96 protein-coding genes, 11 tRNA genes, 1 rRNA gene and 1 pseudogene (2 of these 109 running past the window's edge) are annotated in these 115,343 nt (G+C 50.0%); 90 read left to right on the forward strand and 19 right to left on the reverse strand.

Annotated features, from left to right (window positions below):
• From MHH48_RS08490 to yajC, 20 genes are all read left to right on the forward strand, one after another.
• Positions 1–1,891: ribosomal RNA gene (locus tag MHH48_RS08490) — 23S ribosomal RNA — on the forward strand; it begins 1,036 nt to the left of the window's first position.
• A 155-nt stretch (positions 1,892–2,046) separates the two neighbouring features.
• Positions 2,047–2,122 (forward strand) — tRNA-Asn (locus tag MHH48_RS08495).
• A 5-nt stretch (positions 2,123–2,127) separates the two neighbouring features.
• Positions 2,128–2,219 (forward strand) — tRNA-Ser (locus MHH48_RS08500).
• A 17-nt stretch (positions 2,220–2,236) separates the two neighbouring features.
• Positions 2,237–2,311: transfer RNA gene (locus tag MHH48_RS08505), tRNA-Glu, on the forward strand.
• Between the two features lie 135 nt (positions 2,312–2,446).
• A tRNA-Val gene (locus MHH48_RS08510) sits at positions 2,447–2,522 on the forward strand.
• Between the two features lie 87 nt (positions 2,523–2,609).
• Positions 2,610–2,686: transfer RNA gene (locus MHH48_RS08515), tRNA-Met, on the forward strand.
• A 31-nt stretch (positions 2,687–2,717) separates the two neighbouring features.
• Positions 2,718–2,794 (forward strand) — tRNA-Asp (locus MHH48_RS08520).
• Positions 2,795–2,926: 132 nt separating this feature from the next.
• Positions 2,927–3,002, forward strand: a tRNA-Lys gene (locus MHH48_RS08525).
• A gap of 41 nt (positions 3,003–3,043) precedes the next feature.
• Positions 3,044–3,118 (forward strand) — tRNA-Gly (locus tag MHH48_RS08530).
• A 4-nt stretch (positions 3,119–3,122) separates the two neighbouring features.
• Positions 3,123–3,199 (forward strand) — tRNA-Arg (locus MHH48_RS08535).
• A gap of 42 nt (positions 3,200–3,241) precedes the next feature.
• Positions 3,242–3,321: transfer RNA gene (locus MHH48_RS08540), tRNA-Leu, on the forward strand.
• Between the two features lie 8 nt (positions 3,322–3,329).
• A tRNA-Pro gene (locus MHH48_RS08545) sits at positions 3,330–3,403 on the forward strand.
• Positions 3,404–3,550: 147 nt separating this feature from the next.
• Complete coding sequence (locus MHH48_RS08550; protein WP_076320425.1) at positions 3,551–4,264, forward strand: BofC C-terminal domain-containing protein; 714 nt, start codon at positions 3,551–3,553, stop codon at positions 4,262–4,264.
• 214 nt (positions 4,265–4,478) lie between these two features.
• Positions 4,479–4,982 (forward strand): crossover junction endodeoxyribonuclease RuvC, encoded by a 504-nt coding sequence (gene ruvC / locus MHH48_RS08555; protein ID WP_076320426.1) that lies wholly within the window; start codon positions 4,479–4,481, stop codon positions 4,980–4,982.
• Complete coding sequence (gene ruvA, locus MHH48_RS08560; protein WP_076320427.1) at positions 4,979–5,596, forward strand: Holliday junction branch migration protein RuvA; 618 nt, start codon at positions 4,979–4,981, stop codon at positions 5,594–5,596. Before ruvC ends, ruvA begins: the two co-directional genes overlap by 4 nt.
• Before the next feature lie 34 nt (positions 5,597–5,630).
• The gene (gene ruvB, locus MHH48_RS08565; protein WP_076320428.1) at positions 5,631–6,638 is read left to right on the forward strand and encodes a Holliday junction branch migration DNA helicase RuvB; all 1,008 of its coding nucleotides are present in this window, start codon (positions 5,631–5,633) and stop codon (positions 6,636–6,638) included.
• 57 nt (positions 6,639–6,695) lie between these two features.
• On the forward strand, positions 6,696–8,786 hold the full coding sequence (locus MHH48_RS08570; RefSeq protein ID WP_076320429.1) for a SpoIID/LytB domain-containing protein: 2,091 nt from the start codon (positions 6,696–6,698) through the stop codon (positions 8,784–8,786).
• Positions 8,787–8,791: 5 nt separating this feature from the next.
• On the forward strand, positions 8,792–9,823 hold the full coding sequence (gene queA / locus MHH48_RS08575; protein WP_076320430.1) for a tRNA preQ1(34) S-adenosylmethionine ribosyltransferase-isomerase QueA: 1,032 nt from the start codon (positions 8,792–8,794) through the stop codon (positions 9,821–9,823).
• Positions 9,824–9,843: 20 nt separating this feature from the next.
• Positions 9,844–10,983: a tRNA guanosine(34) transglycosylase Tgt gene (gene tgt / locus MHH48_RS08580; RefSeq protein ID WP_076320431.1), complete on the forward strand. Its 1,140-nt coding sequence runs from the start codon at positions 9,844–9,846 to the stop codon at positions 10,981–10,983.
• A 47-nt stretch (positions 10,984–11,030) separates the two neighbouring features.
• Positions 11,031–11,333 (forward strand): preprotein translocase subunit YajC, encoded by a 303-nt coding sequence (yajC, locus tag MHH48_RS08585; protein ID WP_076320432.1) that lies wholly within the window; start codon positions 11,031–11,033, stop codon positions 11,331–11,333.
• A 119-nt stretch (positions 11,334–11,452) separates the two neighbouring features.
• Here the strand turns inward: yajC and MHH48_RS08590 are convergent, their stop codons facing one another.
• Positions 11,453–11,842 carry a TIGR04086 family membrane protein gene (locus tag MHH48_RS08590; RefSeq protein WP_076320433.1) on the reverse strand — a complete coding sequence of 130 codons (390 nt, stop codon included), beginning with the start codon at positions 11,840–11,842 and terminating at the stop codon, positions 11,453–11,455.
• A gap of 192 nt (positions 11,843–12,034) precedes the next feature.
• Between MHH48_RS08590 and MHH48_RS08595 the strand changes: the two genes are divergently transcribed.
• Positions 12,035–12,817: a DUF421 domain-containing protein gene (locus MHH48_RS08595; protein ID WP_076320434.1), complete on the forward strand. Its 783-nt coding sequence runs from the start codon at positions 12,035–12,037 to the stop codon at positions 12,815–12,817.
• Here the strand turns inward: MHH48_RS08595 and spoVB are convergent.
• The gene (gene spoVB, locus MHH48_RS08600; RefSeq protein ID WP_076320435.1) at positions 12,814–14,415 is read right to left on the reverse strand and encodes a stage V sporulation protein B; all 1,602 of its coding nucleotides are present in this window, start codon (positions 14,413–14,415) and stop codon (positions 12,814–12,816) included. The two genes, MHH48_RS08595 and spoVB, sit on opposite strands and share 4 nt — an antisense overlap.
• Positions 14,416–14,603: 188 nt before the next feature.
• Between spoVB and MHH48_RS08605 the strand changes: the two genes are divergently transcribed.
• The 6 genes from MHH48_RS08605 to MHH48_RS08630 all read left to right on the forward strand — a co-directional run bounded on the left by MHH48_RS08605 (position 14,604) and on the right by MHH48_RS08630 (position 21,258).
• Positions 14,604–14,861, forward strand: a complete 258-nt coding sequence (locus MHH48_RS08605; protein ID WP_076320436.1) for a post-transcriptional regulator — start codon at positions 14,604–14,606, stop codon at positions 14,859–14,861.
• A 131-nt stretch (positions 14,862–14,992) separates the two neighbouring features.
• Complete coding sequence (secD, locus tag MHH48_RS08610; protein WP_076320437.1) at positions 14,993–16,243, forward strand: protein translocase subunit SecD; 1,251 nt, start codon at positions 14,993–14,995, stop codon at positions 16,241–16,243.
• A complete protein-coding gene (secF, locus tag MHH48_RS08615) occupies positions 16,233–17,150 on the forward strand; it encodes a protein translocase subunit SecF (protein ID WP_076320438.1) in 918 nt (305 codons plus the stop codon). The genes secD and secF overlap by 11 nt, the downstream gene beginning before the upstream one ends.
• A gap of 139 nt (positions 17,151–17,289) precedes the next feature.
• The gene (locus MHH48_RS08620) at positions 17,290–18,255 is read left to right on the forward strand and encodes a cation diffusion facilitator family transporter (RefSeq protein ID WP_076320439.1); all 966 of its coding nucleotides are present in this window, start codon (positions 17,290–17,292) and stop codon (positions 18,253–18,255) included.
• A 61-nt stretch (positions 18,256–18,316) separates the two neighbouring features.
• Entirely contained in the window at positions 18,317–20,716 is a 2,400-nt protein-coding gene (gene recJ, locus MHH48_RS08625; RefSeq protein WP_076320440.1) for a single-stranded-DNA-specific exonuclease RecJ, read from the forward strand.
• 26 nt (positions 20,717–20,742) lie between these two features.
• Positions 20,743–21,258, forward strand: coding sequence for an adenine phosphoribosyltransferase (locus MHH48_RS08630; RefSeq protein WP_076320441.1), 516 nt, complete (start codon positions 20,743–20,745; stop codon positions 21,256–21,258).
• Positions 21,259–21,351: 93 nt separating this feature from the next.
• Here MHH48_RS08630 and uraA read toward each other — a convergent pair whose 3' ends face one another.
• Positions 21,352–22,650, reverse strand: a complete 1,299-nt coding sequence (gene uraA, locus MHH48_RS08635) for a uracil permease (protein WP_076320442.1) — start codon at positions 22,648–22,650, stop codon at positions 21,352–21,354.
• A 301-nt stretch (positions 22,651–22,951) separates the two neighbouring features.
• Here uraA and MHH48_RS08640 point away from each other — a divergent pair, with 301 nt between their 5' ends.
• The 9 genes from MHH48_RS08640 (at position 22,952) to MHH48_RS08680 (ending at position 34,536) form a co-directional block, all read left to right on the forward strand.
• Positions 22,952–25,129, forward strand: a complete 2,178-nt coding sequence (locus MHH48_RS08640; protein WP_076320443.1) for a bifunctional (p)ppGpp synthetase/guanosine-3',5'-bis(diphosphate) 3'-pyrophosphohydrolase — start codon at positions 22,952–22,954, stop codon at positions 25,127–25,129.
• 351 nt (positions 25,130–25,480) lie between these two features.
• Positions 25,481–25,924 (forward strand): D-aminoacyl-tRNA deacylase, encoded by a 444-nt coding sequence (gene dtd, locus MHH48_RS08645; protein ID WP_076320444.1) that lies wholly within the window; start codon positions 25,481–25,483, stop codon positions 25,922–25,924.
• Between the two features lie 103 nt (positions 25,925–26,027).
• Positions 26,028–26,195 (forward strand): hypothetical protein, encoded by a 168-nt coding sequence (locus MHH48_RS08650; RefSeq protein ID WP_179090560.1) that lies wholly within the window; start codon positions 26,028–26,030, stop codon positions 26,193–26,195.
• A gap of 229 nt (positions 26,196–26,424) precedes the next feature.
• Positions 26,425–26,931 (forward strand): type 1 glutamine amidotransferase domain-containing protein, encoded by a 507-nt coding sequence (locus tag MHH48_RS08655; RefSeq protein ID WP_076320445.1) that lies wholly within the window; start codon positions 26,425–26,427, stop codon positions 26,929–26,931.
• Between the two features lie 83 nt (positions 26,932–27,014).
• On the forward strand, positions 27,015–27,470 hold the full coding sequence (locus MHH48_RS08660; protein WP_076320446.1) for a hypothetical protein: 456 nt from the start codon (positions 27,015–27,017) through the stop codon (positions 27,468–27,470).
• A gap of 720 nt (positions 27,471–28,190) precedes the next feature.
• Entirely contained in the window at positions 28,191–29,444 is a 1,254-nt protein-coding gene (gene hisS / locus MHH48_RS08665; protein WP_076320447.1) for a histidine--tRNA ligase, read from the forward strand.
• Between the two features lie 46 nt (positions 29,445–29,490).
• Positions 29,491–31,266 (forward strand): aspartate--tRNA ligase, encoded by a 1,776-nt coding sequence (gene aspS / locus MHH48_RS08670; RefSeq protein WP_076320448.1) that lies wholly within the window; start codon positions 29,491–29,493, stop codon positions 31,264–31,266.
• Between the two features lie 35 nt (positions 31,267–31,301).
• A complete protein-coding gene (locus MHH48_RS08675) occupies positions 31,302–32,057 on the forward strand; it encodes a tRNA threonylcarbamoyladenosine dehydratase (protein ID WP_076320449.1) in 756 nt (251 codons plus the stop codon).
• A gap of 301 nt (positions 32,058–32,358) precedes the next feature.
• Positions 32,359–34,536 carry a UvrD-helicase domain-containing protein gene (locus tag MHH48_RS08680; protein ID WP_076320450.1) on the forward strand — a complete coding sequence of 726 codons (2,178 nt, stop codon included), beginning with the start codon at positions 32,359–32,361 and terminating at the stop codon, positions 34,534–34,536.
• Between the two features lie 108 nt (positions 34,537–34,644).
• Here MHH48_RS08680 and MHH48_RS08685 read toward each other — a convergent pair whose 3' ends face one another.
• Together MHH48_RS08685 and MHH48_RS08690 are read right to left on the reverse strand one after the other, a co-directional pair.
• Entirely contained in the window at positions 34,645–34,773 is a 129-nt protein-coding gene (locus MHH48_RS08685) for a hypothetical protein (protein ID WP_256720363.1), read from the reverse strand.
• A 1-nt stretch (position 34,774) separates the two neighbouring features.
• Complete coding sequence (locus tag MHH48_RS08690; RefSeq protein WP_076320451.1) at positions 34,775–35,080, reverse strand: hypothetical protein; 306 nt, start codon at positions 35,078–35,080, stop codon at positions 34,775–34,777.
• Between the two features lie 241 nt (positions 35,081–35,321).
• On the opposite strand from MHH48_RS08690, the gene MHH48_RS08695 reads away from it, so the two are divergent.
• The 4 genes from MHH48_RS08695 to nrdG all read left to right on the forward strand — a co-directional run bounded on the left by MHH48_RS08695 (position 35,322) and on the right by nrdG (position 40,186).
• The gene (locus MHH48_RS08695) at positions 35,322–36,629 is read left to right on the forward strand and encodes a replication-associated recombination protein A (RefSeq protein ID WP_076320452.1); all 1,308 of its coding nucleotides are present in this window, start codon (positions 35,322–35,324) and stop codon (positions 36,627–36,629) included.
• A gap of 57 nt (positions 36,630–36,686) precedes the next feature.
• On the forward strand, positions 36,687–37,226 hold the full coding sequence (locus MHH48_RS08700) for a PCYCGC domain-containing protein (RefSeq protein WP_144023394.1): 540 nt from the start codon (positions 36,687–36,689) through the stop codon (positions 37,224–37,226).
• Between the two features lie 231 nt (positions 37,227–37,457).
• Complete coding sequence (locus tag MHH48_RS08705) at positions 37,458–39,686, forward strand: anaerobic ribonucleoside triphosphate reductase (RefSeq protein ID WP_076321279.1); 2,229 nt, start codon at positions 37,458–37,460, stop codon at positions 39,684–39,686.
• A complete protein-coding gene (gene nrdG / locus MHH48_RS08710; RefSeq protein WP_076320453.1) occupies positions 39,683–40,186 on the forward strand; it encodes an anaerobic ribonucleoside-triphosphate reductase activating protein in 504 nt (167 codons plus the stop codon). The genes MHH48_RS08705 and nrdG overlap by 4 nt, the downstream gene beginning before the upstream one ends.
• 73 nt (positions 40,187–40,259) lie before the next feature.
• Here nrdG and mnmA read toward each other — a convergent pair whose 3' ends face one another.
• On the reverse strand, positions 40,260–41,369 hold the full coding sequence (mnmA, locus tag MHH48_RS08715; RefSeq protein ID WP_144023395.1) for a tRNA 2-thiouridine(34) synthase MnmA: 1,110 nt from the start codon (positions 41,367–41,369) through the stop codon (positions 40,260–40,262).
• A 300-nt stretch (positions 41,370–41,669) separates the two neighbouring features.
• Between mnmA and MHH48_RS08720 the strand changes: the two genes are divergently transcribed.
• From MHH48_RS08720 to MHH48_RS08790, 15 genes are all read left to right on the forward strand, one after another.
• Positions 41,670–42,089 carry an Rrf2 family transcriptional regulator gene (locus MHH48_RS08720; RefSeq protein WP_009592789.1) on the forward strand — a complete coding sequence of 140 codons (420 nt, stop codon included), beginning with the start codon at positions 41,670–41,672 and terminating at the stop codon, positions 42,087–42,089.
• A 13-nt stretch (positions 42,090–42,102) separates the two neighbouring features.
• Positions 42,103–43,248 carry a cysteine desulfurase family protein gene (locus MHH48_RS08725; protein WP_076320454.1) on the forward strand — a complete coding sequence of 382 codons (1,146 nt, stop codon included), beginning with the start codon at positions 42,103–42,105 and terminating at the stop codon, positions 43,246–43,248.
• 141 nt (positions 43,249–43,389) lie between these two features.
• Positions 43,390–43,911 carry a PRC-barrel domain-containing protein gene (locus MHH48_RS08730; RefSeq protein WP_076320455.1) on the forward strand — a complete coding sequence of 174 codons (522 nt, stop codon included), beginning with the start codon at positions 43,390–43,392 and terminating at the stop codon, positions 43,909–43,911.
• An 11-nt stretch (positions 43,912–43,922) separates the two neighbouring features.
• Positions 43,923–44,132 (forward strand): hypothetical protein, encoded by a 210-nt coding sequence (locus MHH48_RS08735; RefSeq protein WP_071222775.1) that lies wholly within the window; start codon positions 43,923–43,925, stop codon positions 44,130–44,132.
• Between the two features lie 157 nt (positions 44,133–44,289).
• Positions 44,290–45,357, forward strand: coding sequence for an AI-2E family transporter (locus MHH48_RS08740; RefSeq protein WP_076320456.1), 1,068 nt, complete (start codon positions 44,290–44,292; stop codon positions 45,355–45,357).
• A 419-nt stretch (positions 45,358–45,776) separates the two neighbouring features.
• A complete protein-coding gene (gene alaS, locus MHH48_RS08745) occupies positions 45,777–48,404 on the forward strand; it encodes an alanine--tRNA ligase (protein WP_076320457.1) in 2,628 nt (875 codons plus the stop codon).
• 217 nt (positions 48,405–48,621) lie between these two features.
• Positions 48,622–48,882 carry an IreB family regulatory phosphoprotein gene (locus tag MHH48_RS08750; protein WP_006208869.1) on the forward strand — a complete coding sequence of 87 codons (261 nt, stop codon included), beginning with the start codon at positions 48,622–48,624 and terminating at the stop codon, positions 48,880–48,882.
• A 12-nt stretch (positions 48,883–48,894) separates the two neighbouring features.
• A complete protein-coding gene (gene ruvX / locus MHH48_RS08755; RefSeq protein ID WP_076320458.1) occupies positions 48,895–49,308 on the forward strand; it encodes a Holliday junction resolvase RuvX in 414 nt (137 codons plus the stop codon).
• 17 nt (positions 49,309–49,325) lie between these two features.
• A complete protein-coding gene (locus MHH48_RS08760; protein WP_076320459.1) occupies positions 49,326–49,628 on the forward strand; it encodes a DUF1292 domain-containing protein in 303 nt (100 codons plus the stop codon).
• A complete protein-coding gene (locus tag MHH48_RS08765; RefSeq protein ID WP_179090578.1) occupies positions 49,628–49,939 on the forward strand; it encodes a DUF1292 domain-containing protein in 312 nt (103 codons plus the stop codon). Before MHH48_RS08760 ends, MHH48_RS08765 begins: the two co-directional genes overlap by 1 nt.
• Positions 49,940–50,033: 94 nt before the next feature.
• The gene (gene mltG / locus MHH48_RS08770) at positions 50,034–51,077 is read left to right on the forward strand and encodes an endolytic transglycosylase MltG (protein ID WP_076320461.1); all 1,044 of its coding nucleotides are present in this window, start codon (positions 50,034–50,036) and stop codon (positions 51,075–51,077) included.
• Between the two features lie 112 nt (positions 51,078–51,189).
• A complete protein-coding gene (locus MHH48_RS08775; protein ID WP_076320462.1) occupies positions 51,190–52,122 on the forward strand; it encodes a peptidase U32 family protein in 933 nt (310 codons plus the stop codon).
• Between the two features lie 12 nt (positions 52,123–52,134).
• Positions 52,135–53,481: a U32 family peptidase gene (locus MHH48_RS08780; RefSeq protein ID WP_076320463.1), complete on the forward strand. Its 1,347-nt coding sequence runs from the start codon at positions 52,135–52,137 to the stop codon at positions 53,479–53,481.
• A 213-nt stretch (positions 53,482–53,694) separates the two neighbouring features.
• Positions 53,695–55,869 carry a methyl-accepting chemotaxis protein gene (locus MHH48_RS08785; RefSeq protein WP_076320464.1) on the forward strand — a complete coding sequence of 725 codons (2,175 nt, stop codon included), beginning with the start codon at positions 53,695–53,697 and terminating at the stop codon, positions 55,867–55,869.
• Between the two features lie 468 nt (positions 55,870–56,337).
• Positions 56,338–58,128 carry a penicillin-binding protein 2 gene (locus tag MHH48_RS08790; RefSeq protein WP_076320465.1) on the forward strand — a complete coding sequence of 597 codons (1,791 nt, stop codon included), beginning with the start codon at positions 56,338–56,340 and terminating at the stop codon, positions 58,126–58,128.
• Here the strand turns inward: MHH48_RS08790 and MHH48_RS08795 are convergent.
• A complete protein-coding gene (locus tag MHH48_RS08795; protein ID WP_076320466.1) occupies positions 58,077–59,240 on the reverse strand; it encodes an AI-2E family transporter in 1,164 nt (387 codons plus the stop codon). The genes MHH48_RS08790 and MHH48_RS08795 overlap by 52 nt on opposite strands.
• A gap of 142 nt (positions 59,241–59,382) precedes the next feature.
• Here MHH48_RS08795 and MHH48_RS08800 point away from each other — a divergent pair, with 142 nt between their 5' ends.
• On the forward strand, positions 59,383–60,759 hold the full coding sequence (locus MHH48_RS08800; RefSeq protein WP_076320467.1) for a polysaccharide deacetylase family protein: 1,377 nt from the start codon (positions 59,383–59,385) through the stop codon (positions 60,757–60,759).
• 129 nt (positions 60,760–60,888) lie between these two features.
• Here the strand turns inward: MHH48_RS08800 and ilvD are convergent, their stop codons facing one another.
• Positions 60,889–62,577 (reverse strand): dihydroxy-acid dehydratase, encoded by a 1,689-nt coding sequence (gene ilvD / locus MHH48_RS08805; protein ID WP_076320468.1) that lies wholly within the window; start codon positions 62,575–62,577, stop codon positions 60,889–60,891.
• 238 nt (positions 62,578–62,815) lie between these two features.
• A pseudogene (locus tag MHH48_RS08810) lies at positions 62,816–63,055 on the reverse strand (general stress protein); the annotation flags it as partial.
• Positions 63,056–63,265: 210 nt separating this feature from the next.
• On the opposite strand from MHH48_RS08810, the gene MHH48_RS08815 reads away from it, so the two are divergent.
• From MHH48_RS08815 to mgrA, 3 genes are all read left to right on the forward strand, one after another.
• Positions 63,266–64,033: an HAD family hydrolase gene (locus tag MHH48_RS08815; RefSeq protein WP_076320469.1), complete on the forward strand. Its 768-nt coding sequence runs from the start codon at positions 63,266–63,268 to the stop codon at positions 64,031–64,033.
• A 37-nt stretch (positions 64,034–64,070) separates the two neighbouring features.
• Positions 64,071–64,823, forward strand: coding sequence for an NAD-dependent protein deacylase (locus MHH48_RS08820; protein ID WP_076320470.1), 753 nt, complete (start codon positions 64,071–64,073; stop codon positions 64,821–64,823).
• Positions 64,824–64,946: 123 nt separating this feature from the next.
• On the forward strand, positions 64,947–65,963 hold the full coding sequence (gene mgrA, locus MHH48_RS08825; protein WP_076320471.1) for an L-glyceraldehyde 3-phosphate reductase: 1,017 nt from the start codon (positions 64,947–64,949) through the stop codon (positions 65,961–65,963).
• A gap of 137 nt (positions 65,964–66,100) precedes the next feature.
• Here mgrA and MHH48_RS08830 read toward each other — a convergent pair whose 3' ends face one another.
• Entirely contained in the window at positions 66,101–66,964 is an 864-nt protein-coding gene (locus MHH48_RS08830) for an AraC family transcriptional regulator (RefSeq protein ID WP_076320472.1), read from the reverse strand.
• Positions 66,965–67,153: 189 nt separating this feature from the next.
• Here MHH48_RS08830 and MHH48_RS08835 point away from each other — a divergent pair, with 189 nt between their 5' ends.
• From MHH48_RS08835 to MHH48_RS08890, 12 genes are all read left to right on the forward strand, one after another.
• Positions 67,154–68,332 carry a galactokinase gene (locus MHH48_RS08835; protein WP_076321281.1) on the forward strand — a complete coding sequence of 393 codons (1,179 nt, stop codon included), beginning with the start codon at positions 67,154–67,156 and terminating at the stop codon, positions 68,330–68,332.
• 1 nt (position 68,333) lies between these two features.
• Positions 68,334–69,323, forward strand: a complete 990-nt coding sequence (galE, locus tag MHH48_RS08840; protein ID WP_076320473.1) for a UDP-glucose 4-epimerase GalE — start codon at positions 68,334–68,336, stop codon at positions 69,321–69,323.
• A gap of 19 nt (positions 69,324–69,342) precedes the next feature.
• The gene (locus MHH48_RS08845) at positions 69,343–70,932 is read left to right on the forward strand and encodes a UDP-glucose--hexose-1-phosphate uridylyltransferase (protein ID WP_076320474.1); all 1,590 of its coding nucleotides are present in this window, start codon (positions 69,343–69,345) and stop codon (positions 70,930–70,932) included.
• A gap of 177 nt (positions 70,933–71,109) precedes the next feature.
• Positions 71,110–72,273: an iron-containing alcohol dehydrogenase gene (locus MHH48_RS08850; RefSeq protein ID WP_076320475.1), complete on the forward strand. Its 1,164-nt coding sequence runs from the start codon at positions 71,110–71,112 to the stop codon at positions 72,271–72,273.
• A 201-nt stretch (positions 72,274–72,474) separates the two neighbouring features.
• A complete protein-coding gene (locus MHH48_RS08855) occupies positions 72,475–73,008 on the forward strand; it encodes a protease (protein ID WP_076320476.1) in 534 nt (177 codons plus the stop codon).
• A 4-nt stretch (positions 73,009–73,012) separates the two neighbouring features.
• The gene (locus tag MHH48_RS08860) at positions 73,013–74,545 is read left to right on the forward strand and encodes a flotillin family protein (protein WP_076320477.1); all 1,533 of its coding nucleotides are present in this window, start codon (positions 73,013–73,015) and stop codon (positions 74,543–74,545) included.
• Positions 74,546–74,692: 147 nt separating this feature from the next.
• A complete protein-coding gene (locus tag MHH48_RS08865) occupies positions 74,693–75,550 on the forward strand; it encodes a PRD domain-containing protein (protein ID WP_076320478.1) in 858 nt (285 codons plus the stop codon).
• A gap of 281 nt (positions 75,551–75,831) precedes the next feature.
• On the forward strand, positions 75,832–77,913 hold the full coding sequence (gene ptsG / locus MHH48_RS08870; protein WP_076320479.1) for a glucose-specific PTS transporter subunit IIBC: 2,082 nt from the start codon (positions 75,832–75,834) through the stop codon (positions 77,911–77,913).
• A gap of 59 nt (positions 77,914–77,972) precedes the next feature.
• A complete protein-coding gene (locus MHH48_RS08875; RefSeq protein WP_009591829.1) occupies positions 77,973–78,248 on the forward strand; it encodes an HPr family phosphocarrier protein in 276 nt (91 codons plus the stop codon).
• Entirely contained in the window at positions 78,241–79,962 is a 1,722-nt protein-coding gene (gene ptsP, locus MHH48_RS08880) for a phosphoenolpyruvate--protein phosphotransferase (RefSeq protein WP_076320480.1), read from the forward strand. The genes MHH48_RS08875 and ptsP overlap by 8 nt, the downstream gene beginning before the upstream one ends.
• Positions 79,963–80,291: 329 nt before the next feature.
• Complete coding sequence (pulA, locus tag MHH48_RS08885; protein ID WP_256720369.1) at positions 80,292–82,652, forward strand: type I pullulanase; 2,361 nt, start codon at positions 80,292–80,294, stop codon at positions 82,650–82,652.
• A gap of 194 nt (positions 82,653–82,846) precedes the next feature.
• Positions 82,847–83,476 (forward strand): 50S ribosomal protein L25, encoded by a 630-nt coding sequence (locus MHH48_RS08890; protein WP_076320481.1) that lies wholly within the window; start codon positions 82,847–82,849, stop codon positions 83,474–83,476.
• Between the two features lie 84 nt (positions 83,477–83,560).
• Here MHH48_RS08890 and MHH48_RS08895 read toward each other — a convergent pair whose 3' ends face one another.
• The 4 genes from MHH48_RS08895 to kduI all read right to left on the reverse strand — a co-directional run bounded on the left by MHH48_RS08895 (position 83,561) and on the right by kduI (position 87,155).
• Positions 83,561–84,445, reverse strand: coding sequence for a transporter substrate-binding domain-containing protein (locus tag MHH48_RS08895; protein WP_076320482.1), 885 nt, complete (start codon positions 84,443–84,445; stop codon positions 83,561–83,563).
• Between the two features lie 256 nt (positions 84,446–84,701).
• Entirely contained in the window at positions 84,702–85,454 is a 753-nt protein-coding gene (kduD, locus tag MHH48_RS08900) for a 2-dehydro-3-deoxy-D-gluconate 5-dehydrogenase KduD (RefSeq protein WP_076320483.1), read from the reverse strand.
• A 77-nt stretch (positions 85,455–85,531) separates the two neighbouring features.
• Complete coding sequence (locus tag MHH48_RS08905; protein WP_076320484.1) at positions 85,532–86,281, reverse strand: DeoR/GlpR family DNA-binding transcription regulator; 750 nt, start codon at positions 86,279–86,281, stop codon at positions 85,532–85,534.
• A 40-nt stretch (positions 86,282–86,321) separates the two neighbouring features.
• Positions 86,322–87,155 (reverse strand): 5-dehydro-4-deoxy-D-glucuronate isomerase, encoded by an 834-nt coding sequence (kduI, locus tag MHH48_RS08910; protein WP_076320485.1) that lies wholly within the window; start codon positions 87,153–87,155, stop codon positions 86,322–86,324.
• Positions 87,156–87,429: 274 nt separating this feature from the next.
• On the opposite strand from kduI, the gene MHH48_RS08915 reads away from it, so the two are divergent.
• The 14 genes from MHH48_RS08915 to MHH48_RS08980 all read left to right on the forward strand — a co-directional run bounded on the left by MHH48_RS08915 (position 87,430) and on the right by MHH48_RS08980 (position 105,408).
• Positions 87,430–88,257 carry a glycerophosphodiester phosphodiesterase family protein gene (locus MHH48_RS08915; RefSeq protein ID WP_076320486.1) on the forward strand — a complete coding sequence of 276 codons (828 nt, stop codon included), beginning with the start codon at positions 87,430–87,432 and terminating at the stop codon, positions 88,255–88,257.
• Between the two features lie 191 nt (positions 88,258–88,448).
• Complete coding sequence (locus MHH48_RS08920; RefSeq protein ID WP_076320487.1) at positions 88,449–89,189, forward strand: hypothetical protein; 741 nt, start codon at positions 88,449–88,451, stop codon at positions 89,187–89,189.
• A 226-nt stretch (positions 89,190–89,415) separates the two neighbouring features.
• On the forward strand, positions 89,416–89,826 hold the full coding sequence (locus MHH48_RS08925) for a BlaI/MecI/CopY family transcriptional regulator (protein WP_076320488.1): 411 nt from the start codon (positions 89,416–89,418) through the stop codon (positions 89,824–89,826).
• Positions 89,826–91,688, forward strand: coding sequence for a M56 family metallopeptidase (locus MHH48_RS08930; protein WP_076320489.1), 1,863 nt, complete (start codon positions 89,826–89,828; stop codon positions 91,686–91,688). The genes MHH48_RS08925 and MHH48_RS08930 overlap by 1 nt, the downstream gene beginning before the upstream one ends.
• 330 nt (positions 91,689–92,018) lie before the next feature.
• Positions 92,019–93,506 (forward strand): L-arabinose isomerase, encoded by a 1,488-nt coding sequence (araA, locus tag MHH48_RS08935; RefSeq protein WP_076320490.1) that lies wholly within the window; start codon positions 92,019–92,021, stop codon positions 93,504–93,506.
• A 101-nt stretch (positions 93,507–93,607) separates the two neighbouring features.
• A complete protein-coding gene (locus MHH48_RS08940) occupies positions 93,608–94,696 on the forward strand; it encodes a GntR family transcriptional regulator (RefSeq protein ID WP_076320491.1) in 1,089 nt (362 codons plus the stop codon).
• Positions 94,697–94,791: 95 nt separating this feature from the next.
• A complete protein-coding gene (gene araD, locus MHH48_RS08945; protein ID WP_076320492.1) occupies positions 94,792–95,481 on the forward strand; it encodes an L-ribulose-5-phosphate 4-epimerase in 690 nt (229 codons plus the stop codon).
• A gap of 45 nt (positions 95,482–95,526) precedes the next feature.
• Positions 95,527–97,197 carry a ribulokinase gene (locus MHH48_RS08950; RefSeq protein WP_076320493.1) on the forward strand — a complete coding sequence of 557 codons (1,671 nt, stop codon included), beginning with the start codon at positions 95,527–95,529 and terminating at the stop codon, positions 97,195–97,197.
• A gap of 60 nt (positions 97,198–97,257) precedes the next feature.
• On the forward strand, positions 97,258–98,448 hold the full coding sequence (locus MHH48_RS08955) for a sn-glycerol-1-phosphate dehydrogenase (RefSeq protein WP_076320494.1): 1,191 nt from the start codon (positions 97,258–97,260) through the stop codon (positions 98,446–98,448).
• A gap of 390 nt (positions 98,449–98,838) precedes the next feature.
• Positions 98,839–100,197 carry an FAD-dependent oxidoreductase gene (locus tag MHH48_RS08960; protein ID WP_076320495.1) on the forward strand — a complete coding sequence of 453 codons (1,359 nt, stop codon included), beginning with the start codon at positions 98,839–98,841 and terminating at the stop codon, positions 100,195–100,197.
• 46 nt (positions 100,198–100,243) lie between these two features.
• Positions 100,244–101,536 (forward strand): citrate transporter, encoded by a 1,293-nt coding sequence (locus MHH48_RS08965; RefSeq protein WP_256720371.1) that lies wholly within the window; start codon positions 100,244–100,246, stop codon positions 101,534–101,536.
• A gap of 61 nt (positions 101,537–101,597) precedes the next feature.
• On the forward strand, positions 101,598–103,745 hold the full coding sequence (locus tag MHH48_RS08970; protein ID WP_076320496.1) for a hydantoinase/oxoprolinase family protein: 2,148 nt from the start codon (positions 101,598–101,600) through the stop codon (positions 103,743–103,745).
• Between the two features lie 12 nt (positions 103,746–103,757).
• Complete coding sequence (locus MHH48_RS08975) at positions 103,758–104,453, forward strand: hypothetical protein (protein ID WP_083659533.1); 696 nt, start codon at positions 103,758–103,760, stop codon at positions 104,451–104,453.
• 94 nt (positions 104,454–104,547) lie between these two features.
• Positions 104,548–105,408 (forward strand): MurR/RpiR family transcriptional regulator, encoded by an 861-nt coding sequence (locus tag MHH48_RS08980; protein ID WP_076320497.1) that lies wholly within the window; start codon positions 104,548–104,550, stop codon positions 105,406–105,408.
• A gap of 282 nt (positions 105,409–105,690) precedes the next feature.
• Here the strand turns inward: MHH48_RS08980 and MHH48_RS08985 are convergent, their stop codons facing one another.
• Complete coding sequence (locus tag MHH48_RS08985) at positions 105,691–106,608, reverse strand: winged helix-turn-helix transcriptional regulator (RefSeq protein ID WP_076320498.1); 918 nt, start codon at positions 106,606–106,608, stop codon at positions 105,691–105,693.
• A 435-nt stretch (positions 106,609–107,043) separates the two neighbouring features.
• On the opposite strand from MHH48_RS08985, the gene MHH48_RS08990 reads away from it, so the two are divergent.
• The 5 genes from MHH48_RS08990 to MHH48_RS09010 all read left to right on the forward strand — a co-directional run bounded on the left by MHH48_RS08990 (position 107,044) and on the right by MHH48_RS09010 (position 112,152).
• A complete protein-coding gene (locus MHH48_RS08990; RefSeq protein ID WP_076321285.1) occupies positions 107,044–108,531 on the forward strand; it encodes an alpha-N-arabinofuranosidase in 1,488 nt (495 codons plus the stop codon).
• 161 nt (positions 108,532–108,692) lie between these two features.
• The gene (locus MHH48_RS08995) at positions 108,693–110,021 is read left to right on the forward strand and encodes an extracellular solute-binding protein (RefSeq protein WP_076320499.1); all 1,329 of its coding nucleotides are present in this window, start codon (positions 108,693–108,695) and stop codon (positions 110,019–110,021) included.
• Positions 110,022–110,099: 78 nt separating this feature from the next.
• Complete coding sequence (locus MHH48_RS09000) at positions 110,100–110,993, forward strand: sugar ABC transporter permease (RefSeq protein ID WP_076320500.1); 894 nt, start codon at positions 110,100–110,102, stop codon at positions 110,991–110,993.
• A 2-nt stretch (positions 110,994–110,995) separates the two neighbouring features.
• Entirely contained in the window at positions 110,996–111,829 is an 834-nt protein-coding gene (locus MHH48_RS09005; RefSeq protein WP_076320501.1) for a carbohydrate ABC transporter permease, read from the forward strand.
• Positions 111,830–111,936: 107 nt separating this feature from the next.
• Positions 111,937–112,152, forward strand: a complete 216-nt coding sequence (locus MHH48_RS09010) for a DUF2905 domain-containing protein (protein WP_076320502.1) — start codon at positions 111,937–111,939, stop codon at positions 112,150–112,152.
• Between the two features lie 179 nt (positions 112,153–112,331).
• Here MHH48_RS09010 and MHH48_RS09015 read toward each other — a convergent pair whose 3' ends face one another.
• From MHH48_RS09015 to MHH48_RS09030, 4 genes are all read right to left on the reverse strand, one after another.
• Positions 112,332–113,201: a YitT family protein gene (locus tag MHH48_RS09015; RefSeq protein ID WP_076320503.1), complete on the reverse strand. Its 870-nt coding sequence runs from the start codon at positions 113,199–113,201 to the stop codon at positions 112,332–112,334.
• A gap of 18 nt (positions 113,202–113,219) precedes the next feature.
• The gene (locus MHH48_RS09020; protein WP_076320504.1) at positions 113,220–114,464 is read right to left on the reverse strand and encodes a cation:proton antiporter; all 1,245 of its coding nucleotides are present in this window, start codon (positions 114,462–114,464) and stop codon (positions 113,220–113,222) included.
• 3 nt (positions 114,465–114,467) lie between these two features.
• Positions 114,468–114,959, reverse strand: coding sequence for a cation:proton antiporter regulatory subunit (locus MHH48_RS09025; RefSeq protein WP_076320505.1), 492 nt, complete (start codon positions 114,957–114,959; stop codon positions 114,468–114,470).
• 234 nt (positions 114,960–115,193) lie between these two features.
• Positions 115,194–115,343 carry the 3' portion of a hypothetical protein gene (locus tag MHH48_RS09030; RefSeq protein WP_076320506.1) on the reverse strand. It continues 195 nt past the right edge of the window, so 150 of the gene's 345 nt are visible here — the last part of the coding sequence; its start codon lies beyond the right edge, outside the window; the stop codon is at positions 115,194–115,196.

Below are 115,343 nucleotides of genomic sequence, written 5' to 3' on the forward strand. Positions count from 1 at the left end.
GACCATCAGCTAAGGTCCCCAAGTGTGTGTTAAGTGGGAAAGGATGTGGAGTTGCACAGACAACCAGGATGTTGGCTTAGAAGCAGCCACCATTTAAAGAGTGCGTAATAGCTCACTGGTCGAGTGACTCTGCGCCGAAAATGTAACGGGGCTAAACACACCACCGAAGCTATGGCTTGATGCTTTGCATCAGGGGTAGGGGAGCGTTGTATGTAGGTTGAAGGTGTACCGTAAGGAGCGCTGGACAGCATACAAGTGAGAATGCCGGTATGAGTAACGAAAAGATCAGTGAGAATCTGATCCGCCGAAAGCCCAAGGTTTCCTGAGGAAGGCTCGTCCGCTCAGGGTAAGTCGGGACCTAAGGTGAGGCCGAAAGGCGTAATCGAAGGACAACAGGTTGAAATTCCTGTACCACCGTAAACCGTTATGAACGATGGGGTGACGCAGGAGGGTAGTGACGCGGACTGATGGATGTCCGTCCAAGCAGTGAGGCTGATGTGTAGGCAAATCCGCACATCGATAAGGCTGGGCTGTGATGGGGAGTGAAAATTATAGTAGCGAAGGTCATGATCTCACACTGCCAAGAAAAGCCTCTAGTCAGGTGAAGGTGCCCGTACCGCAAACCGACACAGGTAGGCGAGAAGAGAATTCTAAGGCGCGCGGAAGAACTCTCGTTAAGGAACTCGGCAAAATGACCCCGTAACTTCGGGAGAAGGGGTGCCTCGGTAGGGTGAATAGCCCGAGGGGGCCGCAGTGAAAAGGCCCAAGCGACTGTTTAGCAAAAACACAGGTCTGTGCGAAGCCGTAAGGCGAAGTATACGGGCTGACGCCTGCCCGGTGCTGGAAGGTTAAGGGGAGCGGTTAGGAGCAATCCGAAGCTGTGAACCGAAGCCCCAGTAAACGGCGGCCGTAACTATAACGGTCCTAAGGTAGCGAAATTCCTTGTCAGGTAAATTCTGACCCGCACGAATGGCGTAACGACTTGGGCGCTGTCTCAACGAGAGATCCGGTGAAATTTTAATACCTGTGAAGATGCAGGTTACCCGCGACAAGACGGAAAGACCCCATGGAGCTTTACTGCAGCTTGATATTGGATTTGGGTACGATCTGTACAGGATAGGTGGGAGCCTTTGAAGCATGAGCGCCAGCTTGTGTGGAGGCGACGTTGGGATACCACCCTGATCGTATCTAGGTTCTAACCTGGTACCGTAATCCGGTACGGGGACAGTGTCAGGCGGGCAGTTTGACTGGGGCGGTCGCCTCCTAAAGAGTAACGGAGGCGCCCCAAGGTTCCCTCAGAATGGTTGGAAATCATTCGAAGAGTGCAAAGGCATAAGGGAGCTTGACTGCGAGACCTACAAGTCGAGCAGGGACGAAAGTCGGGCTTAGTGATCCGGTGGTACCGCATGGAAGGGCCATCGCTCAACGGATAAAAGCTACCCTGGGGATAACAGGCTTATCTCCCCCAAGAGTCCACATCGACGGGGAGGTTTGGCACCTCGATGTCGGCTCATCGCATCCTGGGGCTGAAGTAGGTCCCAAGGGTTGGGCTGTTCGCCCATTAAAGCGGTACGCGAGCTGGGTTCAGAACGTCGTGAGACAGTTCGGTCCCTATCTGTCGTGGGCGTAGGAAATTTGAGAGGAGCTGTCCTTAGTACGAGAGGACCGGGATGGACGTACCGCTGGTGCACCAGTTGTTCCGCCAGGAGCATGGCTGGGTAGCTACGTACGGAAGGGATAAGCGCTGAAAGCATCTAAGCGTGAAGCCCCCCTCAAGATGAGATTTCCCAATTCGTAAGACCCCTTGAAGACCACGAGGTAGATAGGTTGGAGGTGGAAGTGCAGCAATGCATGGAGCTGACCAATACTAATCGGTCGAGGGCTTATCCAAAAAACACCCCAAAAAGTGAAGCGAAGCTTTGAAGCAACGCCGAATACTTTCCGGGGACCCCGATATTGCATGGGGGAAATGCTACGGATTCTAAAACACGCAAATTCGTTTCGTATCTAGTTTTCAGGTGATCAATCACTTGAATTAAATATTGTTCCCTGATAGCTCAGTTGGTAGAGCACTCGACTGTTAATCGAGTTGTCACAGGTTCGAGTCCTGTTCGGGGAGCCACTTATGGAGAGGTGTCCGAGTTGGCCGAAGGAGCACGATTGGAAATCGTGTAGGCGCCAAAAGCGTCTCGAGGGTTCGAATCCCTCTCTCTCCGCCAGCAAGGACTGCATATATGGCCCGTTGGTCAAGGGGTTAAGACACCTCCCTTTCACGGAGGTAACAGGGGTTCGAATCCCCTACGGGTCACCACTATCTTTATTGCATCAGGGGATGAGAATCCCGTCGGTTCGTCGGAGGGTAACTTCGTAGGCATAGACTTCGCAGTCTCGAACGAAGTGAGAGTATCCCCTACGGGTCACCCTTATCTTTAACAACATTCCAGACGGAGGCTTAGCTCAGCTGGGAGAGCATCTGCCTTACAAGCAGAGGGTCGGGGGTTCGATCCCCTCAGCCTCCACCATGATTTATCCCCAAAAAGTGAAGCACATGCTTCGCAAGTAATTCTGATTACTTTTCGGGGACCCCATACAAGCAACCCTTTTAATGACGCGGGGTGGAGCAGTTCGGTAGCTCGTCGGGCTCATAACCCGAAGGTCGTAGGTTCAAATCCTGCCCCCGCAACCAATTTTATATCGCGATAGCGATAATGCCTCATGGAACTGTGGTGTAGAGGCCTAACATGCCTGCCTGTCACGCAGGAGATCGCGGGTTCGAATCCCGTCAGTTCCGCCATTCTTATAAGCTTCAGGGATGAGAATCCATCATGGGTTCGTCGAAGCATCATCTTCGTTAGCATAGACTTCGCAGTCTCGAACGAAGAGAGAGTATCCCGTCAGTTCCGCCATTCTTTACTCTTAGTAATAAGAGCCATTAGCTCAGTTGGTAGAGCACCTGACTTTTAATCAGGGTGTCGAAGGTTCGAGTCCTTCATGGCTCACCATCTTTACCAAGAGAGCTTGAGACGGAATACATATTTACATTGCGGACGTGGCTCAGCGGTAGAGCATCGCCTTGCCAAGGCGAGGGTCGCGGGTTCGATTCCCGTCGTCCGCTCCATTTTGCGCCCTTAGCTCAGCTGGATAGAGCGTTTGACTACGAATCAAAAGGCCGGGAGTTCGAATCTCTCAGGGCGTGCCATTTTTTAAACTAAATTGCTTACTCTATATGAAATTTCATTGTGCCGGTGTGGCGGAATTGGCAGACGCGCGCGACTCAAAATCGTGAGGGAAACCGTGGGGGTTCGAGTCCCTTCACCGGCATTAATTAACGGGATGTAGCTCAGCTTGGTAGAGCACCTGGTTTGGGACCAGGGGGTCGCATGTTCAAATCGTGTCATCCCGATTCGAATCGAAAGACTGCTTTCAGTGTAACTGAAAGCAGTCTTTCTTTGTTATGGATTGAAAATGATGCTAATGGCAAAAGCGGAACTGAATAATTTGGCAGCTTCCCGGTCACAATATGAAAAACATTGAATAGAAGGGGATAACCTTGAGTGTTTTTCATTTCTTTAAGAAGCTGTTCAGAAAACGGTGGAGACGCTGGAGACGCGCGATTTGGCCCTGTGCAATCCTATTGATCGCAGGTATCATGATATGGACCGGCCAGAATATAAAGGATCAGATGCATAAGCTGCTCACTGCTGCATCCGACGAAACGCCACTGGCCGTAGAAACGATGCATTACTTGCAGATCGCGGATGATAAGTTGGAAGAACGCCGGCAGGATCAGAGGGAATTTATGCAGAAGCTGAATACCTCGAAGGGAAAGAAGCATGTTCATGTTCGCATCACTTATGTATGTGGCATCGAAGAGCAGGATATGGGTAAGCTTACGGCGGACGGTATTTATGAACTGATGAATAAAAATCCTTTATGGCAGGGACGCTTGGATAACAAAGGAGTAGTTTGGCTGGAGCACACCGTATCCGACCTCTCCCCCACCTGTAAGAGGCAAGCTTATATGAGTATCGATTCCAAAGGAAACTTAACGTTGTTTGATGGCCCACCGGAAGAAGAGAAAGTGATGCGGACCTTCTTTCAGCTGGATGTCGGTTCGATGGAGTCTTCTTTGCCCAAAGATGTGATCAAGCAGCTTGAAGAAGGTATTCGAATCCAAGATATGGAAGAGTATAACAGTGTTCTGTCAACCTTTAGCGATTATGCACGGGATATGGCTGAGAATGTCATGAACCCGACCCCTTAAAATTGTCCCTGCTTTGTCGCTTGGTGACTGAAAATGCTGCTGCCCGGAAATTTTCCGGGCAGTTTTTTTGCGTTGGAGGGGGATGTCAGCGGTCTCAATATAGTGGATACGTAACGGTTGCTTAAAGGATCAAAGTTTTTCCTCAACAGAGGTCGATCTTTTGTTATAATGAGAGAACGATACATATGTTCGCTTCATCAGAGGAGAGATTGGTTTGCGCATTTTAGGGATCGACCCCGGGATTGCGATTGTAGGTTTCGGGTTTGTAGATAAGGTTGGAAGTAAAGTTACACCGGTACAGTATGGCTGTATCCAGACGGAAGCCCATACACCGGATGAAGAGAGGCTGCAACACGTGTACGAAGGCATGCAGCAGCTTATTGATAAATATGAGCCTGAGGCCGTTGCTTTCGAGAAATTGTTTTTTAACCGCAACGTAACCACGGCGATGTCCGTATCCCAGGCCAGAGGAGTTCTTATCCTGGCTGCGGTCCAGCGCGGGCTCCCGATTGCAGAATATACGCCGATGCAGGTGAAGCAGGCGATCGTCGGCTATGGCAAGGCCGAGAAGAAACAGGTACAGGAGATGGTCAGGATGTTCCTGAAGTTGCAGAGCATTCCCAAACCTGACGATGTGGCGGATGCATTGGCTGTAGCGATCTGTCACGCGCATTCCTATACACTGAATTCCAAGTTAAATGAGGTATTGCGAAAATGATCGATTTTTTACGGGGACAGGTAGTCCACTTAGAGAGTGAATATATTGTATTGGATGTTCATGGGGTAGGATATCGGGTGTTCTGTCCGAATCCGTATGTTTTTGCCAAAACCGAAGGAACCATCACGGTGTTTACCCATCATCATGTCCGTGAGGATGCCATCCTGCTGTTTGGATTTCCGACACGGGAGGAACAGAAGCTGTTCCGTAAACTGATCGAAGTCTCGGGTATCGGTCCGCGTGTGGCGCTCGGCATATTGGGCGGGGGATCACCGGATCATGTGGTTTCCGCCATCTACCAGGAGAATGTATCCTTCTTAATCAAGCTTCCGGGAATCGGTAAGAAAACAGCGCAGCGCATGATTCTGGACCTGAAGGACAAGCTTGAGGGATTCGGAAATGCGAGCATGATGACAGGTCTTTTTGCCATTCAGGAGCCTGAGCCGGAAGCTGACGGCTCGGCGTGGTCTGAGGCACGTGAAGGATTGAAGGCTCTTGGTTATACGGATAGCGAGCTGGACAAGGTCTGGCTCAAGATCAAGGATTCCGGCGCAAGCGGCGAATCCGTCGATGTGCTCATGAAGCGGGCACTGCAGCAGCTATTCGCTGGTTAGATAGAGAATCGCTGCAGGAGAGGAGTTTATATAGATGGACGATCGAATTATTTCCGCCAATCTAATGATGGACGAACAGGCTGTCGAGCTTAGCCTGCGTCCACGCTATTTGGCTGAATATATAGGACAGAATCAAGTTAAGGAAAATCTCAAGGTATATATCGAAGCGGCAAAAATGCGTAACGAAGCGCTTGACCACGTGTTGTTGTACGGTCCTCCGGGACTCGGCAAAACGACACTGGCGAATATTATCGCCAATGAGCTTGGCGTTAATCTCCGTACGACTTCCGGTCCGGCAATCGAGCGACCGGGGGATCTGGCTGCACTTCTCACTAATCTGCAGGAAGGAGATGTCCTGTTTATTGATGAGATCCATCGGCTGCACCGGACGGTAGAGGAAGTGATGTATCCGGCGATGGAGGATTTTGCGCTGGATATTATGATCGGGAAAGGGCCAAGCGCACGCTCGGTACGTCTGGATTTGCCACCGTTTACCTTAATTGGCGCCACTACCCGGGCTGGATTGCTCTCTGCGCCGCTTAGGGACCGTTTTGGCGTGGTAAGCCGTCTGGAATTCTATACGGTGGACGAGCTGAGTTACATTGTGTCACGCAATGCGGATCTTTTGGAGATCGAGATATTAGGAGAGGCAGCAGAAGAGATTGCCCTGAGGTCGCGCGGGACGCCCCGAATTGCCAACCGTCTCTTGAAAAGGGTGCGTGATTATGCCCAGGTTCGAGGAGATGGCATGATAACGCCAAGCATTGCTCAGGAAGCGCTGAAAATGCTGCAGATCGATCCGATGGGACTGGACTTTATTGATCATAAAATGTTGAACGCCATGATCAAAAGCTTCCGTGGGGGACCTGTAGGTCTGGATACCATCGCGGCAACCATTGGAGAAGAAAGCCAAACCATTGAAGATGTTTATGAACCGTATCTCCTGCAGATCGGTTTCTTGCAGCGTACACCCCGGGGACGGGTTGTAACGCCCACAGCTTATCAACATTTAGGTATTCCCTTCCCTGAAGATCGTCGTTAGATTATAGAATCATTACACTCATACCAAATCCTAATAGCTACAGGAGGAAAGACTTAAATGGATAGGAACTGGACGAAATCATTATTCGGTTGGACCACCAAGGGACTCTTGTCACTGGCTGTTGCCGGAACCTTATGGAGCGCGCCTGCAGTACATGCGGCCGCTCCTTCAATAGATACGATTCGAGTTGCGATGTTTTTGGATCTGGGAAGTCAGTATAAATCAACAACCAATGCCGTTACGCTGAAATCCGCTGAGGCTCTGACGACATCGCTGCTTGTATCCGGTGCTCAGCAGACTTTGATGAGCATTCCAGCAAACCAGCAGGTCCGAATGAGTGTGGATACATACCGCGTCAAGGTGCTCGAGACCACGGATTGGAAAACGGCTTCGGAAGCGGCAAAAAAACTGGAGGCGACGAATGACAAACCGACGCTGTTTGCAGACGGCAATGTATACAAACTATATGCCGGTATGTATGGGACAGAGAAAGCGGCCGTGGACGCGGCAACGCGAACTGCGAAGACGGTAGCTGCATATCTGAATGGTCAAACGCCTTCTGTTAAAGGCGGACTGCATTTGTCTGCGGGATCGTACGGATCGGAGGCTGAGGCGGAGTCTGTACGTAAGACGTATGCAAATGCCGGCATGGATGCCTTCAATGTTGTGGTACCTAACGGAGGTGCATCCGCTTATGAGGTTTGGGTAGGCGAGGCAGCCAACACAGCCGATCTGGCTGCAGTCAGACAGGAAGCTGCTCCAATATCCGGCGCCCTCGTTGAAATGAATGCCGCAACCACGGGTCTGATGATGAGACGAGATGTAAGCCTGAACCTGGCGACTCCTCAAGAGACACAGCATTATATGTTGTCAGGTGGTCAGTCGGTTCTGCGGGTAGAAGGAAGCTCAGGTGCCGGAACGAATGTGAAGGAGCGATCGGATCGCTCCTATCGAGGCGCTTTGGAGATCGGACAAAAGAACGGTCAATTGTATCTCGTCAATGAACTGCCGTTCCAGCAGTACCTGTATTCCGTCGTTGGAGCCGAGGTGCCATCTACTTGGGGTGTTGAAGCGCTGAAAGCACAGGCTGTAGCGGCACGCAGTTATGCGCTCTTCCAAGGAAATAAGTTCGAAGTAGCCCATGTCGTGGACACAACGCTAAGCCAGGCCTATTATGGGACCGCCTATGAGTATCCAAGCATTATTCAGGCAGTGGATGCAACTGACGGCGAAGTTGTCATGAAAGATGGCAAAATAGTGGAAACCGTGTTCTCCTCCAATAGCGGAGGAATGACGGCGGACTCCACCGAGGTGTGGGGTAACCGTAACGATCTGTTTGCCGCGGTGGAAAGCACTGGAGATTCCTCATCCCAAGCAGCGCTTAAATCTTGGTATCATGTACTTCTTCCGAGTGGCGCTACAGGCTATGTACGTGAGGACAATGTGAAGGAAACCGGCAACAAAACATCGGCAGGGCTCCTCTATATGACCGTTACCGCCAAGGATACGAATGTACGCCCATTGCCATTGATCCAATCGAACGTTGAGCCTGTAGGCAAGATGAATCCAGGAGAAACGGCTGTCGTCCTTGAGAAAGTGGCGGAATCCAACAGCTATGACTGGGTTCGCGGTCCGTATACTTCGGATCAACTACTGTCCTCTCTAAAAGGAAAAACCACTAACAGCCTGCCTGCTTCTATTACTTCGCTGGATGTAACGGAGCGAGGCCCTTCTGGACGTGCCCTTACGGTGAAAGCCAACGGTCAAGTGCTGGACGTAAAATATCCGGATATGTTCCGCTCGGCTTTTAACGGACTGCCAAGCACATTGTTTGATATTGAATCGACCGGAAGTTATACTGTATTGAGCGCGAATGGTGCGGTATCAACGGTTTCAAGCGGCCAAACGATATCCGTTATCTCAGGGAGCGGTAACGGAAATGTCAAAGGTTCCGGTACCGTTGTGATGAATGGAACGGGGAAAGCACGTGTGATTGAAAGCTCTTCCGGCTTTAAATTTACCGGTAAAGGCTTAGGCCACGGACTGGGCATGTCCCAATGGGGTGCCAAAGGAATGGCAGATGAAGGGTATGATTACAAGCAGATACTCCAACACTATTACCGCAACACGACTATTACGAAGGACTGAACGACATGAATGTGGATTTGTATGATTTTGAATTACCCGAACACTTAATTGCGCAGACGCCACTGCTTGATCGAAGCTCTTCCAGGCTTCTCACGCTGGACAAAGAGAACGGATATATAAGCCATCAAACGTTTGCGGACATTATAGACAGCCTGAATCCGGGGGATACACTCGTATTAAACGATACCAAGGTCATACCGGCCCGATTGTTCGGTGCAAAGGAAGACACCGGTGCCAAAGCAGAGGTCCTTCTGCTGAAGAATATGGGGCAAGACCGGTGGGAAGCACTTGTGAAACCGGGCAAGAAGCTGAAAAAAGGGAACGTAATTTCCTTTGGGGACGGTAAATTAAAAGCGATCATTGAGGAAGAAGGCGAGATGGGTGCTCGCATCCTATCCTTTTCGTATAAAGGGATTTTCCAAGAAATCCTGGATGAACTGGGGCAAATGCCGCTTCCGCCATATATTAAGGAGAAGCTGGATGACCGCGATCGGTATCAGACCGTATATGCAAAGCATGAAGGATCTGCAGCCGCTCCCACGGCGGGCCTGCACTTCACGGAAGCTCTCCTGGAACAGATTCAGGCCAAGGGAGTAGACATCGCCTTCATTACCCTGCACGTGGGGCTGGGGACATTTCGTCCGATGTCCGTGGAACAGGTTGAGGATCATGTCATGCATGAAGAGTACTATTCCCTTTCCCAGGAAACCGCTGAGCTGCTGAATGAAACGAAGCGGCGCGGCGGTAGGGTTATCGCTGTAGGGACTACCTCTTGCAGAACGCTGGAGACGGTTGGATCGGCGCTGGAAGGCGAGCCGCTGCGTGAGAGCAGCGGCTGGACAAGCATTTTCATATATCCCGGATATGCTTTTACCGTTGTGGACGCGCTGATTACGAATTTCCATCTGCCGAAATCCACGCTGGTGATGTTGGTCAGTGCGCTGGCCGGACGCGAACACATTATGAAGGCGTACAAGGAAGCTGTTGAGAAGGAATATCGATTCTTCAGCTTTGGCGACGCGATGTTTATCTATTAATTCGGAGGTTGGTTAATACAATGGTAGCAGCTGTTACTTATGAACATATTAAAACGTGTAAACAATCGGGCGCGAGGCTCGGCAGAGTGCACACCCCGCACGGCGTGATCGATACGCCGACATTCATGCCTGTGGGAACATTGGCAACGGTAAAAACCATGAGTCCGGAAGAACTAAAAGCTATGGATGCCCACATTATATTGAGCAACACCTATCATCTCTTTTTGCGTCCTGGACACGATATTGTGAAGGAAGCGGGCGGACTGCACAAATTCATGAACTGGGACCGTCCGATCCTGACCGATAGCGGAGGCTTCCAGGTATTCAGCTTAGCAGAAATGAGAAAAATATCGGAAGAAGGCGTACATTTCCATTCCCACTTGAACGGAGATAAACTGTTTATCTCCCCAGAAGTCGCGATGGAGATTCAGAACGCCCTTGGATCTGATATTATGATGGCTTTTGATGAATGCCCGCCTTATCCTGCGGAGTATGAATACGTTAAACAATCCACCGAGCGGACCTCTCGCTGGGCTGAACGCTGCCTTAAGAGCCATGCCAGACCGGAAGACCAAGCCCTATTCGGCATCGTTCAGGGAGGCATGCATGAGGATCTGCGCCGTCAGAGCGCCCGTGATTTGACTTCCATGGATTTCCCGGGTTATGCTATTGGTGGACTTAGTGTGGGAGAATCGAAGCAGCTTATGTATGAAGTACTGGATTACACGGTGCCCTTGCTGCCGAACAATAAGCCTCGCTATTTGATGGGAGTCGGATCACCCGATGCGTTGATTGAGGGCTCGATTCGTGGTGTGGATATGTTCGATTGCGTGCTTCCGACGCGGATCGCTCGCAACGGGACAACGATGACAAGTCAAGGCCGTCTTGTCGTTCGAAATGCTCAATATGCCAGGGATTACGGACCGCTGGATCCGGAATGTGACTGCTACACTTGCCGTAACTACTCGCGTGCTTATTTGCGTCATCTGATCAAGAGTGATGAAACGTTTGGATTAAGATTGACGACGTATCATAACCTGCATTTCCTGCTCAATTTGATGCGTAACGTGCGTCAGAGTATTATGGAAGACCGTCTGCTTGATTTCCGCGATGAGTTTTTTGATAAGTACGGCCTACATGATAATGAAAAAGGGTTCTAAAGCAAGTTCATGGCCATCATGATAAGTTTGTGAAAGGGGGGAAAGATATGTTTGATTTAGCAGCTGGTGCAGGTCAAGGCGGAGGCGGTATTTTAGGGTTGATTCTGCCTTTCGTTTTGATGTTTGTCATCTTTTATTTTCTGCTTATTCGTCCACAGCAGAAAAAACAGAAGACCAGAAACGCAATGCTTAGCGCCTTGTCAAAAGGCGATAAAGTGGTAACCATTGGAGGCCTTCACGGTACAATTGTGGAGATTACCGACGATATTGTGGTCTTGAAAGTGAACGATGTAACGAAGTTGACGTTCGATCGTAACTCTATCAGCCATAGTGTGAATGCGGATGCATAATTACGTTTCACCTACATATGGAATGTAATCGTTATAACAAAGGCCGATTCCTTTTAGGAGTCGGCCTTTGTTTTTTAGCATGGTAGTGAGATGCTCGCCAGGAGCATTAGTTTGAATCTTTATTTTTTTAAGTTGACCCCGAACATTCCCCCGATGGCGCCGGCGGCAAATACCGTGGCAATCAGCGTCAAATCTCCGAGAGATAAAGAACTATCCAAAGCAAGAAAGCCAATGACGAGCAGCGTAATGCCATATATCAGCCCTGTCAGGCATCCGTAATACCAACCTTTGTTTCCTGCGCGCTTGCCGCTCACACAACCTCCGATAAAGGCTGCGATGGCATGTACGAGAAACGTGTAGAACGATAAATCATCTTCGGCTAGTCCGCTGCCCCATAGAAGCAGGGATAAAGCAAACGCGCCAAGAAACATCCAGAAAAAAGAATACAAAAGTCCTGAAAGAATCGGATTGGAGATCCTGAAAGTGAAAACTCGCCGGATCGGTTCCATGAATCATCCCCCTTAACTAATCTTGATCATTAAATTGTATGGCCAAGCCTGTACATATAGTACAAACCGAGCATTTTGCATTCGGTTTTGCATGATTTCCATTAATTAATCCGTTGTAATCGAATGGGAAAAGCTATAGCAGGCCAGAATAGCTGTACATGAGAATGTTCGACAAGCTAGGAGGGATTGTTTATGTCTCATATGACTATTCTGATTCTGCGGACCATTCTGATGTATGTGGTCATCTTTGTCACCATGAGAATCATGGGCAAACGGGAAATCGGAAAACTGTCTATCTTCGATTTGGTCATATCTGTTATGATTGCAGAGATTGCCGTTTTTGTTCTGGAAGATGTCCAAAAGCCGATTTGGGAGGGACTTGCTCCTATCGCCGTTTTGGTTGCCATTCAGGTAGGTCTTGCTTACATCGGACTGAAAAATCGAAATATACGGCTGTTTGCTGACGGAAAGCCAAGCGTATTGGTGTCCCGGGGCAGGCTGCACCGTAAGGAGATGGCAAAGCTCCGCTATAATCTGGATGATCTGATGCAGCAGCTAAGGGGCAAAGATATTGACAGTCTGGCGGATGTTGAATTTGCGATACTTGAAACTTCCGGTCAGCTCACCGTGATTCCAAAGGATACGGGGGACAGCTCAAACGGCAGTTCGAATAACTCTTCAAGTTCATCCAACACTTCAGGGGCCACCAATTTTTCATCTACTTCATCCCAATCTGAAAAAGAAAACCCTACAGTCGTAGATATTCCTTACGATAAAATTACGTATGAAGGCCTGCCCATCCCGCTTATATTGGATGGAAAGGTGCAGGACGAGAACCTTGAATTAATCGATAAAACGCGGTTCTGGCTTAAGAACGAGATACAGAATTATGGTGCTAAGGATTTTAAGGATATTTTTCTATGCTCTATTGACCATAAAGGCCGGATTTACATTGACCGTAAAGACAGGATCTAACGACGGCTGAATTTGTTGAACCAGGTGCCGACGACAGGCACACGATCCAAATCTCGCGGTGTTACCAGCTTGGTCATAAAAATCATGATGAAATAGACCAGAATACCAACTGTAATGGAAGCCCAAAATTGCAGCCATGGCGCGGTCGAAAACGGAAGATGTTTGTACCCATAGAGAACGCAGGCACCCATAATGATCATAACCGCCCCGATTTTAACATAATCCAGCAGACGGAATCGAAAGCCGATCAGTTTCGATAGGCTGAAACCGTGGAGTAATGTAACTGCAATACTGTTTACGATAATGGCAATGACGGCCCCTATTATGCCGAAGGCGGGATTGGATGCCAAAAACACGATGAGGCTCATTTTGATGATCGCCCCGAATAACGTGTTGAGTAATGCCCGGCCCGGACGGTCCAGAGCTTGCAAGGCAGCTTGAAGCGGGGACTGCACATACAGGAACAAGGCAAACGGCGCCATGATTTTGAGCATATCGCTAATCTCCGCGTTGTCGTATAGGAGCAAGCATAATGGCTCAGCCAGGACAAACATAATGATGGCAAACGGAGCTCCGGAGACAAGGGCTAGCCGAAGGGATTGGTTCATTCGTTTGTGGATGGTCGTCCGGTCATTGCGGGCGGCTGCCTCCGAGAGTGAAGGCACCAGAGAGATGGCCAGAGAAACCGTCAGAGCACCGGGCAACAACAGGAGCGGGATGATCATCCCTTGCAGTGCTCCATACTGAGCGGTTGCTACGGATGTCGCTATACCTGCCATGGCCAGGCTGCGATTGGTCAGGATTGTCTCCAGGAGGTAGGAGAATGAACCTACCATCTTGCCCCCCGTCACAGGCAATGCAATACCAAATAAACGTTTCAGGATACCTTTATTCGAGGGAGAGTCTTCTTTTGCAGTTTTTTCGGATATTACTTTTTGCGGTTTAGGTAAAAGTTTATTCCTAGGTCGTCCCTCCCCCGGATATTGCAGCAGCAGGGCTATCATCCCAATCAGTTCCCCCACGGCTGTTCCGAGCATGGCACCCGCAGCCCCATAAGCGATGCCTTTGGGCATCAAGAGATGCGCAAACCAGAGCATGCAAATAATTCGGACAATTGTCTCGATCACGGAGGAACTTGCGGAGGGAATCATGTTCTGTTTGCCCTGGAAATATCCACGGTAGACCGACGAAACGGCAATGATGATCAACATGGGTGTCATGCTGATAAAGGTTTGGTATACACGCTCGTCCGGCAAAAGCACGCCGGTTACCCAAGGGGCAAGGAGCAGACTAAGTCCCGTAAAGAAGGCGCCTGCTGTAAGCGTCAGCATCAGGCTGACATGCAGGATTTGCTTGGAAGCATCACGCTTTCCGGCACCTTCCGCTTCGGCAACCATTTTGGCAATGGCTAGCGGAATTCCACCGGTAATGATCGTCACGAGCACGATAAAGAAGGGATAACCCAGTTGGTAAATTCCGACACCCTCGGGTCCAATGATCCGGGGGAGGGCGATCCGGGGGATAAAACCGAGTAGGCGGTTTAATATGCCGGCTGCAAGTAAAATCAGCGTTCCTTTAATAAATGATTGCTTGTTCACTGTCCATCCCACTCCCTGGTTAAGACTGAATACGGTGACACGACATGGCTATTCTTATGGATATGCCCTACCTGTCCCATCTGATGACTTTACTTTTTTTTCAGGACATGGTAGGAATAGAAGGAAAGCAATGTATCCTGTCGAATGTAACTTAGGGACAACAGGGAGTCAGTGAGGAGGCCATATGCATGGAACTCGAGCAAATGAGCGAGGAAGAATTGATGAGCACCATTGAGATGGTATGCTTGAGCAAGGTTGAGGAAATGCATTTGATTGGGTACGAATATGTGACTAGCGACGATATTTGGAACTGTGTCAGCAGTAAATATGAAAAGGAAGGCATCCCCTCCCTCCACAAACTGGTCAATGACATTCTGTCCTTGAAGGCGACAGCTTTAATGAACTATATGACAATATCAGCATATAAGGGATCTTCTTTCGATTAATCGAAGAGGTCCCTTTTGCCTTGCGGATATAAGGGTTCATTCATAAACCCGACAAATTTTGATAAATTGACTGGGTTTTATGACATCGCTATAATAGGAATATTGAGTAAAAAGGGGGAACAAAGGACGGCATGAAGAGAATAATCAGTTTCGTCGGAACCGTACTCGTGATCACTGTTTTAATGGCCGTTACAACTCCAGGCTTGCTGAAAGACGTCCGTCTAGGTCTGGATCTTAAGGGTGGATTCGAAATCCTTTATGAAGCAGAGCCTTTGATGGAAGGGCAGCAAGTCACAAAAGAAGCACTGCAGGAAACCGCAAAGAGCTTGCAAAAGCGTGCGGATGCAATGGGGACATCTGAGCCTGAGGTTACGCCGGAAGGGGCGAACCGGATTCGCTTGAAGGTGGCAGGCGTAACGGATGAGGCTGAAGTTCGAAAAACGATGAAAGAACCTGCGAACCTCACATTCCGAAGCAATGACGGCTGTAAAGAAGGCGAGGAGTTCTGTAAGATTGAGCTCCGGGGCGACGATTTCGTCGAGAACGGCGCATCGGTTGCCTATGACCAGCTTAATCAGCCTATGATAGATATTAAAGTGAAGGACAAAGGGAAGTTTGCTGAAATTACAGGACGTCTTCTCGGTCAAGAGCTGGCTATCTTCATGGACGATCAATTGCTATCAGCTCCGACGGTACGTGCCGCATTAACGGATGGTACCGCACAAATTACGGGGAGCTATTCGCTGGATGAAGCGAAGCAGATCCGGGATACGATTAATCTCGGTGCCCTGCCGCTGAAGCTGGTTGAGAAGTACTCTCAGAGCGTAGGAGCTACGCTCGGTATGCAATCTCTTACGAAAACGGTAGAAGCAGGTCTTATCGCATCCGTTGCGATTCTGCTGTTCATGATTATCAGGTATCGCGTACCGGGTTTGCTGGCAAGCTTTGCACTTATTTTGCATACATGGCTTCTGATTCTTATTTTTGTATGGGCTGACTTTACGCTGACGCTTCCAGGTATTGCAGCATTTATATTAGGTATAGGTATGGCGGTTGATGCCAATATCATCACCTATGAACGCATTCGGGAAGAGATCAGAACGGGCAAGAGTGTTCCATCAGCTGTTAAAGCAGGCGGTAAGTCATCCCTGCGAGCCATCATGGACTCCAACTTGACGACGATACTCGTTGCCGCTGTCATGTTCGGATTTGGTACCGGCGCGGTTAAAGGTTTTGCGCTTGTATTGATTCTGGAGATTATCTTGAGTATTGCCACGAACGTTTATTTCTCCCGTTTCTTGCTCAATCTACTTGTGAATATTGGTTGGGCCCGCAAACCGAGCCATTATGGCGTAAAGGAGCGTGACATTCGTGAGCTTTAAGAACTTTGATTTCGTAGGCAAAAGCAGATTTTTCTATATTCTATCCATTGCAATTACGATTCTGGGCTTGGTATTTCTCTTGACTCGTGGTCTTAACTATGGAGTTGATTTCCAATCTGGCTCGAACGTAGATATCTCTCTCTCCAAGCCGCTGACTACGGAGCAGATTAATACCGTATTAAAAGAGGCTGGCATCGGTGAAGATGCGAGCATTACTCCTGGTAATGACCGCGTGAATATTCGATTCAGCGAGGTGCTGACCGAGGACCAGGATCTGAAGATGCGTTCCGGCATTGAGAAGCTGGATAAAACGGCCACCTTCGAGATCAACACGGTTGACCCAGAGATGGCAAAAGAGCTGGGCCGAAACGCAATTTATGCGGTATTGATTTCCTGTATCGGGATTATCATCTATGTCAGCATCCGTTTTGAATGGCGGTTTGCGATTGCAGCGATTATAGCGTTACTTCATGATGCATTTGTTGTTATTAGTATTTTCTCCATCCTCGGTCTCGAGGTGGATCTGACATTCATTATTGCCGTTCTGACGATTATCGGTTATTCGATTAACGATACGATCGTCATCTTCGACCGGATCAGGGAGAACCTGAGGTTTGCCAAGATTAAAAGATTCTCGGATCTTAAAGATCTGGTTAACAAAAGTTTGACCCAGACGATCGGACGTTCGATCTATACAGCATTGTCTGTTTTCATCGCTGCACTCTTCATGCTCCTGCTTGGCGGTGAATCGATTCAGATGTTCTCTCTGGCAATTTGTATCGGTTTGGCATTCGGCGCGTACTCTTCGATCTTTATCGCAAGTCCGTTGTGGCTCGTCCTTAAGGGGCGCAATGTCAGCAATAAACCAAATTCGCCTAAGCCAAGCAAGGATAAGATTGAAATCTAATTCAGCCGCTGTTGGCGTAGCAGTCTAGATAGCAGAGGGTCCTATACAAGTGGAAAGCCGCGTCGCAGGCGACGCGGCTTTCTAAAGTTAACAGCGATAATAAATATAGGATCGATAGTGACATTGAGGGGGGCCTCAAGTGAGCAATGAACGTTTGAATCATACGGAGACTGTCCTTTGGACAGGCATTGTAACGGATTTTGCATTAGCCTTGTGTAAAGGGATCGTCGGATATTTTTCCGGCAGTAAGGCTCTAATCGGAGATGCTCTGCATTCTGCGGCAAATGCCGTGACTTTAATGGTGGATCGTTTACCGAGCCTGGGTATATTCGGCAATAAAAGCTCCATTCGGGACAAACGGAAGGTTTCGGACACGACGGAGCCCGTGATTTCGATTCTATTTGCCGTTTTATTGATCATGGGCGGTATTCAAATTGCGGTATCCGCGATTCAAACCATGGCATCAGGCGACCTGGAGCCGCCAACCAAATCGGCACTGCTTGCTGTTTTCATATCACTCGCGGTGAATGAAGCGGTGTTTCAGTACCAATGTCGGCAGATAAAAAGAAACAAGGATCCCCGGTATGAGGTGCTGTCCGCTGATCATCGATTTGCCTTGTACTCTTCGCTAACGGTATTAATCGGCGTGTCACTAGCTATGGGGGGCTCTTATTTTGAATGGACACCCCTGCTCTATATGGATTCGGTTGCGGCTCTGATTGTGGCTTGTCTCGTGATCCGCAAAGGGTATATACTAATCGTTCATTCCGTTTATGGAACGCTCGTGGAAGAGAAGCGGCATGAGCACGAAGCCGATTTCATGGATACGATTCAGCGAGTGCATGGCGTGATCACGATCGAGGAACTGAAGGTTCAGGAATACGGGCAGATCCGTCATGTGAACATTGAAGTGAAAATTACCGTGAATCCGCGGACGTCCGTATTGGAGGCTCAAGAGATTGCCGAGCGAATCCGGAAACTGTTAACCCATCGCTTTATTCAGGTTACGGATGCCAAGGTTCACGTGGTACCCTATGAACCGGGTTATCCATATAAATCGAACTATGACTTAATGGACAACGATATGCCGACACTGCCGCAGTAGCGTCTGGAGCTAACAGGTGTAAGTCAACAGGAAAAAGGCAGGAAAAGGAAGGTGAGTCCCTGTGCTGTATTCCAAATATGAATGGAGAATACGCTCGGCAGAGTCATCGATCACCGATAGGCTGGCCCAGGATTTGTCGCTGCCACCCATGGTGGCTTCACTCATGGCGTCACGAGGGATACAATCAGCCGAGGATGGACGGAGATTTCTATATGGAACGTTTGAGCTGACGCATGACCCTTATCTCATGCAGGGGATGCAAGAGGCCGTCCCGCGTATTCGTAAAGCTTTGGAGGATCGGGAACATATTCTGATCTATGGCGATTATGATGCAGACGGTGTTTCCAGCACGTCATTGATGATTCATCTGATGCGCTACTTGGGTGCATCTTATGATATTTATATACCACACCGATCCAATGAAGGTTATGGTTTACATAATCACGCGCTGGATTGGGCCCATCAGCAAGGGGTCAGTCTAGTCATTACCGTAGATACTGGAATTAGTGCAGTCGAGCAAATTGCATATGCCAATAGCCTTGGCATCGACGTAATTGTCACGGACCATCATGAGCCGCCTGAAGTACTGCCAGAAGCTTATGCACTGATCAACCCGAAACTCCCTACATGCCCGTATCCCTTTAAGGGGTTGGCAGGCGTAGGCGTAGCTTACAAGCTGGCACAGGCTCTCGTTGGAGAACCACCGGAGGAATGGCTTCAGATTGTTTCCATCGGGACCATTGCGGACTTGATGCCGCTTACGGGGGAGAATCGGGTGCTTGTGAAGCACGGAATCGAATCAATGCGGAATACGAGGTATGAAGGCATTCGATGCTTGCTGGAGGTATCGGGGATCCATGTGGAGCAGGTGACTGCCGTAAATGTGGCATTCTCCATGGCACCACGGATTAACGCCAGTGGCCGTCTGGATCATGCAGGCCGTGCCGTTACGCTTCTTACAACAGAACACCGTGATGAAGCGGAACGGCTTGCCTGGGAACTGGATGGGCTGAACAAGGATCGGCAGCAAGTGGTCGAAAACATCGTCCAGGAAGCGCTTGGCATGGTTCAAAACCGCTGGAGAGGACAGGAGGTTCCTCCTGTCATCGTATTGGCGGGTGAAGGCTGGAATGTTGGCGTGGTTGGTATCGTGGCATCCAAAATATTGGAGCGATTCTACAGGCCAGTCGTTATCCTCGGGATTGATCCCGAGACGGGGAACTGTAAAGGCTCCGCCCGTTCAATTCCGGGTTTTGATATTTATGCGGCTCTGCACTCCTGCAAGGACGTCATGGACCATTTTGGCGGCCATCCGTCTGCAGCGGGCATGAGCCTCCATCGGGATCGATTGGAGGAATTTGAACAGGGACTACATCGATATGCTGAGGAAGCACTCGAAGAAGAGCATCTGATCGCAATTTGTGAAGCGGACCTGGAGGCCAGCTTGTCGGAGGTATCGGTGCCCGTTATTGAACAGATTGAACAGTTAAGTCCGTTTGGCATGGCGAATGCCGTGCCGAAGATCGTTTTCCGGGATGTTGTCATAAAGGAAGTTCGTAAAATCGGCAAAGAAGGAAAACATCTGAAGCTTCGCTTGCAGCAGAAGCGTGAGGTTATGGATGCGATCTCATTCGGATGGGGGCATCTGGCCGATATATTGCCGGTAGGCACGGCTGTGGATGTGCTTGGTGAGCTTTCCGTGAATGAATGGAACGGGAGTCGTAAAGTACAGCTCATGATTCAGGATATCTGCGCTCCTTATCAACAGGTGTTTGACTACCGCGGGATCAAAGAGCCGTTACAGGAAATTCAGAGGTGGAGAGCGGAGCTGGAGCCGCATCTGCGTTGCTCTGCAGTTCGGTCGGCCGTGGTGTACGCAAAAGATTCACATCCGGAAATAAAAAGTCAATTGTATGATATGTGCCTTTGGGTATATGATAGGAATGCTGGCATCATGCCGGATAATGATATTGCTGAAAACAGTCAAGAAGATATTTCCGTTTTGTTCGTACTGGATGTACCGGAAACGGCTGAACAACTGGATGCATTTATGTCAGCCTTCCATTCCGTTCCCAATATATTCATGCTGCATCCGACCCGGAACCTGCACGAACGTCTGCAAATTCCGGACCGCGAACAGTTTAAAAAGCTGTACGTTTCACTTGCTGGGATGACGTCCTCTCCCATGTCGGAGAATGAGGTTGTAGCACGTCTGCAGAAGCAGACTTCCTTATCTACACGCATGCTGCTCAAAGTACTGGATGTGTTTGAGGAACTGGCGTTCATCCAGCGTGTCCAGGGACAGATTGCCTTTATACCGAAGCCGGAGAAAAAACCGCTGGACGCTTCCCGTCACTTCCGTGAGCTAAGCGATTTGGCGGATATGGAGCAGCATTTGCTGCATGCCGGTACCGAACAGTTAACCCAATGGATGATGTCCCGCACAAAAGGCGTATCTTAACCGCAACTATACAGGAGGAGATTATTTTGGATTTTAAAGATTATATTCGTGTTGTTCCCGATTTTCCGCAGGCGGGGATCAGCTTCAAAGATATTACTACACTGCTGAAGAATGGTGAGGTGTATCGCAAAGCCATCGAAGAATTGAAGATCTTGGTATCCGATCTTAAAATTGATGTGATAGCTGGTCCCGAAGCTCGTGGATTTGTCGTGGGTGCTCCGCTGGCTTATGCTCTTGGAGTTGGATTCGCGCCCATTCGCAAAAGCGGAAAGCTTCCCTATGAAACGATTGAAGTGGGATACGACCTCGAATATGGAAAAGATCGCTTGGCGATGCATACCGATGCGATCGAGAAGGGTCAAAATGTATTGATTGCGGATGATCTTCTTGCAACAGGCGGTACGATTGCGACTTCGGTTAACCTCATCCGTCAATTGGGCGGAAACGTCGTTGGAGCTGCATTCATGATCGAGCTGGCGGATCTCAATGGCCGTTCGAAGCTGGATGGAATCGAAGTATTTACATTGATGCAATACGAGTAATCGACAACAATCTTCCTGATTTTCCCGGGAAATAATGGACGCCCTGAGCAACCAGCTCAGGGCGTTTTTCGATTGGGGATAGGGGTGTTAGTTTCAATCCGGCGTTTTCTCTACGAGCGGCTCATCATTTTTTTCATTGGAGAGGCCGGTAATCTCGAAGACTTTGAAGAGGAGAGCCATGAGGACACCTACAATGGTAGCCAGGGCCATACCCTTCAACTCGACGGTACCAAACTTCAAGGTTACGCCGCTAATCCCTGTTACCAGGACCAACGTAGCCAGGATCATGTTGCTTGCCTTGGAGAAATCGACCTTTTGCTCAACAAAGATCCGAAGTCCGGAAGCTGCGATAACCCCGAACAGCAACAGTGATACGCCGCCCATTACAGGGGTAGGAATGTTGGCTACAACAGCGGAGAACGTGCCGGAGAAGGAAAGCACAATCGCAATAACGGCTGCTCCGGCAATTACGAATATCGAGTATACCTTTGTGAGTGCCATGACACCAATATTTTCACCGTAGGTGGTATTTGGTGTGGAGCCAACAAATCCTGACAGAATGGTGGATATACCGTTAGCCAGAAGAGAGCGATGCAGGCCAGGGTCTTTGGAAAGGTCTCTGCCCACGATATTACTTGTTACCAGCAAATGCCCGATGTGCTCCACGATAACAACGAGGGCAACCGGAATGATGGTCCAGATCGCCCCGTTATCGAATACCGGGGTTGTCAGCTCCGGAGCCGACAGGAACCTCGCGTTCGCGATTTTCTCTGTGTCTACCACGCCTAGAGCGAAGGACAGAGCATAACCGACAACAATCCCGATCAGAATGTGAATGATTTTGGAGAAGCCGCGGAACAGGATGGCCCCGAATACGGTGACACCAAGAGTCACGAGCGAAATCGTAATGATTTTCGGATCAATGGACTGTCCCTCTTCTGGTAAAAAACCAGCCATACCTGCTGCAACCGGTACAAGCTCAAGCCCGATCATTGCAATGATGGCACCCATGACCGCTGGAGGGAATACAAAGTCGATCCATTTGGTACCCGCATATTTAACGATGAGAGCTACCACGCAGAAGATAACTCCTGTAACGATAAAGGCTCCTAAGGCTTTGCCATAGTTGGCATCCGGATCTTTGGCGAGCACGATCAGAACCGGAGAGATAAACGCAAAGCTGGAACCCAGGTAAGCCGGGATCTTTCCTTTACAAAAGAAAATGTATAGCAGTGTACCAATACCGTTCATCAGCAGGATCATGCCGGGATCCACACCGAATAGGTTCGGTACAAGCACCGTACTTCCGAACATGGCAAACAAATGCTGCAGGCTCAGAAGGAAACCTGGACCAAACGGAAGTTTCTCATCAACTTGAATTTCTCGTTGCAAACCATTTCACTCCTCTTAGGACTTTAAATATAGGACCGTTCGCGTACGATCTTTAATAGATTAAATACAATCGTTCGTTTTTTCAACAATAATTTTTACAGTTCGTCAAAATATCCAATTGGTGTCAAGTTTTGATGTCTCCGAGCCGGAAACGGGCATACTATAAGTGTTTGAACGCTCGACATGTTGACGTATAACGTCACAAGCGTCATAATGATAGGAAAACAATCACGAGGGAACCTGCACGTTTTGACAAGGGCGGGTTCCATTTTATATAGAAAGGGAAGAGAAGGACTCCAAAATGGGCATAGAGCGATTACTCGAAAAGGCCAGCGCCTATATAAAAGAACCCGATCTTCTCCGCATCCAGGAAGCTTATGAATTTGCGGAGCAAGCCCACCACGGACAAGTGCGGAAATCGGGAGAACCTTATATTCTTCATCCGCTTGCGGTTGCAGACATCGTGGTGAATATGCAGATGGACACGTTGTCTATTATTGCTGCGTTGCTTCATGATGTCGTTGAGGATACAACCGTATCGCTCGAGCAGATCCGCGAGCGCTTCGGAGATACCTGCGCACTGCTGGTGGATGGATTAACGAAACTGGAACGTATTCAATTCCGATCCAAAGAAGAACAGCAGAACGAAAATTATCGTAAAATGTTTATCGCAATGGCCCGGGACATCCGGGTGATCGTTATTAAGCTGGCGGACCGGCTTCATAATATGCGCACGCTCAAGTATCAGTCCGAGGAAAGCCAGCGCCGTATTTCCTATGAAACGCTAGAGATCTTTTGCCCGATCGCCCATCGTCTAGGTATTTCCGCGATCAAGTGGGAGATGGAGGATATCGCTCTTCGTTACTTGAACCCGCAGCAGTATTACCGCATTGCGAATTTGATGCACAAGAAGCGGGCTGAACGAGAGCAGTATATCGATAATGTCATAGTCTGTATCCGTGAGAAGCTTGACGAGATGAGTATACAAGCCGACTTATCCGGCAGGCCGAAGCATATCTACAGTGTGTTTAAGAAAATGACGGTGAAGAACAAACAATTCAACGAAATTTATGATCTTCTTGCAATTCGCATTATTGTGGACAATATTAAAGATTGTTATGCTACGCTTGGCATCATACACACCTTGTGGAAGCCGATGCCTGGCCGTTTTAAAGATTATATCGCCATGCCCAAAACGAACATGTATCAATCCCTTCATACGACGGTGGTCGGACCGAATGGGGAACCGACAGAGGTTCAGATCCGGACTTGGGAGATGCATCGTACGGCGGAGTACGGTATCGCGGCTCACTGGTCCTATAAAGAAGGTTCCGCAGGCAACGGAGGCAGCTTTGATAACAAGATGACGTTCTTCCGTGAAATATTGGAGCTGCAGCATGAGACGAAGGATGCCTCGGAGTTTGTGGAATCTCTGAAGATGGACTTTTTTTCCGATTTGGTATTTGTGTTTACGCCAAAAGGCGAAGTAATCGAACTTCCTTCAGGCTCCGTCCCTCTCGATTTTGCCTACCGAATTCATACGGAAGTAGGAAACCGGACCATTGGTGCCAAGGTCAACGGCAGAATTGTTCCGCTGGATCATCAGCTCAAGACCGGTGATATCGTGGAAATTTTAACATCGAAACATTCGTACGGTCCTAGCCAGGACTGGTTGAAGATTGCCCAATCCTCCCATGCCCGGAGTAAGATCAAGCAGTGGTTCAAGAAAGAGAAACGGGAAGAGAATGTGGAGAAGGGGCGCGATATGCTGGAGCGCGAGATCAAGCGCCTCGGTCTTGAGGTGTCCGAGTGGACGACCGATGATAAATTAATGGAGGCAGCCAAGAAATTCGCCTTTAATGATATCGAGGATATGTTATCCGCGGTTGGCTTTGGCGGGATCACTGCCGCCCAGATCTGTACCAAAGTGACCGAGAAGCTCCGTAAGGAGCAGGAAGAAGCGAATCAGCTTGAATTGACCTCCGAGATGAAGGAAATCAAGCCGGCGGAGAAACGAAGCCGTCCGACGAACGGCGTACGCGTTAAGGGGATCGATAACCTGCTTGTGCGTTTCGCGAGATGCTGCAATCCCGTGCCCGGCGACGATATTGTCGGTTACGTTACCCGCGGTCGCGGCGTATCGGTCCACCGTTCGGATTGTGCCAATCTGTCGACCATGGATGAAGGCGAGGAGGCCGCACGCGTAATCGAGGTGGAATGGGAAACGGCCGTTGAGGCCAATTACAGCGTCGATATCGAAGTGACAGGCCATGATCGTAACGGGCTGTTAAACGAAGTTCTTCAGGCGGTATCAGAGAGCAAGACGAATATTTCCGCAGTGACCGGCCGATCTGACAAGAACAAAATGGCGATGATTCACATGACGATTTTGATCCGCAATACGGATCACCTCCATTCCGTTGTGGAACGAATCAAGCGGGTGAAGGATGTATATACCGTTCATCGAATCATGCAGTGATGGCACGGCTCCCGTGGTTAACGGACTCTTGGGCTTCATGGACATGGACAGTCTCGGATGATTATACGAATGCGGTCTGTTATCCTGCGGGAGACAGGCCGTTTTATTTTAAGATATCAGAGTATAGACTTCGGAGGATCTGCTGCCTGATATCGCAAGAAAAACTACCGATAAACGCGGTCTGTCTTCTTAGAGAGTACATCGATAGACATTTTTCTTAAGATATCAGAGTATAAACTTCGGAGGATCTGTTGCCTGATATCGCAAGAAAAACTACCGATAAACGCGGTCTGTCTTCTTAGAGAGTACATCGATAGACATTTTTCTTATGGAAAAGAAGGAGCTAAACCTATGAGAGTGGTTATTCAAAGATGTAAGCATGCGCAAGTTACGGTTGACAATGAAATCGTAGGCAAGATTGAAGCGGGATTGATGGTGCTGGTAGGGGTGACGCACGAGGATGAAGAGAAGGATGCCAAATACCTTGCCGAGAAGGTTGCGGGGCTGCGAATTTTTGAGGATGAGGATGGAAAAATGAATTTTAGCGTCCAGGACGTGGGCGGAGCCATTCTATCGGTTTCCCAGTTTACGCTTTATGGCGACACCCGCAAGGGAAAACGTCCGAACTTTATGGCCGCCGCCAAACCGGATGAAGCGAATGCACTCTACGAATCGTTTAACCGCGAGCTCTTAGCGAAGGGGTTGCAGGTTGAGACCGGGGTATTCGGAGCTATGATGGACGTGTCGCTAACCAATTGGGGACCGGTAACCCTGATCATTGACAGCAGATCATAAACGGTTAAAAAAGACGGGCAGCATGCATCATATTGGAGAGATGGGGCATCCTGAGTGGACAAAGGCTTGTTAGTATTCACACAAAAAAGGAGCCGTGTTCGCTATGCGCCAACCTCCCAAATTTTCGATATGGAGCAGTTTGCCTACGATGGTCGGGTCCGGAGACATTAGGGAAGCAGCGAGCACAGAACGCATGGTTACAGCTTCTGAAGATCCTGTACGACTCATCAGCGTAAAAGGACATATCCGGAAGCAGCTGCCGAGATCGTAGAACTAAATAGGATAGCGTATTGAGTCACTTCTGGTGACTACATAGCAGAGCCTGAGAACATTTCAGGCTCTTTTTTAATTCACTCATAAGTTGGGAGTCCTAAGATTCTCTGTTATGACTTTGTAACTGAATGGTGTAGATCATGGGGCTTCCGTTCATTCCGCTGTTATAAAAAAGGCATTCCAGGGTAATAACAAATCGAGGACAATCATGAAAGGAGATATGCCAGATGAGTAAAGTTGCATTTCTACTAGCTGACCAATTCGAAGATTCCGAGATGAAAACTCCTTATGATGCCGTGAAGGAAGCGGGGCATCAAGCTGATATTATTGGATTGAAACAAGGACAAGAGGTAAAGGGTAAACAGGGCAAGGCATCGTATACTACGGATAAAGCCATTGCCGACGTCAATATAAACGATTATGATGCGGTGGTTATTCCAGGCGGCTCTTCTCCGGAAAATTTGCGTCTGGATTCCCATATATTGCAGTTTGTTGCATCAGCGGACAAGGCAGGCAAACCGATTGCCTCAATATGCCACGGGCCGCAAATTCTGGCAAGTGCCGACCTGCTGAAGGGACGTACGATCACTTCCTATCCTCCGCTTCAGGATGGCATGGTAAACGCAGGCGCAAACTTTAAGGATGAGGAAGTCTTCGTGGATCGCAATTTCATTACTTCCCGGACGCCGAAAGACGAGCCAGCCTTCGTGCGTGAGCTGTTAAAGGCATTGTAAGAAGAGACAAGCAGCATGCTGTATGGTTTGTCCATGTTATACCGGTTTTTCAAACAAGTGGGTTGAAAAAAGGAGGAATGGACATGTCTAGACAAATTCAAGCTTATTTCAGAACAGAAGACGACGCTGAAGGCGCAAGGACGAGGCTGTTAACGTACAACACAGAGCAGTTGGAGGTGGGACAGCTTCAGGATCCGGTTCGAGGTGGAGGCAATATCCTCGTGCCGCTGGTGCCATGGGGTAATTCCGGCACGGGTGGAGCAACTGCAGGGGCTACAACGATGGGAGCTCCAGGCGGAGTCGTCGGGGCTCCGGGGGTCATCGTGGGCTCACGGGATGCCGATGACAGCCGCGATATAGCGCAAGATCGGCCGCACGGCGATGACACGCTGGGCGATGCATGGCGCGAAGCGGACGTGACGGACCGGGACTATGATGATCTGAGATATACGCTGTCCGTTAAGGTAAGGGACGAGGATTACGATCAGATCGTACATGATTTGCGGGCGAATAACGCTTATGTGGAGCGATTTGATTAATTGACGGAAAATGCCTGACAGGCGTTTGGATTCCCTAAGAAGTTGGAGATTATCATTCGTATAGGGCATATTCATTAGTGCACAAAAAGGGCTGTTCCGCAGATGGAGCAGCCTTTTGCGGTTCATTTATTAAAAGCGCTTTCTTGCTTGTAACATAACTGTAATGTTTGTTCAATGTTCCTTTAATATTCCCTGTTTATAATAACAGCATGACCCCCTTTTTTATATAATATATGTTTTGGACCTACAACGTGGTTTGTAGGTTTTTTTCTTTTTTCGGGCAATTTCTACAAAGTTTCTTGACTTTAGTGTGGTAGTTCATTAGAATCTAAAAATATAATGTTTTGGGTATACTATATTTATGAATAATGGATTTCATGACGGGAACAAGTACTCCATCCCCACAAGACCAGAGAAGAATCCCTTGGCTGTAAGGATTCGCTTGATGAGTGGACGAATGACCTCCCCGAGAACAGACGGCGAAGCAAGCACCGGTTGACCGGTGGGATAGACAGTAGCCGAACTGCGCGACCGGGCGTTAAACGGATGAAGCGGATGATTGAATGCACTGATTTATGGTGTGTCGACGCCGGAATGTGGGTGGTACCACGGGTGATTATATGAACATCTCTCGTCCCTGTTGTCTTAAGACAGCGGGGCGGGAGATTTTTTAGTTTTCACGACTTTTTGCGAAATGACTCCTTAGGAAGAGGGATGAAGATGGCAAACGAGAAATTCGAGAAACCGACAGGCACGCAGGACATCCTGCCAGGTGCCGTCGAGAAATGGCAGTTTATCGAGGAGAAGGCACGGGATTTGTGCCGGAGATACAACTACCGCGAAATTCGCACACCGATCTTTGAACAGACCGAGTTGTTCAAACGCGGGGTGGGCGAAACCACCGACATCGTAGAAAAGGAAATGTATACGTTCAGGGATAAAGGCGATCGCAGCATGACCCTCCGTCCAGAAGGAACGGCAGGCGTCGTCCGGGCTTACGTGCAAAACAAGCTGTATGGAGAGCCTGACGTCACGAAGCTGTACTACATGGGCCCCATGTTCCGCTACGAGCGTCCACAGGCGGGACGCTACCGCCAGTTCCACCAGTTCGGCGTAGAGGTGTTCGGGACTGCAGATCCGGCTATTGATGCTGAGGTGATTGCGCTGGGTTACAGCTTCTACAAGGAGCTTGGGCTGAACGGCGTAAAAGCGGAGATTAACTCCGTAGGGACGCCAGAGGTACGGGCGGCTTACCGAAGTACATTACTTGCTTTCCTGGAACCGATGAAAGAGAGCCTATGCTCGGATTGCCAGTCACGCATGGAACGCAACCCGCTGCGCGTGCTGGATTGCAAGAAGGACCAAGGGAAGTTCGGTGATGCACCTTCGATTCTGGACAGCCTGGATGAGGAATGCAGCACGCATTTTGAGAAAGTAAAAGGGTACCTGGACGCCATGGGCATCGAGTATGAGATCAATCCAAGACTTGTTCGGGGATTGGACTATTATACGCATACCGCATTTGAATTCAAGGCCCAGGGCATCGGCGCAATTGATACCGTAGGCGGCGGAGGACGGTTCAACGGACTGGTCGATCAGATCGGCGGACCGGATCAGCCGGGCATCGGGTTCGGGATTGGTCTTGAGCGAATCCTATTGATCCTGGAGCATCAAGGTGTTAATCTGTCAGCCGCCAAGCCGCTGGATGTCTATCTGGTGGCGCTGGGTGAAGCCGCCGAGCAGGAAGTGGCAAAATTGATCTACGAACTGCGGAGCAATGGCGTAGCAGCCGAACGTGATTACCTCGGCCGGAAAATGAAAGCCCAGATGAAATCCGCCGACCGTCTGCAAGCTCGTTATACCGCCATTTTGGGTGAAGACGAACTGGCGCGCGGAGAAATTGCCCTGAAGTCGATGGAAACCGGCGAACAGCGTACAGTTAAATTGGATCGTCTGGTACAAGAATTGGTTTAATCGTCGCATGAAGCGACTTAATAATATTAAAGGGGAATGATAAACGATGAAAAGGACGCATCAATGCGGTCACCTGACAACCGCGAACATTGGAGAAACTGTAACACTGAACGGCTGGGTACAGACCCGCCGCGACTTGGGCGGCGTGCTGTTCATCGATCTTCGCGATCGCAGCGGCATCATGCAAATCGTATTTAACCCGGATTTCTCCGGCGAAGCTTTGGCTGTTGCCGATAAGGTCCGCAGCGAATTCGTCGTGGCCGTATCCGGTAAAGTCGTAAAGCGTGATCCTGAAACGTTCAACGCGAACCTGCCTACTGGAGAAATCGAAGTCCAAGTGACAAGCATTGAAGTGCTGAATGCAGCCAAAACACCTCCGTTCTTTATCGAAGACGGCGTGGAAGTGGATGAGCAGCTTCGCTTGAAATATCGATATCTGGACCTGCGTCGTCCAGAGATGCAAAAAACGCTGATGCTGCGCTCCAAAGCGTCTAAAGTATTCCGCGACTTCCTCGACGACGAGGGCTTTGTGGATGTGGAAACGCCGATTCTGACCAAGAGCTCGCCGGAAGGCGCCCGTGACTATCTCGTACCGAGCCGTGTGCACGCAGGTGAATTCTTTGCACTTCCACAATCTCCGCAAATTTACAAGCAGCTCCTCATGGTGAGCGGGCTTGAACGCTACTACCAAATTGCACGCTGTTTCCGTGACGAAGACTTGCGGGCTGACCGTCAGCCTGAGTTTACCCAGGTCGACATCGAGACGTCCTTCATGGAACGCGACGACCTGCTGAACATGATGGAGCAGCTAATGGTGAAGTTGTTCAAGGAAACCATCGGCGTTGAACTTGCAACGCCATTCCAGCGTATCAGTTATGCCGATGCGATGGGCAAATACGGCTCCGATAAACCGGATCTTCGCTTCGGTTTGGAATTGATCGAAATGAACGATATCGTTGCTAACAGCGGGGTCAAAGTATTCTCTTCCGTTATTGAAAAAGGCGGCGAAGTGAAGTGTTTGAACGCTAAAGGTTGCGGGACTTGGACACGTAAGGAAATTGACGATCTGGGGCCATATGCAGCCCGTTACGGAGCGAAGGGGCTTGCTTGGATTCAAGTGAAAGAAGGCGAGTTCAAAGGACCTATCGTGAAATTCTTCAGCGAGCAGGAAATTGAAGCGGTAAGAGAACGTACGGGAGCCGAAGATGGCGACTTGCTGCTGTTCTCCGCAGACAATAAAAAAGTGGTTGCCGATGTCCTGGGCGCACTCCGCTTGAAAATCGGACGCCAGCTTGGCCTGATCAACGACAACGAGTACAAGTTTGCTTGGGTGCTGGACTTCCCGCTGTTCAGCTATGATGAAGAGGCGAAGCGCTATGTGGCCGAGCATCATCCGTTCACCCGTCCAAAAGACGAAGATCTGGAATTGATGGATACGGATCCGCTTGCCGTGCGTGCGGAAGCTTACGACATCGTTCTGAATGGATACGAAGTAGGCGGCGGTTCCATGCGGATTTTCAAACGCGAGATCCAAGAGAAAATGTTTGCGGCTCTTGGTATGTCGCCGGAAGTGGCGCATGACAAATTCGGTTATCTTATGGACGCGTTTGAGTACGGCACTCCTCCACATGGCGGAATCGCCTTTGGGTTGGACCGTTTGGTGATGCTGCTTGCCGGACGCACGAACCTGCGTGAAACGATTGCGTTCCCGAAAACGGCAAGCGCAACAGATCTGTTGATGGACGCTCCTTCCCAGGTGGACGGAGGACAGCTGGAGCAGCTGCATATCAAACTCGCCAAGAAACCGGGCGACGAGAAATAAGTCCGTTGTTCTTGATAAAGGAGGTTGCTTGAATTATGCTGCACCAATTTTCCCGTACGGAATTGGCCATTGGTCCTGAGGGCCTTGAAGTGATGAAGAACAGCACGGTAGCCGTGCTGGGTATCGGCGGCGTGGGAGGCATTGCGGTGGAAGCCCTCGCCCGTTCCGGGGTAGGCCGTATCATTCTGATCGACAAAGACGTTGTGGATATCACCAACATCAATCGGCAGATCCATGCCTTAACGACCACGGTAGGTCAGAAGAAAGCAGACCTGATGGTTGAACGTGTCAAACTGATCAATCCGGAATGTGAAGCGATCGCCCTGAACATGTTCTACACCGAAGAGACGTATGAAGAATTGTTTAAATTCGATCTGGATTATGTGATTGATGCGTCGGATACGATCATTTATAAAGTACATCTGATCAAGGAATGCCTGCGGCGCGGGATTCCTATCATCTCCAGCATGGGGGCAGCCAACAAAATGGACCCCACGAAGTTCCAGGTAGCCGACATCTCCAAAACGTCCATGGATCCGATTGCCCGTATCGTACGCACCAAGCTGCGCAAAGACGGCATCAAGAAAGGGGTCAAGGTCGTATTCTCACTAGAGGAGCCGATGAAACCCCGCCAGGACGTTACGGAGAAGATCGTACCCGAGAATGCCCCTGAAATCCGGAAAGCGAAGCAGCCTCCGGCAAGCAATGCATTCGTTCCGCCAGTGGCCGGACTGATTATGGTCAGCGTAACGGTGAAAGAACTGCTCGAAAAGGGTGGCGTTTCGTTATAATGATCCAGTAAAACTCGGATTGAGAAAACGATAGACAAGCGGAAGGCAGGACGAAACGCGCCTTCGACCAAAACATAGAGTGGTTAATAAAACGCAGTGTCCAAAGCAATGGACGCTGCGTTTTTTATGGTCATCGCCGAAGCGAGTATGAATGGAAAACCAGCACCATGAAAATCCTTGTGACAGAGCTTTGCTAGTATATTCGTACCAGTTGTGCTACAATGGAACTCCTTTTTGTGTCACGGCCCTTAAAGCCAGACTTTCGATGCGAAAAAATATGTTTCTTAGGAGGTAACTGAAAGTGTCAGAATCTTTTCAAAGTGCCTATCAAGAAGAAGAGTCAAGGCTAAACGAGGTTATCGTTGAAATTGACCGTCAGTTTGAACGTTTGCGCGGGATTCCCGTATACACGGGCCATGATTTTACGGAGCAGGTGCTCGAAGCGGGGCGGGAAGAGAAACGGCAGGCCCTCGCCAAAAGTTTGCCGGAGCCTTACTTCGGGAGGCTGGATTTTCAGGAGAGCGGAACGGGAGCGAAGAAACCGCTCTACATCGGGAAGATTGGCTTCGATAAGGAAGATGCCGGGGATCACCCGATGGTGATTGATTGGCGAGCCCCGGTCGCGAGCCTATTTTATTCGTTTACGGGCGGTACCGACCCGGCATCGTTCGAAGCACCCGAAGGAATCATCGAGGGGCTGGTGTATTTAAAACGCAACGTTGTGATCCGCAAGCAAATTTTGGAACGGGTATCGGATACGTACAATCGGGAGAGCGGCGGACCTGCCGTATCCGATGAGTTTTTGGTCTACCGTCTCGGGGAGAACAAGGACAACCGGCTTCGGGATATCGTATCTACGATCCAAGCCGAGCAGGACAAAATCATCCGGGCTGCTAAAAATACCGCTCTCATTATCCAAGGGGTGGCGGGAAGCGGAAAAACGACGGTGGCTCTGCATCGGCTGGCTTATTTGCTCTATCAATACAAGGAGCAGGTAACCGCGGAGAAAATGATCATATTCGCACCCAACCTGATGTTTCTGGATTACATATCCGACGTACTGCCCGAGCTCGGAGTTGGCGATATACAGCAGCGCACGTTTGGCGATTGGGCAGCGGAGCTGCTCGATATCGAGCTCGCTTCGGATGATCATGCACAGACGCTTCATCTATGGTTCGAGACCGACCCGGGGCAGGGAACCCCGGATATTGACGATAATGTCAGCGGGCGCTATAAAGGCTCATTGAGACTGATGGAGATCATCCGGCGCTGCGTGGAGGCTATCGAAACCGAGGCTCTACCGGACGGGGACTTCTCTCCATGGGATGGGGCCGTACTGAAACAGGAGACGATCGCGGAATGGTTCTACCAGGAGTATAAACCGTATCCACTGGCCAAACGGAAGGAACGGCTGCTTGCCAGATTGCACCGCTGGGTCGAGATGGAACTGAAGAAATCGCCATCAGCGGCCGTGATGAAAGAACGGAAGAAAAAAGCGGCTCAACGAGAAAAGGCTTATGCGAACCGATGGCCGAAATTTGAGCCGGTCTCATTATATAAACAATTGTTTGGTGCGGCAAAGGCGACCGGAACGATGTTTGCAGAGCTAACCGCTCTGATTCCGTCCGAGGTGCTCGCGGCAACGCGTAAAGATCTGAAGAAAAACGTGGTCCGCGAAGAGGATTTGCCTGCCCTGCTGTATTTCCACTGTTTGCTGAATGATATTACCGGTGAGCAGCGCTTTGACCACATCGTCATTGATGAGGCTCAGGATTTCTCGCCATTTCAGGTAGCTGTGCTGGACCTGTTCGTAAGAGGACATTCCTTCACCATATTAGGTGATTTGTCGCAGGGCATTCATGCCTATCGCGGCGTTCATGCGTGGGAGGAAATGAGCTCCTTGTTTAAGGAAGAGGAAACAGCTTATTTTGCGTTGACACGCAGTTACCGCTCGACGATGGAGATCATCGAATTTGCCAACGGCATTTTGGAGAAGGGTGTCAGCAGTGATCTGCTCGCCGTACCCGTATTTCGAAGCGGCGATGCCGTTCGCCTCATTCCTTATGAGTCGGAGAAATCCAGAACAAGAGATTTGGAACGGGCGATGGAGGCACTCATCGCTAAGGAATATCGGACGGTAGCCATTCTCACCCGAACCTTGCGGGAAGCGCAAGAGCTGCATGAACAATTAATTGCTGCATGGCCGATGCTGAATCTGATCGATGGCAGCAAAGGGACGTATCAGGGGGGTTACTCCGTGCTTCCTGTTTATTTGTCTAAAGGACTTGAGTTCGATGCGGTTGTGGTGGCGGATGCGGATCGGAGTCATTACGCGGAAAAAGCTTGGGATGCCAAGCTGATGTACGTCGGCTGCACCCGGGCACTGCATGAGCTGTGGCTGCTGCATGGTGAAGCGCGTCCTTCTTATGTGACGGCGGACGCTTCGGATATTACAGCCATCGGCTGGCCCGCAGAGTAAGATAGGATTGTGTTACTAAGCGCGAAGAGGAAAGAACATAAAATTTCCCGTGGGGTGGTACATGTCTGCATGTGCTTGTCTCTGCGGGGCTTTTTGCTGTGCCCGCGCTTAACCAAGCATTTGGTAGGAAGAACCAAGGTTATCGATATACCGGATCAAAGTCCAAACGGCGAGAAAGAAGAGTGCAGCTGCCAAGATGATGTAGAGGGTCATTTTTCGCATAGGTTTTCGTTTCAATTCAAAAACCTCCCTTCGAGTTCTCATGGGCTAACGAGATTTCATCTTCCTCACTGCGGATGCCCTGTTTATACTCATAGAGAATAATGGAGGAACGGATGAAGGCATACAGGCCGATCAGGAACTGTAAGATAAGGATAACATGCAGCAGGTTTATCGCTAGCCTCTCATCGTCGAGGTATTCTGGCCCAAATATTTCTTTTAATCGATTGTTATGATTAACATGGATATAGAGTCCAAGTAAACTGATCCCCATATTCATAGCCCCTCTAGATAAATTGCGTTTGGACTTCTTGCGAGTCGTCATAGCCACTCTCCTTAGATAAGGCTTCTCTATAATTTCCTATAATTAAGTAACGCTCCGGAAAGATAAAAGTTGGTTATCATGTTAAACGAGCATCGAATATCGATGGGTATCCGAACCACTAGCGTAGATGTCCATAGGCTTGCTACAGGCATGACAAAATTGAATATGGTATGATAGAGTGTGACGGATTTGATTGAAACCGGCTTATCTTTGCATTGATATCAGACAAGGAAGTGTAGTTATGGATTTATTCAGTATCGGGCGTGAAGGGGACCGGGATTCCAGGCTGCTGGCCGATCGGATGCGCCCTTCGTCGCTGGATGAATATATAGGACAAGAACAGATTATCGGACCGGGCAAGCTGCTCAGACGTGCCATAGAAGCAGACCAGGTCTCTTCCATTTTATTGTACGGCCCGCCGGGTTGCGGCAAAACAACGCTGGCGCATATTATCTCCCAGCAAACGAAGGGGTACTTCGTTCGGCTGAATGCGGTGGAAGCCTCGGTTAAGGACGTCAGGGAAGTCATTGAGCAAGCCCAGAGCAACCGCAGTCTGTACGGCACCAAAACGATCCTGTTCCTAGATGAGGTTCACCGCTTTAACAGTTCAAGACAGGATGCGCTGCTGCCTGCCGTGGAGAACGGTACGATTATATTTATTGGCGCGACAACAGAGAATCCATTTCATTACGTAAATGGGGCCTTGATGAGTCGTTCAACCTTGTTCCAGCTTGAGCCGCTGACTAAGAACCATTCCATGATCGCCATGCAGCGCGCGTTATCCGATCCAGATAAAGGACTTGGATTCATGGATCTCCAGGCAGACGAGGAAGCATTGGAGCATATTGCAACGATGGCGAACGGCGACATCCGCCGTGCTCTGAACGCCCTCGAATTAGCGGCCATGACCACGCCCCCGGATGAAAGCGGCAGGGTTCATATTACGCTCGAAGTGGCCGAAGAATCGATACGCAAGCCGCTCGTCAAGGCGGACGAGTCCACGCAGTATGACGTGCTGTCTGCCTTCCATAAAAGCATTCGAGGTTCCAGTGATGCGGCCTTGTTCTGGTTCCTGTATGCGGTCGAAAAGCTAGGGATGGACCCGATGGTGTTCATCCGCCGCTTGATCGCTGCCAGCAGCGAGGATATCGGGCTGGCTAATCCGCAAGCGATGGTGCAGGCGGTGAGCGCACTGGATGCCTACCGGAATAACGGCTGGCCGGAAGCCAAGTTGAACATTGCCCAGGCGATTCTGTTTGCGGTGGAGAGCCCCAAATCGGATGGCGTTGTGACCGCCATATCCCGGGCGATGTCCGCCATGGATGAAGTGAAATCGGCTGAGGTTCCGCTTCATCTCCGTGATGCGCATTACTCGGGGGCGGTGAAGTTGGGACATGTCGGCTACAAGTACCCACACGATTATCCAGGCCATTACGTGAAGCAGGAATATCTGCCGAAGGAGCTCTCCCGCCGGGTGTTCTATCAGGCGACGGAGCAGGGAAATGAAGCTAAGATCGCACACAATCAGCGATTACGACGCGAAGAATAGGGTCTTACAGCACTAACAGGATCAATGGCCGCTAGTTTAGCTAAATGGAGGAAACGAATGATGAAAACAGGGAAACAGCGGTTTGTCATCCTGCTGCTGTCCGCTGGTCTTATGCTGAGCGGCTGTTCGGGGAAAAACGCCCAGGAGCAGGTCGAAAGTGGACAGGCCGCGGAGGCAGCGCATGAGCACGGACATCAGACGCAGCTGGCCAACGGGGATATTCAGGAGGCGACGGCTTCGATTGACGAGCTGCCTACCTTTTTGATGAGCCAGACCAGCGAGCTGCAAACGATCTATGCCTTGTCTGCGCAGGTGAGTGATGTCCTAAAATATATTCCTTGTTATTGCGGCTGTGGAGAGAGTGCCGGTCATGAGAGCAACCTGAACTGTTTTATTGATGAGATTCAGGAGGACGGCACCGTGGTGTGGGACGATCATGGCACCCGCTGCGGGGTGTGTTTGGACATTGCCGTGGAATCTGCCAAAATGAGCAGCGAGGGCAAAAGCCTGACGGATATTCGGGCCGCAATCGACGAGAAATACAGCACAGGCTATGCGAAGCCGACACCAACTCCAATGCCGCCCGCCGAAAGTTAATTCTACTGTAGATAAGCAAGAAGGTACCCGATGTGATCGATAGATCACTCGAGTGCCTTTTTTTGTTGGGGTTAAGGCCTCCAAGGCTGTTTTCAGGAATCGCCTGATCCGTTTCTCAGACTGACCGCCGTGATCTATCTCACAGCATCAAACTATATATGGATGTAAATTTATAAAACGAGACTATATATAGTGTGTTGATGATCTAAGGAGAAGGAGTTGATCGATTTCATGAAAGTCATGAAGAGAGACGGGTGCCTGGTGAATTTTGAGATAAACCGGATTGTGAATGCAGTGGATAAAGCGTTTATAGCCGTTGAGGGTGTGTCCCGCATGGAGGCTTCCCTGCAGATTGGCGATGCGGTTGTTCGTGCCACCGCGGAGATGGAGCAGGTGAGTGTGGAGGAAATTCAGGATATCGTTGTCGAGCATTTGCAAAATACAGGTTATGCAGAGGCAGCGGCAGCTTATCAACATTACAGGGAAACCCGTGACCTGGAGCGGATGCGGCGGGGAGAGCTTTACAAGATCAGCACGGATGTTATTGGAGTAACGAATCTGGATCTGCTGCGGGAGAATGCGAATCTGAACGGGGAATCTTTCAGTGGAAAAATGAGTCGGATCGGCTCCGAGTACGCCAAATGGATGGCAAGCAAATTCATCCTCCCAGGAGATCTCATGAGAGCGGTGAGGGATGGTTATGTGTATGTGCACGACCTGGACCAGTATGCACTCGGAACAACGAACTGCATTTTCATTCCGTTTGACCGACTATTGGCCAAGGGATTCAATACCGGTAACGGATCGGTTAGGCCGCCGCAGAGCATCATGACCGCGATGGCGCTGGTGGCCATCATCTTTCAATCCCAGCAGAACAGTCAATTCGGCGGCGTGTCCGGAAATAAAATCGATTGGGATCTGGCCCCGTATGTCGGTAAATCGTTTCGTCGGCATTTTCGCAAAGGGCTGGCCTACTTCGGAGAGGTGGAGGACAATAGACCCGGTGCACGAGTTCTTCTGGATAACGAATTATACATAGACAATGAGCAGTTGAAAGAAATTTATCCACGAATATATCACTATGCATATAACGAAACGGTGAATGAAGTAAAGCAGGCCGCGGAATCCCTGATTCACAATCTAAACACGATGAGCAGCCGGGCCGGCGGACAGATCCCTTTTACATCGCTGAACTATGGCATGTGCACGTCAACCGAAGGAAGGCTGGTGTCCCACGCTCTACTGGATGCCACGATGAGAGGGCTCGGCGGGGGAGAGACGCCGATATTTCCGCAGCATATTTTCCAGTGCAAGCAGGGGGTTAATCAGGCGGAAGGGGAGCCCAACTACGATCTGTTCCTGAAAGCTGTTGAGTGCTCCAGCCGCAGGCTCTACCCGAATTTTGTCAACGTGGATGCATCGTTTAATCTGGTCTACTATAACCCGGACGAGCCAGACACGATTATTGCCACCATGGGCTGCAGGACCCGGACGATTTCAGACCGGTTCGGGCGAAACCGTCTAAGCGGCAAAGGCAATTTATCCTTTAATACGATCAATCTGGTTCGTCTCGGCATTGAGCATGGCATTATCGAAGGCAAACGGGATATGCCCGATCTGAACCTCTTCTACGAGCAGTTGGATCAGTATTTGACGATTGCGGTAGAGGGTTTGATTCATCGTTACGAGCTGCAGGCCGACCAACCGGCCAAAGCGTCTGATTTTATGATGCGGGAAGGCGTGTGGGAAGGCGGCGAGGCACTGGCACCGGAAGACAAGGTGCGCGTGCTCATCAAGCACGGAACCCTTGCGCTTGGATTTATCGGGCTGGCTGAATGCCTGAAGGCGTTAACCGGGCTGCACCACGGAGAAGATGAGACCAGCCGCAGTCTGGGAATCGAGATCATCCGGCATATGCGTCAGTTTTGCGATGCAGCCAGTGAAAGATATAACCTGAACATTACGTTGTTTGCCACGCCGGCAGAAGGGTTATCGGGGAAATTCACAAAGCTGGACCGGCAAACCTTTGGTGTGATCGAAGGTGTCACAGATCGCGAGTATTATACGAATTCGTTTCATATTCCGGTGTATTATCCGATGGCCGCGTACCGCAAAATCCGTTCCGAGGCTCCTTTCCATGAGCTGTGTAATGCAGGAGCGATTTCGTATGTGGAGCTGGACGGCAATGCCCGGCAGAATACGGCTGCTTTTCGGGACATCGTACAGTTTGCCCTGCAGCAGAATATCGGATATTTCTCCGTAAACCATCCCGTCGATCGTTGCCCGGCATGCAATTACGAAGGGATCATCGGAAGCTCTTGCCCTGGATGCGGAGCCTCGGAGGCGGATGGAAACTTCCAGAGGCTGCGGAGGGTGACGGGATACCTAACGGGCAATTATACGGAGCGCTTCAATTCGGCCAAGCAGGCTGAGGTCAGGGATCGGGTGAAACATCTGTGAATGTGTGCGGGTATATCCCCGAGAGCATTAATGAAGGCCCAGGAGTTCGGGCAGTTCTATTCGTGAGCGGCTGCCGTCATGCTTGCGCCGGATGTTTTAATACGGATTCCTGGGACTTTGAAGCGGGGGAGCCGTTTACAGAAGAATTGTCTGCGTCCATACTGCAGGATATTATCGACAACCCTTTGCTGGATGGCGTGACCTTATGCGGTGGGGATCCGTTCTTCTCGCCGGAGGAGTCCGCGGCGTTTGTACGCAAGCTCAGGACCCTCTGTCCTGGGAAAAGTGTATGGGCCTACACGGGCTTCACCTTTGAAGCGCTGATGAGGCAGCCAAAGCTGCGCGAATTGGCGAAACAGTGTGATGTTATCGTGGATGGCAAATTTCAGTTGGAGCTAAGGGATGTCTCGCTTCCCTTTCGAGGCAGCTCGAATCAGCGCTTAGTTGACGTAGCCGCCAGCCTAGAACGGGGAGTAACGGTAGAATATGTTCTTCGCTAGCACGTAAAAAAAGAGCACACACTTTACGGAAACTTCCGTGTTCAGTGTGTGCTCTTCGCATTACGGCAGCGGATTAATATGGAACTTTATCCGCCGTTTCGATTGTTCCGCCGCCAAGGCATTCGTCCCCTTGGTAGAAGACAACGGCTTGGCCCGGCGTGATTGCTTTTTGCGGCTTGGCAAAAGCGACATGAACGGTTCCGTCTTCGCGTGGAGTTATCGTTACCTCTTGATCCGGCTGACGGTAGCGGAATTTCGCGGTGCAGGTAAAGGCGTCTTTGGGCATAGCGTCTTGTCCTGCAATCCAATTGATTCCGGAGGCAACGAGTCCAGTTGAATACAAACTCGGATGATCGCCTTGGACAACGTACAGAATATTGTTAGTTAAATCCTTGTCGGCAACAAACCAAGGCTCTCCGGAGCCTGAGCCGCCAATGCCGAGACCTTGGCGTTGTCCCAGCGTGTAGTACATCAAGCCATCATGGCGGCCTTTCACTTCACCCGTGACAATGTCCACCATATCACCGGATTGGGCGGGGAGGTACTGTCCAAGAAATTCTTTGAAATTCCGTTCGCCGATGAAGCAAACACCGGTGCTGTCTTTTTTCTTGGCGGTATACAGTCCGGCTTCCTCAGCGAGTCGGCGAACTTCCGGTTTCGGCAGATGCCCGATCGGGAACATTGCTTTGGAGAGCTGCTCTTGGCTCAGCGCATTAAGGAAGTAGGTTTGATCCTTATTGCTGTCGACGCCGCGCAGCAGGCGGTACTGTCCGTCCTCCTCGATGACGCGGGCGTAATGGCCGGTAGCCACATAGTCGGCTCCCAGATCCATGGCCTTATTCAGAAATTCGCCGAATTTGATTTCACGGTTGCACATGACATCGGGGTTCGGCGTTCTCCCAGCTTTATATTCATCGAGGAAATAGGAAAATACTTTATCAAAGTACTCCTTCTCGAAATTGACGGTATAGTAGGGAATGTCGAGCTGCTCGCACACGCGGCGCACGTCTTCAGCGTCCGCTTCAGCTGTGCAGTAGCCAAGCTCATCGGTATCATCCCAGTTTTTCATAAAGATGCCGATCACTTCATAGCCCTGCTGCTTGAGCAGGAGTGCTGTTACGGAGGAGTCGACTCCTCCCGACATGCCGACAACGATACGAGTGTTATGTTTTTCTTTTGACATCGTTATCACCATTTTCATATTGAATTGTGCCCATGGAGGTATTTTAACATATTGGAACAAGGTTCACACGTTTCATTTTGTCCACTCAGCGTGAACATTTTTTGGGTTTCCGGCTGGAATATTACCCATTGAGGTCCAGGATATGTTACCATAAGCTGAGGGTAATGATCGGAATACGGAGAAAAATACAGGATAAGCTGCTTCACGCTTAGATTACGTCGTATTTGTCGCTAAACCCGCCACCTACAATTCATGTACAGGATGGACATAATATACAAATTACCGAAAGAGGTGTCACCCTTGAAGATATCAACAAAAGGAAGATACGGATTAACAATTATGATGGAGCTGGCCGCCAGGTTTGGTGAAGGGCCGACTTCGCTGAAGAGCATTGCCGAGAAGAACCAGCTGTCGGAACATTATCTTGAGCAGCTGATCGCACCGCTGCGGAATGCGGGACTGGTCAAAAGCATCCGTGGCGCATACGGAGGATATATCCTTTCCCGTGATCCGGCATCCATAACGGCAGGAGATGTAATCCGCGTGCTTGAAGGACCGATATCCCCTGTGGACTTCACGGAAGAGGACGATCCGGCGAAGCGGGATCTATGGCTTCGTATCCGCGACAGCATTGCTGAAGTGCTCGATTCCACGACGCTGGACTATCTGATCAACTATCATGAACAGTCTGCTGCAGACAACTATATGTTCTATATATAAGGGTGAGACGGATATGAGATCAGTATATTTGGATCATGCCGCATCAACCCCGGTTCATCCGGAGGTTGCTGAGCGGATGATGAATGTGATGACAAGCCAATACGGCAATGCTTCAAGCGTTCATGCTTTTGGACGGGAAGCGAAGAAGATCGTCAACGGGGCGCGTGATCGAATTGCGTCCCTTTTGGGATGCCAATCGGACGAGCTGGTGTTCACCGGAGGCGGCACCGAAAGCGATAATTTGGCTATACTGGGATTGCTGGAGTCGCTTGGCGTGAATGGCAAGCATGTGATTACGTCAGCAGTTGAACACCATGCGGTGCTTCATACATGCCATGAACTGGAACGACGGGGCTGTGAGGTTACCTATGTCCCCGTCGATTCTACTGGGCGTGTCTCTGTGGAGGACATTGCGGGTGCGATTCAGGACAACACGGTGCTGGTCACCATCATGTATGGCAATAATGAAGTAGGCACCGTTCAGCCGATCAGCGAAATCGGCGAGCTCTGCCGCAGCCGGGGCATCGTGTTTCATACCGATGCTGTTCAGGCATTGGGAGCGGAGGCGATCAACTGCCGCGAGCTGCCGGTGGACATGTGGAGTTTTTCCGCCCACAAAATCAACGGACCCCAAGGCGTCGGAGCATTGGTTGTCCGCAGAGGACTCAGCGTATCTCCACGTCTGTTCGGAGGGCTGCAGGAGAAGAAACGCCGTGCCGGAACAGAGAATATGGCCGGCATCGCCGGTTTTGCGGCAGCAGTGGAATGGACCGTTAAGAATATAGAGACGCGTATCCAGCATTATCGCGAGCTGAGATCGACGCTGCTTGAAGGGCTTCGTCAGGAGATTGGCCAGGATGCTTTTGTAATCAACGGAAATTCGGAACATTACCTACCTCACATCCTAAATATCAGCTTTCCCGGTGCCAATACGGAGACGATGCTGATGAACCTCGATATGGAAGGAATTGCGGCGGCAAGCGGCTCGGCTTGTACGTCTGGATCTCTGGAAATATCCCATGTACTCCAAGCAATGAAACTTTCTGATCCTGTTTTGCGCTCCGCGATTCGTTTTAGTTTCGGTTTGGGTAATACTACTCAAGAAATGGAGCACACTGCCCAAAAAATTGGAACCATCCTTAATCGGTTACGTAAATAGATGTTAAGGGATTTCTCCTTCTAGAGAATAGGGGGTATGCGTTCGTCCATTTCATCCTTGGAAATTGCCCGTTTTGGCTCACGAAATGTTGACCGGCGGCTGATTTCAAACCATGAAGGATGAGGAGGTGTCCACTGCAGTATGAAACTTCAAGAAATGATTGGACTGGCTGTATTCGACGTGGAGAACGGTAAGGAAATCGGCAAAATCCACGATTTTATACTAGATGAGAACTGGTTGATTACCGGGTTGGAGCTGGAAGGCAAGGCTTTGTTTTCCTCGCATGTGAAAAGCGTCTCATGGGAAGATATCGTAGCATACGGGGAAGATGCCGTCATGATCCGGAGCCAAGAGGCTGTCCGCAAGGTGGGCGCCAATGATATACCGCTTACGTTCCTTTTGGGCAAGCGCAAACTGAAAGAGATGCAGGTCTTGACAGAGGATGGTATCCTGCTCGGACGTATATCGGATGTTTATTTTGAGCAGGAACAGGGCAATACAATACTAGGGTTGGAAATATCCGATGGATTTGTCTCGGATTTGATCGAAGGTCGCAAATGGCTGCCTTGCACAGCGGAAATGGCTATCGGCGAAAGTGCCGTTATGGTACCCCCGATGAGCGAACAGCGTCTGGAAAAAGCCATTAATTCTGTGAACGGATAGGGTGAGGTAGGATGAAATGTCCAAACTGTAGTTCCAAAGATATCGGGAAAATCGGCTCCCACCAGTTTTATTGCTGGGGTTGCTTTATCGAATTGACAGTCAACGGAGAGAAAATGTCCGTATACCAGGTAGAAGAGGATGGTACGCTCAGCTCTCTGGATGATTTGTTCTTCGGTGATGAAATGCAGCCGGATTTCCCTCCTATGCACGCGTCTTCCTAAGAACGCGTACATATAGTTAGATAACGACTCCTTGCTGAAGGTCTATATGGCTGAGCAGCAGGGAGTCTTTTTCATGTTGGCCTGCGGAAATGTTAGTTTATTTCTGGAAGCTTGTACATATACTACAGGGTAGCTTTCGAAAAAGGAGGGTGCCTGTGTGGAACAGCTGACCGAGAACAAATGGTTTCGATTGTTGGTATGGTTAATGCTTGGACTCATCTCTCTTTACTTTGTCTGGCTGCTGCGTCCGCTGTTTCTGGATGTCTATCGATTTCTCAAGGCTGTCCTGGCACCATTTCTGGTTGCCATGATCATATCTTATGTGCTCAATCCGGTAGTATGCATGCTCTCCGACCGTAAAGTTCCGCGTAGCATGGCGGTGCTGCTCATCTACGCTGTCTTTCTGACGTCACTTACCGTCATTCTGATCAATATGATTCCGATGCTGATCCGGCAGCTGGAGGAGCTCAACGAGCATTTGCCTGAATTATCGATGAACGCCCAGAGCCTGATGACCAATCTGGACAGCAGGCTGCTGCCCCCGGGAGTAAGGACAGGCGTCAACAGCTGGTTCTTGCAGATGGAATCAAGGCTGGCCGGGGGAATTTCGGATTTCATGGACAATATCGGCAACACCATCAACATCCTGTTTAATGTGTTAATTGTTCCGTTCCTGATCTTCTACATATTAAAAGATTTTGAGGTGTTCCAGCGAACCGCCGTATCCTATTTGCCGCGGAGCCGCCGCAAGTCGATTGTCACGCTGCTGAAAGAGATCGACACGGCCCTCGGGAATTACGTCCGCGGACAATTCCTGGTATGCTTAATTATCGGCGTACTAGCCTATGTAGGGTACATGATCGTAGGTATGCCCTACGCGCTGCTATTGGCAAGCATCGTGGCGGTGTTTAACATCATTCCCTATTTGGGCCCCTTTCTCGGCGCGGCTCCAGCGCTTGTGATGGCATCTACGATTTCCTGGAAGATGGTGCTGCTGGTGGCGGTGGTTAATATGGTCTGTCAAACGCTGGAGAGCAACGTCATCTCACCGCAAGTGGTAGGCAAAAAGCTGCATATGCATCCGCTCCTGATCATATTTGCACTACTTGTCGGTGGACAGGTGGCAGGAACCGTAGGCTTAATTTTGGCTGTTCCTGTCTTTGCCGTCATCAAAGTGCTGCTGCAGCATTTTTTCGCCTATTATGTCAGAAGGAAATCCGGCTGAAGGCTCCAGTCTCAGCTGCAATGCTCATGCATTGACAGATAGTTTCACCCTATATATACTTGAAATGATAAACCTATAACCGTACAAATCGATGAGAAAATCCAGTAGGCTTCGTGTACCTTGCCCAGAGAACAGGTTCCTGCCCGGACAATTTCCGGCTGGCTGCGAGAACCTGGAAGCGAACCTAAGCCGAATGCTAATTTTTGAGTGTGATTCAAATTCACCGGGTAGCTCCCGTTATCCAGCTGTTACGAGGCGATCGTTACATATGTTGTTCCAGGAGATTTCTGCTGGAGGACGAATGGACGATAACCAGGGTGGTACCGCGAGAACATCGTCCCTGAATTCAATTCAGGGGCGTTTTTTGTGTTCGAATACAAGTGATTAGGTCCTATATTATGACTGGAGGAAGTGTAGAGATGAAAGCTAGTGAAATCCGTTCCAAATGGCTAGAGTTTTTTGCAGAGAAAGGCCACAATATTGAGCCAAGTGCATCGCTTGTTCCGCACAATGACCCGTCCCTGCTTTGGATTAATGCAGGCATGGCTCCGCTCAAGCCTTATTTTGACGGGCGTGTGAAGCCGGAAAATCCGAGAATTGCGAACTCGCAGAAATGTATTCGGACCAATGATATTGAGAATGTCGGCAAAACCCGTCGTCACCATACGTTCTTCGAAATGCTGGGCAACTTCTCCATCGGGGACTACTTTAAAGAAGAAGTTATCACCTGGGCCTGGGAGTTCCTGACGGACAAGAAATGGATCGGCTTCGATCCGGAGAAGCTGTCTGTTACTGTGTATCCGGAAGACGAGGAAGCCTTCAAGCTGTGGAACGAAAAAATCGGTCTCCCGAAGGAGCGCATCATTAAGCTGCAGGAAAACTTTTGGGATATCGGGGAAGGACCTTGCGGACCTTGTACCGAGATTTTCTATGATCGTGGTGAAGGATACGATACGGATGCTCCGGAATCCGAAATGTTCCCAGGTGGTGAGAATGAACGCTGGCTGGAGGTATGGAATCTCGTATTCTCCCAGTTTAACCACAACAAGGACGGCAGCTATACACCGCTTCCGAACAAGAACATTGATACGGGTGCGGGACTCGAGCGCTTTGCTTCCATCCTGCAAGATGTGGCATCCAACTTCGATACCGACCTATTCCAGCCGATCATCCAGAAGACGGCAGAGCTTGCCGGCGTTAAATACAATGAAAAGACGGAATACGATATCGCGCTGAAAGTCATTGCCGATCATATCCGGACAGTTGCTTTCGCAGTAGGCGATGGCGTGCTGCCGTCCAACGAAGGCCGCGGTTATGTCATCCGTCGATTGCTCCGCCGTGCGGTTCGTTATGGAAAGGTGCTCGGGCTGGACAAACCATTCATGTATACTTTGACCGGAACCGTAGGCGATATTATGGGAGTATACTACCCAGAGGTCGTTGAGAAGCGCGCCTTTATTGAGAAGGTCATTGCAACGGAAGAAGAACAGTTCCACAAAACGCTCTCTGACGGCTTGAACATCTTGGCAGACGTGAGCGCAGAAGCGAAGAAGCAGGGCAAATCGGTAATCAGCGGCAGCGACGCGTTCAAATTGTACGATACGTATGGCTTCCCGTTTGATTTAACGGAGGATTATGCATCCGAGCACGGATTGACCGTGGACCGTGAAGGCTTTGATGCCGCGATGAAGGAACAGCGTGACCGTGCTCGTGCGGCCCGTCATGAAACGGAAAGCATGAAGGTCCAAGGCGGCGTTCTTTCCAATTATACGGTTAAAAGTGAATTTGTTGGATATAATGACACCGTCAGCGAGGCTAAAGTGCTCGCCATTGTTTCCGGTGACAGCTTTGCAGACAGCGTCAGTGAAGGCGAGACCTGTCAGGTCATTCTGGACGTTACCCCGTTCTATGCCGAAAGCGGCGGCCAGGTCAGCGATCAGGGCATTTTGGAAGGCGGATCTGTACGTGCCCGAGTGGAAGGTCTCTTCAAGGCTCCGCATGGACAGCACGTACATTTCGTAACCGTGGAGCTCGGCGAGCTTAAGGTGGGCGATACGGTCAAGGCGCAGGTGGATTCCGCTATGCGCAATGATATCGTTAAGAACCATACAGCCACACACCTTTTGCATAAAGCATTGAAGGAAGTTCTGGGCGATCATGTCAATCAGGCAGGTTCTCTTGTTGAACCGCAGCGTCTGCGCTTCGACTTCTCCCATTTCGGCAGCATTACGCAGGAGGAGCTGGCCGATATTGAGCGTCGCGTGAATGAACAGGTGTGGAAGAGCATTCCGGTCGTTATCGAGCGCAAGGCCATTGATGAAGCGAAGGCGATGGGTGCCATGGCATTGTTCGGAGAGAAATATGGAGATATCGTCCGTGTCGTCCAGGTCGGAGATTACAGCATCGAGCTGTGCGGCGGATGCCATGTAGGCAACACCTCCCAGATCGGAATCTTCAAGCTGCTTGGCGAGAGCGGCATCGGCTCCGGCGTTCGCCGCATTGAAGCCGTAACGGGCCGCTACGCTTATGAGCATCTGGAGGGGCAAATGGACCTGCTCAAGCAAGCCGCCGGCTTGTTGAAGAGCAATCTTGCGGACGTGCCGAAGCGGATCGAGGGCCTGAACCAACAGGTGAAGGATCTTGCCCGGGAGAACGAGTCCCTGCAAGGCAAGCTTGGAGCCATTGAGGCCAGCCATTTGACCGATAAAGTGAAGCAGGTAGGGAACACGTCGCTGCTTGCAGCTGAAGTACAGGCTGGCAGTATGGATGGACTCCGTGGCATTGCAGACGAATTGAAGGGCAAACTTCCGGAGACGATCCTCGTGCTCGGCTCCAAAGCGGGCGACAAGGTGAATTTCGTCGTAGCCGTTCCGCAGGACCTGGTGAAGCAAGGCTACCATGCTGGCAAGCTCGTTAAAGAAGTGGCTTCGATCTGTGGCGGAGGCGGCGGGGGCCGTCCGGATATGGCACAAGCGGGGGGCAAGGATGCTTCCAAACTCGCCCAGGCGCTGCAGCACGCTGAGGATCTCATAGCCCGGGGCGTGTAACAGATTTGTCCAGATTGTGTACAGCAAGCAATAGTAAGCAGGATCCAACATTTTGCTGTACACAATCCCGAATTTTTTGGAACACTTTCTAAATATTTCGCTTTCGATTTCCGTAGAGACTTAGGATTATGTTATGATATAACTAGATCAAGCTGGTAAATATTTATTCGACGAAGCATGGTAAACATGTTCTTTGAAGAAGCGAGGTGTGTCACACATGGACTCCATGGATAAGACAGTCAAGTTCAATGTAAAAGGTGATGAAAAGGAGGCTTCCGCCCAGGACATTCTACTTTCGGTATACGATTCGCTGGTAGAGAAGGAGTACAATCCGATTAACCAAATCGTAGGGTATCTTTTGTCCGGGGATCCAGCTTATATACCTCGGCACAATAATGCCAGAAGTTTGATCCGGAAAAAAGAGCGAGATGAATTGATTGAAGAACTGGTCCGGTTCTATTTAGCCAGTCACCGTTAGGAGCACACAGGGATGAAGAAGATCATGGGATTAGATTACGGGGACCGCAGAATCGGTGTTGCCATAAGCGACGTGTTCGGATGGACGGCCCAAGGGGTTGAAGTTATCGAGCGCCGCCGTGATGAAGGCGAACTGGACAGAATTGCCGCACTCGTCAAAGACAACGAGGTCGGTGAGATTGTGGTCGGCTTGCCTAAAAATATGAACGGCACGATTGGTCCGCGGGGTGAAATCTGCATGGAATTCGCAAGTACATTGCGAGAGTCCCTATCCTTACCCGTTCACCTTTGGGATGAACGGCTATCAACAGTATCCGCTGAAAGGACATTGCTTGAAGCCGATGTCAGCCGAAAGAAGCGAAAACAGGTTGTAGATAAAATGGCGGCAAGCTTGATTTTGCAAAACTACTTGGATTCTAAAAGGTAAAGGTGAGGGTGATTACAATGGCTAATGAGCATATTGGTATGGAAGAAGAACCGGAAATTATTTATATTCCCGACGATGAAGGCAACGAGGAAGAATTCGAAGTCATCATGAAATTTGAAGTGGATGGCTCGGATGCTAAATATATGATGGTCGTACCAAGGGAGTCTGCCGACGAAGAGACAGACGAGGTCTACGCCTTCCGTTATGAGGAAGACGGAGAAGACTTGAAATTGTTTATGATTGAAGATGACGAAGAATGGGCCATTGTTGAAGAAACCTTCAATACGCTCGTGGAAGAGCTGGACGGGAGAGACGAATGATGTCTGATTTTTCGGTTGAGAATATCGTATGGACCCAAGTACTTAAGGAAGCATTCGGTGAGAGTGTAGAGCTTGAGGACGAAAAAGGCCATATCGAGGTTTATGATATTGCCGCCGAATTTGAAGTGGATGGTCAAGGGTATGCCATTCTGGTTCAGCCGGATCGAACCGATGAGGAGTACGAGGTGCTTCGTATCGTCAAGGGTGAGGACGGCGGATTGCAGCTGGCAACCATTGATGACGACGAGGAATGGGAGAATGTGTCGGAGCTCTATGATGAGCTGACGTTTCCCGAAGGTGACGAGGATTAAGTTCCCTCCTACAGGAGCACATGCTTAATTTTCAAATGAAAGTTCAGGAAGGGGCGGAGCTGTCCGCCCCTTTTGGTGTGAAGGGATGAGTAGATTGAAGAAACTGGCAATAGCAGTATTGGTCCTGATCCTAGTTGCGGGTGGGGCCGTATTCTACGTATGGAATGGTTTACAGCCCGTTCACAGCTCGGAAACTCCTGTCGAATTCACCGTGGAGTCCGGCATGAGCACGTCCTCTATCGCCGATCTGCTGGAGGAAAAGGGATTGATCAAGAACGCCCTTATACTTAAAGGTTATTTAAAGCTTAGCGGGGAAGGAAGCCGTCTGATGGCAGGAACCTATGAGGCAACCCCAGGCACTCCGTTCAAGGAACTATTATCGAAGATGAACAAAGGCGAAGTGAAGCCCGAGGAGATGGTTCGTTTCACGATCCCTGAGGGATATACGATCCTTCAGATGGCAGAGACGATCGCTCACGAGAGCGGAATCGATGAGCAGGAATTTCTGAAGGTTGTGGATCAGACTGCCGGCTGGGATGTTCCGATTGCAGGAGAAATTCCCCAAGAAGCAGACCTCAGGCATCACCTCGAGGGATACTTGTTCCCTGCGACCTATGAGTTACCGAAAAAGGATATCACGGCAACAGGCATTGTAGAAACCATGCTGAAAGAAACGGAGAAACGTTTGGCTGAAATTCCGGGTTGGGAGAATCAGTTAAAGGCTCGCGGTGTGACATTCCATGAACTCATGACCATCGCTTCACTGGTTGAGCGGGAAGTGGTTGCAGATCAGGAGCGTGCCCTAGTGGCCGGCGTTATTTATAATCGATTGGAAGAGGATATGAGGCTGGAAATCGATGCAACCGTTCAATATCTGTTAGATAAACCGAAGGAACGACTGCTTTATGCCGATCTGGAGGTTGAGAGCCCGTATAACACTTATCGTCAAAAGGGTTTGCCGCCTGGGCCCATCTCAAGCCCTAGCCTGGAATCTATTCAGGCTGCCCTGAATCCGGAGAAATCCGAATATTTGTTCTATGTGACAAAGAAAGACGGTACACAAGAGCATTTGTTTGCCAAAACGTATAAAGAGCATTTGAAGAATATCGAGACCAGCAAGAAGATGGCACAACAATAATAATATTACGTGTTTAGCATTTCCCCTGATACGCTGCTGACAAGGAACAGATCCTAGCTTCGTACTCAGAAGAGTCTTGTTGAACACCCTCTAAGTAGGGAGGAATTGTTAAATGAGTATCAAATCTGAATTATTGGCGGCAGCTGGGTCCGTGGCTGATGCCGCTGCTTATCTGGAAGCGGGAGCCGATGCACTGCTCGTCGGCGAAGATCGATTCGGCATGAGATTGCCCGGCAGTCTGACATTGGACGAAATAACTCAAGTCGTACAGCTTGCTCATGAGCGAGGAAGTAAAGTATACGTAAGCTTGAACAATTTGATGACGAATGATTTGCTGCCTGAGCTTCCTGCCTATGTTAAGGCACTCGGAGAGATCGGAGTAGACGCGGTGGAATTTAACGATCCATCGGTGCTCACTACCGTAAAAGAGTTGGCTCCACAGGTAAAACTTCATTGGAATGCAGAAATGACCGCCACCAACTACTCAACGGCCAATTATTGGGGAAGCAAAGGCGCATCCCGGGTTATTCTTGCGCGTGAATTAAATATGGATGAGGTAACCGACATGAAGCCTCAGCTTCAGCTGGAAGCACAGGTTCAGGTTCATGGCATGACAAACATCTATCATTCCAAGAGACGCCTGGTCAACAGCTATATGCAGCAGCAGGGCAGGCCCGTGAATGAGGGCAGCCTTGGCAAGGAGCGCGGTTTGTTTCTCATTGAAGCTGAGCGTCAAGAAGAGAAGTATCCGATCTATGAGGATATCAACGGAACCCATATTATGAGTTCGGAGGATATTTGCATTCTGGAGGATCTGCATCTCTTAATGGCAGCAGGCATTGACAGCTTTAAGGTAGAGACGCTGCTGAAGCTGCGGCACTACAATGAGCTGGTGATTCGAACCTATCGCCAAGCGATTGATCGATATGCTGCAGATGCTTCAACTTATGCATTTCAGGAAGAGTGGATGGACGGAATCCGCGCTATTCAGGATCCGGAACGTGAATTGTCGTTTGGATTTTTCTATAAGGAACAAGTTTATTAAGGAGTGGACAGCATGGAAGCAATGGCACAGCCAAAGTACAAGGGCAAACGCTATCGCCTGGACAAGCCGGAATTGCTCGCCCCGGCTGGTAATTTGGAAAAATTGAAATTTGCGGTGCATTATGGCGCCGATGCGGTATATATTGGGGGTCAGAAATACGGCCTTCGTTCCAATGCGGACAACTTCAGCTTTGAAGAAATGAAAGAGGGCGTGGAGTTCGCCAAGAAATACGGCGCTAAAGTATTTGTAGCAACCAACATATATGCGCATAATGAGGACATTGAGGGAATTGAATCCTACCTTCGAAGTTTGGAGGAAGCCGGCATTGCGGCAATCATCGCTGCAGATCCGGCTATTATTGAGGTGGCCAAACGTGCTGCACCCAAGCTCGAAGTTCATCTGAGCACACAGCAATCCACATTGAATTGGCAGGCCGTGAAGTTCTGGAAGGACGAAGGATTGCCGCGGGTTGTACTGGGACGCGAGGCGAGCCTGGAGGAGATCGCAGCGATTAAAGAACATGTCGACATTGAGATCGAGGCCTTTATCCATGGCGCGATGTGCTCCTCGTTCTCCGGTCGCTGCGTGTTATCCAATCATTTTACGGATCGTGATTCCAATCGGGGCGGATGCTGCCAATCCTGCCGTTGGAAATACGATTTGTTTGTGGATGGAAGAGAAGATCAAGGCCAGTGGGTATCGGAAGAGCAGCAGTTGATAGAACAGCCGGCCCCTGCTCCGTCCCCATTCAAACCGGGCGTTACGCAGATCCCGCTGTTCCAGCCGGAAGACAACCAGTTTACGATGGGGTCGAAGGATCTCTGTATGCTCGAGCATATTCCGGATCTGATTGAGGTGGGAATCGACAGCTTCAAGATTGAAGGACGGATGAAATCGATCCATTACGTAGCGACTGTGGTCAATGTTTATAGACAGGCGATTGATTCCTATATGGCTGACCCTGAGCATTATGTATTGAAGCCGGAATGGATCGAGGAAATTAATAAAGCGGCCAATCGACCACTGAATACCGGATTTTTCTATGATACACCGGATCATGAGGATCATATCTATGAACCGGAAGAGAAGGCGGTTCCTTATGACTTCGCCGGCTTGGTGATGGAGTATGATGAGAAATCGGGAACGGCCGTCATTCAGCAGCGAAACCATTTTAAGCCTGGGGATGAAATCGAGTTTTTTGGACCGGAAGGAACCTTCTTTAAGCAGTCAGTTGGTCCTATTAGGGATGAGAATGGCAATGAACTTGATGCAGCTCGCCATCCTTTGCAGCTTATTCGCATGAAGGTGGACCAGCCGGTGCGTCATTTTGATATGATGAGAAAACGCAAAGGAAAATAAAAGTATAGTCACTTAGAACTACACAATTGAGAATCCGGGTCTGTGGATGGACCTTGGATTCTTTTTATTTGTAAAAAAATTAGGGATTAAGAATTATTTTTTTGCGAAAACCCAAAGGAAAACACCTCCAATTGTCGAAATAAAGAGTAACGAATACGTTTCAAGGGATTGGACCGACGTATTAATAATATGATTGTGGTAGGTGAACAGCTAATGTCAGAAGTTGAGCAGCATGATAAGAAGCCGAAAAAGGACAAGAAGCCCGGAGGAATTAAAGAGAAAAAGGAAAAACCTTCGGCATCAACAGGGATACATACTGCCAAGTCGTTCTTTTCAAACGTGGGAACGGCTATAAGCCGGATGCCGATGAACCCGGCGAAATCCGTCGGAATCCGGTTGTTCCTGATCTTTTTGTCAGCTATTGTATTTTTTGTGATCGTCTTGGGTTATCTGTCGTACGATAAGGCGAAGAGCACGATTGAGAAGAATGCTGCGAACGGCAATCAGCAGACGATCATTCAAACCTCTGAGAAAATCGACATCATTTTGGAGAAGTACGAGAATGCCGGTAGACAAATCTTCTATGACATCGAATTGCAGAAGTTATTGTCTGAATACACGGATAAAAAGTTAAGCGATTACGATTCGTTTACGGTGGAGCGCAGCATTCGCGATAAACTATCCAATCAGATTACATCGGATTCGTCGATCAGAGCCATTTATCTGATTCCTACCAAGGGAGAGAAGATCATATCGGCAGGTCAAGCCTCGGAATCTTCGAAAACCGTCCTTGAGCAAAGCTGGTATGCCGAACTGAAGGAAGGCGACAAGAAGATTATGTGGGTGCCAACGATGCAGAACAGCGGAGCTCCATATTTCACGATTGCCCGTTCTTTGGGGTCTATGAATGATCTGACTTCAACGTATGTGGTTATGTTTGAACTTAACGCCTCGGTACTGGATACGCAGCTGAAGGGAATCAACCTTGGCGAGAACGGCCAACTGCAATTGATCAGTCCGGAAGGCATCGTTGTCTCTTCCAGCGAGTCATCCATTGTGGGTTCGGAAACCGCCTGGACGTTTGCGAAGGAGTTTCCGGAGGACTCCAAAACGGACAACGTAAGAACCAAGGATGAGAATGGAAGTCAGGTTCTGGCGGTGTACAATACGCTCAGCACGAACGATTGGAAGCTCGTAGGTTCTGTCCAAACCAGCGAGCTCACGAAGGATGCGTCAAGCATCCTGGTCATCACGCTTATCGTGGCTGCCATCGACGTTATTTTTGCCATTCTGATCGGGATTTGGATGGTAAGAATGATTGCCCGTCCATTAGGCAAGCTTAACCTGTTGATGAAGGAAGGCGCCAAAGGCAATTTGAATGTTCGTACAGACCATAAGAGCCAAGACGAAATCGGTCAGCTCTCCGCAAGCTTTAACGATATGATGGAGCAGATCACCGGACTCGTTCAGCAAACGAGCAATACCGCTCAGGAAGTGCTTAGAACGGCTACCGAGTTAAGCGATGCCTCGAAGAAGACGGCTATTTCCGCCAAAGAAATTGCCGTAGCTACCGAGGAAATTGCCAACGGTGCCAGCAGTCTGGCGGTTGAAGCCGAACGCGGCAGCGATCTGACCAACAACATCTCGAAGCAGATGCAAATTGTCGTTTCAGCCAACGAAGAGATGGGCAAATCGGCCCGTCACGTGGAAAGCGCAAGTGAGCTTGGAACGAAGCATTTGAGTGACTTGCTGGATAAGACCCATCAGACCGAGGATATGACCCGCTCGATGATGCACAAGGTCGATGGCTTGAAGGAGACGACCTCATCGGTTGTTAAAGTGCTTGACGTCCTTCAGAACATTACGAAGCAAACGAACATCCTCTCATTGAATGCAACCATCGAAGCGGCCCGTGCCGGGGCGGCTGGTAAAGGCTTTATGGTCGTGGCCGATGAAATTCGCCAGTTGGCAGACCAATCCAGGCAGTCCATCGATATGGTCAGCCAGATTACAGATCGCATCATGACCGAGATGAATGAAACCGTGCAGGTATTGCTGGACGCGAACCCACTCTTCAAGGGTCAGATGGATGCTGTTAAGGAAACGAACGATATCTTCGTATCCGTTCAGCAGCAGATGGTCGACTTTATTGAGTCCTTGGATTCGGTAACGCATTCAATTGATGAACTGAATGAATCTCAGAATGTACTTTCGGAAGCGATGAGTAATGTGAGTGCGGTAGCCGAAGAATCCTCTGCAACTTCAGAAGAAGTGGCTTCTCTCTCCACAGAGCAGCAGAGCGTCAGCAGTCAGCTGGTAAATCTATCATCGCAGCTGGAGAATGTATCGAATGAGCTGAAAGAGACTTTGTCCCGTTTTAGACTGTAAGATTGAATATATAATTCAAAGGCTGTTCCATCAGTTTAAGCTGATGGGGCAGCCTTTTTTCAGATTACAGAATTTATAAGTTTTCAGTGGAGCAAAAGCCATTCTGTATTCGTATTTATAGGTTTTGGGGCTCCCCGCAAAGTATTTGGAATAAGGAACGAAGCATAGACTCCACTTTGTGGGTCTTTTTTTCGATATCGGATAAAAATAACTTTCAGAGGAGATGGGATTATGGGGAAAATGGCAAGAGCAAGAGTATGACACATGGATGCGTTACAAGGAAGACAGGGACCGTGGGCAAACTATATTTTCGCAATGCAAGATTCAAGTGCACGTTGACGTTAAGTGTCAACCTTTTAATCGTGGGTGTCTTTTCTGGAGATCTCATTTGTAGAGAAGTGAACATGATTGAGTCAGGCTCCATATGGAAATAATGATGAGACATAGACCATATTGGAGGAGCAAGACATGAGGCTAATCCGAAATAAGCGAATTGCATACGGATGGCTGATACTGACGCTATTGATCGCCGTTTTGACGCTGCGTCTTGCATGGGTTCAGCTTGTGATGAAGCATCAACGGGTACCCGGCAGCCGACATACGATGGTAGAGGCATCGCTCATACAGAGGGAGCGAGGCATTGTGCTGGATTCCGGTCGCGGACATTTTACGGATCGGAACGGAAAACCGCTCACGGGCAAGCTCATCTGGGCAGCCGTGTTGTTTCCTGCAGGCGAGAAGGAACTGAAGAGCTCCCATAATCAGTTAGTGAAGCTAGCCCGTATACTGGGAACAAATAAGGATCATTTGATACAGACCTGGGGCAAGCTAAAGGAGCCTGAATTGTGGCATGGAGATAATTCGCTCATTCCTCGATCCTTAACCAAAGATCAGATTGTGCAGATTCAAGAGCTTGATCTTCCCAAACTTAAGGTTCTTCCTTATGAGCAGCGGTACGGCAATCGCCAATCGGGAATGCAGTGGCTTGGTTTTGTGTCAGGTCAGCGTAAGGAAAGCCTGTTCTTTGACGATGATCCGGAGGTTACCGGAACCAGTGGATTGGAGAAAACGATGGATTCGTTGATACGTGGGGAAGGGCCGACCATCGTCTATTTTCCGGTTAACAGCACCAATGAGGTCATTCAGGATATTAAGCCGATGGTGAAGGCGCCTGATAATCGGTACTATCCGTTAAGGGTATCCACCACGATTGATATTGATATTCAACGAGGGATTGAGGCCATAACGGAGAAAGCGGGCATGAAAGAAGGGGCGGTTGTTGTGCTGGACGCTCGAAACGCGGATATCGTGGCTATGGTCTCCAGGCCATTCTATAATCCGGAGCAGATTCACCCGAAGGATGGCCAGTGGGAGAATCGCGGATTGAAAGCAGCCACGCCAGGTTCCATCTTCAAGCTAGTCACGGCCGCGGCCATACTTGAGAATGGTTTAAGCTCTGAAAGCGAACATTTCCATTGTGATGGCGAATACGGTAAGTTCGGAATGTCCTGCTGGAAAAAGGGAGGGCATGGAACGATTGATCTTCGTGAAGGCTTCGCGGAGTCATGCAACGTCGTATTTGCTACTCTAGCGGAGAGACTGTCAGCTCAGCAAATGGCGGAGGCGGCCTCCGCGCTGGGCTTCGGGCAAACGGTAGGCTGGAAATCCCGGCAGTTTTTAGGGCTTCGTTCCTTTGCGCCATTGGATCATGAAGAGAAGGGCACGGTTTTTTCCAACTCTGTGGACAGCTCTGATGCAGGTGTTAGGGTCCAGACAGGCATAGGCCAAAGGGACGCTGCCGTATCCCCGCTGCAAGCAGCCAATGCGATGGTCACGCTTCTTCATGGCGGGGTGAAGACCAAGCCCCGTATTTTGCAGAAGATCCGGTATGCTAACGGCCAGCTGCTCCAGGATACGGATCCACTAAAGGAGCGGATATCTGGAAGGAGTATTTCCCGGGAAACCTCTTCCATCCTGCTCGAGTGGATGGAGGATGTCGTCGAAGAGGGAACAGGCAGCTCATTAAATAATCGCAAATGGACTCTTGCCGGTAAATCCGGAACGGCGCAGGTAACCATAAAAGGCCGTGCCCGAAACAACCAGTGGTTTGTCGGGTACGGCCCAGTGGAGAAGCCACGTTATGCCGTGGCTGTATTGGTTGAGAACCGGAGCCCGATCAGCAGCAATCAGGCAACCGACATATTTGGTCAGGTTTCCGATTTCTTGGCTTCGGTTGAATCGGCCTCCGGCTCTGCGTAAGAGCGGGACATGTCCCAAGGGGAAACCTCGAATTCTTCGCTCGGTAGCCGGATCCACTGCTTCAGATATCCCTGGGTAAGCAGTTCCTTGATGAGAATCAGAAGGATAGGAGCCAGAATCAAACCGGCAACTCCAAAAATGGACAGCGAGATCATCATAAAGGACAACATCAGAAATGCTGAGGATACGCCGATCGAGTTTCCTGTAATTTTTGGTTCAAGCAGCTGTCTGGAAATGACAACTACGGCAAGCAGTACGATCAAGCCAATGGCAAGCCCAGTGTTGCCGACGATGAACAAATAGGTAATCCACGGAATAAGAATAACGGGAACACCGAGCAGCGGCAGTACATCGAACACAGCGCAGATGAGCGCAACGGACAGGGAATTTCCCGTACCTAAGATCAGAAGTCCTATGTATACAATGACAAAGGTAATGCTGACCAGCTTCATCTGAGCTTTTAAATACGAGCCAATCGCCTTGAATACATTTTCTTTGAGAAAAAGAAAAGCCGTCTTGAGGGTCTTCGGCGTCTTGTCTTTGGCGATTCTCCGCCAGCTGCCGATCTCAATGCTCAGGAAGAAAGCAAGGATGATCGCAACCCCGAAATTCGCGATGAACGAGGAGAACGACCCCATAAACCCAATGACATAATGGAAGAACGATTCGGCAGCACCCTGGGCAAAAGTGGTGATGTCCTGGAAATAACCGTTCAGACGGTCTGTCAGATCGGGTGGCAGCGCGTCGAGCTTGGTTTGGAGGAAATTCAGGCTCTCTGAAAAATGTCTCTGGATCGTTTTGGTGTAACCTGGCAAATTATCCTGCAAGTTCATGAACTGCGATACGATTAGCGCTCCGGCTCCGAACAGGATGCCTAGGATGACCAGCAGGAAGAGCAGAACGGATATCGCGGCGGCAAATGGTTTTGGCAGCCCCCTGCGGTGCAAGAATTTGGAGAAAGGCTCGATAATCAGGAAAACGAGGAAAGATAAAAACACCGGAGCCGCAATTTGGTACAGCTTGCTGAATATGAACATGATCAGGTAAACCGTAAGCACGATTAAACCTATATCGAAGGCGGTTCTCCAATATTTTTTATACAAGGGAAGCATAGTGGGATATCGGCTCCTTTATACTATATTAATTGATATCATTGTACACGATTTGTGAAAAAAAAGCCTATTTCTTTAAGTGCTATGCTAAAATAATAATAGTGGGTTCTTTAGAAAAAGAAATAAAAAGCGGGGAGTTAGCATGCAAACATTACTGCTATGGTTGTTTTACCTTTCATCTTTTTATGCATTTATTCCCGGCATCTTGACCCGGATATTTGGATTCCGAGTGTTTCGCAGGGGAACAGGCTCGAACGACTTCGCCTTAACCTTTGATGATGGTCCTGATCCCGTCTATACACCAAGACTGCTGGATCTCTTGAAGCAGCATAATATGAAGGCGACGTTTTTCCTGGTGGGTTCTCATGCCGAGAAGCATCCAGAAGTTGTAAAACGCATTCATAGTGAAGGTCATCTGATCGGGATTCATAACTATGTTCACAAGAGCAATTGGTTCATGCGGCCGGTCACCGTCCGTAATCAGGTCAAGCGCACGGATGATATTATTTATTCCATCACCGGTGAGCGCTCGAGTTATTACAGACCGCCGTGGGGAATCGTGAATTTATTCGATTTTGCCAAGAATACCGGCTGCCGCATTATCCTATGGTCGTCGATGTTTAATGATTGGCGGAGCAAGATTGGCGCTGACAAGCTGACTCAGCGAATGCTTGCCAAGCTTAACGGTGGCGAGGTTATGCTCCTTCATGACTGCGGCACGACGGTGGGGGCGAACCCCGATGCACCGGAGCAAATGCTGATCGCATTGGAACGTGTTCTGAAAGTCGCAGAGCAGAAGGGAATGAGCAGCGTCCGAATCGACGACATGATAGCGAAGGAAAGCAAAGTGAAAGCGAAGAAGCTGTCTCCTCTCAAGCGTATGATCGTCTCGTTGTGGCTTCTCTGGGAAAAAGGATTTCATGCGGTGTTTGCGCTCGAAACGGTTACTCCGGGGGATCCGATGCTGCATTTCCGGAAGCGTGCTTTTACCGGTAAAACGGTCGTGATGGAAGATGGCAGCCGACTTGAAAAGGGAGACCAGGTGCTAGAACTTCATTTTGATAACAAAAAATTGTTTGAGATCGGCAGCCGCTCCCGTTCGGAAGTACAGCTCGCCATCAAAATGATTCGTGCCGTGCAAAAAGACCTGCCTTCTCTGGCTAATATGGTGCTGGAACGGCCTGAGTACAAGGATATCAAGGGTTTGTATGCTGTTACCATGATTTCACGGGGACCGGAGCAATTCGGATTTCATGTCATGGATTTACCGCGGGGACTGTTTGCAAGCTCGTCCAGACTGTATCTGAAACTGCTGCTTAGCGTCATTCATCCGAAAGGGCAGGCCCGTCTTAAAGAGGGCAGTCAGATCATGGAGCCGAGAATGCTCATGATGCCGGTGGATGTGCTGATTGGCCGTTATGCTGAGAAGAAGAATCAGGCCCAGCCTCCATCCGAGGAGCAGCAGGAAATACAACAAGAACATGTGGGTGACATGGCCGTTGCCAGTGCATCGCAGTAATTCATCGAACCGATTGTTTACTGTCATTATGTATGGATCATCTCTTAGATGGAATTTGGATATAAAAAAGGGGTTATCCCTGCAGGCTTACCAATGCCTGCAGGGGATAACCCCTTTGCTTTGTTTGAATTAGATTTTCAATACGCCGCCTGAGCTGGCGTTCGTAACAAGCTTCGAGTAACGAGCGAGATAACCAGTCTTCACTTTCGGTTCGAAGTCAACCCATTTGCTGCGGCGTACAGCCATTTCCTCATCGGAAACGCCCAGCAATTGAATCGTCCGGTTATTCAGGTCAAGCTCGATGATATCACCGTCTTCAACGAAAGCGATAGGTCCGCCTTCTGCCGCTTCCGGCGAGATATGTCCGATACTGATACCGCGGGATGCGCCGGAGAAGCGTCCGTCTGTGATCAGACCGACTTTGGCCCCAAGCCCCATACCTGCGATCTGTGAAGTCGGCGCCAGCATTTCTGGCATACCAGGTCCGCCCTTCGGCCCTTCATAACGAATGACCACCACATGGCCTTCTTTAACCTTGCCGTTGGCAATGCCGCTAAGCGCTTCATCTTGCGAGTTAAAGCAGATGGCAGGTCCTTTATGGTATCCTCCAACCGATGGATCAACGGCACCGACTTTGATGATCGAACCTTCAGGAGCCAGATTACCATACAGTACGGCGAGACCACCGCGCTCGGAATATGGGGAATCGATCGGATGGATAACGTTCTGATCCTGAATTTCGCAGCCCTCTACGTTCTCGGCTAGCGTCTTGCCTGTTACGGTGATGCGATCCCCGTGCAATGCGCCAGGCTTCTTAAGAAGCTCGTGCAGAACCGCGCTTACTCCGCCTGCCAAATGCACATCCTCGATAAAGTAATCCGAAGCTGGAGCCAGCTTGGAGATGTGAGGAACGCGGTCAGCAACTTCGTTGATTCGCTCCAGCGGGTAATCGAGACCGGCTTCTTGAGCGAGAGCCAATGTATGAAGCACCGTGTTGGTGGAGCCGCCCATGGCCATATCGAGCGCAAACGCGTTGTCGATGGCTTCTACGGTTACGATATCACGCGGCTTGAGGTCCATTTTTACGAGCTCCATCAATTGTTTGGCTGATTGTTTAACGAATTCTTTACGCTCTTCGGCAATGGCAAGAATGGTGCCGTTGCCCGGCAGAGCCAGACCCAGCGCTTCGGCGAGACAGTTCATGGAATTGGCGGTGAACATGCCGGAACAGGATCCGCAGGTTGGACAACCGAATTGTTCCAATTCGAGGAGCTCATCATCATTGATTTTGCCAACCTGGTGAGCGCCGACGCCTTCAAATACGGAGGTCAGTGACAATTTACGGCCTTTGCTGTCCACGCCGGCTTTCATCGGTCCGCCGCTGACAAACACCGTTGGGATGTTGACGCGCAGGGCACCCATCAGCATGCCTGGCGTGATTTTGTCACAGTTCGGAATACATACCATACCATCGAACCAGTGAGCGGATACGACAGTTTCCAGGGAGTCGGCTATGATCTCGCGGCTTGGCAGCGAGTAGCGCATGCCGATATGTCCCATGGCAATTCCGTCATCCACGCCGATGGTGTTAAATTCGAACGGAACGCCGCCGGCTTCACGGATCGCTTCTTTCACGATTTTACCGAATTCTTGAAGATGCACATGACCCGGAACGATGTCGATGTAAGAGTTACATACGGCGATGAACGGTTTGCCGAAATCTTCTTCCTTAACGCCTGCTGCACGCAGAAGGCTGCGGTGCGGCGCGCGGTCGAAGCCTTTTTTGATCATGTCTGAACGCATTTTTTTGGTTGTCATGATGTCGATTTCCCCCCAGATCTATTATAAAATTGTTACGCTTTAGCGCGGTCTTCCGGCAAAGCAGCCGGGTACCTGTAAACAGCGAATAGGTTTTAAATGAGTCTATCACAAAAAGGTAGGTTTTTCTACATGATATTAATTAGGAAGCGATGGAAAGAGGCCTGTTGTGATGGCATGCAAAGAGCCTGTTCCCATAGGGTGGGCACAGGCTCCTATTTGAGTGATGGTACTATTTCTTGCCGCCTTTGCGGCCAATTTCCTGATAGAATTCACGATTATGATTCCGCGAGGTGGCTTCGCCGCCCTTTTGACCGATTTCCTGGTAAAACTCGCGGCTATGGTTCTTGGACGTCGCTTTGCCGCCTTTTTTGCCGATTTCCTGGTAGAATTCTCGGCTATGCTTTTTCGCGGTCGCTTCGCCGCCAAGACGTCCTGCTTCTTCGCGGGTCATCTTTCGATTGCTGCTTGTTGCCATCACAAATCACTCCTTTACCGTCGTTATTTGCTATGCGTATATGTTACTTACCACGGCTCATTTGTCATGAATCAAAACATTCGACTAAAGATTGGAAAATTCCTATTTCGGATCGATTTCTGAGTCCCAGCGTTAATTCCGTTTAAATCAGAGTTTATTTCATGGTTTAATAAGAGTATGATCAAGAATAGGATAGGGAGGTTTTTTACATTGCCGTTTGTTCAAGTGAAGGGACGAACCGTTCCCTGCAAAGGGATTTTGTTTGATAAAGACGGAACGCTGCTCCATTTCATGGCGCTATGGGGAGGGTGGACCGATTATGTGCTCAAGTTCATGGAGGAACGGCTGGAATTAATGGGAGCCGGCTTCACGCTGCCGAAAGAGCAGGTGCTGGGCACAAAGCATGATGCAAGCGGGCACGTGTCGGGTTACGATCTTCAGGGGCCGCTCGCCATGGGCACCGTGGAGGAGACAAACGGGCTATTGGCTTGGCAGCTGTACGCTGCAGGAATGCCCTGGAACGAAGCGATTATGCAGGTCCATCAAATTACGAAAAACGCCATGTATGAAGTTCGTCAGCAGAAGCCGGCATTCCCGATGCCGGGGCTGGAGAATTTTCTGAAGAAGTGCAGCTTGGCTTCCGTGAAGATGGCCGTGGTTACTTCGGATGAAACCTCAAATGCCAAGGAACAGCTGGAGTGGATGGGGCTTCACGCTTCCTTTACGGCCATTTTGGGAAGAGATCAGGTTCGAAACGGCAAGCCGCACCCGGAAATGACGGAGACCGCATGCCGCCTGCTTGGGATTATGCCCGAGGAAGCGGTGGTGATCGGTGACAGCAATGCGGATATGCAAATGGCGAAGCAAGCAGGCGCCGCTCTGGCTGTGGGTTTATTGACAGATGAGGGGGAACCTGTACATCTGACAGATGCCGATGTTATCATATCCGATTATAATGAATTAGACGTGCACAGGTAGACGTGTTATTTTAAGGGCTGTACGGAGGTGTAAAAGAGTGGAGAACAGGGAAAAGATCGAGCAGTTGGCAACATGGATCGAAGCGAGCGACTACATTGTTTTTTTCGGGGGAGCCGGTACCTCCACGGAGAGCGGGATTCCTGACTTCCGTTCGGCAGCCGGACTATACCAGAGCGAGCACCAATCTCCGTATCCGCCGGAGGTCATGCTCAGCCACACTTTTTTTATGAAGCATCCGGAAGTGTTTTACGACTTTTACCGGAGCAAGATGCTTCACCCGCATGCGCAGCCGAACGGCTGTCACCGGCTATTGTCGAGACTGGAACATGACGGTAAGCTGAAGGCGGTGGTCACGCAAAATATCGACGGTTTGCATCAGACCGCTGGATGTTCTGAGGTGTTGGAGCTTCATGGCTCTGTGCACCGCAATTATTGCATGGATTGCTCCCGGTTCTACAGCCTGCAGGATATTCTGGACATCAAGGAAACCGTCCCGCGCTGCAAGGATTGCGGAGGGCTGGTGCGGCCGGATGTCGTGCTGTATGAAGAGGAATTGGATCAAAACATCATCATGCGCTCGATCCAGGAAATATCGACGGCGGATTTGTTGATTATAGGCGGGACTTCGCTGACAGTACATCCCGCTGCGAGTTTGATATCCTATTTTCATGGGAGCAAGGTAGCTTTACTGAATGCAGACCCAACCCCTTACGATCACCGGGCAGGCCTCTTGATTGCGGATCGGATCGGTCAGGTCATGACGCAGGTGGATAAGCTGATCAGCACGTAACGGCGACAGAGGCGGCGTGCTGCTGCACCTATAACTGTAATCGTTTTCTTGTCAAAGGACGTCCAAACACGATAAGATGGAATTTAGCAATGGACCTATCACTTAGAGAGGCAGGGATTGTAAGTGACCTATGTGGCTAGCGAAGACCGCTATGAAGGAATGAAGTATAACCGCGTGGGGCGATCCGGATTGAAACTTCCGGCGATCTCCCTTGGATTATGGCATAATTTCGGTGGTGTCGACACGTATGAAAACGGGCGTAATATGATTACGCGCTCCTTCGATCTGGGCATAACCCACTTCGATCTGGCGAACAATTACGGACCGCCTGCAGGCTCTGCCGAAGAGACGTTCGGTAAAGTTCTCTCAAGAGATCTTAAGGCTTACCGTGATGAAATCGTCATTTCGTCCAAAGCGGGCTACTATATGTGGCCTGGACCTTATGGTGACTTTGGATCACGTAAATATCTGGTAGCAAGTCTCGATCAGAGTTTGAAACGAATGGGCCTGGACTATGTCGATATTTTCTATCATCATCGGATGGATCCAAAAACGCCGCTTGAGGAAACCATGGTAGCGCTAGATCATCTTGTTCGTTCAGGCAAGGCGCTTTATGTTGGAGTCTCCAATTATTCGCCAGAGAAGACGCGGGAAGCGATATCGATTCTGAAAAGCCTGGGAACTCCGCTGCTCATCCATCAGCCAAGCTACTCCATGCTGGACCGTTGGGTGGAGAATGGACTGCTCGATGTCCTGGAAGAGAACGGAGTCGGAAGCATCGCCTTCACTCCGCTTGCTCAAGGACTATTGACCAACAAATATTTGAACGGCGTGCCTGGCGATTCACGCGCCGCAAGCGCATCCGTATTCTTGAACGAGAGCAATATCACGCCTGAAGCGCTGCGCAAGATCAGAGCTTTGAACCAAATCGCTCAAGCGCGGAACCAGAGTCTCGCCCAATTTGCTCTCGCCTGGGTCCTCCGCGGCGGCCGGGTGACATCTGCCCTGATCGGGGCAAGCAAGGTGAGCCAGATCGAAGACAATGTAGCTGCCTTGAACAACCTGGAGTTCTCGAAGGAAGAGCTGGATCGCATTGAAGCGATTCTGAAAACGGAGAACACCTCTTCCGCAGAAGGATGATCATTTGCCACTAATGATTGCATGCCGAACATAACATAGATTCCAACATACATGAATGGAGCGCCTCAGGATGATTACGGACCTGACAGGCGCTCCTTTTTTCATTGAGATATATCGGACTGACGATATCATTAAAGTTAAGTTAATGCGGATGATGAGAGGATATCCTTGCGGTACCGTGTCGGGGATCGGCCGACAAGACGCTTGAACTGACGCGAGAAATAGAGTGGATCGGTGAGTCCAACGGATGCGGAAACCTGCTCGATGGACAAATCGGGGCGTTCGCGCAGCAGCCGCTTGGATTGGTCGATTCTTAATTTAAGCAGATACGTAATCGGAGTCATGCCCGTTTCCTGCTTGAAGATGCGCGACAGGTATGCGCGGTTGTAACCTAGGCTAGCGCACATTTGTTCAATCGAGACGGGATGAGCGTACTGAGAAGCCATGTAATTGATCATCTGCTTCACCGTGCGCTGAACCTGCGGTTCTGCCAGTGTTAAACGGGACGGCCGGTCACTCCGATTCATGATCTCAGCCCAGATTAAATGCAGATAACCGATGGCGGCGATATGGGAGCTTTCTTCCCTGGATTGAAAATGGCTTTGAATAAGGGACACATAGCCGGGAATCGGGTTGTTCTCCATGAGATGGAGGACAGGCTTTTCGGGTGTGAGTCCCGAACGGGATACGCCTTCGCCGGCTTGCTCTCCATCAAAGGCAACCCACCGATAACGCCAGGGCTGGCTCGCATCGGATACATAACTGACAATCTGACCGGGATGGATAAGGAAACAGTCACCGGGGCCGAGCTGATACCTGTCGGTTTCGGTTCGAAATACGCCATGTCCCGACTCGATGATATGCAATAAGTAATGATCGTATATTTTCGGCCCCAATGCATGCTCCGGCCGGGTCTGGCTCTCACCGGCGAATCGGACGTGGAGCGAACCGCTGCCTTGCTGGGCAGGATTGGAAGCAACAGAATAGGTTGGTTTCATCATTCATTTTCCTTTACAATAAGTTTGGGAAAAAGAGGAATTACGGGGACATCGTTGATTTTATGAATTCATTGTACCTCCAGAAGTCACATAAATCCATATGTAACGCACAAGATTTCATTATCGGTTAACGAGATTTCCATTATACTGAAGACAGTAAAACTACCATATGTACAGGATGGAGTGATGGCAGTGACGACGCAACAGCTTATGGAAAGATTTATGGACAAGCACGGTGAGAACCAGCATAAGGTTCGCATATTTAACGCACCCGGTCGCGTGAACCTGATCGGGGAGCATTTGGATTATAACGGAGGTTATGTGCTTCCGGCCGCCTTGGAGTTTGGCACCACCTTGATTATAAGGCCGCGCGACGATAACAAGGTAAGCTTTTCATCCACGAATATCCCCTATGAACTAACGATCAGCCTGGATGATGATTATGGCCACAAAAGCGATCAATGGACGGATTATCCGGTCGGCGTCATAACGGAGCTAAATAAAATCGGCTGCAATCTTAGCAGCGGTTATGACCTGCTCTACCATGGAGATATCCCGAACGGCGCAGGCCTCTCGTCCTCGGCGTCCATCGAAGTGGTCACGGCTTACGCCTTCTTGAAGATGGAAGGCAAGGAGACGGATACGGTGGAGATTGCAAAGCTTTCGCAGCGGGTGGAGAACCTGTTCGTCGGCGTCAACTCCGGCATTATGGATCAATTCGCCGTAGCCAACGGCAAGCAGGATCATGCCATTCTGTTAATGTGCGATACGCTGGAATATGAGCTGGTACCTTTCCGGACCGGAGCATACAAAATCGTGATATCGAATACCAACAAACGGCGCGGACTCGTCGATTCCAAATACAATGAACGCCGCAGCGAGTGCGACCTCGCTTTGGAAATTTTGCAGAAGGAGCTGCCGGCGTTATCGTATCTCGCTCAACTGAATCCGGATCAATTCGCAACCTTGCAGGACAGCATCCGAGATGAAACCGTCCGAAGACGTGCCCAGCATGTCGTTGAGGAAAACCAGCGTGTGCATGATTCCGTGAAGGCTTTGAAGAACGGTGATCTGGAAGCATTCGGACAATATATGAACCAGTCCCACGACTCTTTGCGTTATCTGTACGAAGTAACGGGCGATGAGCTGGATGCGCTGGTGGAAGAAGCTCAGCGGATTCCAGGCACGCTGGGTTCCAGAATGACGGGAGCTGGTTTTGGAGGCTGTACGGTATCTCTCGTGCACGAGGATGCGGTGGAGCGTTTCATCACGGAAGTGGGGCAGCAGTACGAAGCCAGAATTGGACTGAAGCCGGATTTCTACGTATGCGGTGTAGGTCAAGGCGTGCATGAAGTGAAGGAGGGCGAATAATATGGCTATTTTAGTGACTGGCGGTGCAGGTTATATCGGTTCTCACACCGTAGCGGAGCTCTTGGAGCAGGGAGAAGAGGTTGTTGTGATTGACAGTCTGGAGACGGGGCATCGCGAAGCGCTGATCGGCGGAAAGCTGTATGTTGGCGATTTGCGTGACAAGGCGCTGCTGAAACAGCTGTTTTCGGAAAACGACATTGATGCCGTTATCCATTTTGCCGCGAATTCACTGGTTGGCGAGAGCATGAAAGATCCGGTGAAATATTACGATAACAACGTATACGGCACGCTGTGCCTGCTGGAAGCCATGAATGAAGCGGGTGTGCGGAAGATCGTCTTCTCGTCAACGGCAGCAACCTACGGCGAGCCTGAGAAGGTGCCGATCGAGGAAACGGACCGGACGCAGCCGACGAACGTGTACGGGGAAACCAAGCTGATGATGGAACGGATGATGTCCTGGTTTGATACCGTGCTTGGCGTGAAGTATGTGTCCCTTCGTTACTTCAACGCAGCCGGCTCGCATGCCAGCGGTAAGATCGGTGAAGATCACCGGCCGGAAAGCCATCTGATTCCGCTTGTCCTGCAAACGGCTTTGAAGCAGCGCGCAAGCATCTCGGTGTTTGGCGATGATTATGCAACGCCTGACGGCACATGTGTCCGTGACTACATTCATGTCAGCGATCTTGCGAACGCGCATCTGCGCGCGGTTGAGTACCTTCGCCGCGGAGAGTCCAGCAATGTGTTTAACCTCGGCAACGGACTTGGGTTTTCGGTTAAGGAGGTTATCGAGACCTCGAAGCAGGTGACGGGCGCCGACATTCCGGTTGTCATGGAAGCTCGCCGTGCCGGTGACCCTGCGGTATTGGTGGCGTCATCGGACAAAGCGCGAACGGTTCTCGGATGGACACCATCCCGAACGACGCTTGAGGAGATTATCGAGAGCGCATGGAAATGGCACAGCAGCCGTCCGGACGGTTACGGTGACAATTAATCCAAGGGGGACGATGACCATGAATGCAGCAACATCAGGAACTCCCGAATCCAAGCAGGTTCTTCATGCGATTGAAATGCTGGTGCGTTTTGCACTTCATAAAGGCCTGATTCAGGCAGCCGATGCCGATTACAGCCGCAATCTGCTGCTGGAGGATTTCGGATTCAGCGAACCGTACGGCGACGAAGTGAACGACCCGATACCGGATGGGCCTCAGACTATGCTCGACATCATGATCGATTACGGCGCGGCACATGGTATGATCCCCGACAATACCGATACGTACCGGGATCTGCTGGACGCCAAAATCATGGGCCGGTTCATGGCAAGACCTTCGGAAGTAACAGCGCAGTTCCGGGCGGTCCAGCAGGAGCAGGGGATTATTGCGGCAACCCGGCAATTTTACAATCTGTGCATCGACTCGAACTACATTCGCATGGACCGCGTAGCCAAGAACGAATACTGGCGGCATGCCAGCGCGTATGGCGATATTGAGATTACCATCAATCTCTCCAAGCCGGAGAAGAGTCCGAAGGAAATAGCCATGGCTAAGCTGCTGCCTCCGCCGGTCTATCCGAAATGCCAGCTCTGCCGGGAGAATGTCGGTTATGCAGGCAGGGTCAATCACCCTGCGCGGCAAAACCTGCGCATTATTCCGCTGGAGCTAAACGGAGAACCATGGTTCTTCCAATACTCGCCGTATGTTTACTATAACGAGCACTGTATTGTATTCCATCACGACCATGTGCCGATGAAGCTGACTAAAGCGACGCTTGCCCGCCTCTTGAGCTTCGTCGATGCCTACCCGCATTATTTTCTCGGATCGAATGCGGATCTCCCGATTGTCGGGGGCTCGATTCTCACGCATGATCATTTTCAAGGGGGACGCCATACTTTCCCGATTCAGAAAGCACCGAAGGTGGCCGGATTTACGCATGGGGATTATCCGGGCGTATCCGTGGCCATTGTGAAGTGGCCGATGTCGGTTATCAGGCTATCCTCAAAGGAACGGGAATCGCTCCTTGAATGCGCGAACAGCATATACGAGGCATGGAAAATCTACAGTGATCCTTCAGCAGATATTGAAGCGTTCTGCCAAGTGGACGGAGAGCGGGTCCGCCATAATACGGTTACTCCGATTGCCCGCCGAAATGACGAGGGCATCTATGAGATGGACCTGGTTCTGAGGAACAATCGCACGAATGAGCAATATCCGGAAGGGATCTTCCATCCTCACCGGGAGATGTTCCACATCAAGAAGGAAAACATCGGCTTGATTGAAGTGATGGGCCTGGCGATCCTGCCGGGCCGACTCAAGGAAGAGCTCGATCTAATCGCCGATATCCTGGCGGGGAACGAGGAGCTTTACGCGGACAGCAAGGCCACCGACCATCCGCTTGCCATCCATGGAGATTGGATCGAGGAGCTGCGAGGACGGGGAGCAGCCTCGCCGGATAAGGCCGAGGCGATCGAGCTGATTCGCCGGGAGGTCGGCCACAAATTTACGACGATTTTGGAGCATGCCGGGGTGTACAAACAGACGGCAGAAGGACAACAGGCATTTCGGCGATTCCTGAGCCATATGGGATACGTCTCAGACAGCAAATAGATATTCATTGATGGATATATGATGGATTGAAGTTAACGGTAACGATGATCATCATTCAAACAGCCGATCTTTCTGGAGAAATACGGCTGTTTGTTTTGCATTAGGGGAATGGTATAGAATGAAAAAGCATGCAACATAGAATATAGATGCGAACAAGATGCAATGGAGGTAATGCACATGAGACCTTTTGTTTTTCATAACCCGACTCAATTGATTTTTGGCAAGGGCCAGTTGAGCGCTTTAAGTGGTGAAGTGGCCAAATATGGCCGAAACGTATTACTCGTATATGGTGGCGGCAGCATCAAGCGCAGCGGACTGTACGATCAGGTTATCGCATTGCTCAAGGAAGCGAATGCAGCAGTGACGGAGCTTGCCGGTGTGGAACCGAACCCGCGCCTGTCGACGGTTCATAAGGGTGTGGCATTGTGCCGGGAGCATGACATTGATCTTATTCTGGCCGTTGGCGGCGGAAGCGTCCTTGACTGCTCCAAGGCCATTGCCGTTGGCGCCAAATATGACGGAGATATGTGGGATTTCGTAGAGCGCAAAGCCGTTCCGCAAGCGGGTCTTCCACTTGGAACGGTACTTACGATGGCTGCAACGGGATCGGAGATGAACGGCGGCTCCGTCATCACCAATGAAGTAACCCAAGAGAAGATGGGCTGGGGAAGTCCTCATGCGTACCCCGCATTTTCGATTCTGGACCCTGTACATACGTTCTCTCTTCCGCGGGATCAAACGGTGTACGGTATCGTAGATATCATGTCTCACGTGCTGGAGCACTACTTCCACCAAGACACCAACACGCCCGTGCAGGACGGATTCTGCGAAACGATACTTCGTACCGTTATCGATACGGCACCGAAGCTGGTTGAGGATCTGGAGAACTATGAGCACCGCGAGACGATCATGTACTGCGGAACGATGGCGCTCAACGGCATGATCAATATGGGGATGGCCGGTGACTGGGGAACCCATAACATCGAGCACGCGGTATCTGCCGTATACGATATTCCGCATGGCGGCGGACTGGCGATCCTGTTCCCGAATTGGATGAAATATAATCAAAGTGCGGATCCTCAGCGCTTCAAGTCACTTGCCGTGAACGTATTCGGAGTGGACCCGGCAGGAAAAAGCGATGAAGCCATCGGATTGGAAGGAATTAAAGCGCTTCGCAGCTTCTGGACTTCCATCGGTGCGCCAAGAACGCTGGGAGAGTACGAGATTGACGACAGCCAGATCGAGGCTATGGCCGATAAGGCGATGCGGTTTGGTCCTTTTGGCAACTTCCGCAAGCTGCAGCGTGAAGACGTCGTGGAGATTTATAAAATGTCGCTATAAGGGTTGTCCTGTCGTTACATGACAAGGAATAGAAATGGGTTCAAAGCCTGCCGGTTCATGCCGTGCAGGCTTTTTAATTGGGACGTGGAATATAGATATGAAGAGATTTTCATACGTTTAGGGAAATAATTGAAACTTTAGCAAACATTTTGCCGTATTACTTGTTATACACAGTAAGGAGTTCTAGAGGGGGCAATCAACATGGAAGCGTTATATTGGGGCTGTCTGATCGGAGGCGTGATATTTGCCATCGTAACCGTAGTGCTTGGTGACATACTTAGCTCGGCGCTTGACGGATTATTAGACTTTTTGTCAGTGGATTTTTTCAATCCGGTTGTGATCGCTGGAGGAATCACTGTATTTGGCGGTACCGGAATCATGCTGACGAAATACACGGAATTAGCGGCAGGTGCCCATGTAACGCTGTCTGTCTTAGCGGCTATCGTCATTTCGATTCTCGTCTACTTCGGCTACGTTAAACCGATGGCGAACAGCGAGAACTCGACGGGCTTCTCCATAAAGGAGCTCGCGGGCATGATCGGCGTTGTCACCGTACCGCTTCCTGCAGAAGGATTCGGTGAAGTGATGGTCAAGGTTGGCGCAGGCAACACGACGCACATCGCGTCTAGCTTTGATCGCCAAAGTCTCCCCGCAGGTGTCCGTGTGGTGGTTGTCGACGTTGTTGAGGGTGTCCTGAGAGTGTCCGAACTGGAAGAACGAAAAGGAGAGGATTGATTCAATGCCAGAATTCTTAGTAATTCCGTCGATAGTTGTAGGCGTCATTGTCGTGTTAGGACTTGCGTTCTGGGCCCGTTACAAAACGGTGAGCCCGGATGAAGCGATGATCGTAACCGGTTCTTTTTTGGGAAGTAGAAATTTGTCGGAGGATGAATCCGGCCGCAAAATCAAAATCGTGCGCGGCGGAGGCGCATTTATACTTCCCGTATTTCAGCGCTCCGAATTTGTATCGCTCTTATCTCATAAACTGGATGTTATGACACCTGAAGTGTACACGGAGCAAGGCGTTCCGGTTATGGCCGATGGGGTAGCCATCATAAAAGTGGGAAGCTCGATCGAAGATGTGGCAACGGCAGCCGAGCAATTCATGGGTAAGCCGATTGAAGCGCTGAAGGGCGAAGCCCAGGAAGTGCTGGAAGGTCATCTACGTGCCATTCTCGGTTCCATGACGGTAGAGGAAGTTTACCGTAACCGCGATAAATTTGCGCAGGAGGTTCAGGGTGTCGCTGCAAGAGACCTCAAGAAGATGGGATTGCAGATCGTTTCCTTTACCATTAAGGACGTTCGCGATAAGCATGGATATCTGGAAGCGCTGGGTAAACCACGGATCGCTACGGTAAAGCGGGATGCGGAGATTGCCGAAGCCGAAGCGGTGCGTGACGCGCGGATTCAGAAAGCGCGCGCGGAAGAAGAAGGACAGAAGGCCGAGGTTATACGTGATACCAACATCGCGGAAGCCGAGAAGGAACGGGAGCTGAAGGTCGCTTCCTTTAAGAAGGAGCAGGATACGGCGAAGGCCGAAGCAGACCAAGCCTATCATATCCAGGAAGCCCGTGCCAAACAAACGGCGGTTGAGGAGCAGATGAAAGTTGAGCTCGTTCGTAAGGAACGGGAAATCGATCTGCAGGAAAAAGAAATCATGATTCGTGAGAAGCAGTACGACGCGGACGTGAAGAAAAAGGCCGAAGCGGATCGCTATGCCGTTGAGCAGGCGGCCGAAGCGGATAAGGCCCGCAAGATGCGCGAAGCGGATGCCTTGCAGTATTCCATCGAAACCCAAGCTAAAGCCTCTGCGGAACAGAAGCGCCTGGATGGTCTGGCGGTTGCGGATGCTGAGCGTGCGAAAGGTACGGCTGAAGCCGAAGTTATTCGCCTGCGCGGTATTGCCGAAGCCGATGCCAAAGAGAAACTCGCCGAAGCGTTCCAGAAGTTCGGAGAAGCTGCTGTGCTCGACATCATCGTAAAAATGCTGCCTGAGCTTGCCGGCAAGATTGCTGAGCCAATCTCGTCCATCGACAAGCTGACGGTTGTTGATACAGGCAAAGGCGAGGGAGCAGCTCGCGTGAGCAATTATGTGACCGAGCTGATGTCCACGGCGCCTGAAATGCTGAAGAGTGTGTCAGGGATTGATGTGGAAGAACTGATTAAAGGATTGACCAAGAAGTCTGCCCCGGCCCAAAAGCCGGTAGCTGTGGAGCAGGAGCTTGTACCTGTACCGGTGCCTGTTGAGACAAGTGCTGCGAAGGAAGAATAGAACGAGCGGCAAGTAGGATTGGATAGCACCCACAGGGAGCGGTACGGCACTTTGGAGTCTTTGGCAACCACATATGATTTTGCCGCGCTCTGATATTTCTGATAAGATATCCGAGTATACGCGTATGAATCAAAAAGAGGTGCAAACGTGAGCAGCTTACAAGTGGCTAAAGTGTTGAACAATAATGTAATCATAGCGAAGCATCCTCAACATGGCGAGGTTGTTGTTATTGGCAAGGGAATTGGCTTTAACCGGAAGAATAAAGACCGTATCCTGGCCTCCGCTGCCGAGAAGATGTTCATTTTGACCAAACCGGAGGAGCAGGAGCAGTATAAGCAGCTGGTGCCTCATATCGATGAGAAGCTGATTGAGGCGATGAATGACATTATTCTGAACGCTGCCAAATCCAGCGACGCTCCTCTGAATGAGCATATCCACATTGCGTTGACTGATCATATTGCATTTGCCATTAAACGCCATGCCCAAGGTCTCTATATTCATAATCCCTTTTTATACGAAACCCGAGAGATGTATCCAGAGGAGTACGAGATGGCGGAATACGCCGTCCGTACCATCCGGGAGAAACTTGGGGTCGACTTGGGCCAAGAGGAAATTGGATTCATTGCCCTTCATTTTCACGGCGCGCTCACAAACCAGCACATTTCGGAGGTTCGCAAACATTCGGAGCTGATCGCGGATCTAGTACATACCGTTGAACAGCAGCTGGATTATACCATCCCGAGGGATTCATTGGATTATTCCCGTCTACTAACCCATCTCCGGTTTGCGTTGGAGCGGATTCGGCGGGGAGAAGCGGTAAACGAGACGAGTTCATTGGATGGGCTGCTGAAGCGTGAATATCCTGAGACGTATTCCTTGGCATGGAAACTAACAAAGATGATGGAGCAGCGACTGAAGAAGCCCGTATATCCCGCTGAAGCCGGTTATTTGACCATTCATCTGGAGCGGCTGGTCCAGCGCAAAGAGCAGGGCGAGCAAATGTGAAGATTTTATTAAGTCCCTTACCATGTGGTTGCAACGAAAAATGAACGATGTTACAATACGAACAGTTATGAAGCATAAAACTTCAAATCAAACGTGTAACTGATTCGATCAGGCATGAGTATTGCAGGAATTTGGTTGTTATTACCCATTTTTGGGTAATCTAATCCATGAGATTAGCCATCCATTTTCCCGTGGTTACTCATGCCTTTTTTTGATTTGCTTGTTTTATGATGTTCTACATTCAGCTTGTGATCACAACTAGATAGAGGGTGAGAATTTTCATGTTTAAGCGGCTTTTTGGCGTCCTGCAAAGGGTCGGTAAAGCCCTGATGCTGCCCGTGGCCATATTGCCGGCGGCCGGACTATTACTCGGCCTTGGAAATATGCTGGTCAACCCTGATTTCCTGCAGTATGCACCGTGGCTCAATGCGGCTTGGGTTCAAGCAGCTGCCACTGTCATGATGAATGCGGGACAAATTGTGTTCACGAATTTATCCTTGCTGTTTGCAGTGGGGGTTGCCGTCGGCTTGGCCGGAGGTGAAGGCGTGGCGGGGCTTGCTGCGATCATCGGTTACCTTGTCATGAACGTTACCATGGGCAGCGTGATCGGCGTGACGCCATCGATGATTGGCACGAATTACGAATATGCCAGCGTGCTTGGCATTCCGACCCTGGCAACCGGGGTATTCGGCGGAATTATTGTAGGTATATTAGCGGCAAGCATGTACCGAAGATTTTTCAAAATAGAGCTTCCGTCCTATCTGGGCTTTTTTGCAGGAAAACGCTTTGTTCCGATTATGACGGCTGCAACGTCCGTTTTGCTTGGTCTGTTAATGGTCTTTATATGGCCACCGATCCAGTCTGCGCTTAACACTGCATCCCATTTTATGCTGGAGCAAAACCTGACGCTGTCCGCTTTTGTGTTCGGCGTTGTGGAACGCGGATTGATTCCGTTCGGTCTGCACCACATTTTCTATTCTCCATTCTGGTTTGAGTTCGGGGAATATTTGAATCAGGCAGGTCAAATGGTGCGCGGTGATCAAAATATATTCATGGCTCAGCTTCGGGATGGTGTCGAGTTTACAGCAGGCACCTTCATGACGGGTAAATATCCGTTTATGATGTTTGGTCTTCCTGCTGCTGCGCTTGCTATCTATCATGAAGCGAGACCGGAGAACAAAAAGTTCGTTGCTGGTATTATGGGGTCGGCAGCACTGACCTCCTTCTTGACCGGGATCACGGAACCGCTAGAGTTCTCCTTCCTGTTCGTCGCACCGATCTTGTTCGTCGTGCATGCGTTGTTCGCAGGTCTATCCTTCATGACCATGCATATTCTGGGTACCAAGATTGGCATGACCTTCTCGGGCGGCCTGATCGATTACATGATATTCGGTGTCATTCCGAATCGGACGCCATGGTGGAATGTTCTCATTGTTGGTGCTATCATGGCAGTAATCTATTATTTCGGATTCCGGTTTGTCATTCGGAAATTCAATCTGAAGACGCCGGGCCGGGAGGAAGCTTCTGCATCGGAGTCGGAATCAGGCTCCCAGAGAGCAAGTGGTGACAGCAAAAGTGAACTGCCGCTTAACATTCTGACTGCGCTTGGCGGCCAACCTAACATTGCGCATCTGGATGCCTGCATTACCCGTCTTCGGGTAGAGGTGAAAGATAAGGGTCGTGTCGATAAGACAAGGCTGAAACAGTTGGGTGCGTCAGGTGTGCTGGAGGTGGGGAATAATATCCAGGCGATATTCGGAACGCGTTCCGATACGATTAAATCGCAAATCCAGGACATTATGTCGGGTATAACACCGACTACCGCACCTGCAGCAGCGGATGTGGAAACGATGCCGACTGCTAAAGAAGAGTTGCAGGCGGGTCAGAACGGAGAAACGCTTGTCATGGAGGAGATCGCATCTCCAGTCGATGGAGAGCTTATGGATATTTCTCATGTACCTGATCCTGTGTTTGCAGAACGAATGACGGGGGATGGATTTGCGGTATTGCCTCATAACGGAACGATCGCTTCTCCTGTTAACGGGACCGTGTTTAACGTATTCCCCAGCAAGCATGCGGTCGGCATTATGTCCGATGGCGGCAAGGAAGTGCTTGTCCATATCGGCGTCAATACCGTTAAGCTGAAGGGGCAAGGGTTTGAAGTGCTTGTTCAGGAGGGGGATCTGGTATCTACAGGCCAACCGATCATGCAAGTGGATCTGGATTATGTGAAGGCGAATGCCAAATCGATTATCTCTCCTGTGATCTTCTCGAATTTGCCGGAAGGAGCTTCTGTGAAGCTGAACAAGACCGGTGAAGTAAAAAGCGGTGAACAAGGGATCATCACCATATTGAAACCTTAATTTCACGGTTATCTCAAGGATTCCAAAAAATTTAAACATACGAAAGTAGGATGATGAACATGCAACAAACATTCAGAATTATTGACGAAGATGGAATTCACGCACGTCCAGCAACAGCATTGGTAAATACGGCGAACAAATTCCAGGATACCAATTCATTTGCCGAAGCTAACGGCAAAAAAGTAACGTTGAAATCGATCCTGGGCGTTCTGTCCCTCGGATTGGAGCAAGGTGATACATTGACACTGATCACGGAAGGCGGCAATGAGAGCGAAGCGCTGACTGCACTGCAAGAAGTGATGGTGAACGAAGGGTTAGGCGAGCTTCATGAATAATTTGAAAGGAATCGCGGCTTCCGCAGGCATCGCGATTGCACGTGCATTTACGCTGGAGCATCCCGATTACTCTGTTACGGAAAAGCAAGTGGCAGACACAGATGCCGAGCTTTCGAAGCTGGATGCGGCGCTGGCTCAGTCCCAGGCTGAGCTGGAAGCGATCAAAGCCCGCACGCTTCAGGAACTCGGGGAGAAGAAGGCTGAGATTTTCGAATCTCACCTTCTCATCCTGAATGATCCGGAATTGATTGAACCGGTCAAAGCGAAAATCGCTTCCGATTCGGTTAACGCGGAATACGCCTTAAATGAAACGGCAACCCAATTCATTCAAATGTTCGAGAACATGAAGAGTGCCTACTTGCAGGAGCGGGCAGCGGATATGCGCGACGTAACCAAACGTATTCTTAAGCATCTGCTCGGCCTGAATTATGTCAGTCCATCCGAAATCAGCGAAGAAGTGATCGTGGTTGCAGAGGACTTGACCCCGTCGGATACAGCGCAGTTGAACCGCAACTACGTTAAAGGATTTACGACGAATATTGGCGGGCGTACCTCGCATTCTGCCATCATGGCCCGTTCGCTTGAAATTCCGGCTGTCGTCGGAACGAAAAACGTGCTCTCTTCGGTCCAAAACGGGGATTTGATCATCGTTGACGGACTGGAAGGGGATGTCATCATTAATCCTACTGAAGCTATTGTAGCCCAATACCGTGCGAAGCAGGATGCCTACGCCAAACAGGTCGAGGAATGGAAGAAACTCCGCTCCGAACCGACGGTATCCAAGGACGGGATCCATGTGGAACTGGCCGCCAATATCGGGACACCAAACGATGTAACTGGCGTGTTGGAGAATGGCGGGGAAGCGGTAGGATTGTATCGTACGGAATTCTTGTACATGGGCAGAGATAAACTTCCTTCCGAAGAGATCCAGTATGTCGCTTATAAATCGGTACTGGAGAAAATGGAAGGCAAGCCGGTTGTTGTCCGCACGCTTGATATCGGCGGGGACAAAGAGCTGCCTTATCTGGATCTTCCTAAGGAAATGAATCCGTTCCTGGGATTCCGGGCCATTAGGCTGTGCCTGGATCGTCAGGATATTTTCAGAACACAGCTTCGGGCACTGCTCCGCGCAAGCGTTCATGGCAATCTGCGAATCATGTTTCCCATGATCGCGACACTCGGTGAATTCCGCGAAGCCAAAGCGCTTTTGGAGGAAGAGAAATCCAAGCTTGTAAGCGAAGGCATTCCGGTATCCGAGGAAATCCAACTCGGGATCATGGTGGAGATTCCATCCACTGCGGTGCTTGCGGATCAGTTTGCCAAAGAGGTTGATTTCTTCAGTATCGGAACGAATGATCTTATCCAGTATACGATGGCCGCTGACCGCATGAATGAACGGGTTTCTTATTTGTATCAACCCTATAATCCGGCGATTTTGCGACTGGTTAAAATGGTTATCGATGCCGCTCATCGCGAAGGCCGCTGGGTTGGTATGTGCGGTGAAATGGCCGGTGACGCCACGGCGATTCCGATTCTCCTCGGTTTGGGGCTGGATGAGTTTAGCATGAGCGCTACATCCATTCTTCCGGCGCGCAGCCAGATCGGGAAGCTATCCCGCAGTGATATGCAGGCACTCGCTGCCAAAGCAATTGAAATGGGTACCGCAGAGGAAGTAGTGGCTCTGGTGGAATCCATAGAAATTGCAGGCGAGTAAGGGGAAGAAGCCCCGAACGGTCTTAGGAATTGATGAAGCACTACGTTTGTTTTGAGGACTCTACTAATCTTTTTCCACGAAAACCATACATTGACAACATCTGTCCATTTGGGCAGATGTTTTTTTGTCAAAAGAAAGACACCCGGCATATTTGCTAGTATAATAGCCTAAATATATAGTTAATTGGCATCAAACCCAAACCAAATCAGGGCTTTTGGCATATCATGGTATATGAAAGCGTTCTACATTCATGTGCTAGAGGTCTGTCTTATGATTCAGGCGCCCATACTAGGAAGTAAATCTACTTATAAGTGACGGTGATGATGACTATGGACATGATCAAGAGCTGCACTAGTGTTAAGCTGGGGGCAACCTACCGAAGAGAGGGAACGGCCTTTCAGGTATGGGCTCCGGAAGCGGTTCATGTGAGACTGGCTTTGTATGAAAGTCCGGGAGAGTATAACGAGCAAGGTCTCGTAACGGATCACGAGGGCGGTACTTTATATTCGATGGAACATAGTGGCGACGGTATATGGTCGGCTGTCGTAAACAGGGATCTTCATGGAACGTATTATATGTACCAAATCGAGTCAGTGGACGGTGACGTGTGTTATGCCGTTGACCCCTATGCAACAGCGGTGTCCGCCAACGGCTGCCGCGGGGCGGTTGTTGATCTGGCGAAGAGCAATCCGCCGGGGTGGGAGCAGGATGTTAGACCCGAGCTGCTGAAGCCTACGGATGCGGTGCTCTATGAGCTTCATGTACGCGACTTCTCGATTCATACCGATTCGGGAATGAAATATAGAGGGAAATATAAGGCATTCACGGAGAGTGGCCTGCGGGATTCCGAAGGGAATACCATTGGCCTGGATCATCTTGAAGAATTGGGTGTAACCCATGTGCATCTGCTGCCGGTATTTGATTTTCGAACGGTCAATGAGCTGGACGGTTATGAAACCGGCTGCTTGAACCGCGAGTATAACTGGGGGTATGATCCGCAAAATTACAACGTTCCTGAAGGTTCATATGCGACAGACCCTATGGATCCAATTGTGCGCATCCGGGAGCTGAAGGAAATGATTCTGGCTCTGCATGCGAGGGGAATCCGTGTCATCATGGACGTGGTTTACAACCATACGTATACGGTGGATGACGGTCCGTTTGAACGATTAGCGCCGGGGTATTTCTATCGCAAGGATGGATATGGAAATTTATCGAACGGTTCAGGCGTAGGCAATGAGCTGGCTACGGAGAAGCCGATGGTACGCAAATACATCAAGGATTCCTTAAGGTACTGGGCCGAGGAGTATCACATCGATGGATTTCGGTTTGATTTGATGGCTTTGATCGATACAACAACGATGAAAGAGCTTGTAAGTGAGCTGCGTCGTGAGGTGGATTACTCTCTTCTGTTTTATGGTGAACCCTGGACAGGAGGCTTAAGCCCGTTAACGGAGCAGACCGTCAAAGGAAGTCAGAAGGGTCAAGGCTTTGCTGTATTCAATGATCATTTCCGGCATGCCATTAAGGGTGACAATGACGGTCGCGGCCCTGGGTTTGCTACGGGCGAACCATGGTACGAGGGTGCGGTCGTTGAAGGGATGATGGGCTCGATCCATGATTTTGCGCTGCATCCGGATGAGACGGTCAATTACGTCACCGTGCACGATAATTTGAATCTGTGGGACAAAATTTTGGTGGCACACGGGATGGAAGAGCAGGCAGGGCTGCTCCATCTGATGGACGGGAAGCTGGTTAACGGCGGCGATGTATGGCAGGCAACCGCTGCATCTAAGCCTTATGTCGATATTCCTGATGAAGATGTGATGTCGGCAGTGCCTGTGCGCCGCAGCTTGCTGGCTAACGGCATTGTACTGCTCTCTCAGGGGATTCCGCTGCTGCATGCCGGCGATGAGCTGCTTCGCACGAAATTTGGCGATCATAACAGCTACCGCAGCGGGGATGCCGTTAATGCCATCCGCTGGTCGAACAAGAAACGATTCAGACCTGTGTTTGACTACTACAAAGGCCTTATTGCCCTGCGCAAAGCCCACCCAGCATTTCGGATGGCAGCAAGAGAAGAGATTGAGGAACATATGGAAGTGCTGCGCAGCAGCGATCGGATTATTGCCTACCGGTTAACGCATCATGCCGCACAAGATAGCTGGGGACAGATCGTTGTGATCGTGAACGGGAATGAGCATGAAATGACGGTTGATCTGCCGCCTACGCCTTACCGCTGGAACATCGTGGTGAATGATCGCCAGGCAGGTACGGATACGATCGAGACGTTGGACCAAGGAGCTATAGCCGTCCCAGGGCTGTCACTGATGGTGTTGTACGAGGATCAGGCCCAGAAGAAGCAAGGGCTGACTACCGTTGAGATCGAATATGAGAGACGTGATCAAGCTTATGATGGCTGGAACGTATGGGTGTGGGGAACGGGCGTGCAGGATGGCAGCGTGCCATTCTCAAAGGCGGACAGCGGCAAAGCTCGAGCGGTCTTCTACGCAGCCTCCGGAACCAAGCGGGTCGGCTGTATCGTCAGGTTGAATGATTGGGAGGATCGGGAAGGCGAGAACGACTGGTTTATCGATATTCCGCCGGATGAAGCAAAGGTACGAATTTCGCTGCGAAGTCACAAAGACGAAGGCTCTGGGGGCCAAGAGCAGCAGGATATGGCGAGTTGAGGATTGTATCGTAAAAAAATAAGGAGCCCTCCTTTTGTACTGAAAGGGGGGCTCCCATTATTTATATTTCAAAAGGGGTACCATTCATTACCCACTGGATTGAAATTTAAAACATCTGCATCTCATGATTAGTTAGCAGGGAAATAGGGTAATAATGAGATAGACTTTGTTTTCGATAAAGGAGGATGTCACTCATGTCAAAAGGAAACACAGTTCAACTCCAAGCAGATGTTCGTAATGATTTTACACGGGCTTCTCGTCGAGTGCTTCGCGAAAATGGCGGAATCCCCGGCGTCGTATACGGCGGGGGCGAGGAAAGCATCCCGGTTGCTGTTAATTTCAAGGATACGGCCAAGCTGTTTCACACCGGACGTTCGGAGGTATTCCAGCTTGATATTCCAGGCTCCGGTAAAATTCCGGTTTTGATTAAGGACATTCAAAAGAGACGCGGCACTGTATCCCATGTGGACTTTCTGCGGATCTCCATGAATAAGCCGGTTCGTGTCAGCATTCCGGTGGATTATCATGGTACTGCTGTCGGAACGAAATCTGGAGGTATTCTGCAAACCCAGGTGACCGAAATCGAAGTAGAGGGCTTGCCAGGTGAACTGCCTTCTACCCTTGAAGCAGACGTATCCGCTCTGGAGATAGGCGACAAGCTTACGGTTGCAGATATTAAAGTACCGGAGAGTATTACATTACATGCTTCGGATGAGGAGATTCTCGCAACCGTCATCGTGCCTCGTGCCGTTGAGGTTGCAGAGACAGAGGATGAAGCGGACGCTAAGGAAGCGAATGCGGGAGAGACAGCCGAAGAATCATAATATGCACATGTAAAAAGGCGTTTGCTTTGCTGGTATTCAGCAAAGCAAGCGCCTTTTTGTCAGGAATTTTGAATTTTGAAAATTCTATTTAACCTTTCGATCATGGATGCCTTTATAACTCACCGGAGCGTCTCCAAAGTATTTGTTCCAAATGGTCAAATACGTTCCGTCCTGCTGCATGGTGGCCAGTGCGTTATCAACGGCAGCGACGAGATCCGGATTCCCTTTTACAAAGGCTGCAGAAATCTCGAACACCTGATCGGCGGATTCAGCGGTAGCAACCGGCAGATCAGGGAACTGCTGCTTCAGGTTGGTCACGGATAACTGGTCCGAAATGACGGCATCCAGCTCTCCATTTGCGAGCTTGTGGGCTGCGTCTGATATATACTTGATCGGGACGATGTCCGCTCCATGCTTCTTGGCCATATCCTTATAGATTCCGGTGGGGTTCAGGCCGACACGCTTACCCTTGATATCCGAGAAGGAACGGATCTGATCTTCGCCCGAGGAACGCACAAGCAGAACCGGAGTAGAGGATAGATAAGCGACGGAAAAATCATAAAGGGCCCGCCGGTCCGGCCGGTCTTCAATCTGGTTGAAGACGGCATCGTATTTGCTTTCCGTCAGCCCTGGCAGCAGATTCTCCCATTCGGTTTCAACGAATTCTGCTTTTAGCTCCATATGACGGGCAACCTCTTCAGCGATTTCCACATCGAAACCCGTAAGTCTTCCGCCCGTTCCATGGTAACTGAAGGGGGGATAATCCCGTTCCGTTGCAATTCGCAGGGTTCCGCGTTCCACGGCATTTCGAAGCAGGAAGCCGGTGTTCACCCGGTAAGGGTTTACGCCCATATTGGGGGTTGGCACCCGGTCATTGCTGTTAGGGGTGCAGCCGGTAAGGACTATTGAACCGATCAGTGTGAATAAACAGGCAAGACTGATCCAACGTATCGATTTTGTTCCGCGCATGACTCCAAAAACCATCCTTTCTTTATTCACGGTCCTTCGAGGCCCATTTCGTAAAGTTAGGATGTCCCAAAGGATGGTTCGTATATTCGTGAAATGTCGGTACCCGTCAAGAACTTAGGGTCTCTAATCAGATGAAAGTGGAAAATGGACGAAAAAGAGGCTGTGCTTCCTCCGCCTGCAGCAGCAGTGGAAAAGCACAGCCTCTTATCGCTAGATTGCTTAGGTTGACATGCTTTTGATACAGCACTTATGACCCTTAACGGGCCATCCATCCGCCATCAACACAAAGTACATGTCCGTTCATGTAATCCGAAGCGGCGGAAGCGAGGAATACGGCAGGTCCGCCAATATCCTCGGGTTTACCCCAGCGTCCGGCAGGAATACGATCCGTAATGGAAGTGCGTCGTTCCTCATCCTGACGGATAGCTGCCGTATTATCGGTTTCGATATAACCGGGAGCAATTCCGTTCACCTGGATGCCACTGGCTGCCCATTCATTAGCCAATGCTTTCGTAAGACCGGCAACACCATGCTTGCTTGCCGTATATCCGGGCACGTTGATTCCGCCTTGGTAGGACAGCATCGAGCAGATATTAATGATTTTGCCGCTGCCGCGTTCAATCATATGTCTTCCGGCCAGTTGGGACAGTAAGAATACAGTATTCAGATTCAAATCAATCACGTCAAGCCAATCCTGTGTAGCATGATCCTTGGCCGGTGTCCGGCGGATAATGCCGGCATTGTTCACGAGAATGTCCACGTGCCCCGTTAGCTCCAGCGCTTGGTCAAAAGTCTGCTGGAGTTTGCTCTGGTCGCTTAGATCGACCTGAATTTCGGAAGCTTTTCTGCCGAGTGATGTGATGGCATCTATCGTTTCGGCGCTTGTATTCATGGACACGGCAACGATATCCGCGCCGGCTTCGGCTAGAGCTATCGCGATGCCTTGTCCCAATCCTCTGGCGGAACCTGTGACGATTGCAGTTTTGCCTGATAAATCAAACCTGTTCATGCTCCGTAAATCCCCTCTCACTTGCTCTCTATTAGAATCGTATGAAGCTAGCCCGGTCGATAAGTTTTATGCAGCGGTTACAGCATAGTAACGCCGGCACCGTCATATTGATTGACCGTCTCGGGTGACAGTCCCGCATCGGTAATGATGCCGCTGATCTCCTGCAGGGATGAAAAAGTCCTTAATGCCGTTTGCCCGAATTTATGATGGTCAACAACGGCATAAACCTCCAGCGAGGTTTCGATTAATGCCCGTTTGAAAGGGATCAAGTCCCCGGTATATATGGACAATCCATGATCAAGATGGACGCCCGTCGCGGATATGAAGGCCTTTTGAATGTTTAGCTGCGTTACATACGATACGCCTTCGGGGCCTGCGAGCATATTCCGGACCCGGTAGCCCCCCGGTACGACCAAACGGATATGATTCTTCGTCGCCAGTTCGCTGATGATATAGACATCGTTCGTAATGACCGTTAAGGGCACGTCTTCCAGCCTTCGAGCGATCTCCAGCGTGGTGCTGCCTCCGTCCAGGGCAATGATGTCGTCGGTATTGATATGCTTCAGTGCTTTCAACGCGATTTCGGTTTTTTCATTCGGGTGCTTGGCAAGTGGTTCTTTGGACGGCAGGATGCCGAATTGATCGCTGTGCGCAAGCACAGCCCCGCCATGCACACGAACGATTAGACCTTGTTCCTCCAGCTTGGTCAGATCCTCGCGAATCGTTTTTCCGGTCACCTGAAGCTGCTGGCTTAGATCGGCGACAGTCACTTCTTTATGGGTTAGAAGGTACTCCATTATTTTTTCATAGCGTCGTAACGGGTTCATATGAATCTCAACTCTTCCGTGGGTTAATGGATAATCCCCTCTATTTTAAATCTTTTATGGACACCGGGTCCATATCATCATAACGTTTATTATCTCCGGCCATACCCCAGATGAAGGTATAGTTGCTTGTGCCTACGCCGCTGTGAATCGACCAGCTTGGCGAAATCACGGCCTGTTCATTGCGCATAACGATGTGCCGCGTTTCATTAGGTTCCCCCATCAGATGGATGACCACCGCTTCTTCCGGTAAATCAAAATAGAGATAAGCCTCCATGCGTCTTGGATGGGTATGGGCAGGCATCGTGTTCCACATGTTTCCTTCTTTCAGCAGGGTCATACCCATAACAAGTTGGGCGCACTCAATGCCTTTTTGATGGATGAAACGATAGATCACACGATCATTGGAATTTTTGATATCGCCCAAAGCGCTGGAATCAGCTTTCTCCAAAGTGGCTTTAGCTGTCGGGAATGTTTGGTGCGCCGGCGCAGAATTCAAATAGAATTTGGCCGGGTTGGATGGATCCGTGCTTTTAAAAATAACCTCTTCCGTACCCATGCCAACGTACAAGCATTCTTTGTTGTTCAATTCATGCTCTGCACCGTCAACCAGCACGGTACCATGTCCGCCAATGTTGATAATGCCAAGCTCACGGCGTTCCAGGAAAGAGGAAACACCCAGCTCTTTAAGGTCCGTTTCCAGTTTGACCTGCTCTCGAACGGGAGCGGCGCCACCGATAATCATACGATCTTCGTGCGTCAAGACAAGCTCCAACTTGTCAGGCGTAAACAGGACTGGGATATGGAATTCCTTACGGAGTCTTTCTGTGTCAAATTGTTTCACTTCGTTCGGGTGTGAGGCATAACGTCTTTCCATGTTCATTCATCTCCTCAAGATTGTATTTTAATGAAATTTATAATGTTCATATATGTACAAATTACTCCATTTACGTTCATATTACAAGAGCTAAATATAAAATGAACAAAAATCATACCTGGTGAACATTGAGCTGAGTTCATTCATATCTGACTGAACTTGGAGCAGAAAGGGAAGAATTAGCATCAGATGGGGATGGGCAGGCTGTCCTGAAATGATCCTTCACGAGGTAGCCATGAAGTGAACAAGGTACGACTAGGAGATTGATAGCCCAATGAAAAGAATGATTTTTATCTTAGCAGTTGTGCTTGCAATGACCGGTTCTCAAAATATCGCTGACGTAGATCGAGACCAGTCCTGGGTTAATATCGCCCATCGGGGGGCGTCGGGATATGCCCCGGAAAATACGATGGCTTCTTTTGTTAAAGCGTTTGATATGGGAGCGGATATGCTGGAACTGGATGTCCAATTGAGTAAGGATGGGCAGGTCGTCGTGATTCATGATTCCACGGTTGAGCGAACCACGGATGGACAAGGAGAGGTAGGTAATTTAACCTTCGAGGAGATGCGTAGGCTGGATGCAGGTTCATGGTACGATTCGGCGTTTAAAGGAGAAGTCATTCCTGCATTGGCGGAGGTACTTGAGCATTTCACAGGACGTATCGGGTTGTTGATCGAATTGAAATCCCCCTCCCGGTATCCGGGTATCGAGCAAAAGGTCGCAGACGATTTGAATAGGTATATCTTCGGCGCTGATGGTGGTGAGCGGTACAAGGACCTGATCATCGTGCAGTCTGCAGATACGGACTCGCTGCTTCGGTTCCACAAGATAATGCCCGATATCCCGCTGGGCGTTATTATCACCAGTTCGGGCGACTTATCCAAGCAGCGGTTGGAGGATATGAAAGCCTATGCGGAATATGTGAATATATCGTTGAGACTGGTCTCTAAGGGGCTGGTTCAAAAGATCCATCAATCCGGGATGAAAACGATGGTCTGGACCATTCGGGACATGCTGCAATTTCCTTACGTGCTTCAAGCGAATGTGGATGGGATTATTACGGATTATCCGGATCGGGTACCGATATCCTATATGAAATGATCATAATGAAGGGGTGTCACTTGGGTTTGCATTTTAACCTGCAGGGGCAGCTCTTCTTTTTTTGTATTCAACGAAAACAAAAAAATCTGCACAAACCGTGTTGACATTATTGAACTACAGTTGTAGTATTGATTTGTAACTACAGTTGTAGTTTATAAAAACAAAAAATCATAGGAGAGGAGCATTACCAAATGAAGGCAGCAACGAAAGTAGCGATCGCGACACTAAGCAGCATTTTATTAATGGGTTCTTCCGTAAGTCTCGCGGCAAAGGCGCAGTCCAACGAGAAAGCCCAAGAAGCCACTGTTAAAAAAACAGACGAAGCAGCCAAGCCTATATCAGCAGAGGAAAAAAAGTTTATCGAAGCTGAGATCCAGAGAGTGAAGGAGTTGGCCCAAGAATCGGGTGATATGTATGTCCTGTATCATAAGTACCCAAAATTAAATAGCGGATTTGATATTAGCTATTGGGGAGGGATTCATGAATTCACTACTTACGAGGACTACTTGAAAAAAGCTTCAACCCTGAAGGGATCCATTCTGCAGCAGCCTGCCAACCTGCCAAAGGGATATAAGTTTTTATCAGCGGTCATTGAAGGTCCGATCGAAGGAAAGTTCGTTGATGAAGTAAGGGCCGAAGGTAAGAAGAGCGGAAAGCCCATCTATGTGAAAAAGATCGATTGGAAAGAGGCGGCAACCATCCGTCTTAAATATGCGAGCGGAAAAGACACGCTGGGCTTTTCCAAGGATACGGTAGATTCGAAGGGAAGCAAGAAAAAAGGTTTCTTTGACGATAAGCTGCCGAAGAATGTCTTTCCAAAATACGTTTTTTGGAATGATGGCGGCAAATTCGAATACAGCATTTCAACCTCCTCTTTGGATATGTCCAGGAAACAGAAGATCGAAATGCTAAAAGCAGCCGTGAAAAAATAACATTTTGCGCCAGCTATATTTTTTCTCGGACAGGCGCTCCAAAATACGATGACATGGGTTCTTTTGCAGATCATCATGCCCACAGGCGGTGCGAATCATTTTTTCGTGTAACAAAAACGAGAAATTACGCTCTGCCAAACAAGTTGACATTACTAAACTACAAATGTAGCATGTGTATTATAACTACATATGTAGTCTGAGTAAATTGACTTTGGAGGTTTCATGCATGAATCAAATACCACCGATCACGGATGCAGAGCTGGAAATTATGCGCGTATTGTGGACAAATCCGGACTGCCCTTCCAGCGAGGTCGTAAAACAAATGACGGATCAAATGGGGTGGAGCCCCAATACGACCCGGACGCTCCTCAGTCGTCTGGTGCAGAAGGAAGCAGCGGGTGCGAAACTGGAAAAGGGTTCAAAGCGCACCCAACTATTTTATCCGATCATCAGCGAGCAGGAGTATCTGCAGTCCGAAACCAAATCCTTCATGAAAAAGCTTTATGGGGGATCTTTAAAGCCGATGCTGGCCAACTTTCTGCAGGATAAAAAACTGAATGCGCAAGAAATCGAGGATCTAAAGGCATTGTTTGACGATAACCGCAGCGACGGGGAAACAGAAAAGAGAGAGCCCTGATGAGTCCTACATTGCATGAAAATTTATTGTCTTTTTTTGGCTGGGTGATTCGCGGATCGTTCATGGCCTCCATCCTGATCGTACTTGTGCTGATTCTACAGTTTCTATTAAGAAACAAAATTGAGGCCAGATGGAAATATTGGCTTTGGCTACCTGTAGCCATACGTTTGCTGCTCCCTTGGGCTCCGGAATCCTCGCTTAGCCTATACAATGTTTTGTCTTTGGAGGCCATAGCACCCGGTATTCATCAACAAACTCAAGTTTCATCGGGTGGGAAGGAAGCGGGGAGAATAAGCGAGGCGACGGTTCATGTTGAGCGCTCTATAAACCCGGGAGCAAGCGGAACCTCGGAAGTACCTGCTCCATCCCTTGAATCGGGACTCGTGCAGGAGAGCGGCTTTTGGTGGAATGGGTTCAACCAAATAGGCTTCACCAATACGCTGATTGCGGTTTGGTTTGCGGGCGTGCTGCTTCTTGCCGCGAAAACGATATACGACCAGCTTCGATTGAAACAAGCCCTGCGCGCGGGCCGAAAGATAGATACGCCTTTTCTATCGGCAGTGTTTCACGAGACGAAACAGCAATTAGGCGTGAAGCAAAAAGTGCAATTTCTGTCCAGCGAGCGAATTCCTGGACCTGCCGTGGTCGGTTTTAGCAAGCCGGCGATCGCCATTTCGCCCAGTCTGCTCATCACGCTGAAAAAAGATCAACTTCAATATATTCTGGCGCATGAGTTCGCGCATATTCAGCGGCGGGATGTCGCCGTGAACTGGTTGATGCATACCATCCTGATCATCCATTGGTTTAATCCGTTATTATGGCTAGCCGTACGTAAAGCAAGACAGGATCAGGAGATGGCTTGCGATGCATGCGCCTTGAATCGGATGAGCCCGCAGCAAAACAATGCATACGGACAAACGATCATCCACGTGTTGGAGCATTTTTCAGGAAACCAACGCCAGCCGGGGCTTGCCGGCCTGTCCGCCACACATAAACAAATGAAAAGGAGACTTACGATGATTAAACATTTTCACAAAAAATCATACCGTCTATCCATTCTGGCGATGGGGATGATTATCGCGCTTGGCAGCGTGACATTGGTTAATGCTAAGGAAAGCGATGCAGGGAGCGTAACACCAAAGGCTTCCGTGCAATCGGAACAGGATTTAAAAGCTGCTGATATGATCTATCCCGAGGGAGATATAGACCGCGAGCTCTACAAGAACGAACTGGAAAAGGCGCAGAAAAAAGCAGAAGTTGCAGCCAAGGCTCTAACTCCAGAGGAAAAGAAGTATATCGAAGCTGAGACCAATAGAGTGAAGAAGCTAAGTAATGAGACAGGCGATATGTACGTTCTGTATCATAAATATAAGGATCTTAACAGCGGATTCGACCTAAGTTATTGGGGAGGGATAGAAACATTTACCGCTTACGAGGACTACTTGAAAAGAGCTTCCACATTGGAAGGTTCCATCCTGAAGCAGCCCGCCAACTTGCCGGAGGGATATAAGTTTTCCAAAGCGAGAATTGAAGGTCCAACTGAAGGCAAGTTCCTTGATGAAGTAAGGGCCGAAGGCAAGAAGAGCGGAAAACCCATCTATGCGAAAAAGATAGATTGGGAAGAGGCGGCAACTATCCGTCTTGAGTATACGAACGGGAAAGACACACTGGCCATTTCAAAGTATACGTTGGACTCAGAGGGAAGTAAGAAGAAAGGCTTCTTTGAGGATGACTTCCCGGCGCATATCTATCCAAAATACGTGTTTTGGCATGAAGGCGGCTTCGAATACAGCATTTCAGCCACATGGGATATGTCCAAAGAACAGAAGATCGAAATGCTGAAAGCAGCGGTGCAGAAATAATATTTTGGGCAAGTCATTAAGCATCACAACCAATCCGGGAAATCCGGTGGCGAAAAAAACCTGATCTATTGGCTGAAATTGCGGTCAAGAAATAGAGTGCACTTTTCAATTTTGCAGTTCGTAGATCCTGATTCGAAGGCCCAATATACGATTAAATAAAAAAAGCCTGGTTTTCCAGGCTTTTTTTATTTTGATCTTGCTATTTTTGAGATGCGGGGGTAGAATGTGAGTGATTCAACTTGTACGTACATTTATAATGTGATCTATATTTTTTGTTTATAGGTATGTACAAGATGGCAAGCAAGCATTCATACAGGAGGCGTTATAATTATGAATTTGAAACCGTATTCTTTTTGGTTCGTCACCGGAAGCCAGCACTTGTATGGCCCCGAAACGCTGGAGCAGGTAGCTGAGCATTCCCGCATCGTGGCAACGGAGTTTGATAAAGATCCTGTATTTTCCTATCCCATTGTGTTCAAGCCGATCGTAACGACACCCGATGAAATATACAACCTGATTCTTGAGGCCAACAATGATGAGTCCTGCGCAGGTATCATGACCTGGATGCACACCTTCTCCCCGGCCAAAATGTGGATCGCGGGTCTATCCCAATTGCAGAAGCCGCTTCTTCATTTCCATACCCAATTCAACCGGGATATCCCTTGGGAAACGATTGATATGGATTTTATGAATTTGAACCAATCCGCGCACGGTGATCGCGAGTATGGTCATATTGGTGCCCGTCTCGGCATTGCTCGCAAGGTGGTTGTGGGCCATTGGGAAGACGGGGAGGTTCGAGGCAGCATTGCCGGCTGGATGAGGACCGCTGCGGCCTATGCCGAAAGCCGCAGGCTGAAAGTGGCCCGCTTCGGCGATAATATGCGCCAAGTGGCGGTAACCGAAGGGGATAAAGTAGAAGCCCAAATCAAGCTTGGCTGGTCCGTGAACGGTTACGGCATCGGCGATCTTGTGCAGTCCATGAATGAAGTCGGCGATGAAGAGGTTAAGGCGCTCCTGAACGAATATGCGGAGTTGTATTCCATAACCAAGGAAGGGCTTAGCGACGGTCCCGTGCGCGATTCGATTACGTATCAAGCCCGGATCGAGATTGCGCTTCGTCGTTTCCTGGAAGAGGGCGGCTTTGGCGCATTCACGACGACCTTTGAGGATCTGCATGGAATGAAGCAGCTTCCGGGACTCGCCGTACAGCGTCTGATGGAGTCGGGTTACGGCTTCGGCGGGGAAGGGGATTGGAAAACAGCTGCCCTGACGCGTGTATTGAAGGTGCTTGCGGGCAATAAAAGCACTTCTTTCATGGAGGACTACACCTATCACTTCGAGCAAGGGAATCATATGATTCTTGGATCGCACATGCTGGAGGTATGTCCGACCATTGCACTGGATAAACCGACGCTGGAAGTTCATCCACTCGGGATCGGAGGCAAGGGAGATCCCGCGCGACTCGTGTTTAACGGCCAAGACGGCCCGGCGGTCAATGCTTCCCTGATCGATCTGGGTCACCGCTTCAGACTGCTGGTGAATGTCGTGGATGGCGTCAAGGTGGAGCAGCCGATGCCGAAACTGCCGGTAGCCCGTGTGCTGTGGAAACCGCAGCCATCGCTCCGCGAATCTGCGGAAGCGTGGATATTGGCCGGTGGAGCGCATCACACCGTTCTCTCTTATGCCATGACGGCTGAGCATTTGAGCGATTGGGCGGAGATGGTCGGCATTGAAGCGGTCATTATTGATAAGGATACAACGATACCGCGCTTCAAGAACGAGCTCCGCTGGAGTGAAGCCGCATACCGCCTGCGGTAACTGGTTCTGTCAGCATTCCCCTGGCCTGTGTTACAATAGCGAGATAACTTAGGATTGCAGGTGATCCTAACATAATGAGTGCGTGAGGCTAGAGGTGAATGATGAATAATAGACGGATACCCAAATATATTGTATTAAAAAACGAACTGCTCTCCTGGTTTGAATCCGGCCGGCTTCAAGCGGGCAAACAAGTTCCTTCGGAGCATGAAATCGCCGACCAGTTCGGCGTAAGCCGCCAGACGGTCCGCCAAACCTTCGGCGAGCTGGAGAAGGAAGGCTGGCTGGAACGGATTCAGGGCAAAGGGACGTTCGCTAGAAATCCCGAGCGGCGGGAGAGCAAGCAGGTTAAGACGATTGGCATCATAACAACCTATATCTCGGATTATATTTTCCCGCATATCGTTCGGGGAGCGGAGGCGGAGCTGCGCAGCAAGGGATACCGCCTGCTGCTCTCCAGTACCGATAACAACAAGGAGAAAGAGATGGAGAGTCTTCAGCTCATGACCAGTCAGCCGCTTAGCGGGCTGATTATCGAGCCGACCAAGAGTGCGGAGGGCAACCCGAATTTGACGTATTTCCTGTCCCTGCAGGAGAAGGGAATCCCGTTTTTGATGATCAATGAGAAGTATCGGGAGCTGGAATGTCCTTGTCTGAAGCTTGATGATGAGCTTGGCGGTTACAAGGCTACACGTCATTTGATCGAGAACGGACACCAGGCGATCGCCGGATTCTTCAAACGGGACGATCTTCAGGGTGTGAACCGGCTGAAAGGCTTCTTACGTGCGCATCGCGAGGCGGGAATTCCCGTTTCGCCGGAGCGGGTGGTTACGTATACAACGGAACAGAAGGGAAGTTTTCCGTATGATCAGGCCGTCCAGTTGCTGAAGCAGCCGGATGAGCTGCGACCGACGGGGTTTGTATGTTATAACGACGAGCTGGCTGTGTCTTTAGCAGAGGCTGCCGGACAATGCAGGCTGCAAATCCCGCAGGATGTGTCCCTGGTCGGGTTCGATGATTCAACGCTAGCCGAAGCTTCCGGCGTGAAGCTGACAACGATGACCCACCCGAAGACAGAGATGGGGATTATGGCGGCCAGACAATTAATTAGCATGATTGAGCATCATAGCGTTATAGAGGATACGGTATTTCAACCGGAGCTGGTGGAGAGAGAATCGGTGAAGAAACGGTAGAGGATAAGGGAGTGAAAGGTCCGAAGTTTCGGACCCTTGTTTGCCAACTTGTACGTACAACTACATTTTTGAAATATAGAGAGGAGCGGTTGTTCATGTTGGAGGATTTAAAGCAGCAGGTGCTGGAGGCGAATCTGGAGCTTCCGATGCACGGACTCGTTACCTTTACATGGGGAAATGTAAGCGGTATCGACCGTGAACGGGGACTGTTTGTCATTAAGCCAAGCGGCGTGCCTTACGAGGATTTAAAAGCGGACGACATGGTCGTGCTGGATTTGAAGGGAAATGTCGTTGAAGGAGATTTGCGACCATCCTCAGATACCCCGACACATCTGGTCCTCTATCAGAACTTTAAAGAGATCGGCGGAATTGTGCATACCCACTCTCCATGGGGAACGAGTTGGGCTCAAGCCGGACGCGCGCTTCCTGCTTACGGAACAACGCACGCCGACTATTTTTACGGGGAAATTCCGGTTACGCGGCCCATGACCCGCGAAGAAATCGAGGGGGCCTACGAGTTGGAGACGGGCAACGTCATTGTTGAGCGATTCGCAGACCTGGATCCGAACATGGTGCCTGGCGTGCTTGTCCATTCGCATGCGCCATTCGTGTGGGGCAAGGATGCGCATAACGCGGTTCATAATGCGGTAGTGTTGGAGGAGTGCGCCAAGATTGCAGCCCGGATGCAGCAGATTAATCCGGAAACCGAACCGATGGATCAGACGCTGCTGGATCGCCATTTTTTACGGAAGCATGGAGTTAATGCCTATTACGGTCAAAAGTAACGCTTGTATTCATCATTCATGATTTCATCTGTAGGAGGAAATGAGATGGGGAATAAATACACCATTGGTGTCGATTACGGAACGCAGTCCGGGCGTGCGGTGTTGGTTAATCTGGCTGACGGGCAGGAAGTAGCGGATCATGTTACGCCTTACCGGCATCATGTCATCGATGAGTTTTTACCGGTTTCAGGGAAGAAGCTGGAGCACGACTGGGCGCTTCAGCATCCGGGCGATTATCTGGAGGTTCTAAAGGTATCCGTGCCTGCCGTCATCCAGCAATCCGGGATTGATCCGGCGGATGTGATTGGCATCGGCATTGATTTTACGGCTTGCACCATGCTGCCCGTTGACGAGCTTGGGGAGCCGCTCTGCTTCCAACCGGAGCTGGCCGACCAGCCGCACAGCTGGGTTAAGCTGTGGAAGCATCATGCCGCCCAGCCGGAAGCGGACAAGATCAACGCGATTGCCGCCGAGCGCGGAGAAGCCTTTTTGCCCCGTTATGGCGGGAAGATTTCTTCCGAATGGATGATTGCAAAGGTCTGGCAAATTCTTGACGAGGCACCGGCGATCTATGAACGTACGGATAGATTCTTGGAAGCTACCGATTGGGTCGTTTCCCAAATGACAGGCCAGATTGTCCGCAACAGCTGTACGGCTGGCTACAAGGCGATATGGCATAAGCAAGACGGATATCCAAGCAAGGAATATTTTAAGGCACTGGATCCCCGGTTGGAGGATCTGGCCGATACGAAGCTGCGCGGAGAGGTCCGCCCCCTTGGGAGCAGCGCAGGCGGTCTGACTGAGAAGATGGCGGTGATGATGGACTTAACTCCAGGGATTGCTGTGGCCGTCGGTAACGTTGATGCACATGCCGCGGTGCCTGCGGTCGGTGTTGTCACACAGGGCAAGCTGGTGATGGCGATGGGCACATCGATCTGCCACATGCTGCTTGGTACCGAAGAGAAGCAGGTTGAAGGCATGTGCGGTGTCGTCGAGGACGGCATCATTCCCGGATTATACGGTTATGAAGCCGGACAATCGGCAGTAGGCGATATTTTTGAATGGTACGTCGAGGAAGCGCTTCCTGCGTATGTAAAAGAAGCTGCGTCCGTGGAAGGGATTGGCGTGCACCAATGGCTTGAGCGGGAAGCGGCTGCATACAAGCCGGGTCAAACCGGTCTGCTTGCACTGGATTGGTGGAACGGCAATCGTTCCGTGCTGGTGGATACGGATCTGACCGGGCTGATGTTAGGGATGACGCTGTTGACAAAGCCGCAGGAAATCTACCGCACCTTGCTTGAGGCGACCGCATTCGGCACGCGCAAAATCGTGGACGCTTTTCATGAGAACGGTGTCGCCGTGGAAGTCCTGTATGCATGCGGCGGACTGCCCCAAAAGAACCGTCTCTTGATGCAGATTTATGCGGATGTCACCAATCGCGAAATCATGGTGGCTGATTCCAAACAGACGCCGGCGCTTGGCGCCGCTATGTTTGCCGCAGTCGCAGCGGGTCAGGCGCAAGGCGGGTATGATTCGATTATCGATGCCGCCGAGAAGATGGCACGGGTGAAGGAAGAGACCTTCAAACCGATTCCGGAGCATGTGGAAGTGTATGAACAGCTGTATCAGGAGTACAGCAAGCTGCATGACTATTTCGGCCGGGGCGAAAACAACGTGATGAAGCGGCTGAAGCGGATTAAGCAAACGGCTGAATAGACCCTGGCAGACTAGAAGCCTGAATAGACACGACAGGATGGGATGAAGGAGAGGAACAACGTGACGGATTACTTGAACGATGCAAAAGGTTTAATGAACCGGATTAGGGAGCTACAGCCCGCGTTCCGCGGACTAGAAACCATGGTGCTTGAGCCCGGCGCTATGCATGACGTGCCTCCGTATCTTAAACGGCAGGGCCTTGGTTCACCGATCGTTGTCGCAGATGCGAATACGTATGAAGCAGCGGGGAAAAAGCTGGTGGAGAGCTTGGAAGCCGCTGGCCAAAAGACTCGGCTGTGTCTGATTGAGCCGGATGAGCAAGGCGACGTTGTGGCGGATGAACGCTCCTTGATGCAGCTGTTTATCGAAGTGGAGCCTGAAGGGACAGGATGCCTGGTCGCTGTGGGGTCCGGGACCATTCATGACATTACGCGCTTTGTGAGTCATCGGAGCGGCAAGCCGTTCATTTCAGTACCTACGGCACCTTCGGTTGACGGCTTTACTTCGGCGGGCGCGCCGATCGTGGTCCGGGGAGTCAAGCAAACCTTTGCGGCCACGGCTCCGATCGCGATATTCGCCGATCCGGACATTCTAGTGAAGGCACCGCAGCCGCTGGTAGCGGCAGGTTTTGGCGATATGCTCGGCAAATACACATCGCTGCTGGATTGGAAATTCTCTTCGATCACGGCCGGTGAGCCCTATGATGATCAAGTGGCAGCCATTACGGAGAGGGCGCTTCAAGCTTGTATTCAGCATGTGGAAGCGATCGGCCAGCGCACGGACGAAGGCATCCGCATTCTGATGACGGCTTTGATCGAGTCGGGGATCGCGATGCTGCTGTTCGGTCAGTCCCACCCTGCCTCCGGGGCGGAACATCATCTCTCGCATTACTGGGAGATGGAGTACTTGCGCCGCGGCAACCGGGCCCTGCTGCATGGTGCCAAAGTGGGGGTGGCCTGCAGCGAAATATCGAGCCTATATCACGACGCGGCCGATAAGGGAGTGTATCCTAATGCCAAGCCTACGCATTGGGAGACATATGGAGAGCAGGTTCAGGAGTGGCTGCGCAAGGTCCCTTCGAAGGAGAAAATTGCCGATCTGCTGCGGCGAGCCGGAGGTCCTTCCACCCTGCAGGAGCTTGGCATCGATGACGAGCTGTTCCGGGAGAGCCTGCGGGAGGCGCACAACCTGCGCGACCGGCATACCATTTTGAGGGCACTGAACGAGGAAAAGGTTGAGGTAAGGTCATAAGGAGAGTTATTTTAAGCGAATTGCAAGATGCGAACTAAAGATTGAACAGTGATCGATTCTGGTTTTGCTATTCGCATCTTTATAGTAGAGATTATGTTTTGTCAAAGAAGAAAGGGACTTTCAATGATCATTGAAAGTCCCTTTTTGTGTATTGAAATTCAGTATATTATTTTGGACGCGCGGAGCAGAACGCCGGGGCAAGCTTCGGTGATTTCTTTTATTGTATATGCCGTAACAGATAGATTAAGAACGCTTGGAAAATAATAAACATAATTTACGGATATATAGAAAATAATTTTCTTGTAAGCATTTACATTTAACTTTTTGTTTGATAGGCTATGGATAAAGCAGCAAATCATACATCACTAAATCAGAAGGAGCGAGGATGATATGGGAAACAGGCTGAAGTATGATGTGGTAGTCATGGGCGGCGGCATATCGGGTGCAATGGCGGCCGTTGCGGCATCGAGTTTAGGGGTGAAGACGCTGATCGTAGAGTCCCATGGGTTTCTTGGCGGGACACTTACTGCGAATGGGGTAGGGCCGATGATGACATTCCATGCGGGAGAGAAGCTTGCCATTCAAGGGTTTACAGATCAGCTGATTGAACGGCTGAAGAAGCAGGGCAAGTCGCCGGGGCATATTTTCGATACGGTTGGCTTTACGTATTCGGTTACCCCGTTTGATGCCGAAGCGATGAAGCATGAGCTGGAGCTGATGGTCACCGAGAGCGGAGGGGAGATTCTGTATCATACGATGCTGGCCGGCGTGAAGACCGAGGACGGGCGAATCGTCGGCATTACGGTATGCAACAAGTCCGGTCTAAGCGACATCGAGGCCTCCGTGTTCATCGACGGGACGGGAGACGGCGATTTGTCCGTCGGGGCGGGAGCCGAGTTCACTAAGGGCAGGGAATCCGACGGGGCCATGCAGCCGATGACGTTGAAGATGAAGATGTACAACGTCGATATTCCGAAGGTAAAACAGTATATTCACGCCCACCCGGAAGACTTTCCACTGTATCAGGGCGACACGTCCATCATTGAGAAGGCGCCTCGCTTGTCGGTAGGCGGGTTCGACAGTCTGTTTAAACTTGCGAAGGAGAGGGGCGAGATCTCGATTCCGCGAGAGAATGTGCTATTCTTCGAGACCAACAACCCGGGCGAGGTCATCCTGAATACGACCCGGATCCTCGGTCATGATCCGACGGATGCGTTCAGTCTGAGCAAGGCGGAGATGGAAGGGCGGAAGCAGTGCCGCGAGCTAGAGCTGTTCATGCGTAAGTATATTCCCGGCTTTGAGCATGCGGTCGTGGAATCGACCGGCCCGAATATTGGCATTCGGGGATCCCGCCAGATTAAGGGCGTGTACACGCTGACGGCCGATGATTTGCTGGAACAGCGGCTGTTCGAAGATACGATCGCGCATTCTGGCTACCCGATCGATATCCATAGTCCGGACGGCGAAGGTACGAAGCATCAGAAGCTGGAATGGGGCGGTATGTACAGCATTCCTTACTCCTGTATGGTCACGGATTCTGTGCAGAACCTGATCGTCATCGGCCGATGCATTTCGGCCACCTTCGAAGCGCAGGCAGCGATGCGGACGACACCGACGACGGGGGCGATCGGCCATGCCGGCGGGGTAGCATCCGCGTTGGCCGCGAAGAAAGGCATTCGCGTCCGGGATGTGGACATCAAGGAAGTGCAGTCCGTGCTGAAAGCACAGGGCGCTTATTTAGAAATATAGATGAAGATAAGCCTATTGAGAACTTGATTCGAGAGGAGAATACAACGTGACATCTTTCATGTGGGTTCAAGCCATCGGCATTTTACTAGTTTTTCTTGTGTTTGTCGGGTTAATGATGACCCGGAAGCTTCCGACCATTCTGGCCCTGCCCTTGATGGCGATTCTGTTTGCCGTCATTGCCGGCGTGCCGTGGATGTCGAACGATCCCGAGACGACCACGATTGCCAAGACGATTCTCTCATCCGGCTCGATGAGGTTATCGGGCGCCATCGCGGGATTAGTGTTCGGGGCCTGGTTCGGACAAATTTTGAATAAAGTCGGCATTACCAAGTCGATTATTCGAAAAGCGGCCGAACTCGCAGGCGACAAGCCGATGCTGATTGCGGTTCTGTTTTTCGCAACCGCATCCATTATTTTCTCGGCGGCCGGTGGACTGGGCATGGTCATCCTGGTCGGTACGATCGTCATTCCGATTATGCTGACGGCAGGCATCTCCCAGTTTGTCGCATCGATTGTCGTTATTTCCGCCGTTGGCGTCGGCGCGCTGTTCAACGTCTCCAACTGGGCCGTTTATGTCGATGTGCTGGGCCTCTCGGTTCAGACGATTGCGGATTATACGCTGGTCGCCGCGCTGCCGCTCATTCTTGTGTCGCTCGGGATGATTATATTCTACATCAAGCGGGACGGCAAAGGCCGCAAAGCATGGGCGATGCCGACGGCTTCCGGCGGAGAAGGCAAAAAAGTGCCTGCTTTTGCCCTGATCAGCCCGCTTGTGCCGGTCATTCTCGTCTTTGCATTCAAGCTCGACATTGTCCCGGCGGTGGTCATCGGCGCGTTGGTTACGATACTGCTGACCTGGCCGAAGCGGCCGATTCATGTCCTGTCCAGTGCGCTGGTGGAAGGGATTCAGGACGTTGCCGGTGCGATGGCGCTCATGATCGGCATCGGCATTTTGTTGAATTCCGTTATGGCGCCACAGGTGTCGGCACTGATCAGCCCGTTGATTGAAGCTGTACTGCCGACCAACCCGTTGATGTACATTCTGTTCTTCACGTTGCTATCTCCGCTCGCCATCTATCGTGGTCCGCTGAACGTATGGGGACTCGGCAGCGGCATTGCTGCTCTGTTCGTCACGGCGGGTATGACCCCGGTCGCGGCGATGCTGGCGCTGCGCGTCGTCAGCAATGTGCAGGCCGTATCCGACCCGACCAACTCGCATAATGTGTGGGTCGCGGATTTTACGAAGAGCGACATTAACGATATTTTGAAAAAGACACTTCCTTGGATGATGGTTGCGGTGCTGATTTCGATGGTGTTGGGTTCATTCATGGTCTTTTAGAAGCAGATAGAATCCGGGCGGAGACTTGCGAGTGTCTGCCCGTTGTTGCAGGAGGAGAACGATGGAGAGAAGAAAAGTAAGGGTCGGGATTGATGTCGGAGGCACCTTCACGGATGCGGCCGTCATTGACAATGAGACGTACGAGGTTATTGGGAAGATGAAAATTCCGACGACACATCATGACGAAGATGGCGTGGCGAAAGGGATTGTACAAATATTGAAGCGGATTTTGGAGAGCGAGGGCATTGCTCCGGACGATGTGACCTTTATCGCCCACGGGACGACGCAAGCGACGAACGCCTTGCTGGAGGGGGATGTGGCCCGTGTCGGCATTATCGGCATGGGTTCCGGACTTGACGGCATGAGCGCACGCTCGGAGTCGAATCCCGGGGACATTGAGCTGGCGCCGGGCAAATATTTGAAGACGTACCACACGTACCTTGATTCCAAAAATTTGCGGGATGAGGATATCGAAGCGGCGATTGACGAACTAGCGCGGCAGGGGGCGGAAGTGATCGTCGCTTCCGAGGCGTACAGCGTTGATGATCCGGCCAATGAGCTTCGTGTCGTTGAGATAGCGAGCCGCAAAGGCATGTATGCTACCGGCGGGCATGAAATTTCCCAGTTGTATGGACTCAAGACACGGACAAGAACGGCGGTCGTGAATGCATCTCTCATTCCGAAAATGATGGAAACGGCGAACATGACGGAGAAATCCGTCAAACATGCGAATATTCAATCCCAGCTCATGATTATGCGCTGCGACGGCGGCGTTATGAGTATCGACGAGGTGCGCAAACGTCCGATATTGACGATGCTGTCGGGACTTGCCGCCGGTGTTGCCGGTGTGCTGATGTATGAAAAGGTGTCGGATGGCATTTTTTTCGAGGTCGGCGGCACAAGCGTCGATATTTCCGTCATCAAAAACGGGAAGGTCATGATCAAGAATGCCCAAGTCGGCGGCCACCGGACTTATTTGCAGTCCTTGGATGTCCGGACGCTTGGTATTGCCGGCGGAAGCATGATTAAGGTGGCGAACGGGAACATCATCGATGTCGGCCCGCGAAGCGCACATATTGCGGGCAAGGAATACGAGGCGTTCGCCGGGGCGGAGCAGATCGTTAATCCGAAGGTCAAGTTCGTCAGCCCGCGGGAAGGGGATCCGGCCGAATATATTATTTTGGAGAGTGAGACCGGCAAGGAATTCTCCTATACACTGGCCGGCGCGGCCAACATTCTCGGCTATATTCCGGAGGGCGATTACGCGCGAGGGAACAAGGAAGCGGCCGTGCGGGCATGGGAAGCCCTTGCCGACCATGTAGGCCTGAGCATCGAGGAGGCCGCCAGAGAGGTTATGAATATCGCGATTGATAAGACGATGAAGACCGTCAATGAGATGATCGAAGACTATGAGCTGGATCGCTCGTTTGTGACGTTGGTCGGCGGCGGAGGCAGCGGGGCCGTGCTCGTTCCGGCGATGGCGGAACGGGAGCAGTTCCGCTTCCAGATCGCGAATAACGCGCCTTATGTATCGACCATAGGCGTCGCCCTTGCGATGGTGAAGGAGCAGTTGGAGAGAACCGTCGTGAATCCGACGGAAGAGGATATCAAGCGCATTCGGTCCGAGATCGTCGAGCGCATCGTCAAATCCGGCGCCAGTGAGGATACGGTCGAGGTAACGATCGAGATTGATAGCCAGAAAAATATTTTGCGGGCAGTCGCTACCGGCTCGACAGAGCTTCGCTCCAAAGATCTGGGTCAGCAAGCGCTGTCTGTCGAGGAGATGGCCGCCATAGCCGCTAGCTCAGTCGATCAACCGGCGGCCAGCATGATGCTGGCGTCCCAGTGCGGCCGATGGAGCCTATTCGCCTGCGAGGAGACGAAGAAATCATTTTTCGGACTGTTCAAGAAGAAAACGACCTATGTGAGCGTGCTCGATCGGGAAGGCGTCGTCCGGTTCAAGAAGGGGAACGTCCACTTCGCGAAGCTGACCAAGGCTCAGTTCGGGGACCGATTACAAGATTTTTTGGATGACAATACGATCTACTCCGATGCAAACGCGACGATCCCGAAGGTATTTGTCTTTTATCGGGAGAAGATGCTCGATTTGACCGGAATGCAGACGAAGGAGCAGTTGATGTCGATTCTTGAGATCGAGACGGAGATGCTGACACAGGAAGAAGAATTGATCGCCGTTGTTTATCAGTAAGGAGGGGAAGGTATGCCGGAGCCGGACGAGGTTATTCGCCGATTGATGGAAGAGGAAGGGGCTGATGAGTTGCTGGCATGCGCGGAGCTGGAGCAGGACCCTCTTTTCCACAAAATACCGAAGGATCGAATAGCGTACTATGTAAGCATGTCACTTAAACGGGGCAGAGAGACGGCGGCTGGCTATAAGAACAAAGGCAAGTCCATCCGGGAGCTGTGTCAGATGGAAGGCTTACAGTATCAAGTGACGAATCGGTCCGGCACTTTCCACAACGTCAGCTTCCGCGCGCAGATTGATTTCGCGAAGAGCCCGCCGGCGATTATCATCTATGCCTCGTCGCTCCGCGATATGCGGCAGGCGTACCGGATGGTGATGGGGAATGGATGCGAGGAGCGGGAACAGGAGCTGGAGCGGCTGATCGACCTTCATTTAGCACATGAGTTTTTTCATTACACGGAATACCGGGCGGGGCAGTTCACGAATGAGACGCTGGAGCCGATTGATATGTTCAAGCTGGGAAGCTGGTATACGAAGAGGTCAAGCATTGTGAAATGCAGTGAAATCGCGGCGCATGCATTCTGCAAAACGATACTGGGCCTGCCCTGCTTGCCGAATGTGCTCGATTACGCGTTTCTTGTAGAGACGAGGGCGATGGATGCAGGTGAGCTTAGCCGGCGGGTGGAATATTGGAAGATGATGTTGGCCTGATTTTATCATTACTTCCCTTGATATGATATAATGGGGTGTACTGGCGAAGTTACCGGATTCGCATTTTTCCCATTGGCAGTCAGGAGGAGGTACCATGTCTTCACAGGTTCCGGCGGTTATCGCAAAAATTGTATCGCAAACTCAAAAACTAACATACGGTGAAAATCAGATCGCCAATTTTGTTATACACAATCCGGAATTCATCACCCGTAACACCATTACGGCTATCGCGAATGAAATCGGTGTGTCCGAGACAAGCATCAACCGTTTTTGCAAAAAGGTGGGCTTCAAAGGATTCAACGATTTTAAAATCGCGTTCGCCCAGGATGCGTTTTACCGGGATATGCAGGCCAAGAAGAAAGAGAGACGCGAGATTAACGTCATTGATGCGCTGGCTCTCGACTATAACGAACTGATCGTTAACACTTCGGCGCTCATTACGGAAGATCAGCTTCATCAAGTGGTCAAGCTGCTGAAGGGCGCGCGCCGAATCCTCCTCATCGGCTTGTTCGATTCGTTCCTCGCGGCCATGGCATTGAAGAACCGGCTTGCGATTATCGGCGTTCATGCTGATGCAATCAATGACAGCAGGGAGATGAAAATCGCGGCCTCCCAATGCGGTCCTGAGGATGTCGTAATTGCCTTCTCGCGTTCAGGTTCGACCCGGGAGATTATCGATGCCGTCAACATCGCGCAGGTCAATCAGGCCAAGACCGTGGCAGTCACCTGTTATGACTCATCAGCGATTACAGAAAATGCGGTGGTCGATATTATTGCGCCAGATAAAATCTCAGTCAATAACAGCGCTTTTATGTCCAACCATATCACGTTTCTGTTTGTCGTCGATCTCATTATGAGCGTTTTCATTTCATCGGATAAGCAGTATTTGAAGAAAAAGCTGGACAGCGAAGGAATATTGGCAAGCGATCAATCGATAACGAATTATTTTCTGTGATTGTAGAAACAAAACGCTCTTGTCGCGCAAATGCGCGGCGGGGGCGTTTTTTAATGCTGCTTATGACTTGTTGTTTTGGTGGTAGTGGGAAAGGAGGAGCGCGAGCAGATATTCGATATTCTTATCGTTCAAGCCCGCGCCTGCTTTCAGCATGTCCGCACAAACAGCAGGAGCAGGGTGTCCCTGCTCCTGCTGTTTTCCATACTTTAGTGGATAAACGTATCAAACCAATGCAGATGTTAACCTACCATAGTGATTCTTGTTCACCCTTCATTCGACTCTCTAGCCTTCCTTCACATCATACAGTACGCGAGCCAACAGGTCCTGGCTATAGTTGCCGAAATGCTTGCCGTAAATGGTTAAGCCGCGTTTATTAACAGATTGTTCGTTAACGGCGATCCTGAAGGTGAGCTCGCTTTTGTAATCAAGCCGAATCTGGTCCAGACCAACATCCGAGATGCGGCATCCATCGATAAAGCTGCCTTCCTTATTAATTCGGATTAGCTTCAGCATGCCGTATTGGTTCAAATGAGGCGGCCACCATTCGGGGTTGAAAGTACCGCGTTTGTCCCCGAAATCCCCCGGACTTGTCCAGCTGCCAATCTCGATCCCGTTTACGTAAAAGAATATGTCCGATGGATAATTGTCGCAATATCCCGGCGCCTCGGAGCCAAGCTCTAACGAGAATTGAATCTCGCGGAACGATTGATTGGACTTCAAATAATTCGGGATCCGGTATTCCAGGAATCCTTCGGTAAGCCAGATGATCTCCGAGTTGATCCGCTCCGGATCGGCGAAATAGCGCGGATCGTCAAAATCTCCGATGATGCTGTCCTTGGTGGCAAGCCCGCAGGTCGGGGTTGCCTGGTAATCGCTGTAATGGCCAACCTGAATTTCCACCTCGTATAAGTTATCCATATCCTTGCTGCGAAGATCAACCATCAGGGTGTCTTTATTCAGGTAACAGATCTTCTGAATGCCGTGTTTACCGCCAGTGGTATTAATTTCGATCAGGCCACTATCTTCCAATTTCTTGATATGCATGGTAATAGCGCCATTGCTGAGGTTCAGCCTGTTCGCGAGATCGTTTAAGTTTAGACTTTGGTTCTTGGCCAGCAGCTCCAGAATTTGAATGCGAATTTCCGAGCTGAGCGCTTTAAAGATATCAAGCCCGCTCATTAAGTCTTTAATGTAGATCATCTTATCTCAAACCTTCTTCCGATTAAAGGATTTATATAACGATGGTAATAGGTACAGAGGGGTAAAGAGGTTTATTTTAAACAATTATAAATCAATATGTGCGTTAAATAAAGATGTGATCTAATTCTTCAAAAATTTCATTTGAAAACCAAGAATTCCAATACTCAAAATCACTTTATTTCAAATTATTATAAAAATAATAATTCGGAATACAAGGAAAACAAGTGTTTTACACCGCCATTTAGCTGACTTTTAGATAATTAATATTAATTAATTTCTAATATATATAAATCATTTTATGTTTGCGTATTTACAGCGAACCTCTCATATGATATTTTATATTTGAAAACGAATTCATTTAGTATTATTTGAAATGATTCATAATTACATCAACGGAAGGTGAAGGACTTGGCAGCTGAGAAATTGAAAGCACGAATGATCGTGGATAAGTCGTTTCGGATCGCGCAAGTTGATAACCGCATATATGGTTCGTTCATTGAACATCTTGGCCGCGCTGTATATGGCGGCATTTACGAACCCGGCCATGAAACTGCGGATGCAGGTGGTTTTCGTAACGACGTGAAGGATTTGATCAAGGAACTGGATGTCCCGATTATAAGATATCCCGGCGGAAATTTTGTGTCAGGTTATGACTGGGAAGATGGCGTAGGTCCTGTAGCCGAACGGCCGAAACGGCTGGAGCTGGCGTGGAGAACGCTGGAGCCGAACGATGTCGGCACGAATGAGTTTATTTCCTGGGCCAAGGAAGTGGGCTCGGACGTTATGATGGCCGTGAACCTGGGTACTCGGGGGATCGACGCTGCCAGAAATCTGCTGGAATACACCAACCATCCCGGAGGCACATACTGGAGCGATCTAAGACGCAGTCATGGTTATGAACAGCCGCACAAGATCAAAACCTGGTGTCTTGGCAACGAGATGGATGGGCCTTGGCAGATCGGACACAAGACCTCGACAGAATACGGCCGACTTGCACTGGAAACGGCAAAAGCCATGCGGCTCGTCGATCCGACCATTGAACTGGTTTCATGCGGAAGCTCAAGCACCGGGATGCCGACATTCCCTGAATGGGAAGCCGTAACGCTGGATCATACGTACGAGGCGGTTGATTACATATCGCTGCATCAATATTACGGTAACCGTGATAACGATACCGCCAACTATCTGGCACTTTCCCTCGATATGGATCACTTTATTCATACGGTCAAATCCACCTGCGATTACATCAAGGCCAAGAAACGCAGCAAAAAGACGATGTATCTCAGCTTCGACGAGTGGAATGTCTGGTACCATTCCAATGACGCTGACAGGCAGATTGATCCATGGAGCATCGCTCCGCCGCAGCTGGAGGATGTGTATAATTTCGAGGATGCGATTCTTGTCGGCAGCATGCTGATCACCTTCCTGCGCCACGCAGACCGGGTGAAGATGGCTTGTCTGGCACAGCTCGTCAACGTAATCGCGCCGATTATGACCGAGAACGGCGGCCGTTCTTGGAAGCAGACCATCTTTTATCCGTATCTTCACGCTTCGAAATTTGGCAGGGGCGTATCGCTGCTACCTATCGTCGAATCATCGAAGTATGATTCCAAGGATTTTACCGATGTTCCGTATCTTGATAGTGCGGTCGTTCATAATGAAGAGGATGAAGAAATTACGATTTTTGCCGTGAACCGTCATCTGGAGGAAGCATTGGAGCTGGAATGTGATGTGCGCAGCTTTGAAGGCTACCGGCTGCTGGAGCATATCGTGATGGAGCATGAGGATCTGAAAGCGGTGAATACCGCATCTGAGGAAAGAGTCAAACCACATCATCAGGGTGGAGCTAAACTCGATAACGGTATGGTTACCGCAAGGCTTGCCAAGGCATCATGGAACGTTATTCGCTTGAAAAAAGCTTAAGGAAAAGCAGCGGGCAGTTCTCACCAGGGGCTGCCCCATCTCCCAAACAGTCATATCAAATTACACACATTATGAAAGCGCTTTATTTCTGGATGGTAGCAGAAGTACCGATTTTTGAAGTGTAGGTTTGTATGAACGAAAATTAAGGGAGGTCCAGTAAGATGCTGAAAAAATGGTTGATTGTATTCACGGTATTATGTATGACATTGTTCTTGTGGGGATGCGGTAAATCGAACAATGCCGGCGGCGAAACCTCGGTTCTGGATGGAGGGGCAGGGGAAAGCGCCACAGAGCTGTCTTATTGGACGTTTGTTGAGCTGCACGGACAGCATTTTGAGAAAATGCTGGGCAAGTGGAATGCCGAGAATCCCGAACGCCAGATTAAACTAAACGTGACGGTCATGCCGTATGACGACATGCATAACAAATTATCCATTGCGGTTCAATCGGGGACTGGGGCACCCGACATTGCGGATATCGAGCTTGGGAAGTTTCCGGATTTTCTGTCCGGCACGCCGCAGCTGGAACCGCTCAATGATGTCATTGATCCATACCGGGACACCATCGTTAAATCCCGAATTGACCTATACAGCAAGGAAGATACGAATTACGGCATCCCGACCCATGTTGGCGCGTCCGCTGCCTTCTATAATACCGAGATTTTGGAGGAGGCTGGGGTTAACTATCAGGATATCGTAACTTGGGAGGATTTTAAGCAGGCAGGTATCCAGGTGTATGAAAAAACAGGCAAGTACATGGGAACAGCCGATACAAGCGCAGCCTGGCAAGCTTCCATGCTATTGGCACAGCAAGGCGCGGATCTGACAGACGATTCCGGCAATCCGATCGTGAACTCGGAAGCGATGGTGAAAGCCATGACGCTCCTCAAGGACCTGCAGGATAACAATGTCATAGCAACCATTGCCGGCGGCCAGCCGGATACCGAAGAAGCATATGGAGAGTTTAATGCAGGAAATTACGCTACGGCTTTCATGCCGCTGTGGCAAATGTCCAGATACACCAACTACATGTCAGACTTGTCCGGGAAAATAGCCATCGCGCCGATACCGGTCATTGAAGAAGGAATGCCAAGATCGGTTGGCGGCGGCGGCACCGGCACGGTTGTTACCAAGAACGCAAAAGACGTACAACTGGCGAAAGACTTTCTGGCATTCGCCAAGCTGTCCCTGGATGCCAATAAAGAGATTTGGAACACGCTTGGATTCGATCCGGTCAATATGGACGTTTGGGATATGAAAGATGTTACGCACAATGCCGAGAATCAGTTCGTCAAATATTTTGTTAATAACCCGTTTGATGTCTTGAATGAGATCCGAGATGAAATCCGGTTAATCAAATCGACCTCCGCATCGCCTACCATCAACAACGTCCTGTGTACAACAACCTTCAATGAGATTTTCGAGGATGGCAAAGACATTACTGAAGCTTTGAACGACGCCCAGAAACAAATCGAACAGGAATTGAAATGACACTCGCTCATAGGGTACCAAAACATAGAGCTGCTCATGGAATCGTTAATGGGCGGCTCTCATTAAAGGAGTAGAATCATGATTAAAAAATTTCTGTACTCGCAAAAGGTTGCTCCTTATGTGTTTGTTCTGCCGTTTATTCTGGTGTTCCTTATATTCTGGGTGCTGCCGCTGGGCAGCTCATTTGGCATGAGCTTTCAGAAGACGCAGCTGGGGCAGGAAGCAGATTGGATCGGTTTGGCTAATTACGGAAAACTGATGGGGGACGGCGTCTTTCTGAAGGCGGTCACGAACAGCGCGATTTACATGATCCTGACGCTCCTTATCCTGATTCCGTTTCCGATGCTGTTCGCGGTATTGATTAACAATAAGTTCATGTGGGGAAGAGAATTTTTTAAATCGTCCTTTTTCTTCCCGGCACTGACGTCGGTTGTTGTCGCAGGCACCATTTTTCGGCTGATGTTCGGCGAGATGGAAGGGTCGCTCATTAACAGTATACTGGGGTGGTTCGGGATCGACCCGGTGAAGTTTCTGAAGGGACAGGTTACTGGTTTTATTGCTCTGGTGGCACTTGCCACATGGCGGTGGACGGGCGTTAATATGCTCTATTTTTTATCCGGGCTCAAAAATATCCCGGGTGAATATTATGAGGCGGCATCCATCGACGGGGCCTCGGCCTTTCAGAAGTTTACCAAAATCACGATGCCATTGTTAAAGCCAACCACGATATATGTGCTAACGATCAGCATTTATGCGGGGCTTGCCATGTTTATTGAGAGCATGATGCTCTGGAACGGCAACAACTCTCCGAAAAACATCGGCCTCACGATAGTCGGTTATCTGTACCGTCAAGGCATTGAGAAGAACAATCTGGGTTATGCGGCCGCTGTAGGGATTGTGCTGCTGGCGATCACCATGATCATTAATCTGACGCAGCTGACGCTCTCCGGCATGTTCAAGAAGGAGGATTGAGAATGAGAAGAGAAACACTGATCAAAATAATCCTCTTCATTTTGTTCTCCATACTGTGCTTTCTGATCCTGGTCCCTTTTTATGCCGTCACCATCGCTTCCTTTAAACCGGGCGAGGATTTGATCCGGTATGGGCTGAATTTGAAATTTGACCTGTCGGTGATGAGCCTGGACAATTTCAACTACCTGTTTACAGGCGATCATTCTTATTTTATGTGGTTTTTTAACTCCTTGCTCCTTACGGTGGTGCAGGTTACGTTAACCCTGCTGGTCAGCGCAACGGTTGCCCATGGGTTTGCAGCCTATGATTTCATCGGCAAAAATTTCTTGTTCATCTGCGTGCTTCTGATTATGATGGTTCCTTTTGAAATTCTTCTTCTTCCGTTATACTCCCTGACGTACAACCTTGGCCTTATGAATTCGTACTCGGCGATTGTGCTGCCGGGGATCGCAAGCGCGGCTACGATCTTTTTCTTCAGGCAGTATTTAAGAGGGGTTCCAAAAGAAATGATTGCGGCAGGGCGGGTGGACGGCGCGACGGAATACGGTATCTATGTACGGCTGATCTTGCCTGTGATGAAGCCCTCCTTCGCTGCCATGGCGATCCTGAACGGCATGAACAGCTGGAACAACTTTCTGTGGCCGTTTATGGTACTCAGCGATGATGGCAAGTATACCCTTCCGATCGGATTGAAGACGCTCTTGACCCCTTACGGGAACAATTATGACTTATTGATTGTCGGCTCCTTCTTCTCGATCATTCCGATCTTTATTTTGTTCATGGCCTTCCAGAAGTATTTTATCGATGGGATGACGGCGGGGGCGGTGAAAGGATGATCACTCGATAGGAAGGGCCTGACCTTGCATGAGGCATCTCAAATCCTTTATGATACAAGGAAACCTGCGTGTTTCATGTTTGATTTGATGAATGAGGTGACCGTATCGTGCATCCTGTAACTCGGGTTCTATTGTGGATTGGCGGCGCTCTGATCGTGATCGGGCTGCTCTGGCCTGTCATTGGACGATTTGTCGGCCGGCTGCCGGGTGACATCGTGGTGGATAAACCCCATGTCAAAATTTATTTTCCGATCGTAACCTGCCTCGTCATCAGCGTGGTGGGCTCATTAATTCTGTTTCTGATCCAGCAGTTTCGTAAATAGCAGAGATATCATAAGAAAAACGTCTATCGACGTACTTTCTCGGAAGACAGACTGCGGTTAGGGGATGTTTTTCTTGCGATATCAGGAAGGCCTAAGCTTTGGAGTTTATACTTTCTGATAAAAAAACAGGCCGGCTAGGGCAAACCCTTAGCCGGCCTGTTTACATGGAAGAGAGAAACTTACTTCTGAATGATGGTAATCTCGGCATTCGGATCCAGGCTTCTCACGATGGATTTGAATCTGGGCATCTCCAGAATGTGAACCCGATAGATCAGCTGCGTTGAACCGATGGTTTCACCTTCATACATAGAGTCATCTTTAGGGTCAGCAGTTTGGGATTCATACCCCATGATGGCTTTCATGGTATGCTGGATTTCCACTTCGCTCACGCTGCGAATCCGGACCTCTCGTTTAAGCGGAAGGCTCGAAGTTGTAATACGTCCGGTCTCCAGTGCCATGAGACATGCGATCGCAGAGTACATCGCTCGTTCCCAGCCGAGAAGCAGCCCTGCCAATGTCAGTACGCATGTATTGACCATGATATGGATGTATGGCAGCTTCAAGCGGGTTAGCAGATGTGATATCTGCTGCGGAATCTTGGGCATTTGGAGTGAGTCCAGGACGACGCCGTAACGAAGGCCGAGACCGATGCCCAGCCCAAGGAAAATGCCGCCGATGCCTGCGCTCCCGATCTTGCTGTCGATGAGAGCGGGAACCGGAAAGAACAGGATCGAGCATACGGAAAAAGTAAGCAGCCCGACGGTGGCAATGACGGCTTTTTCCCGGTTGGCCCCACGGTAGACCAGCAGGAGCAGGGGCAGATTTAATGCAAACAGAAACATGCCTGTATGAAGTCCCGTCAGATGCGAGGCGAGCGCGGAAATTCCCGTTACGCCGCCCGCGATGATGCCGCCGGGAACAAGAAATAAATCCAAACCGAACGCCGCTATCAGGCCTCCGATGGCAGCCATGCTCATTCTTCTTCGTGTACTTGCCTTGCTTACGGTCTCTTGCGGACCGTTCGTTACCCGAACATGGGCTTGAACCATAGGCAATGTACCCTCCTTTTATCCGCTTGCACTTTCATCCTTTAGCTTCGGTTTAACCGGTTTCTTCTCCTTATAGTCTTTAAATTTAATGATTTTGTTTAAGAAGTTATACACATGCTTGGACTCCTTGGTGAGCAGCGGTCCGAGAATAGCCAGTATCAGCACATACAAGGCTGCGAACGGCTGGATGAAGGTTGCAAGTCCGCCCGCTTTACCCATATTAGCGAGAATAATGGAGAATTCCCCGCGGGATACGATGGTCAGACCGATATTGGAGGATGCTTTGGAGGACAACCCTGCACTGCGTCCTGCAAGCATACCTGCAATAAAGTTACCAAGGAGCGTGATGATAACGGCGATTAGCGATAACCACACAGCTCCGCCAAGCTCGGAAGGTACAATCGTTAAACCGAAGCTAAAGAAGAATATGGCTCCAAAGAAATCACGGAATGGTAATATCAAATGCTCAATGCGTTCACGATGCTCCGTCTCAGCCAGGACAAGCCCGACGAGCAGAGCGCCGATCGCCTCGGCAACATGAATCGTTTCGGCGAATCCTGCGAGCAGGAACAATGCGCTAAAAACAACCAAGGCAAACAATTCGTTCGACCGTATATTTAATACCTTATTCAGAAGCGGTACGGCTTTACGGCCAATAATAAGGACAAGCAGCATAAATCCAAGGGCGATTACCGCAGATATCAGTACTCCGCCCAGCGATGATGATCCGCTTAATACGAGGCCGGAGAGAATAGAGATATATACAGCCAGGAACACATCCTCGAACATGATAATACCGAGAATCATTTCAGTTTCGGGATTCGCCGTTCTTTTCAAGTCAACCAGCACCTTGGCTACGATAGCGCTTGAGGAGATGGTGGTAATTCCCGCAACAATGAGTGTTTCCGCGACCGGGAATCCGGAAAAGATCCCGATCATCAGTCCAAGCGTAAAGTTAATGGCAATATAGATGCTGCCACCAACTACGATGGACTTCCCTGATTTAATTAACCGGCCGACTGAGAATTCGAGGCCAAGATAGAACAGAAGGAACAGTACGCCGATGCGACCCATAAAGTCGATGAACGGAGCACTTTCTATAAAACGAAAATCGAATGATCCAAAATGAAAAGCATGAGGCCCTACCGCCATCCCTATCAGAATGTAGAAAGGGACGACGGAAAACCGGAGTTTAGCTGATAGCAACCCCGCCAGGGCGATCAGGAAAATCGCCAGTCCAACTTCTAAAACCAAATGATCCATTCATCAACCACGTCCGTTCATCAAGATTTGTTTAAATAGCCGCTGTTGTTGACGTTCACCAACGACAACGAGTGTCGAGTCCGGTGTGATGATAACGTCAGGTCCGGGATTGATTTGTTTACTGTTTTTATCAACTGTCGCAATGATGGTTGCACCTGAGGCTTGGCGCACGTCCAAATCACCAATCGATTTACCTGCCCCGTAATAGTGGGACTCGATGCGATACCACTCGATAATCAATTCGTCCAGCGCCATGTCGATTGTTTCCAGCGCTTTAGGTTTATAAGTGAGACCGCCAACGATGGCAGCAATTTGGCGAGCCTCATCATCGTCCAAGGAAATCATGGAGATGCTTTCGTCCGGATCGTCATGTTCATAATGGTACATTTCACGGCGGCCGTCGTCATGAATGATAATGACCAGTTTATCGCCACCGCGGGTATCAATTACGAATTTCTTGCCGATTCCGGGCAAATCTGTTTCACGAACATGCATAGGTTAAACTCCTCCTAAAAATACACTTTTAGTTTTTTTTGCAGACCGGTCACACGGATCTCAAAAATATACGCAGCCAAATAATACAATCCATTCAGGATGAAATTGTACAGTCTTTAATAAACCTACGTGCATACGTCAATTAGCACAGGTTGATTGTATGGTTGCCTGAGAGATGAAAAATTGGCGAATTTAAGAAACCGCAGTCAGTTTGAATGCGAAAAGGGGAGGAATCTAAACGAACTTCGATGTGTATTTAATGGGGAATAATAATAAAAGCCGGAGCCGAAGCGGAATGATCGGCCGATAGGGCAGACGTGTTTTGGGAGCCTGCAACATGAGAATGGCCGACATCAATAAGAACAGTGGCAAGGTATTGCCGGC

Source organism: Paenibacillus sp. FSL F4-0100 (assembly GCF_037993005.1).
GTDB lineage: Bacteria > Bacillota > Bacilli > Paenibacillales > Paenibacillaceae > Paenibacillus_AQ.

Excerpts from the sequence above, each read along its gene's own strand:
- MHH48_RS09020 (WP_076320504.1), bottom strand. The coding sequence starts at position 114,464 with ATGGATCATTTGGTTTTAGAAGTTGGACTGGCGATTTTCCTGATCGCC.
- MHH48_RS08890 (WP_076320481.1), top strand. The coding sequence starts at position 82,847 with ATGTCAAAAGGAAACACAGTTCAACTCCAAGCAGATGTTCGTAATGAT.
- MHH48_RS08605 (WP_076320436.1), top strand. The coding sequence starts at position 14,604 with ATGGAACTCGAGCAAATGAGCGAGGAAGAATTGATGAGCACCATTGAG.
- araD (WP_076320492.1), top strand. The coding sequence starts at position 94,792 with ATGTTGGAGGATTTAAAGCAGCAGGTGCTGGAGGCGAATCTGGAGCTT.
- MHH48_RS08590 (WP_076320433.1), bottom strand. The coding sequence starts at position 11,842 with ATGGAACCGATCCGGCGAGTTTTCACTTTCAGGATCTCCAATCCGATT.
- MHH48_RS09005 (WP_076320501.1), top strand. The coding sequence starts at position 110,996 with ATGAGAAGAGAAACACTGATCAAAATAATCCTCTTCATTTTGTTCTCC.
- MHH48_RS08930 (WP_076320489.1), top strand. The coding sequence starts at position 89,826 with ATGAGTCCTACATTGCATGAAAATTTATTGTCTTTTTTTGGCTGGGTG.
- ruvA (WP_076320427.1), top strand. The coding sequence starts at position 4,979 with ATGATCGATTTTTTACGGGGACAGGTAGTCCACTTAGAGAGTGAATAT.
- alaS (WP_076320457.1), top strand. The coding sequence starts at position 45,777 with ATGAAAGCTAGTGAAATCCGTTCCAAATGGCTAGAGTTTTTTGCAGAG.
- pulA (WP_256720369.1), top strand. The coding sequence starts at position 80,292 with ATGGACATGATCAAGAGCTGCACTAGTGTTAAGCTGGGGGCAACCTAC.
- kduI (WP_076320485.1), bottom strand. The coding sequence starts at position 87,155 with ATGGAAAGACGTTATGCCTCACACCCGAACGAAGTGAAACAATTTGAC.
- MHH48_RS09025 (WP_076320505.1), bottom strand. The coding sequence starts at position 114,959 with ATGCATGTTCGTGAAACAGATTTGCCCGGAATCGGCAAGAAATTCGTA.
- MHH48_RS08855 (WP_076320476.1), top strand. The coding sequence starts at position 72,475 with ATGGAAGCGTTATATTGGGGCTGTCTGATCGGAGGCGTGATATTTGCC.
- ruvB (WP_076320428.1), top strand. The coding sequence starts at position 5,631 with ATGGACGATCGAATTATTTCCGCCAATCTAATGATGGACGAACAGGCT.
- MHH48_RS08730 (WP_076320455.1), top strand. The coding sequence starts at position 43,390 with ATGAAACTTCAAGAAATGATTGGACTGGCTGTATTCGACGTGGAGAAC.
- galE (WP_076320473.1), top strand. The coding sequence starts at position 68,334 with ATGGCTATTTTAGTGACTGGCGGTGCAGGTTATATCGGTTCTCACACC.
- MHH48_RS08655 (WP_076320445.1), top strand. The coding sequence starts at position 26,425 with ATGAGTAAAGTTGCATTTCTACTAGCTGACCAATTCGAAGATTCCGAG.
- MHH48_RS08905 (WP_076320484.1), bottom strand. The coding sequence starts at position 86,281 with ATGAACCCGTTACGACGCTATGAAAAAATAATGGAGTACCTTCTAACC.
- MHH48_RS09015 (WP_076320503.1), bottom strand. The coding sequence starts at position 113,201 with ATGGTTCAAGCCCATGTTCGGGTAACGAACGGTCCGCAAGAGACCGTA.
- yajC (WP_076320432.1), top strand. The coding sequence starts at position 11,031 with ATGTTTGATTTAGCAGCTGGTGCAGGTCAAGGCGGAGGCGGTATTTTA.
- MHH48_RS08595 (WP_076320434.1), top strand. The coding sequence starts at position 12,035 with ATGTCTCATATGACTATTCTGATTCTGCGGACCATTCTGATGTATGTG.
- MHH48_RS08785 (WP_076320464.1), top strand. The coding sequence starts at position 53,695 with ATGTCAGAAGTTGAGCAGCATGATAAGAAGCCGAAAAAGGACAAGAAG.
- aspS (WP_076320448.1), top strand. The coding sequence starts at position 29,491 with ATGAAAAGGACGCATCAATGCGGTCACCTGACAACCGCGAACATTGGA.
- MHH48_RS08875 (WP_009591829.1), top strand. The coding sequence starts at position 77,973 with ATGCAACAAACATTCAGAATTATTGACGAAGATGGAATTCACGCACGT.
- MHH48_RS08700 (WP_144023394.1), top strand. The coding sequence starts at position 36,687 with ATGATGAAAACAGGGAAACAGCGGTTTGTCATCCTGCTGCTGTCCGCT.
- MHH48_RS08925 (WP_076320488.1), top strand. The coding sequence starts at position 89,416 with ATGAATCAAATACCACCGATCACGGATGCAGAGCTGGAAATTATGCGC.
- tgt (WP_076320431.1), top strand. The coding sequence starts at position 9,844 with ATGGTAGCAGCTGTTACTTATGAACATATTAAAACGTGTAAACAATCG.
- MHH48_RS08760 (WP_076320459.1), top strand. The coding sequence starts at position 49,326 with ATGGCTAATGAGCATATTGGTATGGAAGAAGAACCGGAAATTATTTAT.
- MHH48_RS08895 (WP_076320482.1), bottom strand. The coding sequence starts at position 84,445 with ATGCGCGGAACAAAATCGATACGTTGGATCAGTCTTGCCTGTTTATTC.
- MHH48_RS08985 (WP_076320498.1), bottom strand. The coding sequence starts at position 106,608 with ATGATCTACATTAAAGACTTAATGAGCGGGCTTGATATCTTTAAAGCG.
- MHH48_RS08940 (WP_076320491.1), top strand. The coding sequence starts at position 93,608 with ATGAATAATAGACGGATACCCAAATATATTGTATTAAAAAACGAACTG.
- MHH48_RS08850 (WP_076320475.1), top strand. The coding sequence starts at position 71,110 with ATGAGACCTTTTGTTTTTCATAACCCGACTCAATTGATTTTTGGCAAG.
- MHH48_RS08780 (WP_076320463.1), top strand. The coding sequence starts at position 52,135 with ATGGAAGCAATGGCACAGCCAAAGTACAAGGGCAAACGCTATCGCCTG.
- dtd (WP_076320444.1), top strand. The coding sequence starts at position 25,481 with ATGAGAGTGGTTATTCAAAGATGTAAGCATGCGCAAGTTACGGTTGAC.
- secD (WP_076320437.1), top strand. The coding sequence starts at position 14,993 with ATGAAGAGAATAATCAGTTTCGTCGGAACCGTACTCGTGATCACTGTT.
- hisS (WP_076320447.1), top strand. The coding sequence starts at position 28,191 with ATGGCAAACGAGAAATTCGAGAAACCGACAGGCACGCAGGACATCCTG.
- ptsG (WP_076320479.1), top strand. The coding sequence starts at position 75,832 with ATGTTTAAGCGGCTTTTTGGCGTCCTGCAAAGGGTCGGTAAAGCCCTG.
- MHH48_RS08970 (WP_076320496.1), top strand. The coding sequence starts at position 101,598 with ATGGAGAGAAGAAAAGTAAGGGTCGGGATTGATGTCGGAGGCACCTTC.
- MHH48_RS08920 (WP_076320487.1), top strand. The coding sequence starts at position 88,449 with ATGAAGGCAGCAACGAAAGTAGCGATCGCGACACTAAGCAGCATTTTA.
- MHH48_RS08950 (WP_076320493.1), top strand. The coding sequence starts at position 95,527 with ATGGGGAATAAATACACCATTGGTGTCGATTACGGAACGCAGTCCGGG.
- MHH48_RS08750 (WP_006208869.1), top strand. The coding sequence starts at position 48,622 with ATGGACTCCATGGATAAGACAGTCAAGTTCAATGTAAAAGGTGATGAA.
- MHH48_RS08640 (WP_076320443.1), top strand. The coding sequence starts at position 22,952 with ATGGGCATAGAGCGATTACTCGAAAAGGCCAGCGCCTATATAAAAGAA.
- MHH48_RS08695 (WP_076320452.1), top strand. The coding sequence starts at position 35,322 with ATGGATTTATTCAGTATCGGGCGTGAAGGGGACCGGGATTCCAGGCTG.
- kduD (WP_076320483.1), bottom strand. The coding sequence starts at position 85,454 with ATGAACAGGTTTGATTTATCAGGCAAAACTGCAATCGTCACAGGTTCC.
- MHH48_RS08735 (WP_071222775.1), top strand. The coding sequence starts at position 43,923 with ATGAAATGTCCAAACTGTAGTTCCAAAGATATCGGGAAAATCGGCTCC.
- MHH48_RS08915 (WP_076320486.1), top strand. The coding sequence starts at position 87,430 with ATGAAAAGAATGATTTTTATCTTAGCAGTTGTGCTTGCAATGACCGGT.
- MHH48_RS08860 (WP_076320477.1), top strand. The coding sequence starts at position 73,013 with ATGCCAGAATTCTTAGTAATTCCGTCGATAGTTGTAGGCGTCATTGTC.
- MHH48_RS08830 (WP_076320472.1), bottom strand. The coding sequence starts at position 66,964 with ATGATGAAACCAACCTATTCTGTTGCTTCCAATCCTGCCCAGCAAGGC.
- MHH48_RS08980 (WP_076320497.1), top strand. The coding sequence starts at position 104,548 with ATGTCTTCACAGGTTCCGGCGGTTATCGCAAAAATTGTATCGCAAACT.
- MHH48_RS08765 (WP_179090578.1), top strand. The coding sequence starts at position 49,628 with ATGTCTGATTTTTCGGTTGAGAATATCGTATGGACCCAAGTACTTAAG.
- MHH48_RS08690 (WP_076320451.1), bottom strand. The coding sequence starts at position 35,080 with ATGACGACTCGCAAGAAGTCCAAACGCAATTTATCTAGAGGGGCTATG.
- MHH48_RS08675 (WP_076320449.1), top strand. The coding sequence starts at position 31,302 with ATGCTGCACCAATTTTCCCGTACGGAATTGGCCATTGGTCCTGAGGGC.
- MHH48_RS08960 (WP_076320495.1), top strand. The coding sequence starts at position 98,839 with ATGGGAAACAGGCTGAAGTATGATGTGGTAGTCATGGGCGGCGGCATA.
- ruvX (WP_076320458.1), top strand. The coding sequence starts at position 48,895 with ATGAAGAAGATCATGGGATTAGATTACGGGGACCGCAGAATCGGTGTT.
- MHH48_RS08845 (WP_076320474.1), top strand. The coding sequence starts at position 69,343 with ATGAATGCAGCAACATCAGGAACTCCCGAATCCAAGCAGGTTCTTCAT.
- mnmA (WP_144023395.1), bottom strand. The coding sequence starts at position 41,369 with ATGTCAAAAGAAAAACATAACACTCGTATCGTTGTCGGCATGTCGGGA.
- MHH48_RS08795 (WP_076320466.1), bottom strand. The coding sequence starts at position 59,240 with ATGCTTCCCTTGTATAAAAAATATTGGAGAACCGCCTTCGATATAGGT.
- MHH48_RS08790 (WP_076320465.1), top strand. The coding sequence starts at position 56,338 with ATGAGGCTAATCCGAAATAAGCGAATTGCATACGGATGGCTGATACTG.
- MHH48_RS08775 (WP_076320462.1), top strand. The coding sequence starts at position 51,190 with ATGAGTATCAAATCTGAATTATTGGCGGCAGCTGGGTCCGTGGCTGAT.
- MHH48_RS08705 (WP_076321279.1), top strand. The coding sequence starts at position 37,458 with ATGAAAGTCATGAAGAGAGACGGGTGCCTGGTGAATTTTGAGATAAAC.
- MHH48_RS08975 (WP_083659533.1), top strand. The coding sequence starts at position 103,758 with ATGCCGGAGCCGGACGAGGTTATTCGCCGATTGATGGAAGAGGAAGGG.
- ilvD (WP_076320468.1), bottom strand. The coding sequence starts at position 62,577 with ATGACAACCAAAAAAATGCGTTCAGACATGATCAAAAAAGGCTTCGAC.
- MHH48_RS08990 (WP_076321285.1), top strand. The coding sequence starts at position 107,044 with ATGATCGTGGATAAGTCGTTTCGGATCGCGCAAGTTGATAACCGCATA.
- MHH48_RS08725 (WP_076320454.1), top strand. The coding sequence starts at position 42,103 with ATGAGATCAGTATATTTGGATCATGCCGCATCAACCCCGGTTCATCCG.
- araA (WP_076320490.1), top strand. The coding sequence starts at position 92,019 with ATGAATTTGAAACCGTATTCTTTTTGGTTCGTCACCGGAAGCCAGCAC.
- ptsP (WP_076320480.1), top strand. The coding sequence starts at position 78,241 with ATGAATAATTTGAAAGGAATCGCGGCTTCCGCAGGCATCGCGATTGCA.
- queA (WP_076320430.1), top strand. The coding sequence starts at position 8,792 with ATGAATGTGGATTTGTATGATTTTGAATTACCCGAACACTTAATTGCG.
- MHH48_RS08570 (WP_076320429.1), top strand. The coding sequence starts at position 6,696 with ATGGATAGGAACTGGACGAAATCATTATTCGGTTGGACCACCAAGGGA.
- MHH48_RS08660 (WP_076320446.1), top strand. The coding sequence starts at position 27,015 with ATGTCTAGACAAATTCAAGCTTATTTCAGAACAGAAGACGACGCTGAA.
- MHH48_RS08995 (WP_076320499.1), top strand. The coding sequence starts at position 108,693 with ATGCTGAAAAAATGGTTGATTGTATTCACGGTATTATGTATGACATTG.
- MHH48_RS09000 (WP_076320500.1), top strand. The coding sequence starts at position 110,100 with ATGATTAAAAAATTTCTGTACTCGCAAAAGGTTGCTCCTTATGTGTTT.
- MHH48_RS08800 (WP_076320467.1), top strand. The coding sequence starts at position 59,383 with ATGCAAACATTACTGCTATGGTTGTTTTACCTTTCATCTTTTTATGCA.
- MHH48_RS08650 (WP_179090560.1), top strand. The coding sequence starts at position 26,028 with ATGCGCCAACCTCCCAAATTTTCGATATGGAGCAGTTTGCCTACGATG.